Below are 83,747 nucleotides of genomic sequence, written 5' to 3'. Positions count from 1 at the left end.
TCACCGGAACCCCGCTGACCCGGCGGCTTGCTTGCCGTTGTTCCGTGTCAGTGGAGGCGCATTATAGGGAGTAATTCCGAGGTGACAAGGGGAAATGCAAAAAAACTTTTCGTTCGCTCGCTTTTCCATCAAGACGCTGTTTAAACGCCCGGTTTGCTGATCATTTGCGCGATTTCTCGGGCAAATCGGGAGACCTGTTGCCAGTCGGTATAGACCACTTCTTTACGGGTATCCGTTTCGCCCCCGGTCATTTTCATAATCAGGCGGATCATAAACCGATCGTACCAGCGGTAACGCGGGTAACGTAGCGCCCCGGCAAACACCGCGCAGCTCTGCGGCTGCCAAGGCGAGTTGAGCAGAAACTTGCGCGTATAGCTATTGGTCTGCGGCGTGCGCTTCTCGGGTTTGCGCGCAACCAGGTTCACCGAAAAGAATGCCCCCGGCAGCGCCTGCAATGCTGCCAGGTGCTTTTTCACAAAGCGGTCCACCGCCGGATGAAAGTGTCCGTAGCGAATCGATGCGCCAATCACCACGCGATCATAATGATGCCATTCCACGTTATCGGTACGGTTCAGATTCAGGGTATCCGCATCGATACCCAGCTCTTTCAGCTCAGAGGCGAGAAACGAAGCGATTTCACGGGTCTGCCCGTCGCGGGTGGAAAAGAGAATTAAAGTTTTCACGAGCACTCCTGTTATTCGCGCCAGAAAGTGGGAGTAAAGAGCACCAGTAAGGTGAACACTTCCAGACGACCAAACAGCATATTAGCAATCAGGATCCATTTCGCGACCGGGTTCATGGTGGCAAAGTTGTCCGCGACGACGCCGAGCCCAGGCCCGAGGTTGTTCAATGTCGCCACCACGGAGGCGAAAGCAGAGAAGTCATCCACCCCGGTGGCGATAATAGCCAGCATACTAATGATAAAGACCAGCGCATAGGCGGAGAAGAATCCCCACACCGCTTCCAGAATACGTTCCGGCAGCGCGCGGTTACCTAATTTAATGCTATACACCGCATTCGGGTGAACCAGACGCTTAAGCTCACGGTTGCCCTGCTTGAACAGCAACAGGATACGGATCACCTTTAAGCCACCGCCCGTGGAGCCAGCGCAGCCGCCGATAAATGCGGAGCACAGCAGCAGCACCGGCAGGAACAGCGGCCAGCGCGCAATGCTATCGGTGGTGAATCCTGCGGTGGTCGCCATCGACACCACCTGGAAAAACGCCTGATTCAGCGTCGTCAGCACCGAGCCGTACACGTTATGAAGCCATAGCACCAGCGTACAGACGATGACCAGCGTCAACTGGACGCCAATGAACATTCGAAACTCAGGGTCGCGCCAGTACACCTTCAGGCTGCGTCCGCTCAACAACGAAAAATGCAGACCGTAGTTACAGCCGGAGATCAGCAGGAAGATGGCAATGATGGAGTTGATCATCGGGCTGTTGAAATAGCCGACGCTGGCATCGTGAGTCGAGAAACCGCCGATAGCGATGGTGGCGAAGCTGTGCCCTATCGCATCGAAGGCCGGCATACCGGCAAACCAGAGCGCCAATGCGCAGGCGACCGTTAGTAACACATAGATAAGCCACAATGTCTTTGCCGTCTCGGCGATGCGCGGGCGCATCTTGTTATCTTTCAGCGGGCCGGGCATTTCCGCGCGGTAGAGCTGCATTCCCCCGACGCCGAGGATAGGCAGAATGGCCACCGCCAGCACAATGATCCCCATGCCGCCGAACCACTGCAGCATCTGCCGGTAAAAAAGGATAGCGTGCGGAAGCGAGTCCAGCCCCACCAGGGTGGTCGCCCCGGTCGTCGTCAGGCCGGAAAATGATTCGAAGAAGGCATCCGTCACCGTCAGGTTCGGCTGTTCGGCGAATATAAAGGGCAAGGCCCCTACGCTACCCAGCACGGTCCAGAACAGCACCACGATCAGAAACCCTTCACGAGATTTCAGTTCGCCCTTTTGCTTACGGTTCGGCCACCACAGCATGGAGCCGATCGCCAGAGCGACAAAAAAAGTTTGAGTGAAGGCCCGTCCCGCGCCATCGCGATATATCAGGGCCACTAATCCCGGGACGATCATTGTCCCCGAGAATAAGATGACCAGCAGTCCAACGATTCGGGTTATGGCGCGAAAATGCATCTCTGGCGCTTCCTTTGATAGGCAAAAAAAACAGAGGGGATTATTCGTTAATCTTCAGCAATTGCAATGAACCGCGACTAAAATCAGCCAGTTTTGCTGAAAAAGCCGCCACTTCGGCCTGGGGAAGCGCCACGCGCAGCCGAACCGACGCCAGATATTCGCTTTCAACGACATTCCCGGAAAATTGGGCGAGCAACGCTTCAACGCCGGCCAGTTGCCCATATTCACATTGCAAAGTATATGCCGTTAACGGCGTCTTGCGCAGCGTCGTCAACTGCGCCAGCGCCTGATGGACACCGCCGCCATAGGCTTTCACCAGGCCGCCGGTGCCCAGCAGGATACCACCGTAATAACGTACGACGACAGCGGTTATCTCACCGACGCCGCTACCCATCAACTGCGCCAGCATCGGTTTACCCGCCGTTCCCGCCGGTTCGCCATCGTCTGAGAACCCAAGCTGTTGCGAATCATCAGGCGGTCCGGCGACCCACGCCACGCAGTGGTGGCGGGCATCGGGGTGATCCGCTCTGACCGACTCGACAAAGGCTTTCGCCGCCGCCACGCCGTCGGTATGCGCCAACAGCGTGATAAAACGGCTCTTTTTGATCTCCTCAACGACGGAAACTGGCGCCGCCGGGATTAACCAGCTCTCCATTAGGCCAGCTTCAGGTCGCGCGTCATGTTTTCGATACTGTTTTCGTGAACCACCACGTTATCTTCGATACGGATCCCGCCGAATGGCTTCATGGCGTCAATTTTTTGCCAGTTGAAGTGCTTGCTGAACGGGCCTTCACGCCACGGCGCCAGTAACGACTCGATAAAGTAGATGCCGGGTTCAATGGTCAACACCATCCGCGGCTCGATAATACGGGTGCAGCGCAGATACGGGTATTTCGCTGGCGCCGCCAGATGCGTACCGGAGTCGTCTTGCATAAAGCCAGCAACATCATGCACCTGCAGACCCAGCGGATGACCAATCCCGTGCGGCATAAATGGCCCGGTCAGATCGTTCTCCACCATCGCCTCTTCGCTCATGTCAGTGACTAACTGGTGTTTACGCAGCAGCTTCGCAATACGCTGATGGAACTGGATATGGTAATCAACGTAGCGCGTCCCGGCTTTCATGGTGCTAATCAGCGCCAGCTGCTCGTCGTTAACGTCTTTAATCAGATGGGCGAAATCGTTATCGCCGTGTGCCGCCCAGGTCCGCGTCAGATCCGCGGCATAGCCGTTATATTCCGCGCCGGCGTCGAGCAGAAAGCTGCGCATCTCCGCCGGAGCGCGATGGTCCAGTTTGGTGTAGTGCAGGACGGAAGCATGCTCGTTCAGCGCCACGATGTTGCTGTAAGGCACGTCGGTATCGCGGTGACCGGTGGCGGTAAGATAGGCCTGGTTGATATCGAATTCGCTCATCCCGGACTGAAAAGCCTCATAGGCCGCACGATGACCATTCACCGCCGACTTCTGCGCTTCACGCATACAGGCCAGCTCGTAATCGGTTTTGTAAGCCCGGTAGTAATGCAGATAATCGATAACCCCTTTCGGGTTGATCTTATCCGCGGCGATTCCCAGGCCCAGCGCGCGCTCCGGCACCGGCCCGATATAGCCAATATTACCGCGAGCGGCAGGCAGTTGGCTGCCGATGCCATCGGCCTTCGGCAGCGCGACCACATCGACCTCTTCGGTCCAGAACGAGGTCGGCAGCGGCTCAACGTTATGCCAGTAATCAACCGGCAGATAGAACCACAGCTTCGGTTTATTCACACCGTCCACCAGCAACCAGCAGTTAGGCACCTGAGTCACCGGCACCCAGGCTTTGAACTGCGGATTGACCTTGAACGGGTATGGATGGTCATCAAGGAAGACGTTAACCAGCTCGCCGGAGTGAATCAGCAGAGCATCCATCTGAAAACGGGCCAGGACGTCGCGGGTACGTTCTTGTAGGGTAACAATATGATTTTTATAGAGCGCGGCCAGGGATTCCATCTTTTGTCCTTTGCTTTTATGGGATCGTGATACTCCGCATCTTAGCACATCGACCTGCGTGCGGGTGATTTCCGCCGGATGTGATCCGACCAGCAATTATTTAAAGAGTAATTTGCAATTCTTTAACATAAATTCCACACTCCGTTTCATCTGGTATGACCAGATCATATTGCTGGATTCAGGAGACTGACATGCTCTACAAAGGCGACACCCTGTACCTCGACTGGCTGGAAGATGGCATCGCCGAACTGGTGTTCGATGCCCCAGGTTCGGTCAACAAGCTTGATACCGCAACCGTAGCCAGTCTCGGTCACGCGCTGGATGTACTGGAAAAACAAAACGATCTCAAAGGCCTGCTGCTGCGCTCTGAAAAAGCGGCGTTTATCGTCGGCGCGGATATCACTGAATTCCTCTCTCTGTTCCTGGTCCCTGAGGAGCAGTTAAGCCAATGGCTGCATTTTGCTAACAGCGTCTTCAACCGTCTGGAAGATCTTCCCGTCCCCACTATCTCTGCCGTCAATGGTTACGCGCTGGGCGGCGGTTGTGAATGTGTCCTGGCGACCGATTACCGCCTGGCGACGCCGGATCTGCGCATTGGTCTGCCGGAAACCAAACTCGGCATTATGCCAGGCTTCGGCGGCTCAGTTCGTTTGCCGCGTCTGCTCGGCGCCGACAGCGCGCTGGAGATCATTGCTGCCGGGAAAGATGTCGGCGCCGAGCAAGCGCTGAAAATCGGCCTGGTGGATGGCGTGGTCGCTGCGGAAAAACTGCGCGACGGCGCGCTGGCGATCCTGCGCCAGGCGATTCAGGGCGACCTGGACTGGAAAGCGAAACGTCAACCGAAGCTGGAGCCGCTGAAACTCAGCAAAATTGAAGCGACGATGAGTTTCACCATCGCCAAAGGCATGGTCGCGCAAACCGCCGGGAAGCATTATCCGGCGCCTATCACCGCGGTGAAAACCATCGAAGCCGCTGCGCGTCTTGGTCGTGAAGAAGCTCTGGTGCTGGAAAATAAAAGCTTTGTCCCGCTGGCTCATACCAACGAGGCCCGCGCACTGGTCGGTATCTTCCTGAACGACCAGTACGTCAAAGCGAAAGCGAAAAAACTGACCAAAGATGTCGAAACACCGAAGCATGCTGCCGTACTGGGCGCTGGCATTATGGGCGGCGGTATCGCATACCAGTCGGCCTGGAAGGGCGTGCCGGTGGTGATGAAAGACATTAGCGACAAATCGCTGACCCTTGGGATGACCGAAGCGGCGAAGCTGCTGAATAAACAGCTGGAACGCGGCAAAATTGACGGTCTGAAGCTGGCCGGAGTCATAAGCACCATTCAGCCGACGCTGGAGTATAGCGGTTTTGATCGCGTGGACGTGGTCGTTGAAGCGGTGGTGGAAAACCCGAAAGTGAAGAAAGCGGTACTGGCGGAAACCGAGGCAAAAGTGCGCCCGGATACCGTACTGGCATCCAACACCTCAACGATCCCCATCAGCGAGCTGGCCAGCGTTCTGCAGCGCCCGGAGAACTTCTGCGGCATGCACTTCTTTAACCCGGTGCATCGCATGCCGCTGGTTGAAGTGATTCGCGGCGAAAAAACCTCGGATAAGACCATTGCCAAAGTGGTGGCCTGGGCCAGCAAAATGGGCAAGACGCCAATCGTGGTCAATGATTGTCCCGGTTTCTTCGTCAACCGCGTGCTGTTCCCCTACTTCGCCGGATTTAGCCAGCTGCTGCGCGACGGGGCGGATTTCCGCAAAGTCGACAAAGTGATGGAGAAACAGTTTGGCTGGCCGATGGGCCCAGCTTATCTGCTGGACGTGGTCGGCATCGATACCGCGCACCATGCTCAGGCGGTCATGGCGGCGGGCTTCCCGCAGCGGATGCAGAAAGATTATCGCGACGCTATCGACGCCCTGTTTGACGCCAACCGTTTCGGGCAGAAGAACGGCCTCGGCTTCTGGCGCTATAAAGAAGACAGCAAAGGTAAGCCGAAGAAAGAAGAAGATGCTGCCGTCGACAGCCTGCTGGCCGACGTCAGCCAGCCGAAGCGCGATTTCAGCGATGAAGAGATTATCGCCCGCATGATGATCCCGATGGTTAACGAAGTCGTCCGCTGCCTGGAAGAAGGCATTATCGCCAGCCCGGCGGAAGCGGATATGGCGCTGGTATACGGCCTCGGCTTCCCTCCGTTCCACGGCGGCGCCTTCCGCTGGTTGGATACCATCGGCAGCGCGAAGTATCTCGATATGGCGCAGCAGTACCAGCACCTTGGGCCGCTGTATGAAGTCCCTGCCGGTCTGCGAGACAAAGCGCGCCATAACGAAGCGTATTATCCCCAGGTAGAGCCAGCCCGTCCGGTTGGCGCTCTGAAAACGGCTTAAGGAGTCACAATGGAACAGGTTGTCATTGTCGATGCTATTCGCACCCCGATGGGCCGTTCAAAGGGCGGCGCATTTCGCCACGTGCGCGCGGAGGACCTCTCCGCGCACCTGATGCGCAGCCTGCTGTCGCGCAACCCGTCGCTTGAGGCAAGCGCGATAGACGATATCTACTGGGGCTGCGTACAGCAAACCCTCGAGCAGGGTTTTAACATCGCCCGTAACGCGGCGCTGCTGGCGGAGATCCCGCATTCGGTACCGGCAAACACGGTTAACCGTCTGTGCGGTTCTTCCATGCAGGCGCTGCACGATGCCGCACGCATGATCATGACCGGCGATGCCAGCGTCTGCCTGATTGGCGGCGTGGAGCACATGGGCCATGTGCCAATGAGCCACGGCGTCGATTTCCACCCGGGCCTGAGCCGTAACGTGGCAAAGGCGGCAGGGATGATGGGGCTGACCGCTGAAATGCTGGCGCGTTTGCACGGCATTAGCCGGGAAATGCAGGATCAGTTTGCCGCGCGCTCCCACGCCCGCGCCTGGGCTGCGACCCAGTCCGGCGCATTCAAAGCCGAGATTATCCCCACCGGCGGCCACGATGCCGATGGCGTACTGAAGTCCTTTAACTATGACGAAGTGATCCGCCCGGAAACCACCGTCGAGACGCTGTCTACCCTAAGGCCGGCGTTTGACCCGGTGACCGGTACGGTAACGGCGGGCACCTCTTCCGCCCTTTCCGATGGCGCGGCGGCGATGCTGCTGATGAGCGAAAGCCGCGCCCGCGAACTGGGTCTGAAGCCACGCGCCCGCGTCCGTTCGATGGCGGTGGTCGGCTGCGACCCGTCTATTATGGGCTATGGCCCGGTTCCCGCTTCGAAGCTGGCGCTGAAAAAAGCGGGCTTATCCACCAGCGATATCGACGTCTTTGAAATGAATGAGGCCTTTGCCGCGCAGATCCTGCCGTGCATTAAAGATCTGGGCCTGATGGAGCAGATCGATGAGAAGATCAACCTCAACGGCGGGGCGATCGCGCTCGGTCATCCGCTGGGTTGTTCCGGGGCGCGTATTAGCACCACGCTGATCAATCAGATGGAGCGTAAAGATGCCCAGTTCGGCCTCGCCACCATGTGCATCGGCCTGGGACAAGGGATCGCCACCGTGTTTGAGCGGGTGTAAATTTACAAAAGGATATCTCACAGCCAATGGCGTCAGAACAAGGCGGCAAGCGAGCGAATCCCGATGAGCTTACTGAAGTAAGTGATTCGGGTGAGCAAGCGCAGCCAACGCAGTGATGACGTCATTGGCGAAGAGAGACAGTTTAGTTGCCGTTCTTCCCGCCTGTCAGGGGCGGGTTTTTTATTTGCAGATATCAGATAAAGGCAAACGCGTCGCCAAACAGGCGATCTTCGCGCGCGCCGCGTTCGTTGCAGAACAGGTCGCGAGCAATCTTAGCCATCTCGAAACGCCCGGCAATATAGATATCGTGATCGGCCAGGGTACCGTAATCCTGCAGCACCGCGGTCAGCACGGTGCCGGAACGCCCACGCCAGCCCTCTTCCGGCTGCTCAACCACCGGCTCGATGCGCAGATTTGGATGCTTGACGCTCAAGGCTTCCAGCTCGGCCAGATCGTACAGATGTTTGGTCTCGCGACCGCCCCAGTAAATCGCGATATCGCGCTGAGGATTGCGTGACAGCGCGGTGAGCAGAATAGAACGCACATAAGAGAAGCCGGTACCGCCGGCAATCAAAATCAGCGGGCGGTCTTCATCTTCACGCAGCCAGGCTTCGCCATGCGGAATATCAACCTCAATTTCACGCTCTTTCAGGATGCGATCCATGACCGCCATCGCGTACAGATTGAGCTCCGAGGCGCCGATATGCAGTTCGATAAACTCCTGTTCCGCCGGCGTGGAGGCCATGGAGAATGGGCGTTTGTCGCGCTCATCCATTACCACCATCAGATACTGGCCAGCGCGGAAAGAGAATGCCGCTTCCGGTACTAATCGAACACGATACACGGTATCGGTAATCGCCTCCACCGAGGTCACTTTACAGCTTAAGGTTGTCATGCGTCCCCTCTGTCGGGTCTAAAGAGCAAAACAGCGGCGTTAGCCCCGCTTACTGTTGTTTAAAGATGGCCAGATCATCCCAGATGGCGTCAATGCGCGCCGTGACGGCAGGATCTTTTTTGATTGGTCGCCCCCATTCACGCTGGGTTTCGCCAGGCCATTTATTGGTGGCATCCAGCCCCATTTTTGAACCCAGGCCGGAAACCGGCGAGGCAAAATCCAGATAATCAATTGGCGTATTCTCTACCAGTACCGTATCACGAGCCGGGTCCATACGGGTAGTGATCGCCCAAATCACATCGTTCCAGTCGCGGGCGTTAACATCGTCATCACAGACAATCACGAATTTGGTGTACATAAACTGGCGCAGGAACGACCAGACGCCCATCATCACGCGCTTGGCATGGCCTGCGTACTGTTTTTTCATCGTCACCACCGCCAGGCGGTAGGAGCACCCTTCCGGCGGCAGATAGAAATCGACAATTTCCGGAAACTGTTTCTGCAGGATCGGGACGAAGACTTCATTCAGCGCCACGCCCAGCACCGCAGGCTCATCCGGCGGACGGCCGGTATAGGTCGAATGATAAATCGCGTCTTCACGCTGGGTAATATGGGTAACCGTAAACACCGGGAACTGGTCTACTTCATTGTAGTAGCCGGTATGGTCGCCATACGGACCTTCCGGCGCCATCTCCCCGGCCTCGATATAACCTTCCAGCACAATCTCTGCGCTGGCAGGCACTTCAAGATCGTTCGAGACGCATTTCACCACTTCGGTTTTGGTGCCGCGCAGCAGCCCGGCAAAGGCATATTCCGACAGCGTATCCGGCACCGGGGTCACTGCACCAAGAATGGTCGCCGGGTCGGCGCCGAGCGCCACAGAAACGGGGAAGCGTTCCCCCGGACGCGCCGCGCACCACTCCTGGAAATCCAGCGCGCCGCCGCGATGAGACAGCCAGCGCATAATCAGTTTGTTTTTGCCAATCAGCTGCTGGCGATAAATCCCCAGGTTTTGCCGCTCTTTGTGCGGCCCACGGGTCACCGTCAGCCCCCAGGTGATCAGCGGCGCGGCATCTTCCGGCCAGCAGGTCATAATCGGGATTTTCCTCAGGTCGACGTCATCGCCCTGGATGATTTTTTGCTGACAGGGGGCGCCGCGCAGACGTTTGGTGGGCATATTCAGCACTTGCTTAAACTGCGGCAGCTTATCAAACAGATCGCGGAAACCTTTGGGCGGCTCAGGCTCTTTCAGAAAGGCTAACAGCTTACCCACCTCGCGCAGCGAACTGACGTCCTCCTGACCCATCCCCAGCGCCACGCGCCGCGGCGTGCCGAACAGGTTGCACAGCACCGGCATGGTATAGCCTTTAGGATTCTCAAACAGCAGCGCAGGACCGCCAGCGCGCAGGGTGCGGTCGGCAATTTCGGTGATTTCCAGGTGAGGATCGACCGGCAGAGTGATACGTTTTAGTTCGCCCTGTTGTTCCAGGAGTGTCAGAAAGTCGCGAAGATCGTGATATTTCATGAAAGTGTTATTGACCTCTCTACAGGCGGCTAATTATACGGTGTTCAACGGCGAGATGCTGTAATTTTGTTAAATTAGCGTGAAAGAACGCTGAAATTTGGATTTCAATTATAATGGCTTTCGCGATTACATCAGCCATTTGTTATGCTTGCCGTTATTAGAAGTGGAATGAGTCATTATGCAAGCCTGGTACTTACTGTATTGCAAACGTGGGCAGCTACAACGAGCCCAGGAACATCTGGAACGTCAGTCAGTTAACTGCCTGATGCCGACGATTGCGCTGGAAAAAATCATTCGCGGTAAACGCACCATGGTCAGCGAACCGCTGTTCCCGAACTACCTGTTTATTGAGTTCGATCCAGAGGTGATTCATACCACCACCATCAGCGCCACCCGCGGGGTTAACAACTTCGTGCGCTTTGGCGCCCTACCCGCTATCGTCCCCTCGGCGGTCATCCACCAGCTCTCTATCTACAAACCGGAAGGCATTACCGACCCGGAAACGCCGCATGAGGGCGATAGCGTACTGATCACCGACGGCGCGTTCGAAGGCTTACAGGCTATCTTTACCGAGCCGGACGGTGAAGCACGCTCTATGTTGCTGTTAAACCTGCTGAATAAGCAAGTCCTGCAGAGCGTTAAAAACACCGATTTCCAGAAAATCTAAGTGCCGTTAACGTCGACGCCAAACAGCGCCCTGACGTTGGCGTCCGTTTGCATCTCAAGCCACTGCGCCTCCTCGCCGCGCCAGGCCGCGACGCTGGCCAGGATATGCGGCAAATACGCGGGCTCGTTACGACGCGAGGCGGGTTTCGGCTTGAGGTCGCGCGGCAGCAGATAGGGCGCGTCAGTTTCCAGCAGCAGACGTTCCGCCGGGATCGCCGGCAATAGCGCTCGCAGCTCGAGCCCTCGCCGCTCATCGCATACCCAACCGGTAATGCCGATAAACAGCCCCAGATCCAGACATTCCTGCACCTCGCTGCGGCTGCCGGTAAAGCAGTGCAGCACCGCGCCCGGGATCTTCCCGAGCCAGGGTTTAAGCAGCGCCAGAAACCGGTCGTGGGCGTCGCGGCAGTGTAAAAACACCGGCATCGACAGCTCGGCGGCCAGCGCCAGCTGGGCACTGAACGCCTCCTCCTGCTCCTGGGGCGTGGAGAAATTACGATTAAAATCCAGACCGCACTCCCCTATCGCCACCACCTGCGGCTCGCGGGCGAGGGCATAAATTGCCTCGGCGACCGCTGGCGTCCAGCTGCTGCCGTCATGGGGATGGATCCCCGCCGTGGACCAGCAGCCGGCGTAATGACTCGCCATTCTCTGCGCCTGCTGGCTCTCCGGTAAATTTGTGCCGGTCAGCAGCATGCCGTGAACCCCTGCCGCCCGGGCGCGCGCCACCACCTCATCATGGTCGCGGGCAAACTGTGAACTGGTCAGATTAACGCCGATATCAAACATGATCGCTCCATATGACAACCGCCCTGACGGGCGGTTGGCGGTATTACTCTTCTCTGTGCTCAGCGGCTTCAGCTTCGGCCGCGGCATCGTCATCACGCGTCAGGCGCTTCCCGGTGTAGAAGCGGGCGAAGAACACCCCGACTTCAAACAGGCAGTACATCGGAATAGCCAGCAGCGTCTGCGAGAACACGTCCGGCGGCGTCAGCAGCATCCCCACCACGAAGGCGCCCACCAGCACATACGGCCGTTTTTTGCGCAGCTCTTCCGGCGTGGTGACGCCCATCCAGCAGAGCAGCACAATAGCGACCGGCACCTCAAAAGAGACCCCGAACGCCATAAACAGCGCCATCACGAAGTCGAGATAACTGCGGATATCGGTCGAGACCAGCACCCCCTCCGGGGCAGCATGGGTCAGGAAGCCGAACGCCAGCGGAAACACGACAAAATACGCGAAAGCCATGCCGATATAGAACAGCAGCGTGCTGGAGACCAGTAAGGGCACCACCAGCCGGCGCTCATGCTTATACAGCGCCGGCGCGACGAAGGCCCATACCTGATACAGAATAATCGGCACCGACAGGATCACCGACACCATGAAGGTCAGCTTTATCGGCGTAAAGAAAGGTGAAGCGACATCGGTGGCGATCATCGTCGCGCCTACCGGCATCTTGCTGATAAGCGGGGCCGAGACCAGCTGATAGATATCATTGGCGAAATAGACCAGCGCCAGGAAGATCACCAGGATAGCAATGATGCTGTTGAGCAGACGCTTGCGCAGCTCAATCAGATGCGAAATTAGCGGTTGTGTATCGTCTACGCCCATGTTTACGGTTTATCACTCGATGCGGGGGAAGAATGGGGGGCAGCCGCCGTAGCGGTTGTTTTCTCTGCCGGTGAAGCGGGTTGCTCGTCGGCCACGGGATCCGGCGCATGAACCGGAGCGCTGGCGTGATGTTCTGCCGTCGCCGGCGTGACGTCCTGCCGCTGCGCTTCGCTGCCTTTCACCACCGGATTATGGATGGTATTCGCTTCGTCACTGGCCTTTTCCGGGTCGTGGGCGCTATAGGAGCGCTTCATCGACTCCGCGGCCTCGCGCAGCTCATCCATGGAGGCTTTCAGCTCCGGCGTCAGGTTATTCAGGCTGGCCTTTTCCACCTTCTTGAGGCTCTCCTGGAACTCCTGCAGTTTTAGCTCCTGAGCCAGCTCATTCTGTACCGTGGTCGCCAGCGACCGTAGCGTACGGATCCAGCCAACCACCGTTTTAACCGCGACGGGAAGCCGCTGTGGCCCCAGAACGATGAGGCCAATCACAAACACCAGCAGTAGTTCACTAAAACCAATATCGAACACGAGTTACACCTGCTCTTTGTCGTGGCGTTTTGTCTCGTCTTTTTTTGCATCATCCTGTTTATCGGCGATAGTTTTCGCCGTGAAATCTGCGTCTGGCGCCGACTTTTCAGGTTTATCATCATCACTCATGGCTTTTTTAAAGCCTTTGATGGATGCCCCTAAGTCTGACCCCAGTGAGCTCAGCTTCTTCGTCCCGAAAAGCAGAACTACGATGACGACAACAATTAATAACTGCCAAATACTGATACCACCCATACACGTTCCCCTATGACAGATGATGAATTATGTGGACGCATTATACACGCCATCCTGCCAGCCGCCTCGCCGTCAGGCCACCGGCATGATTTTGCGCAAATAAGCCTGCGTCATGAAGAGGCGAACCGATCAGCGGGTTTTTCGCCAGCCAATCAGCCAGGTCACGATACCGCCGGCCATCAGCCAGCCGGGCATCATTCCCCACTCAGGGCGATGGATAAAGAGCAGCGTACCACTGAGCAATAAAACCGCGCCTATACCAAACAGATAACGGGATTGGCCCTGGCGCACATGGCGCACATGCATATCCCGCACGATAGTATCGACGCTGGTCTGCAGCTGTTTGCTCTGCTGCAGGCTCTGATACACCAGCTCAGGTATTTCAGGCATTCTTTCGATCCAGAACGGCGCTTTGTCTTTAAACGCGCGCACCAGCGCCGGAATACCGACCTGATCTTTGATCCACGACTCAAGGAAAGGCTTCGCCGTTTTCCACAAGTCTAACTGAGGATAGAGCTGCCGGCCTACCCCTTCTACGTAAAGTAATGTCTTCTGTAGCAAAACAAGCTGCGGCTGGACTTCCATATTGAAGCGCCGCGCGGTGTTGAACAGATTTAGCAGCACGTGGCCGAAGGAGATCTCCGCCAGCGGCTTCTCAAAGATGGGCTCGCAGACCGTGCGGATCGCGAACTCAAACTCTTCAACATTGGTGTCCGGCGGAACCCAACCGGAGTCGACGTGCAGCTCGGCAACCTTACGATAATCGCGGTTGAAAAAGGCGATAAAGTTTTCCGCCAGATAGCGCTTATCTTCTTTGTTCAGCGAGCCGACAATGCCGCAGTCGATGCCAATATACTGCGGATCTTCCGGGTGCTCGTAGCTGACGAAGATGTTGCCAGGGTGCATATCGGCATGGAAAAAGCTGTCGCGGAACACCTGGGTGAAGAAGACCTGCACACCCCGCTCCGCCAGCAGTTGCATATTGGTTCCCTGAGCCTCGAGCGCCTCCACGTCGGACACCGGAATGCCGTAGATGCGCTCCATCACCATCATGCTTTCGCTGCAGTAATCGGGGTACACTTCCGGCACATACAGCATCGGGCTGTCTTCGAAATTACGCCGCAACTGAATGGCGTTGGCGGATTCCCGCAGCAGGTTCAGCTCGTCCAGCAGCGTTTTTTCATACTCACGAACCACCTCCTGCGGGCGCAGACGTCGGCCGTCAGGCAGCAGTCGCGGCACCCAGCGCGCCAGGCGGTAGATGAGCTTCATGTCCGCTTTAATGATCGGCAAGATATCCGGACGGATAACCTTGATCACCACCTCTTTGCCGTTCTCTTTCAGACGCGCGGTATGCACCTGGGCGATAGACGCCGAGGCTAACGGCTCAACGGAGAAATCATCAAACCAGGCCTCCACCGGCAGGCCACCCATCGCTTTTTCTATCTGCTGCTGCGCAAGCTTCCCTTCAAAGGGCGCCACGCGGTCCTGCAACAGCGCCAGTTGATCGGCAATATGCGGAGGAAAGAGATCCCGCCGCGTGGAAAGCATCTGGCCGAATTTAATCCACACCGGCCCCAGCTCCTGGAGCGCCAGCCGCAGACGGGCGCCAAGAGGTTGATCCTGATGGCGGTTTGGCATCCAGAAGAGCATCCGCCGCCAGATACGCAGCGGCAGCGTGATCCGCATTTTGGGGATAAGCTCATCGAGCCCGTAGCTCAAAAAGGTGTGGATGATGAAATACAGGCGCCGTAATTCTCCTGGCGTCATTTGCCCTCCAGCGTTTCCAGCCGTTTTTCCAGTGCGGCCAGCGCGCGTTCAATAGCCGTCGTCTCTTCAGCAAACCAGGCCAGCTCCAGCGGCCCCGGTGCCAGGCGCCACTCTTCAGTGATCGCTTCAGCGACATAACGCTGCTGGCGCTGCGCGCCCTTCAGTAAAAACTGAGCGCCGCCGCGGAGGACTTTACCGACGCCTTCGGCCACGATGTCACCGGTATAAGGCGCCAGCAACTCAGCGGGATCGAACTCTGCCAGATCGCACAGGGTGACCATGTTCTGCACCACCTGCAGATCGCCCTGCACTTCCAGCTCGCCGCTACGGATAAGCGCCGTCAGTTGTTGACGGTTGCGTAGTTTTGGCAGCACGCTGAGCCGGGTAATCACGGTGCAGTCAGCCTCTCCGTCCCAGGCGCTCAGAACATCAACCTGGCGTTCACTGAACACCAGCACCACGGGCGTAGCGAAATCCTGCAGCTTTACCCGCAATACCTTGCCCAGCAGGCGCTGGCGGGCGGGTTTTAGCGCTTTGTCGCGCCAGAGGAAAGTATTTAGCGCCGTTTCAATGCCAGCGGTCACCAGGGGTGTGAAAGGCATAGCGTCCCTCCTGTCAGAACTTGTAACCGCGATGCAAAGCAACAATACCCGCCGTCAGGTTGTAGTAGTCCACGCTTTCGAAGCCTGCATCCTGCATCATCCCTTTCAGGGTTTCCTGGTCCGGATGCATACGAATAGATTCCGCCAGGTAGCGATAGCTGTCGCCATCTTTTGCCACCAGCTCGCCCACTTTCGGCAGGATATGGAAGGAGTAAGCGTCGTAGGCTTTGCTCAGCGGTTCGATAATGGGTTTAGAAAACTCCAGCACCAGCAGACGTCCACCCGGCTTCAGCACGCGGTACATCGAGCGCAGCGCTTTCTCTTTGTCGGTCACGTTACGCAGACCGAAAGAGATGGTGATGCAGTCAAAGGTATTATCAGCAAACGGTAGGGCTTCCGCGTTGGCCTGAACATACTCAACGTTACCCACGATGCCGATATTGCGCAGCTTTTCGCGGCCCATTTTGAGCATTGAATCATTGATATCAGCAAGCATAACGCGGCCGGTTTCCCCTACCAGACGGGAAAACTTAGCCGTCAAATCACCGGTCCCCCCCGCCAGATCCAGCACGGTCTGCCCGCGACGTACGCCGCTGCAGTCGATGGTGAAACGCTTCCACAAACGATGGATACCAAACGACATCAAGTCATTCATCACATCATACTTTGCGGCGACAGAATGGAATACATGCGCCACCATGTCTGCTTTCTGCTCTTTAGCGACCGTCTGAAAGCCAAAGTGCGTCGTTTCTTGTGAATCCTCAACCATCTTTATGCCTGCTTGCTTTTCAAGAAAATGTTCACTGAGTGTATCAGACTCAGCGCATTTCCCATACGTTTCAGCGTGGCGGAGCCGCCTCCCGGCTACGCACCGGCTCGGCAGAGTCGGGTGAAAATGCCTCATTTTCCGGCAGGTTATCCTCCTCTTCGAGACGATATTGATCGTCCTGAGCAATGGCTTGTTCAACTAAATCAGGATTAATCCCGCGCTTGACCTCCACGCCCAACCCGCGAAAAGCCTCCGCCTGGGCCAGAAGATTACCGCGCCCGGAAGCGAGCTTTTTCATCGCCTGGCGATAGTTCTCTTGCGCTTTATCCAGACTCTGGCCGATAGCGGACATATCGTCCACAAACAGGCGCATTTTGTCGTAAAGGCGCCCCGCCCGCTCGGCGATCTTCTGCGCGTTGCGGCTTTGGTGCTCATAACGCCACAGATTGGCGATGGTGCGCAGGGCCACCAGCAGCGTCGTCGGGCTAACCAGCATAATATTATTTTGCAGCGCCTCGCTGATAAGCTCGGGCTGACGGTCGATGGCCAGCAGGAATGCCGGCTCGACGGGAATAAACATCAGCACATAGTCGAGGGAGCGCAGGCCTGGCAGTTGCTGATAATCCTTGCGCCCCAGCAGGCGAATATGATTTCGCACCGAAGCAAGGTGCTCCTGCAGCGCGACTTCGCGGGTGTAGTCGTCCTCGGCGTTGAAATAACGCTCATAGGCGACAAGGGTCATTTTGGCGTCGATAACCACGTCTTTACCCTGCGGCAGGCGCACGATGACGTCCGGCTGCATCCGCGAGCGGTTGTCGGTCTCGATGCTGACCTGGGTTTGGTACTCATAGCCTTCCCGCAGGCCGGATGCCTCCAGCACGCGGGTGAGAACCACTTCCCCCCAATTGCCCTGGGTTTTGTTATCGCCCTTCAGCGCTTTGGTCAGGTTCAGCGCCTCCTGCGCCATCTGCGCGTTCAGCTGCTGCAGGTTACGGATCTCATGCGCCAGGGTGTGCCTTTCTCGCGCCTCCTGACCGAAGCTCTCCTGCACCTGCCGGCGGAACCCGTCCAGTTGTTCGCGCAGCGGTGTCAGCAGGCCATGCAGGCTCTGGCGATTTTGCTCATCGACGCGTCGGTTGCTGTGTTCGAAAATGCGGTTGGCGAGGTTTTCAAACTGCTCGCTCAGGCGCTGCTCGCTGTTCACCATCTGGCGGATCTTATCTTCCGCATGCAGCTGGGTGGATTCGAGCCGGGTGGTAACCTCACGCAGATCGGCCTCCAGCGAGGTATTGATATCCCGCAGGCTGCGCAGCTCGTTGTTCAGCAGCTCGCACTCTTCACGCCAGTGGGCTTCCTGGACCAGTTGCTGACGGGCAGCGCTCAGCTCAATATCCAGCTCTCGCCGCTCCTCGATAAGATCGGCCCGAATTTGATCGGCGCGCGCTTTGGTCGCCAGCCAGCCGACGATTAACCCGGCAGCCAGTGCGATAACCGCGCTGATAATAATGGAGAGATCCACGACGCCCCCTGCGATAACCTGATGACACAAAATAGAATTGTGCTGTACAAACGTCCAGTTTAAAAGGAATTTCCTGCGAGAGGCGACGCAAAAAAAAGGCCGGAGGATCCGGCCTGAAGGGAAAGCGGTTTAATTACAGCAGACGGCGCGCCGCTTCGACGACGATTTTCACCGCGTGGCTTTCGGTTTGCTTCATGGTTTCGGCGTTAGGGATCTCTTGCTGGGTACGGTTAACGATAACCCCAGCCACCATCCCGGCGCGCAGGCCCTGGCTGGCGCACATGGTCAGCAGCGTAGCGGATTCCATTTCATAGTTCATCACGCCCATCGCCTGCCACTCTTCCATAGAGCCTTTGAAGCGGCTCACCACGCGACCGGAGAAAGTGTCGTAACGCTCCTGGCCCGGGTAGAAAGTATCCGAGGAGGCGGTCACGCCGATATGGGTGGTGGCGCCAATGGATTTCGCCGCTTCCACCAGCGCGGTGGTGCAGGCGAAATCTGCGACGGCAGGGAATTCCATCGGCGCGAAGTGCAGGCTGGCGCCGTCAAGACGCACGGAGGCGGTGGTGACCAGCACATCGCCAACGTTGATGTGCGGCTGAATGGCGCCGGTGGTGCCAATGCGCAGGAAGGTACGTACGCCAAGCTGCGCCAGCTCTTCCACAGCGATAGACGTAGACGGGCCGCCGATGCCAGTGGAGCAGACGATCACCGGTTTGCCGTCCAGCTCCGCGCGCCAGGAGGTAAATTCGCGGTGGGATGCCAGCTTAACCGGCTTATCCATCAGCGCGGCGATCTTTTCCACACGCTCCGGATCGCCAGGGACGATAGCCAGCGTAGCCCCTTGTAAATCGTTCTTGGTGAGGCCGAGATGAAAAACATCAGACTTGGACATAAAAAACTCCTCTGTGGGTCGAATTATCAGCAGAAGCAAAACGGTACTGTACAGAAGCCCCAGGCAACATTTTGTGATGATAGTCACCAAGAACAATAATGATTGCAGTTGTTTTTCAGTAAATAGTGATACAAATCACATTAACAAGTTATATTCATCGTCACAGAACAAAAGATAGCCGCTTTCAGGCACTGTGCTTTATTACCGCCCGAACTAAAGGTAAAGGGTCTATAGTTACTGATGCGCTAATAAATAAGGGTACGGAGAATACCATGACCACCACCAAGCAACCTGGATTCGCACCTGCAGCCTCGCCGCACGCCGCAACCGCCGTTCATACGCCGGAAGAGCATATTGTCGCCGGAGAGACCTCTATTCCCTCTCAGGGGGAAAACATGCCGGCTTACCATGCCCGTCCGAAAAACGTCGATGGCCCATTGCCGATCGTCATCGTGGTACAGGAAATTTTCGGCGTGCATGAGCATATTCGCGATCTTTGTCGCCGCCTGGCGCAGGAGGGCTATCTGGCTATCGCGCCTGAGTTGTACTTCCGTCAGGGCGATCCGAATGAGTATCACGATATCCCAACCCTGTTTAAAGAGCTGGTTACCAAGGTGCCGGACGCGCAGGTGTTGGCGGATCTCGACCACGTCGCCAGCTGGGCGGCGCGTCATGGCGGCGATGCCCATCGTCTGCTGATCACCGGCTTCTGCTGGGGCGGACGCATCACCTGGCTGTATGCCGCACATAACCCGCAGCTTAAAGCGGCAGTGGCCTGGTACGGCAAGCTGGTGGGAGAAAAATCGCTGAATTCGCCAAAACATCCGGTGGATATCGCCGTCGATCTCAACGCCCCGGTGCTCGGCCTGTACGGTGCGAAAGACGCCAGCATTCCGCAGGACACCGTCGAGACGATGCGTCAGGCGCTGCGGGCGGCTAACGCCACAGCGGAAATCGTGGTCTATCCCGAAGCCGATCACGCCTTTAACGCCGACTATCGCGCCAGCTATCACGAAGAGTCAGCCAAAGACGGCTGGCAGCGAATGCTGGCCTGGTTTGCGCAGTATGGCGGAAAAAAAGGGTAATCGCCCAAAGCATGAAAAAAGGAGGCAAATGCCTCCTTTTTGATTTTTCCGGTGACGATCAAGCGGACTGGCGCAGATTCCGCGCCGCTTGCACCATATTCGCCAGCGCGGCGCGCGTCTCCGGCCAGCCGCGGGTTTTCAGGCCGCAGTCCGGGTTGACCCACAGCCGCTCCGCCGGGATACGCTGCGCGGCTTTTTCCAGCAGCGCTTCGATCCACTCCACGCTCGGTACGTTTGGCGAGTGAATATCATATACTCCCGGCCCGATCTCATTGGGATACTCGAACACTTCGAACGACTCCAGCAGTTCCATGTCGGAACGCGAGGTTTCAATGGTGATCACGTCAGCATCCAGCGCGGCGATGGAGTCCATGATGTCGTTGAACTCGCAATAGCACATGTGGGTATGGATCTGAGTATCGTCTTTGGCCACCGCAGCGTTAAGACGGAAGGCTTCCACACCCCACTGCAGATAGGCATCCCAGTCGCTGCGCTTCAGCGGTAAACCTTCGCGCAAGGCCGGCTCATCAATCTGGATGATGCCGATACCGGCCGCCTCCAGATCCGCCACTTCATCACGCAGGGCCAGCGCAATCTGTTTCGCGATGGTTTCACGGCTGACGTCTTCCCGCGGGAAGGACCAGCACAGAATCGTCACCGGTCCAGTGAGCATCCCTTTCACCGGCTTGTCGGTCAGCGACTGCGCGTACTTCGCCCATTCAACGGTGATCGCCTGCGGACGGCTAACGTCGCCGATCACCACCGGCGGCTTCACGCAGCGGGAGCCATAGCTCTGCACCCAGCCGTTTTGCGTGAAGATGAAACCGTCCAGATGTTCACCGAAGTATTCCACCATATCGTTCCGCTCGGCTTCCCCGTGCACCAGTACGTCTAATCCTAACCGCTCCTGCTCGACGATCGCCTGCTTAATATGTTCCGCAATGCCGGTACGATAATGACTGGCGTCAAGATTTCCCTTTTTGAAGTCCAGGCGCAGGCCGCGGATCTCGGTCGTCTGCGGGAATGACCCGATGGTGGTGGTCGGCCAGGCCGGCAGGTTAAAGCGTTGACGCTGTGCCTGAGCGCGAACCTCATAGGGGCTGGCTCGCTGGCTGTCCTGAGGAGTGATCGCCGCCAGCCGTTTTTCCACCGCCGGGTTGTGTACGCGAGACGAATGGCGACGAGCATGGACTGGCGCGCTCCACTCGGTAATCGCCGCCGTATCGCCGCTGTTCAGCGCATCGCGCAGCAGCGCCAGCTCACCGCATTTTTGCAGAGCGAAGGCAAACCAGCTCTTCACTTCCGCATCAAGGCGCGTCTCCACGCTCAGGTCGATCGGGCTGTGCAGCAGAGAGCAGGATGAAGCGACCCACAGCTCGCGCTTACCGACGAGGTCTTTAATTTGCGCATACTTTTCGGCGAGATCGGCGCGCCAGACGTTACGCCCGTTGATCAGGCCGGCGGACAGCAGCCAGTCGGCCGGCAGACGTTTATGCAGTTCGGCGACATCATCTTTACCGTGGACCAGATCGACGTGCAGCCCCTGGACCGGTAGCGCAGCAATGGTCTCGAGATTGTCGCTAACGCCTTCAAAATAGGTGGTCAGCAGCAGTTTGACCTGGCCCTGCAGGGCGTCATAAGCCGGTTTAAAGGCCTCCAGCCACGCTGGCGGCAGCTCCAGCACCAGCGCCGGTTCATCAATCTGCACCCACGCAATGCCGCGCTTCGCCAGTTCGGCCAGCACCTGCTGATAAACCGGCAGGATGGCATTCAGCAGGCTCAGACGGTCAAACGGTTCGCCTTTCACTTTGCCCAGCCACAGATAAGTCACCGGCCCCAGCAGCACGGGCTTGATCTTGTGGCCCAGCGCCAGCGCTTCGTCCACTTCATCCAGCAGTTGGGTCCAGTTCAGTTTGAACTGCTGGCCCTGCACGAACTCCGGCACCATGTAGTGATAGTTGGTGTTGAACCACTTGGTCATTTCCGCGGCGGCCGCTGGCTCGCCGGTGGGCGCGCGGCCGCGGCCAATGCGGAACAGGGTATCGATATCGACAGAGCCGTCTTTGTTCTGATGACGAGCCGGCACGTTGCCAAGCAGCAGGCTGGTGGTCAGAACATGGTCGTACCAGGCGAAATCGCCCACCGGCAGCAGGTCAATACCGGCCTGCTTCTGCTGCTCCCAGTGACGGGCGCGCAGTTCCCGGCCTACCGCCAGCAGCTCCTCGCGAGTGGCATTGCCCGCCCAGTAGCTCTCTTGCGCTTTTTTCAGCTCGCGACGCAGGCCAACGCGAGGGAAACCGAGGGTGTGGTTAATAATTGTCATTTTTGTTCCTCTCTTATTTCATTGAATCTGAAGAAAAACTCTAAATAGTTCGGCTTGCAGGAAGGCGGCAACGATGCGCATCCCCAGGAGCTTACTGAAGTAAGTGACTGGGGTAAGCGAGGCAGCCAACGCATCTGCAAGTCGAAATATGACGAGTTTTAGACGTCCAGATGTTTACACATCCATAATTGGCAGTTACTGTATATTCCTCAAGCGCAAATTGCTCATGGCGAAGTGAAGGACTTTCATGATCGAAATTAAACATCTGAAAACGCTGCAAGCGTTGCGGAATAGCGGTTCACTGGCGGGCGCAGCGGCTGCCCTGCACCAGACCCAGTCCGCCTTGTCTCACCAGTTCAGCGATCTGGAACAGCGTCTTGGCTTTCGTCTCTTTGTGCGTAAGAGCCAGCCGCTGCGTTTTACCCCTCAGGGGGAGATCCTCTTACAGCTGGCCAACCAGGTGCTGCCGCAGATCGCCCGCGCCCTGCAGGACTGTAACGAACCGCAGCAGACCCGGCTGCGGCTGGCTATCGAATGCCACAGCTGTATTCAGTGGCTGACGCCGGCGCTGGAGAATTTCCGCGCCCGCTGGCCACACGTGGAAGTCGACTTCCATTCCGGCGTCACCTTCGACCCGCAGCCTGCGCTGCAGCAGGGCGAACTGGATCTGGTGATGACCTCCGATATCCTGCCGCGCAGCGGTCTGCATTACTCGCCAATGTTTGATTATGAGGTGCGCCTGGTGCTGGCGCCTGAGCACCCGTTAGCCATGAAGACGCTGATTACGCCGGAGGATCTGGCCGCGGAAACGCTGCTGATTTATCCCGTACAGCGCGGACGCCTCGACATCTGGCGCCATTTCCTGCAGCCGGCCGGTATCAGCCCCCAGCTAAAAAGCGTCGATAACACGCTGTTGCTGATCCAGATGGTGGCAGCCCGGATGGGCATCGCCGCGCTGCCGCACTGGGTGGTGGAAAGTTTTGAACGCCAGGGTCTGGTGGTGACCAAAACCCTGGGAGAGGGATTATGGAGCCGGCTGTACGCGGCCGTTCGCGATGGCGAGCAGCGTCAACCGGTCACCGAAGCGTTTATTCGCTCTGCGCGGAACCACGCCTGCGATCATCTGCCGTTTGTCCGGAGTGCGGAGCGACCCAGCGTCGATGGACCCACAGCGAGGCCAGGATCACCAACGCTCCGCTAATAAAGCTCGGCCAGTGCGGCTGCTCCTGCCAGATGGCAAGGTTAACCAGCAGCCCGGCGGGGACATGGACGTTATTCATGATCCCCAGCGTGCCGGCATCCACCTGGGTGGCGCCATAGTTCCACATAAAGTAGCCCAGCCCGGAAGCCACCACGCCCAGCCACACCAGCACGCTCCACTGCAGCGTGGTGGTCGGCAGCTTCTGTGGGTTGCCCAGCATAAACCATGCTGCCACCGCCACGATAAAGGCCCCGACATAGAACCAGGCAAAGGCATTGTGCTGCGGCATCGGTCGCACCTCCATCAGGCGCTTATACCCCACCATACCGATGGCGAAGCAGAGGTTTGACAGCTGCACCAGTAACAGCCCGGTCCAGAAATGATCGCTGACTTTGTCATAGCGGATAATCGCCGCCCCCAGCACCGCCAGCGCGGCGCTCAGCAGATAGCCCCAGCGCAGTTTCCGTCCGCTGAGCAGATCGTAGATCAGCGTGATATACAGGGGAGTAAACACGGTAAACAGCAGGAATTCCGAGACCGTCAGATAGAGATAGGCGCGGAAAGCCAGCAGGTACATGATGCCAAGCTGCATCGCGCCCACCAGCATATAGAGCACGATCGTGCGCGGAGACTGGCCTCGCGTGCGCAGGAAAGGCAGGAACACCAGCGCCGCCAGGCCCACGCGCATTAGTACCGAAAAATAGCTGTCGACGCTACCGGCCAGGTACTCGCCAATCAGGCTAAAAGAAAAGGCCCACAGGATAGTGGTGATAATTAACAGCGCCACAATGGTCGTCTCGTTGGATAAAGAACAGGCATTGTAGCGAAGAGTCAGGTTGACGACTGGGTAATTATTCGCCAGTCGTCAATCTTTGTCAGTCGAGGTACAGCTTACGCAGGTAGTGCGGGACCGCATCGTCGGCGTTGCTACCGATCACTTCCAGTTCCGGATGCAGATCCTTCAGCCGCTGGTGGGCGTTGGCCATAATGCAGCCTTTGCCGGCCATCGACAGCATCTCGGCGTCGTTCATGCCGTCGCCGAAAGCGATGCAATCTGACAGACTGTAGCCGAGCATTTTCGCCACTGCCTCCAGCGCATGCCCCTTCGATACCCCGCCCGCCATCACCTCCAGGCAGGTTAAGGTGGAGAAGCTGACGTTCACGCGATCGCCCCAGCGGGCGTTCATCGCCTGCTCAAGCGGCAGCAAATGTTCGTGATCCTCACAGGTAAAGAACACCTTGCTGATCCCCTGCGGATCCAGTTCGCCCGGCTCATACAGCTTGTAGTTAAACACCGCCTCTTTGAAAAAGCGCATCTCTTCCGGGCGATGGCGGTTCATATACCACTCATCTTCCCGATAGACGTTAGTGACGATTTTCGGGTCGTTACGCACGATCTCAAACAGGTCGGCGGCAATATCACGGTCGAGGTTATGGGCGAAGATTTGCTGACCATCGCTATCGTGAACGCGGGCGCCGTTAGAGGTGATCATGTACGACCGGATGCCGAGGTTATCGCGGATCTGCCCGACGTCGATGTAGTGTCGGCCGGTGGCGAAGACGAAATTGATCCCACGGGCGGTAAGCAGCTTCAGCGTCTCTTTGGCATAGGGGGTCAGGAAATGATCGGGGGAAAGCAGCGTGCCGTCTAAATCAGACGCAACAACCTGGTACATAAAAAAGTTAACCTCTAAGCAGGGCGACGAGCGTTATCGTCGGATTAAGTATGTCGATTGAAAAACTCGACGATGGCATTGAGCGCGACTGAGCGCATAGCGTCCTTTTCAAAAAGGATCTCATGGTATGCCCCTTCAATGACGAGCGGCTTTCCGCCCTCACAGGGATGGCCGGCGGCGGCCCGTAATTCACAATAGCGGTCGTGCATCAGATTATCGACCACCCGCTCCTCCTCCGCCTGCAGCAGCAGCGTCGGGGCGGTATCTTTTTCCACATTCGCCAGCACTTCGTCACCGGCCAGCATGCCTTCGCGCACCCAGTGCCAGGTCGGGCCGCCGACCTGCAGTCGCGGCTCGTCGGCATAGAAGCGCAGGTTACGACGATAGCGTTGTCGACTGTGCGTCAGCACGTTAACGGCAAAAGGCAGCGCCCGCCAGCGTCCGGTGCCGATGGCATACTCTTCGCGAATGCGCTGATGGCCCTCAGCCCAGTCGAGAATATGGCGCACCATCCAGTCCGGCAGCCGAATGATAATCCCGAACATCGGCGCGCAGAGCGCAATCGCATCGCAATGCGCCTGGTAGCGTTGCAGAAAGAGCGTGGCAATCGCCCCGCCCATAGAGTGAGCGAGGATAAACCGTTTTCGCCAGTGGCCGGGGACCACCTGCTGCTGCCAGAGCGCAGCCAGGTCATCAACATAATCGCTGAAGTTCACCACGTGCCCGCGGTGAGTATCAGAGAGCAGACGACCCGAGCGACCCTGACCGCGATGGTCGATGATCATCACGTCAAAGCCGCTGTGAAAGAGATCGTAGGCCACTTCAGCATACTTCACGTAGCTTTCAATGCGCCCAGGGCAAATCAGCACCAGTCGATCGTGATTTTGCGCGCAAAAGCGAACAAAGCGTACCGGTACATCATCGACGCCTTTAAATTCAGCCTCTTCGCGCTGTCGCCAGAAATCCGTCAGCGGCCCCATGCTAAAGGCCGCAAACGCGTTTTCTCGTGTTTCCCAGTCCTTTTTCTGCCCAAACATCGGGTTTACACCCCTGTTAACCGCTGAAAATCGTTTTTTTGCCGTGTATCACACAATGCTGACACAATAGCGTATTGTGGCATAAAAACAGACAATCAGGGAGTTTCTCATGACCATTGAGTGGTGGTTCGCCTACCTGCTGACATCAATCATTCTCAGCCTGTCCCCGGGTTCCGGAGCGATTAATACCATGACCACCTCCATTAACCACGGATACCGCGGCGCGGCGGCGTCAATTGCCGGTTTGCAGACCGGGCTGGCCATTCATATCGTGCTGGTCGGCGTCGGTCTCGGCACCCTGTTCTCCCGCTCGGTTCTGGCCTTTGAGGTGCTGAAATGGGCCGGCGCAGCCTATCTTATCTGGCTGGGTATCCAGCAATGGCGCGCGGCAGGGGCCATCGACCTGAATACGCTGGCGAAGGCGCAGACGCGCGGCAAACTGTTCCAGCGTGCGGTGTTCGTGAATCTCACCAATCCCAAAAGCATTGTTTTTCTGGCCGCCCTGTTTCCGCAGTTTATCCTGCCCTACCAGCCCCAGGTGATGCAGTATCTCGTTCTGGGCGTCACCACCATCGTCGTCGATATCATTGTGATGATTGGCTATGCGACCCTGGCGCAGCGCATTTCAGCCTGGATTAAAGGGCCAAAGCAGATGAAGGCGCTGAATAAAGTCTTTGGTTCACTGTTTATGCTGGTTGGGGCGCTGCTCGCCTCCGCCCGTCACGCCTGAATGATGAAATCTCGCTCGCAAAGAGAGGTTCGCCTGGCGGGCGAAGCAATCTCTCTGCGCGAGCCGGCGCGCAAAGCGGGAAATTAATTTTTTTGCCCGCTGTCGACGCTGAGCCCACCGTGCCAGGATGCCGCCAGATAGGTGATTCACGGATGAACGGCGATGGCAGAAACGGCGACCCCTCATGATGCGGTATTTAAAACTTTTCTCTCACGGATAGAGACGGCGCGCGATTTCATCGAGATCCACCTGCCTCCGGCGTTAACAGCGATCTGCAAACTGGATACCCTACGTCTGGAATCCGGCAGCTTTCTTGAAGACGACCTCAGGCCCTACTACAGCGATATTCTCTACTCGCTGGAAACCACCCGCGGTAAGGGGTATGTCCATGTTCTGATCGAGCACCAGAGCGCCCCGATAAACTGATGGCCTTTCGCTTAATGCGCTATGCCGTCGCCGCCATGCAGCGCCATCTGGAGAACGGCCATAAAACGCTGCCTCTGGTTATCCCGGTCCTCTTCTATCAGGGACGACGCAGCCCCTATCCCTGGTCTATGAGCTGGCTGGATAATTTCGCCGATCCCGAGACCGCCCGCCAGCTCTATAGCGGAGCGTTTCCGCTGGTCGATATCACGGTGATCCCCGACGACGACATTATGCAGCACCGCAGCATGGCGGCCCTGACGCTGGTGCAAAAACACATCCGTCAGCGCGATATGGCGCAATTGCTGGATAAGTTGACCCAACTCTTAATGCTGGAGCAGATGAGCGGACAACAAATCACCGTATTGGTAAACTATATGGCTCAGGCAGGGGATGCCGAGGATACTCGGACACTCTTATACGGGCTGGCACAGCGCGTGCCGCAGAATGGAGGATTACTGATGACGCTGGCGGAAACATGGCTCGCAGAAGGTATGGAAAAAGGCATCAGGAAAGGCGTACAGCAAGGTATAAAGGAAGGCAAACATCAGGCCCTGCTGCAGGTTGCCGAAGCGATGCGCAAACGCGGTATTGATGACGAAGCGATTATGGAAATGACCGGTCTGTCTGAAGACGAGCTGCAGCGGCTTCGCCACTGACACTTTCTCCACCCGGATATAGCCGGGTGGAGCATCACGCCAGGTTAACGCGAGATAATCAGGTGGATGCCGAAGCCCGCAAACAGCGTGCCGGCGATACCGTCGATCCACTTCGCCATCCGCTGATAGCCGCGGCGCATCCCCGGCAGGGCGAACAGGCTGGCAACCACCATAAACCAGGCCAGCGTCTCCATGATAATCAGCAGAAAAATACCCCAGCGCGCGCCGGCGCCAACGCTGTCACCGACGAACAGCGAGAACACCGAGCCGAAGTAGATAATCGCTTTCGGGTTCGCCAGATTGGTCAGCAATCCCTTCAGAAAGCTGCGTCCGCTGCGAGCCAGCTCAACCTGCGGCTCTGGCGGGGATACCGCCTCTTTTTTCAACGCGCCGCGCAGCATCTGGTAGCCCATCCAGCACAGGTACAAGCCCCCGCCGACCATAATGATGTTGTGCAGCCACGCCATTCTGGCGAGGATCAGATTCAGGCCGAGCAGCGCTACCCCCGCCCAGATCATTACGCCGCAGGTGATCCCCAGCACTCCCATCATCGCCTCTCTGCGCGAGCGGCTGATGGCCGTTTGTGAGACAAAGAAAAAATCCGGCCCCGGACTCATCAGCGCAATGATATGCACCAGCGCCACGGTAAGGAAAAGCATCAGCATAGTTAACTCGCAGGAAAATAATGAAGAGGATAACTATTCTGGCACTTTTATAGCCAGCTGACTACTCGTCGTCGCCATCGACATGCGACCGGATCAGCGCCATAAACGGCTTGCCGAAACGCTCGAGTTTACGTGTCCCCACGCCGTTGACGCTGAGCATTTCGCCGGCGGTTAGCGGCGACTGCTCCGCCATCTCAATAAGCGTCGCGTCGTTAAAGACCACGTACGGGGGAATGTTTTCTTCATCGGCAATCGCTTTACGTAATTTGCGCAGCTTGGCAAACAGCTTACGATCGTAATTACCGCCGAAGGATTTCTGCATCGCCTTCGGCTTCAGCGCCACGATACGCGGTACGGCAAGCTGCAGCGGGACGTCGCCGCGCAGCACCGGGCGTGCGGCTTCGGTCAGCTGCAGCGCGGAGTGCTGGGCGATATTCTGCGTCACCAGCCCAAGGTGAATCAGTTGGCGGATCACGCTCACCCAGTGCTCGTGACTCTGTTCCCGGCCGATGCCGTATACCGGGAGCTTATCGTGGCCCATCTCACGGATGCGCTGATTGTTAGCGCCTCGCAGGACTTCCACCACATAACCCATCCCGAAGCGCTGGTTGACCCGATAAATAGTGGAGAGCGCCTTACGGGCGTCCATTAAGCCATCGTACTGCTTCGGCGGATCAAGACAGATATCGCAATTGCCGCACGGCTCCTGGCGTCCTTCGCCAAAGTAGTTCAGCAGCACCAGACGACGACAGGTCTGGGCTTCAGCAAACGCCCCCATCGCGTTCAGCTTATGCCGTTCGATATCCTGCAGCGGCCCGGCGGGCTTCTCTTCCAGACAGCGGCGCAGCCACGCCATGTCCGCCGGATCGTAAAACAGCATCGCTTCCGCCGGCAGGCCGTCACGCCCGGCGCGGCCGGTCTCCTGATAGTAGGATTCAATATTGCGCGGGATATCAAAATGCACCACAAAGCGGACGTTCGGCTTGTTGATGCCCATCCCAAAGGCCACTGTCGCCACCACAATCTGCAGATCGTCGCGCTGGAATTTCTCCTGCACGTCGGCGCGCACGTCGTTTTCCAGGCCGGCATGGTAAGCCGCCGCGCTGATGCCGCGGCTCTGCAGACGCGCGGCGGTATCTTCCACTTTCGAACGGCTGTTGCAGTAGATAATACCCGATTTGCCGCGCTGATCCTGGACGTAGCGCATCAGCTGGTCGAGCGGCTTGAATTTCTCCATCAGCATATAGCGGATGTTCGGCCGGTCGAAGCTGCTGACCTGTATGAGCGGATCGTTAAGTCCCAGCAGACGGACGATATCGCGGCGGGTGGTGTCATCGGCGGTGGCGGTCAACGCCATAAACGGGATCTGCGGCATCCGCTGACGCAGCTGGCCCAGCGCGGCATATTCCGGGCGGAAGTCATGGCCCCACTGGGAGATGCAGTGCGCTTCGTCCACCGCCAGCATCGCCAGATTCCAGTTCGCCAGATGCTCAAGGAAGTTGTCGAGCATCAACCGTTCCGGGGCGATATACAGCAGACGAACCTGCCCGCTGCGGCAGCCGGCCATCACGTCCTGCTGCTGTTCGCGGCTCTGGGTCGAGTTCAGACAGGCCGCCGCCACGCCGTTGGCCAGCAGCTGATCGACCTGATCTTTCATCAGCGAGATCAGCGGCGAGACCACGACCGTCAGGCCGCCCATAACCAGCGCCGGTACCTGATAACACAGTGACTTGCCGCCACCGGTCGGCATGACCACCAGGCAGTCACGGCCCTCGAGCACCGTCTCGATAATCGTCTCCTGGCCAGGGCGGAACTGCTGGTAGCCGAAGGTCTCTTGTAAAACCTGCTTAGCCAGCGATTCCTGATTTAATACTTCCGCCTGTGCCACGTTGACCCCATTTGCCTGAAAAGAAAACAGGCGCTATTTTCAGCGCCTGCGAGCCAGAGTGCAACGATTAAAACAGATCGTTGAGCATTAGCCCGACGCCGACGCGCGTTTGATTAAAGTTGTAGTCGATAAGCGATTCGCCGTAGCCGCTGTAGATCTGGGTGTAAGCGCGAACATGTTTGGTGATGGGATAGCTCACCCCCAACTCCGCCCCGCCGTAGCCAGTGTTCCAGTTATATTGCCCCTGCGCGCTGAGGATCGCCTCGCCCAGCTGGTAACCCACCTTCAGGCGGTAATAGCCCATATATTTGGTGATGTCCGGGTTATCATCGGTGCTGCCCACCACATACCAGGGTTTCACTTCCACCAACCAGTTGCCATTTTGCGCCATCAGGCGGGCATAGAGCCGGTTCCAGCTGCGCGAGGTGGGATCGGAGCGGCCATTCGAGTCGTGGTTATATCCCATTTCGATATCGCGCAACGTCCAGCCGGCAAACTGATAGTCGGTGGCAAAGCCAAGGAACAGCTGGGGTTCGTAGTTGGTTTCGCGAAACGGCGCCGACTCTTTGCTGTTGGAGAGCTGCCACCAGGACTTCTGGGTATAGGACGCGCCGAGCAGCGAATTATCCCCCAGGATGCCGCGCCACAGCGGGAAGGCGAGGCTCAGTTGAAACTTCACTTCATCTTTACGGGCATTTTCGGCCCAGTCATAGCTGCGAATCGCCTCTTTATTGAGATCGCTGGTCCACGTGTAGAGCAGATAGTTGCTTTCATAAGGGTAGAGCAGAAAAGGATTATCATGATCCTGTAGCAGGTTGGCGATAATACTGCCGCGCACTGCTGGTTTGTCGTGTACCGACGCATCCTGCGCCATAACACCAGCCGGTAGCGCGCACAGCGCCGCCAGGCAGGCCAAAGAGATACGCATGCTGGTCTCCTGATAAATAGTTTTTATTTTTGTTTCACCTGAAGACATTCTACCTGTTTATTAATCCCCTGCCCCCAAATCCACTCCGAAAGTGGAAATCAATATTTTAGAAGCATAAAATCAACATTTTATTAACGAATGGAACCGGTGTTATGTCTGAACTTACTGCCGAAGCAGCTCTGAAACTGGTGGGGGAGATTTTCGTCTATCACATGCCGTTTAACCGCGCCCTCGGCCTCGAACTGGAGCGCTATGAAAAAGCGTTTGCCCAGCTCAGCTTTAATAATCAGCCGATGATGGTCGGCAACTGGGCGCAAAGCATTCTGCATGGCGGTGTAATCGCCTCCGCGCTGGACGTCGCCGCAGGTCTGGTCTGCGTTGGCAGCACCCTTACCCGCCATGACACCATCAATGAAGAAGAGCTGCGCCAGCGGCTTTCCCGCATGGGAACCATCGACCTGCGCGTGGACTACCTGCGTCCGGGCCGCGGCGAACGTTTTACCGCGACCAGCACCCTGCTGCGCGCCGGCAATAAAGTGGCGGTAGCCCGTGTGGAACTGCATAACGAAGCTCAGGTATATATTGCCAGCGCAACAGCGACCTATATGGTGGGTTGATTGCCCAAAATCGAGTAACATCACTCTCTTTGGCAATGGATTTTACCGATGGATGCGAAACAGACGCGGTTGGGGATTATTCTGGCCCTCGCCGCCTACTTTATCTGGGGTATCGCGCCGGCGTACTTCAAACTTATCTACTATGTTCCCGCCGATGAAATTCTGACCCATCGCGTGATCTGGTCTTTCTTCTTCATGGTGGCGCTCATCAGCGTTAGCCGTCAGTGGCCGCAGGTGAAAAAGCTGCTGAAGACGCCGCGCAAGATCTTCCTGCTGGCGCTCTCTGCGGTGCTGGTCGGCGGCAACTGGCTGCTGTTCATCTGGGCGGTGAATAACCACCATATGCTGGAAGCCAGCCTCGGCTACTTTATCAACCCGCTGGTGAATATTCTGTTAGGGATGATTTTCCTTGGCGAACGTTTCCGTCGCCTGCAGTGGCTGGCGATGATCCTCGCCTTTTGCGGCGTGCTGGTGCAGCTCTGGACCTTTGGTTCGCTACCGATAATCGGCCTTGGTTTGGCCTTCAGCTTTGCCTTTTATGGTCTGGTGCGGAAGAAAATCGCTGTCGATGCGCAGACCGGCATGCTGGTGGAAACGCTGTGGCTGTTGCCGGTGGCGGCGATTTGGCTGTTCGGCATCACCGACAGCCCCACCAGCCATATGGGGCAGAACCCCTGGTCGCTCAATCTGCTGCTGATGGCGGCGGGCGTGGTGACCACCATCCCTCTGCTGTGCTTCACCGGGGCGGCAACGCGTCTGCGGCTCTCCACGCTGGGCTTTTTCCAGTACATCGGCCCGACGCTAATGTTCCTGCTGGCGGTGACGTTCTACGGCGAAGTGCCGGGCAAGGATAAAATGGTCACCTTTGGCTTTATCTGGGTGGCGCTGGCGATATTCGTGATGGATGCGGTGTATACGCAAAGGCGGGGGCGTCGGAGCTAGGACATTGCCGGATGGCGGCTCCGCCCTATCCGGCTTACAAAAGTACAGCACTCAGGCCGGATAGGCGCAGCGCATCCGGCACAACAACTACAGCCAGTTTTTACGCTTGAAGTAGAGATACGGCGCCAGGCCAGCCAGCATCATAAAGACGATCGCCCCCGGGTAGCCGAAGCTCCAGTGCAGCTCAGGCATAAATTCAAAGTTCATCCCGTAGCTGGAGGCCACCAGAGTTGGCGGCAGGAACACCACCGACACCACCGAGAAGATCTTGATGATGCGGTTCTGCTCGATGTTGATAAAGCCCATCGCCGCCTGCATCAGGAAGTTCACCTTCTGGAACAGCGATTCGTTGTGCGGCAGCAGGGATTCGATATCGCGCAGGATCTCCCGCGCCTGCTCCAGCTGGCCCGCCGGCAGGCGCGCTTTGCGCACGAGAAAGTTCAGCGCGCGCTGGGTATCCATCAAACACAGGCGGACCTTCCAGCCGATATCTTCCAGCTCCGCCAACGTCGACAGCGCTTCGTCGTACTCATCGCCCTGGTGGCCTTCCATAATCACGCGGCTCAGCTTTTCCAGGTCGCTGTAGATGTTTTCTATCTCATCCGCCAGCTGTTCGATTTTGGTCTCGAACAGATCTAACAGCAGCTCGTAGGCGTTGCCGTCCACCAGGGTCTGGTTACGCACGCGCATGCGGTAGAGGCGAAAAGCGGGCAGTTCACGCTCACGCAGCGTAAACAGGCGCCCTTCGCGGATGGTAAACGCCACGGTAGAGTTACCCGCGTGATCGTCGGCATCTTCGAAAAAGAAGAAGGAGTGGATATGTAACCCGTCTTCATCTTCAAAGAAACGCGCGGAGGCTTCGATATCTTCCAGCTCCGGGCGCGTCGCCAGGTTCTGACCCAGTTCCGTCTGCACGCGGCTTCGCTCATCGTCGTCAGGCTCGACCAGATCGACCCACACCGAGCTGGCGAGGTGCTTGATCTCATCGGCTTCCAGGCGCGTTAAACGATTGTTTTCCAGTTGAAATGCGCTCAGCATGACCGGGACTCCCAATGCAAAAAAATTATCGGACAGTTCGGTGGGCACACAGAAACAAATTGGGTTTCAGACCATTAAGCCTGACTCAGCGCGACGGGAATGGGGCAGGTCGCTGACAACCGCTAAGGCTATCAGCATAAGAGGATAGCCTTAGGAGTTGTTCCTGAATGACAGGAAGTTGAGCCAGCATCTACTGGGTGTGTCCAAGGCGAATGTCCTCTTAGCGTAATCGTGCGCGCATGTTACGCCAGCGCAAAATCGGCGTCAACACGCAACGGAACGCGAAAGCGCAAATCAGGCGCCTTAACGTATAAAGGTAGCAGAATATTACAAAATAATGATATTTTTCTTAAAGTTACACTTCCTCGAGCCGGGCGTAAGCCGCGACCAGCCATTTGATCCCCTGACCCTGAAAAGCCACCTGCAGCCGGCTGTGCTCGCCGCTGCCTTCGAGGTTGACGATGGTGCCTTCGCCAAACTTCGGATGCCGTACGCGCTGGCCTAATTTGTAGCCGGTATCGCTCTCGGCAATCGGCGCGCCCAGTCGCTGATGGTTTACCGGGCGGCTCACCGTAGCCCGCAGACGCACTTCTTCTACGCACTCCTGCGGCAGTTCTCCAATAAAGCGCGACGGCCGATGGTAAACCTCTTTGCCGTACAGACGGCGGGTTTCCGCGTAGGTCAGCGTCAGCTTCTGCATGGCGCGCGTCACGCCAACGTAGGCCAGACGACGCTCTTCTTCCAGGCGGCCGCCTTCATCAAGGGCCATCTGGCTCGGGAACATCCCCTCCTCGACGCCGACGATGAACACCTGCGGGAACTCCAGCCCTTTCGCCGAGTGCAGGGTCATCAGCTGAACCGCGTCTTGCCAGGTATCCGCCTGTCCCTCGCCCGCTTCCAGCGCGGCGTGGGAGAGGAACGCCTGCAGCGGCATCAGATCTTCATCTTCTTCGTTGTAGCTAAACTGGCGCGTCGCCGTCACCAGCTCCTCTAAGTTTTCAATACGGGTCTGACCCTTCTCGCCTTTCTCCTGCTCGTACATCGCGCGCAGCCCGGAGTCTTTAATCACCCGATCGGTCTGGACGTGCAGCGGCATATCGGTGGTCTCCTGCGCCAGCGCGTCAATCAGCTCCATAAAGCGCTGCAGGGCGCTGGCGGCGCGACCGGCCAGCGCTTTATCTTTCAGCAGCTCGCGGCTGGCCTGCCACAGCGTCAGCTGACGATCGCGCGACGTCTGACGCACCACGTCCAGCGTGCGGTCGCCGATGCCGCGAGTCGGCGTATTGACTACGCGCTCAAACGCCGCATCGTCGTTACGGTTGGCGATCAGACGCAGGTACGAGAGCGCGTCTTTGATTTCCTGGCGTTCGAAGAAGCGCATGCCGCCATAGATGCGGTACGGCATACTGGCCTGCAGAAGCGCCTCTTCCAGCACGCGCGACTGGGCGTTGCTGCGATAGAGGATGGCGCACTGCTCCAGCGCCCCGCCGTTCTCCTGCCAGGTTTTTATCCGGTTCACTACGAAGCGTGCTTCGTCGAGATCGTTGAAAGCGCAGTACAGCGAGATCGGCTCGCCGTCGGCGCCGTCGGTCCATAGCTTCTTGCCCAGGCGACCGTTGTTGTTTTCGATCAGGGCGTTGGCGGCGCTGAGGATGTTGCTCGTCGAACGATAGTTCTGCTCAAGGCGGATGGTTTCCGCACCGGGAAAATCGTTAAGGAAGCGCTGAATGTTCTCGACCTGCGCACCCCGCCAGCCGTAAATCGACTGATCGTCATCGCCGACGATCATTACCTTGCCGGTATCGCCCGCCAGCAGGCGGATCCAGGCGTACTGAATGTTGTTGGTATCCTGGAATTCGTCGACGAGGATATTGGTGAACCGCTCGCGGTAGTGCTGGAGGATATGCGGCTTATTCAGCCACAGCTCGTGGGCGCGCAGCAGCAGTTCGGCGAAGTCAACCAGCCCGGCGCGATCGCAGGCTTCCTGATAGGCCTGATAGACCTTCTGCCAGGTCTGCTCGACCGGGTTGCCGTAGCTCTGAATATGATGCGGGCGCAGCCCTTCATCTTTCTGGCTGTTGATGTACCACATCGCCTGACGCGGCGGCCACTGCTTCTCATCGAGGTTCATCGCCTTAATCAGACGCTTCAGCAGGCGCAGCTGGTCTTCGCTATCAAGGATTTGGAAATCCTGCGGCAGGTTGGCGTCCAGATGGTGCGCGCGCAGCAGGCGGTGGGCCAGGCCGTGGAAGGTGCCCACCCACATGCCGCCCTGGGTGGTGCCCATCAGCTGGCCGATACGGTGGCGCATCTCTGCCGCCGCTTTGTTGGTAAAGGTCACCGCCATAATAGAATACGGCGAGCAGTTCTCCACGCTCAGCAGCCAGGCGATACGGTGCACCAGAACGCGCGTCTTACCACTGCCCGCCCCTGCCAGAACCAGCATGTTGGTGCGCGAGGCCGCTACGGCTTCACGCTGTTTGTCATTAAGGCTGTCGAGCAGGTAAGAAACGTCCATTGGCACCGCCGGAAGAGAAGGGGTTCCACGAACCCCTGTTAATATATACAGAGTAACTGGTGATTATATCAGCGAGGTCAGAGATGCCAACCGTGAAATTTCAATATGCGGCAGCAGGCGACTGTCCGCGGTGTGCATCAGGTCCGCGCCTTGCGGTTTGATCCAGCAGGCCTGCATGCCACAGCGCAGCGATCCGGCGACGTCAGTGGTCAGGTCATCGCCGACGTGCAGAATATGCCCGAGCGGTAAGTTCAGGCGCTCCGCCGCCAGATGGTACATGTCGGCAAACGGCTTGGAGCGGCCATCCGGCCCGGCGCGCAGCACAAAGCGGAAATAGTCGCTCAGGCCGAACAACTCTGGTCGGGCGTTGCCGTTGGTAATCGCCACCAGCGGCCACTTCTCCGCCAGCTTCGCCAGCGTATCGTGGGTCTCCTGCGGGACATCGACGCGGCTGCGCCACTGGGCGAAGTGTTCCATCGCCGCATCGGCCCCCGCTTTCGCCGCGTCGGCGGAGAGTCCGGCGTTACGCATGCCTAACTCCAGCGCACGGTGGCGCCAGACGGTCACGTCGTGATAGATCTCAGGCTCGGATGCCAACAGCGTCTGGCGCAGCTGATTAAGCTCATGGGCGTCGAACTGGCTGAGCGACGGATGGTAGCTGCGTACAAAGGCCAGCGACTCGTGCATCGTCCGGTCAATGACCGGGCGGTTATCATAAAGGGTATCGTCCAGGTCAAACGTCAGCGCGGAAATCTGGCCCAGAGGTCGGTAAAAACGCATTATTTCCCCCGTTTTGCGCGCGGATGCGCGGCATCGTACACCGAGGCAAGGTGTTGAAAGTCGAGATGGGTATAGATTTGGGTGGTGGAGAGGTTAGCATGACCCAACAACTCCTGCACACCGCGCAGATCGCCGCTAGACTCCAGCATATGGGTGGCAAAGGAGTGGCGAAGCTTGTGCGGATGCACATGGCTGTTCAGCCCCTGCTTAATGCCCCACTCGGCGAACCGCTTCTGTACGTTGCGCGCCGAAATGCGCTTGCCCAGTTTCGACAAAAACAGCGCGTCGTCGTCAGTACCGAACAGGCCGCGTAAATCCAGCCAGTGCTCAATCCACATCACGGCGTTGCGACCGATCGGCAAGCGGCGCTCTTTGCTACCTTTGCCCATCACCCAGACCTCGCCGCTTTCGAGATCGAGATGTTTGATATCAAGGTTGACCAGCTCGGACAAACGCAGCCCCGCGCCGTACATCACCTCCAGCATCGCCCGGTCGCGCACCGCCAGCGGATCGTTGAGATCAATATCCAGCAGCCGATTGACGTCATCGACATCGATATTTTTTGGCAGGTGACGGGGAATTTTCGGCGCGGCAATCCCTTTCGCCGGATTGGCGCTGAGCTCGCCCTGGCCGACCAGCCAGTCAAAGAAACTGCGCAGCGCCGACAGGCGAAGCGCCAGGCTTGCCGGGCCTAATCCCGCGCGGCGACTGCGCACCGCAAAACTTCGCACCTGAGCGGCATCGCACTGCGACCAGCTTTTCAGACCCGCCTCATCCGCCAGGGCAATCAGCGCGTCCAGCTGTCGCTGGTAATTCAGTAACGTGATCGGGCTGAGCTGGCGTTCAACGCCAAGGTGGCGCAGAAAGCGGGCGACGGCGGAGAAGAGAGGAGAATCGGTCATGCGCGTTCAATCCAGCGCTCCAGCAGGCCGGGCAGCATCTGGGCGATCTCCTGCAGCAGTTGCGTCCCCTGTCCTGGCTGATAATGCTGCGCATCGCGGCTGCTAAAGAGCATCACGCCAGGGGCATTATCGCCGCCCAGCAGCGACATCGCCACTGACCCAATAGCTTTCGCCTCCGGCAATACCACCAGCAGCTCCGGACCGTTCAGCGGCCCAAGGTAGTGGCGCGCCTGGCCCAGACGCTGAATACGGATCGGCTCAAACGCCTGCCGGCTTAACGCCAGGTGGGTAAACTTCGAAGGCGCGCCCAGGCGCCAGCTGTCAGGGAACAGGCGCACCGTGGCGCCCGCCAGCCCCAGCTCGCGCGCCCAGCGGTGAAGGCGGTTAAGCATATCGTCGAGGCTCTCCGCCGCCGCCAGCCGCGTTTGCAGCTGCAGCAGGCGCTGGAACAGGCTTTCATTGGCTACCGCCTGCTCCATCAGCAGCGACATATTCTCTTCCAGCACATGGATATGGTTACGCGCCCGCATCATGTGCCACTCCACCAGCGAAATCGTACCGCGCACCGGATGCGGGACGCGGAGATGTTCGACCTGGGCGGCATTACGAATAAAAAATTCAGGATTTTGCAACAGATAGTCCACCACTGCACGATCGTTCAATGCGCTGGCGACCTCCTGCTGTTCTTCCCCGATTGGTTTCATAAATGAATAAATCCATCATAGACATGGGCCGCCGGGCCGGTCATAAACAGCGGCTGGCCCGGGCCTTTCCAGGCGATATCAAGACGACCGCCGGGTAATTCCACACGTACCGTTTCAGCGAGCAACCCCTGCTGGATCCCCACCGCCACCGCGGCGCAAGCGCCGCTGCCACAGGCCTGGGTTTCCCCCGCGCCGCGTTCGTAGACGCGCAGACGAATATGGGACCGGCCGACCACCTGCATAAAACCGATATTCGCGCGCTCCGGAAAACGCTCATGGCTTTCCATCACCGGGCCGAGGGTTTCCACCGCCGCCGTATCCACATCATCCACCTGGATAACGCAGTGCGGGTTCCCCATGGACACCACGCCGCACAATACTGTCTGCTCGGCGGCACGCATGATATAGGTCTTTTCCGCTTTGTTGGCGCGGAACGGCACCTGGGAGGGCTCGAAGTTGGGCTCGCCCATATTCACCCGCACCAGATCGTCTTCCGTTACGCTTAATACCATACGGCCGTTGGCCGTACTCACGCGGATATCACGTTTATTGGTCAGGCCTTTCAGCCGGACGAAACGCGCGAAACAGCGCGCGCCGTTGCCGCACTGCGACACTTCGCTACCGTCGGCATTAAAGATCCGGTAATGGAAATCCAGATCCGGATCGTAGGGCGGCTCCACCACCAACAGCTGATCGAACCCGACGCCAAGGTGGCGATCCGCCAGGCGGCGAATCAGCTCCGGCGAGAAAAAAACATTCTGCGTTACCGCGTCAACGACCATAAAATCGTTGCCAAGGCCATGCATTTTAGAGAACTGCATCATCTACTCCAGTTGCGCGGAACAGAACGTTATCGTTAGTAATTGACCTGGCTCGGACCACCAGTATCGCCACGATCGTTACGATCCGGCGTTGAGCTCTGAATGCCCGGGTTAACCGGTTTGGTCGGCGGCGGCGCAGTTTTATCAGCCGGCGGGAAATAGAGAGGCCCTTTCAGACCGCAGCCGGTCAGGCTGAAGATCGCAAACAAAACGGCAAGCGTAGGAAAAACGTTTTTCATTGATAGTTGCCCGTGATTCATTCTTTCTGCTTTCTATCATCGCAGGAGAAGACGTAAAAGCAAGCCTTTAGCATCCGACTGCGCGCGCTTTTGTTTCGCGCTATACTGCGACCCATCTTCAAAAATCAAAAAAGCAGAATAAAATTATGAACGACAGTGAATTCCATCGCCTGGCCGATAGCCTGTGGATGACCATCGAAGAACGCCTGGATGACTGGGACGGCGATAGCGACATCGACTGCGAAATCAACGGCGGCGTGCTGACCATTAGCTTTGAAAACGGCAGCAAAATCATTATTAACCGTCAGGAGCCGCTGCACCAGGTGTGGCTGGCCACCAAACAGGGCGGCTACCATTTCGATCTCAAAGGCGACGAGTGGATCTGCGATCGCAGCGGTGAAACCTTCTGGGATCTGCTGGAGCAGGCGGCGAGCCAGCAGGCCGGTGAGACGGTGAGATTCCGTTAATGACATGTTTCCCGGATGACGGCGCATTGCGCCTTTTCCGGGCCAAATCTACGAGTAGCGCTGCTGCAGCACCGGCGAGGCGGTAACGTCCTGGCTGGTGGGGATCGCGGCGGCAATCGCCTGGGTGCGGAAAGGGATCACCTGGGTGCGCCCGTCCACCTCGACAATCTGATAGAACTGCGGCAGGTTGAAGTTGATAAAACTGGAGCCGTAGGTAAAACGATCGTGCGATGACGAATAGAAGCGGCTGACATCGCGCACCAGCTCCTCTTTGCTGCCCTCGCAGTGGTGATAGACCTCAGCGCGGTTGCTCTCATCGAGAATATAGATGTTAAAGCCGCTGTCGTTGTTATCCGCGTCTTCAAAGAAGAACTGGATAATCCCTTCGCTGGCGAATCCGTCCACTACCGCCGGCAGCTTAACGTGATTGGTTTCAACCTGCACCGACAGGCCATGGAGCTTGTTGTGCGAGATAGCGCCGTAGAACTCAATGGCGTTTTCCAGCTTCTGCACCGAAACGTTAAGACGCTCGAAGAACAGTCCCCAGGTCTGGCCGGAGACGCGCAGCGCTTTAAAGCGCCCGGTATCCTGACGGGTACTGGAGAGACGCAGTTCGATGCACTCGGAGATCATCTGCTGTACGCGGGTGCGGATCAGGCCGCGCAGATGCTGGCTATAGCAGAAGACCTCCACGCTGTCCGGCGGCGCGGCATCCTGATGCATTTTACCAAGGATCGTTTTCAGCGCTTCAATCATCGCCTGCTCGCCGTTGAAATGCAGCGTACGCACTTCATTCCACGAGTTGCGATACAGCAGATCAACGCTGCCGATCAGGCATTTTTGCTCTTCGCCGAAGCTGAAAACATCGAGCTTGCGGAAATCGAAGTGCACCACCTGATTGCGGAAGGCCGCCGTCGGGTCATATTCGAGGTTGACGATAATCGCCAGGTGGCGAATTTCGCACGGGCTGTATAGCGCTTTTGGCGTGGGCGCCGGCAGGCGCAGTGGGAAGTGGTGCGACACATCGGCCACCATCTCCTGCAGCTTCGCCAGATCGACGATGCCGTTGCCCTTAATAAACAGGCGGGTGCGTGAGGTCAGCAGGCCGTTAAACCAGGCCCAGGCCACCAGCTTATTAAGATAACGGTTATATTCCAGCGGCTGATGGCTGATGATCGATTCCATATCCGGCGCGCGGTTATACAGATACCAACCGGTACGGTTGGCGCGACCCGGCGGCACGTGAATAAAGGTCAGATTCGGTTCCGACAGATCCGGCGAAATTTGCGGGTTCACCAGCGTCACTTTGCCCGGCAGCGCTTCAAAGGCCGCATACAGCTTACGCGTCAGCACGCCGATATCCTGCGGACTAGCGGAGACGCTGAGGTTATTGCGCCGTGCGAAGCGGATCAGATTACGATAGCTCTGCATCATCGCATCGAGCAGTTCGTTGTGCGCCTTGCGCACTTCATCAATTTTCCAGTTCGCCCGGTTGTCGAGCATCATCAGACGCTTTTCATCCCAGCCCCACGCGTTGACCAGCTGGCTGACGACTTCGCGACGCCAGCCGACGCAGGCGCGCTCGCGGCTGAGTTTTTCGCACACTTTCAGGTAGAAGCAGCGGCGCACCAGGTCGAGACGAGTTTCATCTTCAATGGCCTGGAGGTAGGTGGTCACGCGCTCCAGCATCATGCAGTAGGGGTCGAGTCCGAAGGAGACGATCTCGCCGTCGTGCAGGCGCTGTTTGATATCTTTCGCCAGCAGGCGGTTGTTGGGGTATTCCCAGGAGTAGGCTTCCAGCAGCAGCGTTTTCAGCACCGCTTTATAGGGCGAGTCGATACTCTTATACAGCTGCCACAGGCTGGCGCCGAAGTACTCTTCCGCCGACAGTGAACTAAGGCCGCCGAGATCGAGCCACTCGTTTGGCGTCAGCACGCCCTGGGCATACAGCCCCATGACGTAATCGTCGTAATGCTCTTCTTCATCGCACGGCACCATATTCCACAGAATACGCTTGCCGGCGAGACGCACCGCGGTGCGGTAGAACTCATCGAGCAGTAAAATATGCTGGGTCGAACCGCAGTCTTCGCCGCCGAGGCTGCCGCTTTCGTTATGGCGGAAGCGGTTTTCGTCGATCAGGAAGAAGCTGACTTCCACGCCGAGCGAGGCCGCCCAGCTCTCAAGCAGGCTGCATTTTCGCTGCAGCAGCTGGCGCTCTTCGCTATCCAGCCAGGCCTGGTGACATACCCAGATATCAAGATCGGAAGAACAGCTCTGGCCGACGGAGGAGGTACTACCCATCGAGTAGACGCCGGTGATCGGCAGCTCGCCTTTTGGCGGCTCCTGGGTCTGCATGCCGCGATGCAGTTCCAGTTCTTCAAGATAGTGGCGTTGGGTTTCATCAGGCGTGTAGAGGCAAATGCCACGGGGAACGTTACCGTCAAGGTAACCCGGCATCAGCGGGTGATGATAATGTAATAACGTTGGCAGTAGACTGTAAACCTGCTGGAAAGCGGGTCCCATGGCAGCAAGCGCGCGATCCACGCGCAATTGGTTGATGGCATCCAGTCTCTGTTTCAGTGTCTCAATATAGAGGTACAAGACATATCGCCTGATGTTCAAAAACCCGAGGTACAATAGTACGGAGGATTTCAGTATTTCAACAAAAACCGTCACCATTCGTCGTCGGTGTGGTTGTGATGAGCAGCGGACGGACAAATGGTTTAAAACGTGATCAATTTAACACCTTGCTCATTGACCGTAAAGAAAGATGCGCTACATACAAGTGTAGCACCGTTTATTACCTGTAAATTCCTCACTACGCCTCCGGCAACCGCCACGCGCATGAAAGGTTAAAAAAGAGTGGGCCGGAGCTATCTCCCACATAAACCGTGAAAACTAACATCCGTAAGACAACAATGTTAGGATGGTTAGTGGTCGACAATGACGGTAACAAGCATGTTAGACAAAGTTTTGAAAATTGCCACACGGCAAAGCCCGCTTGCGCTATGGCAGGCGCAATATGTTAAGGCGCGCCTGGAACACGCGCATCCCGGACTGAAGGTCGAGTTGGTGCCGATGGTCACTCGCGGGGATGTCATCCTTGATACTCCGCTGGCAAAGGTGGGAGGCAAGGGCTTATTTGTGAAAGAGTTAGAGCTTGCCATGCTCGAAGGGCGCGCCGATATCGCCGTTCATTCGATGAAAGATGTGCCGGTGGAATTCCCAGAGGGTCTGGGGCTGGTGACTATCTGCGAGCGCGACGATCCGCGCGACGCGTTTGTCTCCAATCACTATGCCTCGATTGATGAACTCCCGGCCGGCAGCGTCGTTGGCACATCAAGTTTACGCCGTCAGTGCCAGCTGGCCGCCACTCGTCCGGACCTGGTGATCCGCTCTCTGCGCGGTAACGTCGGTACCCGACTGAGTAAGCTGGATAACGGCGAGTATGACGCCATCATCCTCGCCGCCGCCGGCCTGAAACGCCTGCAGCTCGAGGCGAGAATTCGCCAGCCGCTGTCGCCGGAGCAATCCCTGCCGGCGGTCGGCCAGGGAGCGGTCGGCATCGAATGCCGTCTCGACGATGCATGGACCCAGGGGCTGCTAGCGCCTCTCAACCATACGGAAACGGCAGTGCGCGTGCGCGCCGAGCGGGCGATGAACACTCGTCTCGAAGGCGGCTGCCAGGTGCCGATTGGCAGCTATGCGGAACTCGTCAACGGCGAACTGTGGCTGCGGGCGCTGGTTGGCGCCCCGGATGGTTCGCAGATGGTACGCGGCGAACGGCGCGGGCCAGCAGAGCAGGCTGAAGCGCTCGGCATCTCGCTGGCGGAAGAGCTCCTGGATAACGGCGCGCGCGACATTCTCGCGGCAGTTTATGATGGAGAAGCCCCACGATGAGCATCCTGGTCACTCGTCCATTACCGCAAGGAGAAGCGCTGGTCAGCCGTCTGCGGGCCATGGGACGCGTGGCCTGGGGCTTTCCGCTGATAGAATTTACGCCTGGCCGGGAGCTTCCCGCGCTGGGCGACGCGCTTGCCCGCCTCGGGCCTGACGATCTGCTGTTTGCGCTGTCCCAGCATGCGGTGGAGTTCGCCCATGCCCGCCTGCAGCAACAGGGGCTGCCCTGGCCCACTTCCCCACGCTATTTTGCCATTGGCCGCACGACGGCGCTGGCCCTGCATACGGTCAGCGGGCAGCATATCCATTACCCGTTAGATCGGGAAATTAGCGAAGTCTTGCTACAATTACCTGAATTACAAAACATTGCCGGGAAAAATGCGCTGATCTTACGCGGCAATGGCGGGCGGGAACTCTTAGGCGCGACGCTGACCGAGCGCGGCGCCAGGGTCACATTTTGTGAATGTTATCAACGTAGTGCAAAGCATTACGATGGCGCAGAAGAAGCGATGCGCTGGCAATCTCGCGGGGTCACCACGCTGGTGGTCACCAGCGGCGAGATGCTGCAGCAGCTATGGTCGTTAATACCGCAATGGTATCGCGAACGGTGGCTCCTGCACTGCCGCGTTGTCGTTGTCAGCGAACGTCTGGCCCTTCAGGCCCGGGAGCTGGGCTGGCAGGAGATTCAGGTTGCCGATAGCGCCGACAACGATGCGCTGCTACGCGCATTACAATAACTCTCAACATTGGAAGCCATAATGACGGAACAACAAAATCAATCCGCCGTGGTTGAAGAGACCAGGGAGGCCGTGGAGACCACACCACAGCCAGAGAACACTGATAAGAAGAAGGCTGGCAACAAAACCAGCCTGGCGCTCAGCGCGATCGCTATCGCCATTGCGATAGCCGCCGGTATCGGTCTGTATGGCCTGAACAAACAGCAGGCCTCGCGTCAAAACGAAACCACCTCTGAATTATCAAGCCAGGTTGCGGCGCTGCAAAAAGCGCAGGAGAGCCAAAAAAGCGAACTGGAAGGCATTATCAAACAGCAGGCCGACCAGCTAAACGAAGCCAAACGCCAGCAGGAGACGCTGGCCAAACAGCTGGACGAAGTCCAGCAAAAAGTGGCGGTCATTTCCGGTAGCGACGCCAAAACCTGGCTGCTGGCCCAGGCCGACTTCCTCGTCAAGCTGGCGGGACGTAAGCTGTGGAGCGATCAGGATGTCACCACCGCCGCCGCGCTGCTGAAAAGCGCCGACGCCAGTCTCGCCGACATGAATGACCCGAGCCTGATCGGCGCCCGCCGGGCGATTACCGACGACATCGCCACTCTCTCCGCGGTGAACCAGGTGGACTACGACGGCATGATCCTCAAGGTTAATCAGCTGGCGAACCAAATCGATAACCTGCGGCTGGCGGATAATAACGATGACGATTCGCCGATGGATTCTGATAGCGATGAGCTCTCCAGCTCCATCAGCGAATGGCGCATCAATCTGCAGAAAAGCTGGCAGAATTTTATGGACAGCTTTATCACCGTGCGCCGCCGCGATGAAACGGCGGTCCCGCTGCTGGCGCCGAATCAGGATATCTATCTGCGGGAAAATATTCGCTCTCGCCTGCTGGTCGCCGCGCAGGCGGTGCCGCGTCATCAGGAAGAGACCTGGAAACAGTCGCTGGATAACGTCTCGACCTGGGTACGCGCCTATTACGATACCGATGACGCCACCACTAAAGCCTTCCTTGAAGAGGTGGATAAACTCAGTCAGCAAAGCATTACCATGACGGTGCCGGAGACGCTGCAGAGCCAGGCGTTGCTGGAAAAACTGATGCAGACCCGGGTGCGTAATCTGATGGCGCAGCCTGCCGTTTCCGCGGGCGGCGCGCCCGCACCTGCACCGTCTGCACCTGCTGCACCGGCCGCCCCCGCTGCGCCGCAAGGAGAGTAACGCATGCTGAAAATTCTTTTACTCTTCGCACTGTTGATCGCCGGGATCGTGCTTGGCCCGATGATCGCCGGCCATCAGGGCTACGTCCTGATCCAGACTGATAACTACAATATCGAGACCAGCGTGACCGGGCTGGTGATTATCCTGATCCTCGCCATGGTGGTGCTGTTCGCCATTGAATGGCTGCTGCGCCGCATTTTCCGCACCGGGGCGCATACGCGCGGCTGGTTTGTCGGCCGTAAACGCCGTCGCGCGCGTAAGCAAACCGAGCAGGCGCTGCTTAAGCTGGCGGAAGGTGATTACCAGCAGGTTGAGAAGCTGATGGCGAAAAACGCCGATCACGCCGAACAGCCGGTGGTGAACTATCTGCTGGCGGCGGAAGCGGCCCAGCAGCGCGGCGATGAAGCGCGGGCTAACCAGCATCTGGAGCGCGCCACCGAACTGGCGGGCGATGATCTGATCCCGGTGGAAATCACCCGCGTTCGCCTGCAGCTGGCGCGCAATGAAAATCACGCCGCGCGCCATGGCATCGATAAGCTGCTGGAGATCACCCCGCGTCATCCGGAAGTGCTGCGCCTCGCCGAACAGGCTTATACCCGCACCGGCGCCTGGCAGTCGCTGCTGGATATCATTCCGTCGATGGCGAAAGCTAACGTCGGCGATGAAGAGCACCGCGCCGCGCTGGAACAGCTGGCGTGGGTTGGCCTGATGGACAAAGCGCTGGCCGATGGCGGCAGCGAGGGGCTGCGTGAATGGTGGCGCAACCAGAGCCGTAAAACGCGGGCGCTGGTGCCGCTGCAGGTGGCGATGGCCGAGCGCCTCATCGAGAGCGACGATCACGATACCGCGCAGCAAATTGTCATTGATGGTCTGAAGAAACAGTATGACGACCGTCTGGTGATGCCGATCCCGCGCCTGAAGACCAATAACCCGGAACAGCTGGAGAAAGTACTGCGCCAGCAGATCAAAGCCGTTGGCGACCGTCCGCTGCTGTGGAGCACCCTGGGCCAGTCGCTGATGCGGCACGGTGAATGGCAGGAGGCCAGCATCGCCTTCCGCGCCGCGCTTAAGCAGCGTCCGGATGCCTTTGATTACGCCTGGCTTGCCGATGCCCTGGATCGCCTGCATCAGCCGGAGGAAGCGGCCACCATGCGCCGCGATGGCCTGCTGCTGACGCTGCAGAATAACCCTCAGCAATAACCTGGTCTGGCTATCGCCTCCTGCGGGGCGATAGCGTTTCTCCCCCGCCTTCGCGTTGACGATCCCCTGAAAGAAAAAAACGCCTGCGCTGAAATCAGGGCAGGCGTTAAAACAGGTCTGTTTGACAACAAATTGGGTGCTTCACTCAACGTAATGTCCATGGTGTTTGATGAGGCATAAATGCGACATCTGTCAGTGGACGATAAGCACCGTAAGAACGGCTCTGCATCATTCCGGAGTTTATGAGGCACGAAGGCGAACATAAGAGATGGAATGAGCATCTACCCGGTTATTATCGCACAGGATCCGGGGAAATTGCATCTACCACAGTGATGAATTGAGAGTTTTCCTGACGCGTATTCTTAAGCAAAGAGAAGATTTTTTATCAGCAAGATCAGGGGAATAAGTCATGGCAGGAAATAACAGAAAACAAAAAACCCCGCCGAAGCGGGGTTCAAAATTGGTCGGCGAGAGAGGATTCGAACCTCCGACCCACTGGTCCCAAACCAGTTGCGCTACCAAGCTGCGCTACTCGCCGAAATACTGCTTTTTGAATTTTTAGTTCAATTCGTTAAAGTCGTGGTGCGAGGGGGGGGACTTGAACCCCCACGTCCGTAAGAACACTAACACCTGAAGCTAGCGCGTCTACCAATTCCGCCACCTTCGCAAATTCACAACTCTATCAAATAATGGGGTGGCTAATGGGATTCGAACCCACGACAACTGGAATCACAATCCAGGGCTCTACCAACTGAGCTATAGCCACCACTGCAAACCTTTTACGCGGTATTAAAACCACCGCAGCTCCAGCACCGGGTTAATGGTGCGCCCGACAGGATTCGAACCTGAGACCTCTGCCTCCGGAGGGCAGCGCTCTATCCAGCTGAGCTACGGGCGCTTAGCGCCGTTGCGGGGTCGGATAATACGGACTTCCTCCCCCGCTGTCTAGTGCCTTTTTAAAGAAAATTATCGTTTGCTCATGCTTTGTTCGTTTTGACGCTTATTCAGCCGGATTATTGATTTGTCCCTGTCTTCCGAGGCCAAACACCTTATAAATCAGGGTAACGGCAGCAAGGAAAATAATACCGACAAAGAGCGACATCCGGGTTTCATCATTCAGCCCCATCCCGACCAGCACGCAGATCAGGAAAGCCATGGTGAAATAGTTGGCCCACGGAAACAGCAGCGAACGGAACGGATGGCTGGCTATCGCTGCCTGATGTACGCGACGGAAACGCAGCTGACTAATCAGGATCACAAACCACGGCACCATCCCCGGCAGGACGCTGGCGCTATAGACATAGACAAATACCCGCTGGGGATTAGGAATGATGTAATTCAGGCAGGAGCCTACCAGCAGGATCAGAATCGACAGCGCTACGCCGACGGCAGGAACGCCGTTGCGCGATACCTTACCGATCGCCGCCGGCAGCTGACGGTTCTTCGCCAGGGCGTACAGCATACGTCCGCAGCTGTACATCCCGCTGTTGCAGCCGGAAAGCGCCGCCGTCAGCACCACGAAGTTGATAATCCCCGCCGCGGCGGTAATACCGATTTTGGCAAACGTCAGTACGAACGGGCTGCCGTTGGAGCCGATTTGATCCCATGGGAAAATGGTGACGATAACGAAAATCGCGCCGACGTAGAAAATCAGGATCCGCCACAGCACTTTGCCCACCGCGCTGCGTAACGTAACCTGCGGATTTTTCGCTTCACCTGCGGTAATGCCGATGAGCTCCACGCCCTGATATGACGCGACCACGATACACAGCGCCGTCAGGAAGCCCTTCCAGCCGCCGGCAAAGAAACCGCCATGTTCGGTCAGGTTGCCAAAACCGATGGAGTGGCCGCCGTTGCCAAAGCCGAAGAAAATGACGCCCAGGCCCACGACGATCATCACAATAATGGTGGTCACTTTAATCATGGCGAACCAGAACTCGATTTCACCGTACAGCCGGACCGCCGCGAGGTTTGCCAGCGCCACCAGCCCCACGGCAATTAATGCCGGGATCCACTGCGCCATCTCCGGGAACCAGAACTGCACATAGACGCCGATGGCGGTAATCTCCGAGATGCCCACCGCCATCCACATAAACCAGTACGACCACGCGGTCAGGTAGCCGAAGAAGGGGCTCATATAGCGATGCGCATACACCGCGAAAGAGCCGGTGACGGGCTCAAGAAACAGCATTTCGCCCATTGAGCGCATAATGAAAAAGACGAACAGGCCAGCAATAATGTACGCCAGCAGCACGGAAGGTCCAGCCCACTTCAGCGTACTGGCCGCCCCCATAAACAACCCCACGCCAATCGTCCCACCAAGGGCGATCAGTTCAATATGCCGGGCCTCCAGTCCACGCTGGAGCTCCGCTTTTTTCTCAGTCATATATCCTCTTGTGTTTGCCGTATTCCGGGTACTCCCGGTTATTGTTATTAACTGAACTCATAGCCTTGCCGACGCGCAGGTCTCCCCCGCGCGTATAAAGCCTGCGAATGGTTAATTAATTTTGCGGAAATGGCAAATAAAGTATCAGGCGAGTGAAGAGATTACACAGAATATGTATGCAAACTCGCCTGGTTGCAGTGGAATATCAGAGCTTACCGGAATAATGCCAACGTAAATAGCGCAGTAGGCGGAACTGTCTCTTGATGCGGCTCGGCTGTAAAAGCAGACGATAGAACCATTCCAGCCCCAGATCCTGCCAGAACTTCGGCGCCCGATGCACGTGCCCGGTGAAAACATCGTAAGTGCCGCCGACGCCCATATACAGCGCGTGCGGGTACAGACGCCGACAGTCGCGCATAAAGATCTCCTGACGCGGGGACCCCATGGCGACGGTGACGATTTTCGCCCCGCTGTCGCGAATGCGTTCGAATAATGCCTGGCGCTGCTCAGGAGCAAAATAGCCGTCCTGGGTGCCGACGATATTCACCTGCCAGCGCTGGCGCAGGCTGGACGCCGTCTGCGCCAGGACTTCAGGTTTACCGCCGACCAAAAACACCGGTGTGCCTTCAGCGCCGGCGCGCTGCATTAACGCTTCCCAGAGATCGGCCCCTGCCACGCGGGACACCTGGGCTTGCGGATATTTTTTACGCAGCGAACGCACCACGCTGATGCCATCCGCATATTTAAACTCCGCCGCCTCAATCAGCGCCCGCACCTCCGGGTTATCCTCTACGGCCAGCATTTTCTCGGCATTAATCGCCACCAGCGTCCCCTCGCGGAGAACGCCGTCGGCATACAAATAATCCAGAGCGTGCTGCATATCGCGCCAGCCTATGAGCTGCAGCCCTCTTAACAGGTACAACGGCGCGGAAATGGTCCCAGTCATGTCCATCCTTCTCAGACTTGCGGTTGCGAAAGCGGTTTTACGCGCTTATGAATCAGTCCCACGCTATCCAGGAACCAGTACAGCAGTTTCGCCGCCAGCAAGCAGATACCAAAGATCACGAGGAAAAACACCACGCGGGAGCCGAACGAATCCAGGCCCTCGCGCGCCAGCACTATCATGTTGAAGATAGCGCCGAAACAGAAACTGTGCAGGATAGCCGCTTTATAGCGATTGCTCTCCCGGTTGCCCAGCTCATACAGCCAGTCGAACCATTTAATAATCAACCCGACCGCCACGGCGCCCAGCGGCACAAACCAGACGCCGCCCATCACCACCAGCGAGCCAATCAGCGTCGGCGAAATCGCCAGCCCCGAATGGTTGTTTAATACTTCCCAGGTAAAGTAGTTGGCGGTATTGAGCACCATCGTCGGGCGACCGTGCCACATCCAGCTGGGGATAAAGACGTAGAAATCGCGGATCATCGGCGCCAGACCCTGAAAATCGATCTTGTCGTAGTTTTGCAGCAGCAGCGCCAGGTTCTCCCACGGCGAGAAGGTATCGCGTGTGAGATAGAGGAAGGTATAAAACGCTTCGTCGCCGCTGACGTTCATCCCGTAGCGCTTCAGCGCCAGCCAGAACATGCCGACGATGCCCAGCACGCCCGCCGCCGCCAGCATCCACAGGCTGATCCAACCGCGAATAATGCCGATAAACAGGAAGATGGCGAAGGCGATGATGATATTGGCGCGCGTCCCGCCGACGATAGCGTAGGTCAGCAAACCAAAGGCCACCGTGCTGACGAGGAAGAAGATCCACGCCTTATAATCCTGGCGCAGGAAATAGACCACCAGCATCGCCGGAATAAAGAAGTAGAAGAAGCGCTTCAACGCCACGCCGGAGACTTCAGCAGAGAAAATCTGGCTGTAGGAGTTGAGCTTAAACAGCAGGAAACCGTTGTGGGCGAAGAAGATGCCAACGCACAGCAGCGCCAGCCCCATCAAAATGCCCCACGCCAGATGGGTTTCTACCCGGTTCATGGTGAACAGCGGCCGATGCGCAACCTCACGCGATGCCGGACGCAGCCGCGTTTTATAGGTCACGTAGTAAATCGCGTAGAAGCACACCGCGATCAGCAGCGTCTGCAGCAAAATCTCCGGCGGCGCCACGCTGACGTCAAAGCGGAACACCAGAATACTGGTCAGCGGGAAACCGAAGAAGAAAGTCAGCAGAAACAGCAACGAGAAAAAGACGTTGAAGTTGAAGCGTACCCGGCGGAACTCAAACCAGGTGGCGGTAGCGATAAACAGCGTCGACAGCAGCCAGACTACCAGCAGCCCGCTAAATTGCATTAACGTCATGCCTGCCCCTCCGCCGCTAACCGTAGCGCCCGCTGCCAGCCCGTCAGATAGTTCGGCCGGAAGAAAGCGATACCCGACTTATCCACGCTCGCCAGTTGGCGCTGCGCTTCGCGCACCACGCTGACGTCCAGCGCATCGCTGGTGAACAGCACCGGCACATGCTGCTCGGTCATATCCTGCCAGAACGGGTTTTCGCGGTTGAGCACGCAGGGAATGCCCGCCTGAATCAGCAGGCACAGGGTGCCGATCCCCTGCTGACGCGCGAACAGGAAATAGCCCAGATCGCAGCGGCGCAGCAGCGCCAGATAATCATGAAACTCCAGTTTCTCGCTGAGGATCTGCAGATGCTCACCGCTAAACAGCGCCGCCCCCGCCTCACGAACCTCATTGATATAGGCCTCGTTATTCGCCGGATAGCCCATCGGCACGATGACGTTTACCGTATCGCCAAACTGCTGATAAATAGCCTTCAGCGCGGCAATATGTTCATTGCTGCGATCCCCTGAGTTACCCACCAGAATGGTCAGCGTGTCGCCGCGCGGCGCGTTTTCGGCCAGGGTATTCAGCGCCGGATCCATACGGGTCGGGAAATAGAGCAGTTCGCCCGGGACGCGCGGATGACGGTTTGCGAACCAGCTCAGATCGCCGCGGGTGGCGAAAACGCGCCCTACCCGCCCCTGCGCCAGGCGGCGCAGCGGATAGAACAGGCGGAACTTCAGGCTGGTGGCGTTTTCGTACAGATCCGCCCCCCAGATATGCCAGTTAAACTGCGACGGGCGGATACCACCGCCCAACAGCGCCAGCCACAGGCCGGTATTGAACTGGCCGTGGAAGAAAAAGCGCTGCTGGCGGTTGGCTTTGGCTTGCGCAATCACCGCCTGCGCCAGCGACTTCTTCCCCGGATAGCAGGTGATGTCCAGCGCCGGATACCCATCACGCACGCTGGCCTCATCACCGACGATCATAAATCTCCTGGCCTGCGGATCGGCGGCCAGTTCGTCGTTAAAGAACCGCAGTACGGTCTGGTTATGATGCGGGATATCTGATCCCAGTACATGTATCAGTGCTGTCATGCCCGTTTACGCCAGAGTAAAAACACGCCACTACAAAGGGCGAAATAAACAATATAAGTGGCCATATACGCCTGCGCCGCGCCAACCGCGCCGTGCGCCGGTATAAGCCAGTGTGAGAATGCGGTCAGCAGTGTGAACTGGCTGATTTCCGTCAGAATATAAAAACGCAGCGACGCTTTGGCGATCACCAGATAGCCATAGACGTAGGCGCCTACTTTTAAAACGTCGCCCACCAGCTGCCAGGCGAACAGGTCACGCATCGCGGTAAAGCGATCGGAAAACAGCAGCCAGATGGCAAAATCGCGCAGCAGCCAGACCGTCAGGCTCGCCGCCGCCACTGCCGGCAGGACGAATTTCAGCGACTTGACTATCTCGCGGGTGATATCCGTTTTGGCGCTCAGCCGCGACAGCGTCGGCAGGAGATAGACGCTGAACGAGGCGGTAATAAACTGCAGATAGGCATCAGAGATGCTGCTCACCCCCTGCCAGATACCGACCGCCTCCCAGCCATAATGCGCCGCCAGCAGATTACGCATCATCACATAAGCCACCGGCAGGGTCACTGAGGTTATCAGCGCCATCAGGGTAAATTTCGATAGCTGTCCCGCCAGACCGTTATCCCAGCGCGGACACAGGGCGCTCAGCGGGATATTACCCCGCCGCCAGAGCATAATACCCGCCGGAACCACCACCAGCGCCGGAACTAACGCCAGCCCCAGCAGCGCGCCCTGATAGCCGCCCAACACGTAGCAAGCATAGTAAGCCGCCACGCCGATCAGGCTCCCGGCAATCAGCGAGAAGGCGTTACCCGCCGCATCGCGAAAGCCTTTCATCAGCGCCAGCAGGAAGTTCGCCCAGGCGATCCCCATCTGTACCAGCGCCACCAGCCGTACCAGATTCTGATAATGAGTATGGCCGAACAGCCCCTGGCTTATCGGCGCCGCGGCCAGTAAAAACACCAGCGCCAGCAGTGTGGAAAAGCCAAGCACCATCGCCGACGAGGTGCCCACCACCTGCTTCAGGCGCGGGGGATCGTCGTGATGCTGCGCCACCAGCTTCGTGACGCCATTAAATATCCCGGCCCCGGCCAGCACGCCGAGTACGGTGACCAGTTGCCGGAAGTTACCGGCCTGGCCAACGCCCGCGGGCCCAAACGAGACGGCCAGCAGCTTGACGACCAACAGCCCGGCGCCGATTTTGACCAGCGTCGATGCCGCCGTCCACAATGAAGCTTTTGCTAACGACATATCAGGAGAAGTAGCTCAGCAGCGAGTTAATCACCGTCCGCTGGTTCACCACAGACAGATTGTAAAACAGCGGCAGGCGTACCAGGCGCTCGCTCTCCTGGGTGGTGTAGCGGTCTTCACCGTGGAATTCGCCGAAGTGTTCGCCTGCCGGACAGCTGTGCAGAGGAATGTAATGGAATACCGCGAGGATCTCCGCCTCTTTCAGCCAGGCGATCAGCCTGCTGCGATCCTCGATATCGCGCAGCTTAATGTAGAACATGTGCGCGTTTTGCCCGCAGTCGGCCGGGATCGTCGGCAGTTCGATACGTCCCGCGCGGGCCAGCGGCAGCAGGGCGTCATAGTAGTTCTGCCACAGCGCCAGGCGCTGTTGGTTGATGCGCTCCGCCGCTTCCAGCTGCGCCCACAGGTAGGCGGCCTGCAGGTCGGACATCAGATAGCTGGAGCCAATGTCCCGCCAGGTATATTTATCCACCAGGCCACGAAAGAACTGGCTGCGGTTGGTGCCTTTTTCGCGAATGATCTCCGCGCGCTCCACCAGCGTGCGATCGTTGATGAGCGTCGCCCCGCCCTCACCGCCAGCGGTGTAGTTTTTGGTTTCATGGAAGCTGAAGCAGCCGATATGGCCGATGGTGCCCAGCGCACGCCCCTTGTAGGTGGACATCACCCCCTGCGCGGCATCTTCCACCACGAACAGGTTGTACTTGTCGGCGATGGCCATGATGATATCCATCTCGCAAGCTACGCCGGCATAATGCACCGGGACGATCGCCCGGGTTTTATCGGTGATAGCGGCTTCGATTAACGTTTCATCGATATTCATCGTATCGCGACGGATATCGACGAAGACGATTTTCGCCCCGCGCAGCACAAAAGCATTGGCGGTGGAGACAAAGGTATAGCTGGGCATAATCACTTCGTCGCCCGGCTGGATATCCAGCAGCAGCGCGGCCATCTCCAGCGAAGCCGTGCAGGAAGGGGTTAGCAGGGCCTTTGCCGTGCCAAAACGCTGCTCCATCCACTGCTGGCAGCGGCGCGTAAAGCCGCCGTCGCCGCACAGCTTGCCGCTGTTCATCGCAGACTGCATGTAATCAAGCTCGGTTCCAACCACCGGCGGCGCGTTAAATGGGATCATGAGGTCACCTGTATAGCCAGTAGGCGGTGCTTTCCACATTAGCACCGCTGAGAATATAACGTTTAAGCGCGGCGGTGTTGCCCATCTGGGTCGCCACCCGCAGTGTAGAAAGTCCGCGCGAAGCGGCCCAGTACCGCGCCGCCTGCATCAGCTGCGCCCCGGCGCCGCGTCCGGCCAGCAGGCCGATACGCGCCTCGGTGGCATTGAGCTGGCGCAGGGAGACAAAGGCGCGAATATCGCCCTCAGGATGGCGGTAAATCAGGCACTGATGATCGAAGGTGCCGCGCACCGCATTTTCAATCCACTGGGCATAGAAGCGGCCGCTGGCATCGGCAGCGTACCAGGGCGCACGAAAGCGGCTCAGGGCAAAGGCCTGCGCCGCCAGCTCGCGCAGTGGCGCAATATCCGCCTCCACGGCGACGTCGGCGCCCGCATCCGCAGGGTTGCCCACCGGTAGCGCCAGATCGACCTCGCCTTCCACCAGCTGAAAACCCAGTTGCTGCAGCGCGTCGAGCCGGACGGTGTCGCTGGCGGCTACCTTCGCCTGCACCCGCGACCACCCCGCCAGCGCCTCAGGCGTCAGCAGCGGCGCACGCTCGTCAAAGTGAACGACGGCGCTGTTAACGGCAAAGAAGCGGTTCTCCCACTCCAGGGGATCAATACTGGCGCGGACGGGCACGGAGCAGATCCAGCAGATATTGGCCGTAGCCGGTTTTTTCCAGCCGCTTCGCCGCGCGTTTGACGCCGTCGTCGTCCAGCCAGCCGTTGCGCCAGCCGATCTCTTCCAGACAGGCGATTTTAAAGCCCTGACGCTTCTCGACGGTCTGCACAAACATGCTGGCCTCGATCAAGCTATCGTGGGTGCCGGTATCCAGCCACGCAAAGCCGCGTCCAAGCAGTTCGACGGTTAATGCGCCATCTTCAAGGTACATCTGGTTGATGGAGGTGATTTCCAGTTCGCCGCGCTCGGATGGCTTGACCCGTTTGGCGTACTCCGCCACCTTGCCATCGTAGAAATAGAGACCGGTGACCGCCCAGTTCGACTTCGGCTGCTTCGGCTTCTCTTCCAGCGACAGCGCGCGGAAGTTGTCATCAAACTCCACCACGCCAAAGCGTTCAGGATCCATCACCTGATAGCCAAAAATCGTCGCCCCTTCCGTGCGGGCAGCCACGCTGCGCAGCTTGGGGCTGAAGCTCTGGCCGAAGAAGATGTTGTCACCTAACACCAGGCACGCCGGTTCACCGTTAAGAAAGGCTTCGCCGATGATAAACGCTTGGGCTAAACCATCCGGCGACGGCTGTACGGCATAGTGCAGCGCAATGCCAAACTCTGAACCATCGCCGAGCAGGCGCTGGAAATCGCGCAGATCGTCCGGTGTGGTGATGATCAGGATCTCACGGATCCCGGCCAGCATTAATACCGACAGCGGGTAGTAGATCATCGGCTTATCGTAGATCGGCAACAGCTGCTTCGACACGCCGCGGGTGATAGGATGCAGTCGCGTTCCGGACCCCCCCGCCAGAATAATACCTTTCATCATTCCCCCCAGAGATGATTAGCCTTGCAGCCCAAGACGCTCGCCCTGATAGCTACCGTCCTGAACCTGGCGCCACCATGGCTCGTTCGCCAGATACCACGCCACGGTCTTACGCATACCGGAAGTGAAGGTCTCAGCCGGCGTCCAGCCCAGCTCACGGGCAATCTTCGAGGCATCAATGGCATAGCGCAGATCGTGGCCCGGGCGGTCGGCAACAAAGGCGATCAGGTCGCGATAGTGCGCCACGCCCTGCGGCTTATTCGGCGCCAGCGCTTCGAGCAATTCGCAAATGGTTTCCACCACCTCGATGTTTTTACGTTCGTTATGACCGCCGATATTGTAAGTCTCGCCCGGTTCGCCGCGGGTCGCCACCAGATATAGCGCCCTGGCGTGATCTTCCACGTACAGCCAGTCGCGGATCTGCTGTCCATTGCCATACACCGGCAGCGGCTTGCCCGCCAGCGCGTTGAGGATCGTCAGCGGGATCAGCTTCTCGGGGAAGTGATACGGGCCGTAGTTGTTCGAACAGTTGGTAATAAGCGTCGGCAGGCCATAGGTTCGCAGCCAGGCGCGCACCAGGTGGTCGCTGCTGGCTTTCGAGGCCGAATAGGGACTGCTTGGCGCATAGGGCGTGGTCTCGGTAAAGAAATCATCGCTGCCGTGCAGATCGCCATACACTTCATCGGTGGAGATGTGATGGAAGCGAAACGCCGATTTTTGCGTCGTAGCCAGCGTATTCCACCAGCTACGGGCCGCCTCCAGCAGCGTATAGGTGCCCACGATATTGGTTTCAATAAACGCCGCCGGGCCGTCAATCGAACGATCGACATGGCTTTCCGCCGCCAGGTGCATCACTGTATCCGGTTGATACTGAACGAAAATACGATCAAGCTCGCCGCGGTCGCAAATATCCACCTGTTCAAAGGCGAAACGCGCATCCTGCGCCACCGGCGCCAGCGACATTAAATTGCCGGCATAGGTCAGTTTATCCACCACCACCACGCGATCGGCGGTATGCTGGATAATCTCCCGCACTACCGCCGAACCAATGAAGCCCGCGCCGCCGGTGACCAGAATGGTTCTCACCGCCACACTCCTTTGGTGTCGATGATATACGCCTGGGTGACGCTATCGCCGCTAACGGCTTTAAATTCATGGTGATCGACCAGCATCACCAGCACATCGGCGCTGGCCAGCGCCGCATCGAGGGTCGCCAGCGTACACAGACCGTCGAGCTTCTTCGGCAGCGCGTGAATGTTGGGCTCAACCACCTGCGTCGTGCCGCTGTGCCAGCGGGCAATCTGCGCGGCAATTTCCATTGCCGGGCTTTCGCGCAGGTCGTCAATATTCGGCTTAAAGGCGAGGCCAAAACAGGCAATGGTCAGTTCGCTGGCCCGTTTGTTGGTGGCATTCAGGCAGTCCGCTACCTGCGCTTTCACCTGTTCGATAACCCATTCCGGCTTGTGGTCGTTAACCTCACGGGCCGTGCGGATCAGACGCGCCTGCTGCGGGTTCTGCGCCACGATAAACCACGGGTCGACGGCGATACAGTGGCCGCCGACGCCCGGACCCGGCTGCAGGATATTCACCCGAGGATGACGGTTCGCCAGGCGGATCAGCTCCCAGACGTTAATGCCCTGGTCAGCGCAAATCAGCGACAGCTCGTTGGCAAAAGCGATGTTGACGTCGCGGAAGCTGTTTTCCGTCAGCTTGCACATCTCAGCGGTGCGCGAGTTGGTCACCACACATTCGCCTTCAAGGAAGATTTTATACAGCTCGCTGGCGCGAGCGGAGCAGACTGGCGACATGCCGCCGATAACGCGGTCGTTTTTAATCAGCTCGACCATCACCTGACCGGGCAATACCCGCTCCGGGCAGTAGGCGATATTCACGTCCGCCGCTTCACCCACCTGCTGGGGGAAGCTAAGATCCGGGCGCATCTCCGCCAGCCACTCAGCCATCTGTTCGGTCGACCCGACCGGCGAGGTGGACTCGAGGATCACCAGCGAGCCTTTTTTTAACGTTGGCGCAATGGATTTTGCCGCCGACTCGACAAACACCATATCCGGCTCGTGGCGATCTTTAAACGGCGTCGGCACGGCAATCAGGTAGGCATCCGCTGCCACCGGGGTGGTGGTGGCGCTTAAATACCCCTGCTCGACCGCGGTCTTCACCACGCTCGCCAGATCCGGCTCCACGATATGAATCTCTCCACGGTTAATGGTCTCCACGGCATGTCGATTGACATCAACGCCGACCACCCGCTTCTGCCGGGAGGCGAACGCGGCAGCGGTTGGCAGCCCGATATAGCCAAGGCCAATCACTGAAATGGTAGAAAAACTCATAGCGTTACCTGATTATTTTTAAGTGCAGACAAAATTCGACGACATGCTTCGCCATCGCCATAAGGATTATGCGCGCGGCTCATCGCCTGGTATGCGGCATCATCCTCCAGCAGTCGCGTCACTTCCGCGACGATGCGCTGGCTGTCAGTGCCCACCAGACACACGGTGCCGGCGGCCACCGCTTCCGGACGTTCGGTCATATCGCGCATGACCAGCACCGGTTTCCCCAGGGAAGGCGCCTCTTCCTGAATGCCACCGGAATCGGTCAGGATGAGCCAGGCCCGATCCATCAACCAGACGAACGGCAGGTAGTCCTGCGGTTCAATCAACATCACATTGTCGATATGGCCGAGAATACGGTTCACCGGTTCGCTGACATTAGGATTCAGGTGAACCGGATAGACAATCTGCACCTCAGGGTGGGTATGGGCTATCTCCGCCAGCGCCTGGCAGATCTGCTCAAAACCGCGGCCGAAGCTTTCCCGCCGATGGCCGGTAACCAGAATCATTTTTTTACCGTGGCTAATGAAAGGGTAGCGCTGCAGCAAGGTCTCCCGTAGCGCTTCATCGCCCAGAACCCGATCGCGCACCCAGAACAGAGCATCGATGACGGTATTACCGGTCACCGTGATGCGACTGTCGGCAATGTTCTCCCGCAGGAGATTCTGCCGCGAGGTTTCCGTAGGGGCGAAGTGGTACGTCGCCAGATGCCCGGTCAACGTACGGTTGCCCTCTTCCGGCCACGGCGAACTTAAATCGCCGGTCCGCAGACCCGCCTCTACATGGCCCACCGGTATGCGCTGGTAAAACGCCGCCAGGCTCGCCGCCATCGTAGTGGTGGTATCGCCATGCACCAGCACCACGTCGGGTTTAAACGACTCCAGGACCGGCTTCAGCCCCTCAAGAATACGGCAGGTGATCTCGGTGAGCCCCTGCCCCGGCTTCATGATGTTGAGATCGTAGTCCGGGGTGATGGAGAATAGTTTCAACACCTGATCGAGCATCTCCCGATGCTGCGCGGTCACGCATACTTTCGCCTCAAAATGAGGATCCTTTGCCAGCGCATGGACCAGAGGAGCCATCTTGATGGCTTCCGGCCTCGTGCCAAATACAGTTAGTACTTTCACATCGATTCTCTTCGATTAGGCGATGAAGGTCATCTGCCCTTCACCACAGGCCGCAATCACAGGACACGACGACGCGATAACGCCACGCCTGCGCCGATGAGCGCACCCACAATCCCCCACATCACCATCAGAAATACACGGCGCGGGCTATCGCGTTTTACAGGTTCTTCCGGCGTTCGCAAATACCGGTAAGTCTGAAAACGCGGGTCCAACGTTGGACCGACGTTCAACGTGCTCAGCATGGCGCGATTCTGGTCGTAATCGAGGTCATATTCCGGTCCGACGGCCTGCAGGTTTTCCAGTCTGGCCTGCAGCATCGGCCTGCCCAATAAAAATAGCTCTGAATCCGGCAACTGATCGGCAGGAACATCCGTTTCGCTGCGTGAGATGTTATGCTGCTGAGCGACCTTCAGCGCTTGCTCCACGCTGTGGGTCCGGCGGTTGAAAATAGCCTCGGCCACCTCCTCCTGGCGCTTCACCTGCGCCTTCATTTGCACCGTCCGCGCCGCCCAGGCGCCTTTGAGTTCGTCGTTAAGATGGCCGGCCGCCCGCTGGCTGGCGAAAGCCACATACTGGCGCAGCAAATTATTGGCATCCTGCCCAGTCTCGGCAGTCAGTTTGACGCTGTCATTGACGCTCTTGGCCGCATCGCCGGGCATAAACTGGATATTGTTAATCAAATCATCCAGCATCGCCGCATCGGCGCGAGCATTACCCGACTGGCGCTGCTTGTAGTAGTCCGTTTGCAGCCAGAAATCACGCCGGGTGTCCCAGGAGGCCAGCTGCATGATGAACTCTTTATACGCTTCATCCATGGCGGAAGGCTGATCCACCGAGGCCAGGTCGGCTTTGATATCCAGATTGCGTAAGAACTGCTGCTGGGAATAGTACCCCCCCAACATGTTGACAGTAGGCCGATCGGTGATCGCCGTGGCGCTCCACTCCTGGCGAGCAAAGAAGGTGTACACCAACACGATAGCGGCGAAGAGAACAGCGCCGCCGACTATCCAGCCTTTTCCTGCCCATAAAGCGCGAAACAGCCCGCGAATATCCAGCTCGTTCTCAACGTTCACTGCTTGTGCTCCCGGTAATGGTTGAGTCATCACATCCCCAGCTTTACTTGGTTAGTTTCGGATTATTGCCGCTGTGTCGCCGAATTCTGCGTCTGATGCGCTTAACCAGACGCGCCACTTTCCAGGCGCGCTTAATACAGTAGCCATAAAGGAAGAAGGCCACCAAAAAGAGAATTAACATCACCCATTCCGGCACAATGCGGGTATATTCCGCCGCGACGCCAACCAGCGCCAGCAGGGCAGCGGCCAGGGTAATCAGGACGAACGCCTGGCGGGAAGTAAACCCGGCGCGCATGATCAAATGATGAATATGCTGCCGGTCCGGTGAGAAAGGACTCATGCCTTTACGCAGGCGGCGATACATAATCGCCACCATATCCATCAACGGGATAGCGATAATCCACAGCGCAGTGACCGGGCTGATGGGATGCGTTTTACCTTGGGTGGTTTCCAGCAGGATCCAGATGATGGTGAAGCCAATCATGGTGCTGCCGGCGTCACCCATAAAAACTTTATAGCGGCGGCCGAGGGCGCCAAGATTAAGAAGAATATAGGGCAGAATGGCGGCGATCATCGCAAAACACCACATCGCCAGGCTGTACTGGCCATCAAACCAAAGGATGATCCCGGTCGCCGCAAAGGAGACCGATGACAGGCCGCCGAGCAGACCGTCAATCCCATCGACCATATTAAACGCATTGATGGCGGCCCAGACGGCAAACAGAGTAAGGAAGAAGCCGAAGGGCCCCAGCACCAGCTCCCACGAGCCAAAAATAAAGCCCAGACTACTCAGATGCAGATTCCCTGCCATCATCATAATCACGGCGATCGCGGCCTGAATGACCGCGCGAATTTTCACGCTGATGTCAAAGCGATCGTCCAGCGCACCAACCAGCACCAATACCCCCGCACAGGCCAGATACAGCGAGGCGTGAGGAATATAATAATCGGCGATAGCGAAGGTAAAACAGATGCCTGCATAAACTGAGATACCACCGACCAACGGAATCAACCCCTGATGCCGTTTGCGATAGTTTGGTTTATCCACTAACCCAATCTTTTTTGCCACTTTCCGCGCGACAAAAATAAAGAGGGTCGTGAATAAGAAAATACTGATTAATTCAGTAATAGCAGTGAGTAAATTCACAACGCATGTGCTCTCAGCATAGTTAATCCGGGAAGTATAGCGATGATGCCCCAACTCCAGAAGGGGAAAAGCAGAACATTACAAATTTATTGTATAGATTTTAGTCTGTTAAAGCTGTCTCCGCCTGCTGTCCGGCGCCATTATACGACAACTTTCGTCCCGCTTTCTCTGTCTCTGGATCATACAAATCCCAAAATGAAAACGCCACGCAAAGGCGTGGCGTTTCTGGCTTTTTTTACCTTACGAGCGCTTCATCATATCGAAGAAGTCATCATTCGTCTTAGTCATTGCCAGTTTATTAATGAGGAATTCCATCGCGTCGATCTCACCCATCGGATGGATAATTTTGCGCAGGATCCACATTTTCTGCAGCTCTTCCTGAGTGGTGAGCAGCTCTTCTTTACGCGTACCGGAACGGTTGTAATCGATAGCCGGGAAGACGCGTTTTTCAGCAATCTTACGAGAGAGGTGCAGCTCCATGTTACCGGTGCCTTTAAACTCTTCGTAGATAACTTCATCCATTTTGGAGCCAGTGTCGATCAGCGCCGTGGCGATGATGGTCAGGCTACCGCCCTCTTCAACGTTACGCGCTGCGCCGAAGAAACGCTTCGGACGGTGCAGGGCGTTAGCGTCCACACCACCGGTCAGCACTTTACCGGAAGCCGGGACCACGGTGTTGTAGGCGCGCGCCAGACGGGTAATGGAGTCGAGCAGGATGATAACGTCTTTCTTGTGTTCAACCAGACGTTTCGCTTTCTCGATAACCATCTCAGCAACCTGAACGTGACGGGATGCCGGTTCGTCGAAGGTGGAAGCAACGACTTCACCTTTGACCAGACGCTGCATCTCGGTCACTTCTTCCGGACGTTCGTCGATCAGCAGCACCATCAGCACGCAGTCCGGATGGTTGTAAGCGATGCTCTGCGCGATGTTCTGCAGCAGCATGGTTTTACCGGCTTTCGGCGGCGCGACGATCAGACCACGCTGGCCGCGGCCAATCGGGGAAGCCAGATCCAGTACGCGAGCGGTTAAGTCTTCGGTAGAACCGTTACCACGCTCCATACGCAGACGAGAATTCGCGTGCAGCGGCGTTAAGTTCTCGAACAGGATCTTGTTACGGGCGTTTTCCGGCTTGTCGTAGTTAACTTCGTTAACTTTCAGCAGCGCAAAGTAACGCTCACCCTCTTTCGGAGGACGAATCTTACCGGAAATGGTGTCACCAGTGCGGAGGTTGAAACGGCGGATTTGGCTGGGGGATACGTAGATGTCGTCAGGGCCGGCGAGGTAGGAGCTGTCTGCGGAGCGGAGGAATCCAAATCCATCCTGCAGTATCTCCAGTACGCCGTCGCCAAAGATATCTTCGCCACTCTTCGAATGCTGCTTGAGGATGGCAAAAATAATATCCTGCTTACGCATACGAGCCAGATTTTCCAGCCCCATATTTTCGCCGAGAGTAATCAGCTCAGAAACCGGCGTATTCTTTAATTCGGTAAGATTCATAGTGGTGTGGGTTCTTAAACTCGGGGTAAATCTCGAACTTAATGTTGTGAATGGTATGGCAGGAACTTCCATGCCTGTTAACGGCCTTCATCTCGTGTCTGTACGTTGCCTGGTCACAGGAAAGAACGCAGAACTGAAACGACTAGACGGAATGAGTGAAAAGCCCGGAATTAATAGCTTCACGCGCATTTTTTTGCGGGATGCTTCGGGTAAAACAAGATTCAAACAAGGTATGTTTAAAACGAAGTCTGTGGATTAACTTAGCACGACTCCAGCCGGGCGTCCAGAGTTCCGCAAAAAATAGGAATCTGGACGCCGGAACAGCAATTCGCTTACGCCAGGTTGGCGTCGAGGAACTCTTTCAGCTGACCCTTGGACAGGGCGCCAACTTTGGTGGCCGCCACTTCGCCGTTTTTGAACAGCAGCAGGGTTGGGATGCCGCGAATGCCGTACTTCGGCGCGGTACCCGGGTTCTGGTCGATGTTCAGCTTAGCTACGGTCAGTTTGCCCTGATACTCTTCAGCGATCTCATCCAGAATCGGGGCGATCATTTTGCACGGACCACACCACTCTGCCCAGAAATCGACGAGGGTCAGCCCGTCAGCCTTGAGTACGTCCGTGTCAAAACTGTCGTCAGTCAGGTGAATAATTTTATCGCTCATATTTAACTCCACAGGAATAAGCCTGGTGTGTTGGTGTCGTAGCCATCAACGACGCGCTGCAGCTACGTTATGCACGCTATTCTTCAGGATACCTCAATTCTCTGGTCTGCCAACTGGCGCGATCCATCATGGACCCACCTTTTGACGCCAGGGTTGCCCGAACGCGAACTGCATGCTGCAGATTTATCGCTCCCGACTCGCTTAGTGGTCTAAGCTATCCTGGATTCGTTCAGTTACCGTAGACGTACCTTGAATAATTTCGCACACCGCCAACGAAAGGTTGACGTTATTTCACCGGATACGCTTTCTTAATGCAATAGTTAGCTGATATTCTACCACACTATGAGCAAAACACATTTAACAGAACAGAAGTTTTCCGACTTCGCCCTGCACCCGGCAGTCATTGAAGCCCTTGAAAAGAAAGGGTTTCATAATTGCACACCTATTCAGGCCCTCGCCCTTCCGCTGACGCTGGAAGGCCGCGATGTCGCCGGGCAGGCGCAAACCGGTACCGGTAAAACGATGGCGTTCCTGACGTCGACGTTTCATTATCTTCTCTCTCACCCGGCTATCGCCGATCGCCAGGTAAACCAGCCGCGCGCGCTGATTATGGCGCCGACGCGTGAACTGGCGGTACAGATCCACGCGGACGCTGAACCGCTGGCGCAGGCCACCGGTCTGAAGCTGGGTCTGGCTTACGGCGGCGACGGCTACGATAAGCAGCTGAAAGTGCTGGAAAGCGGCGTCGATATCCTGATCGGCACCACCGGTCGTCTGATCGATTACGCGAAGCAAAACCACATTAACCTCGGCGCCATTCAGGTCGTCGTGCTGGACGAAGCCGATCGCATGTACGATCTCGGCTTTATTAAAGATATCCGCTGGCTGTTCCGCCGCATGCCGCCGGCCACTCAGCGTCTGAACATGCTGTTCTCCGCGACCCTTTCCTATCGCGTACGCGAACTGGCGTTCGAACAAATGAACAACGCCGAGTACGTTGAAGTTGAGCCGGAACAGAAAACGGGCCACCGTATTAAAGAAGAGCTCTTCTACCCGTCCAACGAAGAAAAAATGCGCCTGCTGCAGACGCTGCTGGAAGAAGAGTGGCCCGATCGCGCCATCGTCTTCGCCAATACCAAGCATCGTTGTGAAGATATCTGGGGCCATCTCGCCGCCGACGGCCATCGCGTAGGTCTGCTGACCGGCGACGTGGCGCAGAAAAAACGTCTGCGTATTCTCGAAGAATTTACCCGCGGCGACCTCGATATCCTGGTCGCGACTGACGTTGCCGCTCGTGGCTTGCACATTCCGGCCGTGACCCACGTCTTTAACTACGATCTACCAGACGATTGCGAAGATTACGTTCACCGCATTGGCCGTACCGGTCGCGCTGGCGCAAGCGGTCACTCCATCAGCCTCGCCTGCGAAGAGTATGCGCTGAACCTGCCGGCTATCGAAACCTATATTGGTCACTCAATTCCGGTCAGCAAGTACAACCCGGACGCGCTGATGACCGATCTGCCGAAGCCGCTGCGCCTGACCCGTGCTCGCCCAGGCAACGGCCCGCGCCGCAACGGTCCACCGCGCAATCGTCGTCGTTCAGGTTAAGAAATCTATGCTATACGCTCAATCATTCAGAATGTGCCAGGGCGCGCTTCCCCGGCAACCCGCTCAGTTACACGGATTGGGCACAAGCGCCCCGTCGACCAGGGAGCCTTCTGAACGATGAAGAGCATGAGCTCCACCTCGCTGTATGCCGCCATTGATTTGGGCTCCAACAGTTTCCATATGTTGGTGGTGCGCGAGGTGGCTGGCAGTATCCAGACACTGAGCCGCATTAAGCGCAAAGTCCGTCTTGCCGCCGGCCTGAATAGCGACAACACGCTCTCCGCAGAAGCGATGGAGCGCGGCTGGCAGTGCTTACGCCTGTTTGCCGAACGCCTGCAGGATATTCCGCCGGCGCAAATCCGCGTCGTGGCCACCGCCACGCTGCGTCTTGCCGTCAATGCCGGCGAATTCCTGGCGAAAGCGCAGGAGATCCTCGGCAGTCCGGTACAGGTCATTAGCGGCGAAGAAGAAGCGCGTCTGATTTATCAGGGGGTCGCCCACACCACCGGCGGCGCCGATCAGCGTCTGGTGGTCGATATCGGCGGCGCCAGCACCGAACTGGTGACCGGAACCGGCGCGCAAACGACCTCGCTATTTAGCCTGTCGATGGGCTGTGTGACCTGGCTTGAACGCTATTTCGCCGATCGCAGCCTGACGAAAGAAAATTTCGATCTTGCCGAGGCGGCCGCGCGTGAGGTGCTGCTGCCCGTCGCCGATGTGCTGCGCTATCACGGATGGAAAGTGTGCGTTGGCGCCTCCGGCACCGTTCAGGCTCTGCAGGAAATTATGATGGCGCAGGGGATGGATGAGCGGATCACCCTGACCAAACTCCAGCAGCTTAAACAGCGCGCCATTCAGTGCGGACGCCTGGAAGAGCTGGAGATCGAAGGCTTAACCCTTGAGCGAGCGCTGGTGTTTCCAAGCGGGCTGGCGATCCTTATCGCTATCTTCAGCGAACTGAATATTCAGTGTATGACCCTCGCGGGCGGCGCGTTACGTGAAGGTCTGGTGTACGGCATGCTGCATCTCTCCGTTGAACAGGACATCCGCAGCCGCACTCTGCGTAATATTCAGCGTCGTTTTATGATCGACACCGAACAGGCCCAGCGCGTCGCTGGTCTCGCCAGCCACCTGCTCAGCCAGCTGGACGGCAGCTGGGAGCTGGATCCGCTAAGCCGCGACTTGCTCCTCAGCGCCTGTGCATTGCATGAAATTGGCCTGAGCGTGGATTTTAAGCGCGCGCCGCAGCACGCGGCCTATCTGGTCAATAATCTCGACCTGCCCGGCTTTACCCCGGCGCAGAAGAAGCTGATTGCGACGCTGCTGCTTAACCAGACTAACGCCATCGACCTCTCATCGCTTCATCAGCAGAATGCCGTCCCGCCGCGAGTTGCCGAACATCTTTGTCGCCTGCTGCGACTGGCGATCCTCTTTGCCAGCCGGCGGCGTGACGATTTGCTGCCCGCCATCAATCTTGTGGCCGATGATGAAAAACTGTCCCTGACGCTGCCGGAAAACTGGCTGGATAATCACCCGCTTGGGGCTGAGCTGATCGAACAGGAATGCCAGTGGCAGAGCTATGTGCACTGGGTGCTTGAGGTGAAGTAATACGCTGAACATTGCCGGGCGGCGGCTTCGCCTTACCCGGCCAGCTTATCGCTATCCTTTCTCTTTAGCTTTTGCCAGCATGGCGCGAATGTTCGCCACGTTAGCCTGTCCTTTATGCATTCGCTCTTCAGCGGTAATCACTTTGCGCGCCTGCTCCCAAATCAGATCGTCCTGGGGTAGCTCCAGCAGAAAACGGCTCGGTTCCGGGCGCACCACCTCACCATACTGCCGGCGCTCCTTACAGAGCGTAAAGGTCAGCTCTTTCTGCGCGCGGGTGATGCCCACGTAGGCTAACCGGCGCTCTTCATCGACATTATCTTCATCAATGCTGCTCTGGTGCGGGAGCAATCCCTCCTCCATGCCCACCAGGTAAACATACGGGAACTCCAGCCCTTTTGAGGCATGGAGGGTCATCAGCTGCACCTGATCCAGCTCTTCATCCGATTCGCCGCGCTCCATCATGTCGCGCAGCGTAAAGCGGGTGACCACCTGCGTCAGGGTCATCGGCTCATCGATTTCGCTGCCTTCCAGCATCTCGGTCATCCAGGTGAACAGCTGGTTGACGTTTTTCATGCGCATTTCCGCGGCTTTCGGGCTGGGCGAGGTTTCATACAACCAGGATTCGTAATCAATCCCGCGGATCAAGTCGCGCACGGCGTTGACCGGCTCGCGTTCGGCCAGTTGCTGGATCTCGCGCAGCCAGTGGGTGAAGCGGGTGAGTGATTCATAGCCGCGCCCGGTCAGCGTCTGGCTAAGACCCATATCAAAGCTGGCGGTGAACAATCCTTTGTTGCGGCCCATCGCCCACTCACCGAGCTTTTGCAGCGTCGCCGGGCCGATCTCGCGCTTCGGCGTGTTGACGATACGCAGGAAGGCGCTGTCGTCGTCCGGGTTGGTCAGCACGCGCAGATAGGCCAGCAGATCTTTAATTTCCGGGCGCGAGAAGAACGACGTGCCGCCGGAGATTTTGTACGGGATGCGGTTCTGCATCAGCATCTTTTCAAAGACCCGCGACTGGTGATTGCCGCGATAAAGGATCGCGTAGTCTTTGTAATTGGTTTTATTGATAAAGTGGTGGGCGATCAGTTCCCCGGCCACGCGCTCCGCTTCATGATCTTCATTGTTGGCGGAGAGCACTTTCAGCTCAGCGCCGTATCCCAGTTCGGAGAACAGACGCTTTTCAAAAACGTGCGGGTTGTTGGCGATCAGAATGTTAGCGGCTTTCAGAATACGCCCGGAGGAGCGATAGTTCTGCTCAAGCTTGATAACCTGCAGCGCCGGGAAGTCCTGGCTGAGCAGCACCAGGTTCTGTGGCCGCGCGCCGCGCCACGAGTAGATCGACTGGTCATCGTCGCCTACCACTGTAAAACGCGCCCGCTGGCCCACCAGCAGCTTCACCAGCTCATACTGGCTGGTGTTGGTATCCTGATACTCATCCACCAGCAGGTAGCGGATCTTATTCTGCCAGCGTTCGCGCACCTCCTCATTGCGCTGCAGCAGCCGCGTCGGCAGCAGGATCAGATCGTCAAAATCGAGGACATTGCAGGCCTTCATATGTGCATCGTACAGTCCATAGCAGTGGGCGAAGATGCGATCCCGTTCGCCTTTCGCACCCGCGGCGGCCTGCGCCGGGGTTTTCAGATCGTTTTTCCAGTTGGAGATCGTCGAGATCAACTGCTGGAGCACCACTTTGTCATCTTCGATCAACCCTTCGGTCAGCTCTTTGAGCAGCGCCACCTGGTCAGTATCGTCGAATAAGGAGAAGTTAGACTTCATGCCCAGCGCGGCGTATTCCCGCTTGATGATATCCAGCCCCAGAGTGTGGAAGGTGGAAATCATCAGCCCGCGCGCCTCTTTGCGCCCCAGCGTTTGCCCAACGCGCTCTTTCATCTCGCGCGCGGCTTTGTTGGTAAAGGTCACGGCCGCGATATGGCGCGCCTGATAGCCGCAGCCGCGGATCAGGTGGGCGATTTTATTGGTGATCACGCGGGTCTTACCGGAGCCGGCGCCCGCCAGCACCAGGCAAGGTCCGGTTACAAATTCGACGGCTTGTTGTTGGCCAGGGTTTAAACGCATGGGAGTCTTGCTCAATCTTCGAACGGGGTGGCGATTGTAGCAGAAAGCGGAGCCGAGATTTACCGACTGATGGTAAAGTGAAGAAATCGCGATTAACCCGTAGAGCAGAACCATGAAAAAGACCGCAGCAGCCCTGCATATCCTGGTCAAAGAAGAGAAACTGGCCCAGGAGATCCTTGCCAAACTGGAACGCGGCATCAGCTTCGATCATCTGGCAAAGCGCTATTCGAAATGCCCGTCCGGGCGTAACGGCGGCGATCTGGGGGAGTTTCAGCAAGGCGCGATGGTCGGCCCATTCGATCAGGCGGTCTTTAGCTGCCCACTTCTCAAGCCCTACGGTCCGGTAAAAACCAAATTTGGCTACCATATCATTAAGGTGCTTTATCGCCGCTGACGCGTGGTATATTGCGCCCCGATTTATCTCAACCTATTCAAGGCACGATCATGGCAAAAACAGCAGCAGCACTGCATATTCTTGTTAAAGAAGAGAAACTGGCTCTGGATCTTCTGGAGCAGATTAAAAACGGCGCCGACTTCGGTAAGCTGGCGAAGAAGCACTCCATTTGCCCATCAGGCAAACGCGGCGGTGATTTAGGTGAGTTCCGCCAGGGCCAGATGGTGCCGGCGTTCGATAAAGTGGTTTTCTCCTGCCCGGTGCTGGAGCCAACCGGCCCGCTGCATACCCAGTTCGGCTACCACATCATCAAAGTGCTGTACCGGAAATAATAAAAAACCCGGGGATCTTAATCTCCGGGTTTTTGCCTGATGGCGCTTCGCTTATCAGGCCTATTAAACAAATCCATTCCTCTATGGATTTCGGCTTGCCGGAAGGCGGCAAGGAGGTACATCCCCGTGAACATAGATTACTATGTGACTGGGGTGTACGTACCGTAGCCAACGCATCGGCAAGTCGAAAGACGACGAGGAATTAGCCGGCTACCGCGATACGTTTCATATCGGTCATATAACCGCGCAGTTTCTTACCAACCTGCTCAATAGCGTGGCTGCGAATGGCTTCGTTAACATCACGCAGCTGAGCGTTGTCTACCGCGCCTTCGGCAATCGCCGTACCCAGGTCGCCAGTCTGCAGGGTGGTCATGAACTCTTTCAGCAGCGGTACGCAAGCGTAAGAGAACAGGTAGTTACCATATTCAGCGGTATCAGAGATAACCACGTTCATCTCGTACAGACGCTTACGGGCGATGGTATTGGCGATCAGCGGCAGCTCGTGCAGTGATTCGTAGTAAGCGGACTCTTCGATGATGCCGGAGGCCACCATGGTTTCGAAGGCCAGCTCAACGCCCGCTTTCACCATCGCGATCATCAGAACGCCTTTATCGAAGTACTCCTGCTCGCCGATTTTACCTTCATACTGCGGCGCGGTTTCGAACGCGGTTTTACCAGTCTCTTCACGCCAGGTCAGCAGTTTCTTATCGTCGTTCGCCCAGTCCGCCATCATACCGGAGGAGAATTCGCCGGAAATGATGTCGTCCATGTGTTTCTGGAACAGCGGCGCCATAATCTCTTTCAGCTGCTCGGAGAGCGCATAAGCGCGCAGTTTCGCCGGGTTAGAGAGGCGATCCATCATCAGGGTAATGCCGCCCTGCTTCAGCGCTTCGGTGATGGTTTCCCAGCCGAACTGAATCAGTTTTTCTGCATACGCCGGATCGGTACCTTCCGCCACCAGCTTGTCGAAGCACAGCAGAGAACCCGCCTGCAGCATGCCGCAGAGGATGGTCTGCTCGCCCATCAGGTCAGATTTCACTTCGGCAACGAAGGAAGATTCCAGCACGCCCGCACGATGGCCGCCGGTCGCCGCCGCCCATGCTTTCGCAATGGCCATGCCTTCGCCTTTCGGGTCGTTTTCCGGATGTACCGCGATAAGCGTCGGTACGCCGAAACCGCGTTTGTACTCTTCACGCACTTCGGTACCCGGGCACTTCGGCGCCACCATCACCACGGTGATGTCTTTACGGATCTGCTCGCCCACTTCCACGATGTTGAAACCGTGGGAGTAGCCCAGCGCCGCGCCGTCTTTCATCAGCGGCTGTACGGAGCGCACAACGTCAGAGTGCTGTTTGTCCGGAGTCAGGTTAACCACCAGGTCCGCCTGCGGGATCAGCTCTTCATAAGTGCCGACTTTGAAGCCGTTTTCGGTCGCTTTACGCCAGGAGGCGCGCTTCTCGGCGATCGCTTCTTTGCGCAGCGCATAGGAGATATCCAGGCCGGAGTCACGCATGTTCAGACCCTGGTTCAGGCCCTGCGCGCCGCAGCCGACGATGACCACTTTTTTACCCTGAAGGTAGCTTGCGCCATCGGCGAATTCGTCGCGCGCCATAAAGCGGCATTTGCCCAGCTGTGCCAGCTGCTGGCGCAGGTTCAGTGTATTAAAGTAGTTAGCCATGTCTGTAACTCCGTGATGTTGTGTCGTGCTTATTGTTCGGTTCGCTTTTGCGAGAATGAACTTACTATATGACAGGAATTTTATTGCGGAAATTGATATATTCACAACGTCACGTTGCATTTTATGAAATACAAAACCGGGGAGTACGCGCCGTGGATTTACGCGATCTGAAAACCTTTCTGCATCTGGCGGAAAGCCGCCATTTTGGCCGCAGCGCGCGGGCCATGCATGTCAGCCCGTCGACGCTTTCGCGCCAGATCCAGCGTCTGGAAGAGGACCTCGGCCAGCCGCTGTTCGTGCGAGATAATCGCACGGTGACCCTTACCGAAGCCGGGGAAGAGTTACGTACCTTTGCCCAACAGACTTTACTGCAGTATCAGCAGCTTCGTCACGTCATCGATCAGCAGGGCCCTTCGCTCTCCGGCGAGTTGCACATCTTCTGCTCCGTCACCGCCGCCTATAGCCATCTGCCGCCGATCCTCGACCGCTTTCGCGCCGCGCACCCCTCGGTGGAGATCAAGCTGTCGACCGGCGACGCCGCCGACGCCATGGAGAAGGTGGTCACCGGCGAAGCCGACCTGGCGATTGCCGGTAAGCCGGAGACTCTGCCAGGGTCGGTGGCGTTTTCGATGCTGGAGAACCTCGCCGTGGTGTTAATTGCCCCGGCCCTTCCCTGCCCGGTGCGCAACCAGGTGACCGTCGAGCGCCCCGACTGGTCGACAGTGCCCTTTATCATGGCCGACCAGGGGCCGGTACGTCGGCGCATCGAGCTGTGGTTTCGGCGGCATAAAATCAGCAATCCGTCGATCTACGCCACCGTCGGCGGGCACGAAGCGATGGTGTCGATGGTCGCCCTGGGATGCGGCGTGGCGCTGCTGCCGGAAGTGGTGCTGGAGAACAGTCCGGAGCCGGTACGCAACAGGGTGATGATCCTGGAGCGCAGCGATGAGCAAACCCCGTTTGAGCTCGGCGTTTGCGCACAAAAAAAGCGGCTGCATGAGCCGCTTATTGATGCTTTCTGGAAAATTCTGCCGAACCACTAGCCCGCGAGGAAAAAGCGGAATGCCGGGTTATGGGTCTCATCATGACACTCATAGCCCAGTTCATTAAGACGGGTTTCAAAATCCGGCTCGTGCTCGCCCAGCTCGAAGGCCGCCAAAACCCGACCATAGTCGGTGCCGTGGCTACGGTAGTGGAACAGCGAAATATTCCAGTGGGTGCCGAGGGTGTGCAGGAACTTCAGCAGCGCCCCCGGCGATTCCGGAAACTCGAAGCTGAACAGCCGCTCCTGCAGCGCTTTGGACGGTCGGCCGCCGACCATATAGCGCACATGCAGCTTAGCCATCTCATCATCAGAGAGATCCACCACGCTGTAGCCGCCGTCGTTCAGTAACTGGAGGATCTCTTTGCGCTCTTCCAGGCCACGACTCAGGCGTACCCCGACAAAAATACAGGCGTCTTTGGCATCGGCAAAGCGGTAGTTGAACTCCGTCACCGAGCGGCCCCCCAGCAGCTGGCAAAACTTCAGAAAGCTGCCCTTCTCTTCCGGGATCGTCACCGCCAGCAGCGCTTCGCGCTGTTCCCCTAGCTCGCAGCGCTCAGACACGTAGCGCAGACCGTGGAAGTTGACGTTGGCCCCGGACAGGATGTGAGCCAGTCGCTCACCGCGAATATTGTGCTGAGCGATATATTTCTTCATCCCCGCCAGCGCCAGCGCGCCGGAAGGCTCTGCCACCGCCCGCACATCTTCGAACAGATCCTTCATCGCCGCGCAAATAGCGTCGCTGTCGACGGTGATGATGTCGTCCAGATACTCCTGGCACAGACGGAAGGTTTCATCGCCGATGCGTTTGACCGCCACGCCTTCGGCAAACAAGCCGACGCGCGGCAGGTCCACCGGATGACCGGCGTCCAGGGCCGCCTTCAGGCAGGCCGAATCTTCCGCTTCCACCGCGATCACTTTAATCTGCGGCATCAGCTGCTTGATCAGCACCGCCACGCCTGCCGCCAGGCCGCCGCCGCCCACCGGGACGAACACGCGGTCGATGTGGGCATCCTGCTGCAGCAGCTCCAGCGCCAGGGTTCCCTGACCGGCGATGACCATCGGGTGATCGAACGGCGGCACCCAGGTAAAGCCCTGCTGCTGCGCCAGCTCAATCGCCCTCGCCTTCGCTTCGTCAAAGTTGGCGCCATGCAGCAGCACTTCGCCGCCAAAGCCGCGAACGGCATCCACTTTGATGTCGGCGGTCGCTACCGGCATCACGATCAGCGCCTTAACGCCCAGCCTCGATGCGGAGAACGCCACGCCCTGGGCATGATTGCCCGCCGAGGCGGTGATCACCCCGTGGGATTTCTGTTCCGCGGTCAGGCTGGACATCATCGCGTAGGCGCCGCGCAGCTTAAAGCTGTGTACCGGTTGGCGATCTTCGCGCTTCACCAGAATAACGTTATCCAGGCGAGAAGAGAGTTTGTCCATTTTTTGCAGCGGCGTTTTCTGCACCGCTTCATAAACCGGCGCGCGCAGCACTGCTCTCAGGTATTCGGCGCCCTCAGGGGCGCCGGACAGGGGTTGTGAATCCGCCATGATTAGCCACCCAGTTTCGATTTATCGCGAACCGCGCCTTTGTCGGCGCTGGTCGCCAGGCTGGCGTAGGCGCGAAGGGCAAAGGAGACTTGACGCTGGCGATTCTTCGGCGTCCACGCCTGGTCGCCACGCGCTTCCTGGGCTTCACGACGCGCCGCAATTTCCGCATCGCTCAGCTGCAGCTGGATGCTGCGGTTCGGAATATCAATCGCGATCATGTCGCCATCTTCAATGAGCGCAATGTTGCCGCCGCTCGCCGCTTCCGGTGAGACGTGACCGATAGAGAGCCCTGAGGTGCCGCCGGAGAAACGGCCATCGGTGATCAGCGCGCAGGCTTTGCCCAGCCCCATCGACTTCAGGAAGCTGGTGGGGTAAAGCATCTCCTGCATCCCCGGCCCGCCTTTCGGCCCTTCGTAGCGGATCACCACGACGTCACCTTCAACGACTTTACCGCCGAGGATGGCCTCAACCGCATCGTCCTGGCTCTCATACACTTTCGCCGGACCGGTAAATTTCAGGATGCTGTCGTCCACGCCGGCGGTTTTCACGATACAACCGTTTTCCGCGAAATTGCCGTACAGCACCGCCAGGCCGCCGTCCTTGCTGTAAGCGTGTTCCAGAGAACGGATACAGCCTTCGGCGCGATCGTCATCCAGCGTATCCCAGCGGCAGTCTTGCGAGAACGCCTGGGTGGTACGGATGCCCGCCGGCCCGGCGCGGAACATTTTTTTCACCGCGTCGTCCTGGGTCACCATCACATCGTACTGTTCCAGGGTCTGCGGCAGCGTCAGGCCGAGAACGTTTTTGACCTCGCGATTCAACAGCCCGGCGCGGTCCAGCTCGCCCAGAATGCCCAGCACGCCGCCGGCGCGATGCACATCTTCCATATGGTATTTCTGCGTGCTCGGCGCCACCTTACACAGCTGCGGCACTTTGCGGGAAAGCTTATCGATATCGCTCATGGTGAAGTCGATTTCAGCTTCCTGCGCCGCCGCCAGCAGGTGCAGAACGGTGTTGGTGGAACCGCCCATGGCGATATCCAGCGTCATGGCGTTCTCAAAGGCCGCCTTGCTGGCGATATTGCGCGGCAGCGCGGAAGCGTCATCCTGCTCGTAATAGCGTTTGGTCAGCTCAACGATACGTTTCCCGGCGTTAAGGAACAGCTCCTTACGATCGGCGTGGGTCGCCAGCAGAGAGCCGTTACCCGGCTGCGACAGACCCAGCGCTTCGGTCAGGCAGTTCATGGAGTTGGCGGTGAACATCCCGGAACAGGAGCCGCAGGTCGGACAGGCGGACCGTTCCACCTGATTACTCTGCTCGTCGGACACTTTCGGATCCGCCCCCTGGATCATCGCATCCACCAGGTCGAGCTTGATGATTTTATCTGACAGCTTGGTTTTCCCGGCTTCCATTGGGCCGCCGGACACAAAGATCACCGGAATGTTCAGGCGCAGGGAAGCCATCAGCATCCCCGGGGTGATTTTGTCGCAGTTGGAGATACAGACCATCGCATCCGCACAATGGGCGTTAACCATGTACTCCACCGAGTCGGCGATCAGCTCGCGGGATGGCAGTGAATAGAGCATACCCCCGTGGCCCATGGCGATCCCATCATCCACTGCGATGGTGTTGAATTCTTTGGCCACGCCACCGGCGGCTTCAATCTGCTCGGCAACCAGTTTGCCGAGGTCGCGCAGGTGCACGTGCCCAGGAACAAACTGGGTAAAGGAGTTAACGACGGCGATAATCGGTTTGCCGAAATCGGCATCGGTCATCCCGGTTGCGCGCCACAACGCGCGGGCGCCCGCCATATTGCGGCCATGTGTGGTGGTGGCGGAACGGTACTTAGGCATGCTCTTTTTACTCCCATCTGTGTTTATTAAATGGGACGGTGCGTGCCGTCCCATTTTTAATTACTTACTTACCGGATCCAACCAGCCCCATTTATCTTCTGTTTCACCGGTGAAGAGGCCAAAGAAGGCTTCCTGAATGCGTTTGGTGACCGGACCGCGACGGCCTGCGCCGACCTGGATGCCATCCACGCTGCGTACCGGGGTGATTTCCGCCGCGGTGCCGGACATGAAGACTTCATCCGCCAGGTACAGGGATTCACGGGACAATACCTGCTCGCGGACTTCAATACCGAGATCTTTCGCCAGCTTGATGATGGCGTCGCGGGTAATGCCCGGCAGCGCGGAAGAGGTAAACGGCGGAGTGAACAGCACGCCGTCCTTCACTTCAAACAGGTTTTCGCCAGCGCCTTCAGAGATATAGCCGTTAACATCGAGGGCGATACCTTCCTGGTAGCCATGGCGACGCGCTTCGCTGCCAACCAGCAGCGAGGAGAGATAGTTGCCGCCGGCTTTCGCCGCCGTCGGGATGGTGTTCGGCGCCGCGCGGTTCCAGGAAGAGACCATGGCATCGATCCCCTGCTCCAGCGCTTCTGCGCCGAGGTAGGCTCCCCACGGGAACGCCGCGATGATCACGTCAGTGTTGTAACCCGGAGGCGGGTTTACCCCCATGCCGACATCGCCAACAAACACCAGCGGGCGGATATAAGCGCTGGTCAGATTATTAGTGCGAATGACTTCGCGGCAGGCTTCCATCAGTTCGTCGACGCTCTGGGAGACCGGGAAACGATAAATTTTGGCTGAGTCATGCAGACGCTGCATATGTTCGCGATGACGGAACACCACCGGGCCTTTGTGCGAGTCGTAGCAACGGATGCCTTCGAATACCGAGGTGCCATAGTGCAGCGCATGGGACATCACATGAACTTTCGCTTCGCCCCACGGAACCATCTCGCCATTGAACCAGATGTAATCAGCTTTTTTCGTCGTCATTTTTCTTCCTTTGCGCTCAGGCGCGGATTTGTTGTGATGTGGGTTGCTGGATCTCGACGCAGGCAACGTCGACCAGTTTACTTAATTGACTAAACAGTAATTCGACGGGCCGCGGGCTGGCAACGGTCAATTCGATATTTATGTTCTGTGCGTCCGCTGCGGTTTCCATGTTCATTGCGCAGATTTGAAAACCACGGTGACGGACAACGCGCAGCACGCGCTCTAAGGTTTCCGGGTTGAAACGTGCCTGTAAAGCGACCTGATGTTGCATCATGATAATTTCTCCAGCATTTCAGAGTTACTGGCGCCGGGCGGCACCAACGGCCAGACATTCTCAAGTTCGTCGATTGAGACATGAAGCAGGTATGGCCCCTGGCTCGAAAGCATGGTGTCGAGTGCCGCTTCAACCTGGTCTTTACGGGTGATGTGTTGGCCAGGAATACCGAAGGCGCTGGCCAGCGTGAGGAAATCAGGGTTATCAGTCAGAGTGGTTTCGCTATAACGTTCCTGGAAAAACAGCTGCTGCCATTGTCGAACCATCCCTAACCGCTGGTTGTCGAGTAATACGATCTTCAGCGGTAACTGCTTGCGTTTTACGGTGCCCAGCTCCTGCACATTCATCATGAAGGAGCCGTCACCAGAGATACAGATCACCGTATCGTTAGGGCGCGCCACCTGGGCACCAACGGCGGCCGGCAGGCCAAAGCCCATGGTGCCTAAGCCGCTGGAGGTGATGAAGTTTTCCGGGCGGCTATAGGTCATATGCTGAGCCGACCACATCTGATGCTGGCCTACGTCGGTTGTCACCACGCTGTCCGCCGGCTTGCGGTCGGAAAGCTGTTTCAGCAGCAGCGGCGCGTAGATAGCCTCACCGGGATGATCGTAACGCCAGGCGTGATCGGCACGCAGTGCGGCACTCCGCTCGCGCCAGCCATCGATCGCTAACGGCTGCTGCAGCGCCGGCAGCAAGCGGTTCAGATCGCCGGTCAGACCAATGTGCGCCTGGCGCAGCTTGTTCAGCTCCGCCGGATCGATGTCCATATGGATCACTTTGGCATGCGGCGCGAAGGTGTTGAGCTTGCCAGTCACGCGATCGTCAAAGCGCGCGCCGACAGCGATCAGCAGATCGCACTCCTGTACCGCCAGATTGGCCGCCTTGGTGCCGTGCATTCCCAGCATGCCGAGATAATACGGGTAATCGGCGTCCACCACGCCCAGCCCTTTCAGGGTGCAGGTCGCCGGCATCCGGGTCACTGCGAGGAATTCGCGCAGCGCCGGTACCGCCTGCGCCATGCCGACCCCGCCGCCAACATACAGCATCGGTTGCTGCGATTGAGCCAGCATCTGCAGAGCCTGAGCCACTTCCGCCTGCGGGAATGCCATCTCATCGGCGACCATAGAGAAATGGGGATCGAGATCGCCCTGCGCCATCTGAATATCCTTAGGGATATCAACCAGCACCGGGCCTGGACGGCCTGAGTTTGCCACCTGGAAAGCTTCAGCAATGACCCGCGGCAGCTCGTCCAGAGACTGCACGAGGAAACTGTGCTTAGTACAGGCCAGTGACAAACCGAGAACGTCTACCTCCTGGAACGCATCCGTGCCGATGAAGGGTGCGGCCACCTGGCCGGTGATAGCGACAATAGGGATGGAGTCAAGCAAAGCGTCCGCCAGGCCGGTGATCAAGTTGGTTGCGCCCGGGCCGGAAGTCGCGATACATACCCCGGTTTTACCGGTTGCTCGCGCATAACCAATGGCCGCCATGGCTGCCCCTTGCTCGTGCCGGCACAGCAGGTGCTCCACGCCGCCGTCATACAGTGCATCGTAAACCGGCATAATTGCGCCACCCGGATAGCCAAAAACGGTGTCGACCCCCTGTGTCCGCAAAGCATGTACCACCCACTGCGCGCCATTCATAGTTAGTTCCCCGTCATAAATCGGGAGAAACAGAATTTTATGCTAAAAGTCATCATCTGCTCCTCGCTTAGGTTATTTCAGTTATAAAAAAACCCCCGGACCTTTCGGTGCGGGGGTCTTAGTTCGTTAAGGCTTGATTATTAAGCCTTTCCTCGTCCAAGTGCAGCCCCGCACGGTGGGATAATAATCACCACCACGCTAATCACGACCAGGCTAATCACTCGTAGAAGGGCTGTCATTTTCTGTACTTTCTGGCTTCTTGTTCGAAGGAATACCTAAAGAGGTACCACAGACATCACATAAAACACAAGATTTTTTTATATCTCTGTTGCTGAGCAGCCTAACAGTTTCAGCAAAAATAATTGTTTTATATGAAAAAATTCGAAGATGAAAAAAACTCAGTTTTCTCTCGCCTGCCGCGCTCTTTTGCGCCCTCCTTCCCAACGCCGCTCTGTTTTGCGAGCGAACTTCCAGTTTCGGCTAAATGTAACAATATGGCGCGAAAAGTATGGATTTATGGTCCTAACTTCTGACTATTACCGATCCCGTTTTAACACAGGTCAGCCATAATCCTGCCTGGTCCAGGAGGTTTTATGTCGCTCGCCATCGTCTATACCCGCGCGGCGCTCGGTATCGAAGCGCCATTGATTACTGTCGAGGTTCATCTCAGCAACGGTCTGCCCGGCCTGACTATGGTCGGACTGCCGGAGACCACCGTGAAAGAGGCCCGTGACCGGGTTCGCAGCGCCCTGATCAACAGCGGCTACGCTTTCCCTGCGAAGAAAATAACCATTAACCTGGCGCCAGCGGATCTGCCTAAAGAGGGCGGGCGATACGATCTACCTATCGCTCTCGCGCTTCTCGTTGCCTCAGAGCAGCTCAACACGACGCGACTGAATCAATATGAGTTTGTGGGCGAACTCGCCCTCACAGGTGGGTTACGCGGCGTTCCAGGGGCGATCCCCAGCGCAATGGAGGCCATCAAAGCCGGCCGGCGCATCGTCGTCTCCTCTGATAATGCGGCTGAGGTCGGCCTGATCGGCGGCAGCGATTGCCTGGTCGCCGACCATCTGCAGGAGGTGTGTGCTTTTCTCGCGGGGCAGACATCGCTTTCGCCGCCTCTCGCCGAGGCACCCTCTGTTGATGAACGCGGCGAAGATCTGCGCGATGTTATCGGCCAGCAGCAGGGCAAACGAGCGCTGGAGATTGTGGCCGCAGGGGGTCACAACCTGCTCCTGATCGGCCCACCCGGCACCGGGAAAACCATGCTTGCCAGCCGGCTACCCGGTCTCCTGCCGCCATTAAGCAATCAGGAAGCCCTGGAGAGCACGGCCATTCAGAGCCTGGTCAATCTGCATACCGCGAAGACCCGGTGGCGTCAGAGGCCGTTTCGCGCACCTCATCATAGCGCTTCGCTGGCAGCGATGGTGGGCGGCGGCTCGATACCGGTCCCCGGTGAGATTTCCCTGGCCCATAATGGCGTGCTGTTTCTTGATGAACTGCCGGAGTTTGAGCGGCGTGTACTGGATGCGCTGCGCGAACCCATTGAGTCAGGCAAGATCCACATATCACGCTCGCGCGCCAAAATTGACTATCCGGCGCGCTTTCAGCTTATCGCGGCGATGAACCCAAGCCCGACAGGGCATTATCAGGGCAAACATAATCGTACATCGCCTGAGCAGACATTACGTTATCTGGGACGTCTGTCAGGCCCCTTCCTTGACCGCTTCGATCTCTCCTTAGAGATCCCGCTGCCGCCGCCAGGGATACTGAGCAAGGGCACGCAGGGCGAAGAGTCTAGCGCAACGGTCCGACAACGGGTGCTGGCGGCGCGCGAACGGCAAATGCTCAGACAAAATAAGCTCAATGCGCATCTTGAGAATCGTGAAATGAAGAGCTGCTGCCACTTACGGCGGGAGGACGCTGTCTGGCTGGAACAGACGCTAACGCAGCTGGGGCTCTCTATACGAGCCTGGCAGCGTCTGTTAAAGGTGGCGAGAACCATTGCCGATCTGGCAGAGGCTGAAGAGATTGAACGCCGTCATTTGCAGGAGGCGCTCAGCTATCGGGCGATAGACCGGATGCTAAACCATCTGCAGAAAATGATGGCGTAAAAAAAGGGCTTACGCCCTTTTTTCTTAGTCATCGCTTTCGGTGTAATCGTCAGCGCCTTCCATCTGCGGTTTGCCGCCGGAAAGAGTATGGAAACGCTTCGGCCGCTTGATGCGCGCCATATACTTAATCCATACGCGTTCTGCTTCCGTTACCGGCTCACGCTCACCACGGCACACCGAGACAAACTGTTTTTCATCATCGGTAACAGGTTCGCGTTTACCCAGTTCCAGTTCGTTAAAGGCATAACCATGACGTTCCAGCAGTTGCGCCTCTTTGATGGTGAAATCACCGTGACGGGAGAACCCGCGTGGATAATTTTTATTGTCGAAAAAACGATTAGTCGTCGTAAAGCTTTCCGCCATCCTACACGCTCCTGATTCTTTGGCCGAGCTATTTATGGCGCGGAGTATTAGTTACGCTTGACAGAGCGTCAAACAAAACATTTAAATCATCACGACAAATAATTTTGTGGAGAACGGTGTGGATACGGAATTGCTCAAGACTTTCCTGGAAGTGAGCAGAACTCGTCACTTTGGGCGAGCAGCAGAGGCGCTTTACCTGACGCAGTCAGCGGTCAGCTTTCGTATTCGTCAGCTGGAAAATCAACTTGGTGTGAACCTGTTCACCCGACATCGTAATAACATTCGCCTGACGACCGCCGGAGAAAAGCTCCTGCCCTACGCCGAAACGCTAATGAATACCTGGCAGGCTGCGCGCAAGGAGGTCGCACACTCTTCGCGACATAATGAATTCTCCATCGGGGCCAGCGCCTCGCTGTGGGAATGCATGCTTAACGGCTGGCTCGGCACCCTCTACAGCGCACCTTACAATCTCCAGTTTGAAGCGCGTATCGCGCAGCGGCAGTCGCTGGTTAAACAGCTTCACGAACGCCAGTTGGATCTGCTGATCACCACCGAATCGCCGAAGATGGATGAATTAAGCAGCCAGCTGTTGGGTAATTTTACTCTTGCCCTGTATTGCACATCGCCTGCAAAAAACAGAAATGAATTGAACTACTTGCGCCTTGAATGGGGGCCCGACTTTCAGCAAAACGAAGTGGGTCTGATAGGAAGCGATGATGTTCCGCTGCTCACTACCTCTTCAGCTGAACTGATCTATCAGCAATTATCGCGTCTGAGCGGCTGCTGTTGGCTACCTGTTCGCTGGGCGAAAGAGAAGCATGGGTTACATACGGTCATGGACAGCGCTACGCTGTCCCGCCCACTCTATGCGATCTGGTTACAAAATAGCGATAAGCAGGCGCAGATCCACGAGATCCTGAAAAGCCCTATCCTGGAATAAGCGGTACTCTCCATGGACGGAGAGGAGCAAGGTATTTTGAATAGGGATATTGCAGATGGATAGTAGAGATAAAAAAAAATCCTTTGCCTGAGCAAAGGATTCTTATAAATGGCAGGGGCGGAGAGACTCGAACTCCCAACACCCGGTTTTGGAGACCGGTGCTCTACCAATTGAACTACGCCCCTAAAGCTTTCTTACCACTAAGCCTGCTATCTGAGCAGGCTTAATGTTAAATAAGTGGCGGAACGGACGGGACTCGAACCCGCGACCCCCTGCGTGACAGGCAGGTATTCTAACCGACTGAACTACCGCTCCACCGAATTTTTTCGCTTTATGACCACCG

Annotated in this window: 76 protein-coding genes, 6 tRNA genes and 1 pseudogene; 21 read left to right on the top strand and 62 right to left on the bottom strand. The window is 57.5% G+C overall.

Features of this window, described 5'->3' with window-relative positions; genetic code table 11:
• Positions 1-140 precede the first annotated feature (140 nt).
• Genes hemG through pepQ form a run of 4 tightly spaced genes read right to left on the bottom strand, consistent with a single transcriptional unit; the run spans position 141 to position 4,132 of the window.
• Positions 141-683, bottom strand: coding sequence for a menaquinone-dependent protoporphyrinogen IX dehydrogenase (gene hemG, locus ACQUTI_RS24090; RefSeq protein WP_004886722.1), 543 nt, complete (start codon positions 681-683; stop codon positions 141-143).
• Between the two features lie 11 nt (positions 684-694).
• Positions 695-2,146, bottom strand: a complete 1,452-nt coding sequence (gene trkH / locus ACQUTI_RS24085) for a Trk system potassium transporter TrkH (RefSeq protein WP_004886724.1) — start codon at positions 2,144-2,146, stop codon at positions 695-697.
• Positions 2,147-2,186: 40 nt separating this feature from the next.
• On the bottom strand, positions 2,187-2,801 hold the full coding sequence (locus tag ACQUTI_RS24080; RefSeq protein ID WP_004886726.1) for an IMPACT family protein: 615 nt from the start codon (positions 2,799-2,801) through the stop codon (positions 2,187-2,189).
• The gene (gene pepQ / locus ACQUTI_RS24075; RefSeq protein WP_004886728.1) at positions 2,801-4,132 is read right to left on the bottom strand and encodes a Xaa-Pro dipeptidase; all 1,332 of its coding nucleotides are present in this window, start codon (positions 4,130-4,132) and stop codon (positions 2,801-2,803) included. Before pepQ ends, ACQUTI_RS24080 begins: the two co-directional genes overlap by 1 nt.
• Before the next feature lie 191 nt (positions 4,133-4,323).
• Between pepQ and fadB the strand changes: the two genes are divergently transcribed.
• Both fadB and fadA read left to right on the top strand, forming a co-directional pair.
• Positions 4,324-6,513, top strand: a complete 2,190-nt coding sequence (gene fadB / locus ACQUTI_RS24070) for a fatty acid oxidation complex subunit alpha FadB (RefSeq protein WP_043521010.1) — start codon at positions 4,324-4,326, stop codon at positions 6,511-6,513.
• 9 nt (positions 6,514-6,522) lie between these two features.
• Positions 6,523-7,686: an acetyl-CoA C-acyltransferase FadA gene (gene fadA / locus ACQUTI_RS24065; protein ID WP_004886733.1), complete on the top strand. Its 1,164-nt coding sequence runs from the start codon at positions 6,523-6,525 to the stop codon at positions 7,684-7,686.
• A 193-nt stretch (positions 7,687-7,879) separates the two neighbouring features.
• Here the strand turns inward: fadA and fre are convergent, their stop codons facing one another.
• On the bottom strand, positions 7,880-8,581 hold the full coding sequence (gene fre / locus ACQUTI_RS24060) for an NAD(P)H-flavin reductase (protein WP_004886735.1): 702 nt from the start codon (positions 8,579-8,581) through the stop codon (positions 7,880-7,882).
• A gap of 49 nt (positions 8,582-8,630) precedes the next feature.
• Positions 8,631-10,106 (bottom strand): 4-hydroxy-3-polyprenylbenzoate decarboxylase, encoded by a 1,476-nt coding sequence (ubiD, locus tag ACQUTI_RS24055; protein ID WP_004886738.1) that lies wholly within the window; start codon positions 10,104-10,106, stop codon positions 8,631-8,633.
• 178 nt (positions 10,107-10,284) lie between these two features.
• Here ubiD and rfaH point away from each other — a divergent pair, with 178 nt between their 5' ends.
• A complete protein-coding gene (rfaH, locus tag ACQUTI_RS24050; RefSeq protein ID WP_004886742.1) occupies positions 10,285-10,773 on the top strand; it encodes a transcription/translation regulatory transformer protein RfaH in 489 nt (162 codons plus the stop codon).
• Here rfaH and tatD read toward each other — a convergent pair.
• The 9 genes from tatD to udp all read right to left on the bottom strand — a co-directional run bounded on the left by tatD (position 10,770) and on the right by udp (position 18,721).
• Positions 10,770-11,561 carry a 3'-5' ssDNA/RNA exonuclease TatD gene (tatD, locus tag ACQUTI_RS24045; protein WP_205425825.1) on the bottom strand — a complete coding sequence of 264 codons (792 nt, stop codon included), beginning with the start codon at positions 11,559-11,561 and terminating at the stop codon, positions 10,770-10,772. The genes rfaH and tatD overlap by 4 nt on opposite strands.
• A 43-nt stretch (positions 11,562-11,604) precedes the next feature.
• Complete coding sequence (tatC, locus tag ACQUTI_RS24040) at positions 11,605-12,384, bottom strand: Sec-independent protein translocase subunit TatC (RefSeq protein WP_004886745.1); 780 nt, start codon at positions 12,382-12,384, stop codon at positions 11,605-11,607.
• Between the two features lie 2 nt (positions 12,385-12,386).
• Complete coding sequence (gene tatB, locus ACQUTI_RS24035; RefSeq protein WP_048293980.1) at positions 12,387-12,911, bottom strand: Sec-independent protein translocase protein TatB; 525 nt, start codon at positions 12,909-12,911, stop codon at positions 12,387-12,389.
• Positions 12,912-12,914: 3 nt separating this feature from the next.
• Positions 12,915-13,166, bottom strand: a complete 252-nt coding sequence (tatA, locus tag ACQUTI_RS24030) for a Sec-independent protein translocase subunit TatA (protein ID WP_002883425.1) — start codon at positions 13,164-13,166, stop codon at positions 12,915-12,917.
• 129 nt (positions 13,167-13,295) lie between these two features.
• Positions 13,296-14,936 (bottom strand): ubiquinone biosynthesis regulatory protein kinase UbiB, encoded by a 1,641-nt coding sequence (gene ubiB / locus ACQUTI_RS24025; protein ID WP_004886748.1) that lies wholly within the window; start codon positions 14,934-14,936, stop codon positions 13,296-13,298.
• Positions 14,933-15,538, bottom strand: coding sequence for a ubiquinone biosynthesis protein UbiJ (ubiJ, locus tag ACQUTI_RS24020; RefSeq protein ID WP_094333814.1), 606 nt, complete (start codon positions 15,536-15,538; stop codon positions 14,933-14,935). The genes ubiB and ubiJ overlap by 4 nt, the downstream gene beginning before the upstream one ends.
• A gap of 13 nt (positions 15,539-15,551) precedes the next feature.
• Positions 15,552-16,307 (bottom strand): bifunctional demethylmenaquinone methyltransferase/2-methoxy-6-polyprenyl-1,4-benzoquinol methylase UbiE, encoded by a 756-nt coding sequence (ubiE, locus tag ACQUTI_RS24015; RefSeq protein ID WP_004886751.1) that lies wholly within the window; start codon positions 16,305-16,307, stop codon positions 15,552-15,554.
• A gap of 70 nt (positions 16,308-16,377) precedes the next feature.
• Complete coding sequence (gene rmuC, locus ACQUTI_RS24010; protein ID WP_004886754.1) at positions 16,378-17,826, bottom strand: DNA recombination protein RmuC; 1,449 nt, start codon at positions 17,824-17,826, stop codon at positions 16,378-16,380.
• Between the two features lie 133 nt (positions 17,827-17,959).
• Positions 17,960-18,721, bottom strand: a complete 762-nt coding sequence (udp, locus tag ACQUTI_RS24005) for a uridine phosphorylase (RefSeq protein WP_002883419.1) — start codon at positions 18,719-18,721, stop codon at positions 17,960-17,962.
• A 272-nt stretch (positions 18,722-18,993) separates the two neighbouring features.
• Between udp and ACQUTI_RS24000 the strand changes: the two genes are divergently transcribed.
• Positions 18,994-19,806, top strand: coding sequence for a dienelactone hydrolase family protein (locus ACQUTI_RS24000; RefSeq protein ID WP_004886756.1), 813 nt, complete (start codon positions 18,994-18,996; stop codon positions 19,804-19,806).
• 58 nt (positions 19,807-19,864) lie between these two features.
• Here the strand turns inward: ACQUTI_RS24000 and metE are convergent, their stop codons facing one another.
• Positions 19,865-22,129, bottom strand: coding sequence for a 5-methyltetrahydropteroyltriglutamate--homocysteine S-methyltransferase (gene metE, locus ACQUTI_RS23995; RefSeq protein WP_094333813.1), 2,265 nt, complete (start codon positions 22,127-22,129; stop codon positions 19,865-19,867).
• A gap of 247 nt (positions 22,130-22,376) precedes the next feature.
• Here metE and metR point away from each other — a divergent pair, with 247 nt between their 5' ends.
• Positions 22,377-23,330, top strand: a complete 954-nt coding sequence (gene metR / locus ACQUTI_RS23990; protein ID WP_017899391.1) for an HTH-type transcriptional regulator MetR — start codon at positions 22,377-22,379, stop codon at positions 23,328-23,330.
• Here metR and ACQUTI_RS23985 read toward each other — a convergent pair.
• The 3 genes from ACQUTI_RS23985 to pldB form a co-directional block, all read right to left on the bottom strand.
• Positions 23,218-24,117 (bottom strand): carboxylate/amino acid/amine transporter, encoded by a 900-nt coding sequence (locus ACQUTI_RS23985; RefSeq protein ID WP_012969187.1) that lies wholly within the window; start codon positions 24,115-24,117, stop codon positions 23,218-23,220. The genes metR and ACQUTI_RS23985 overlap by 113 nt on opposite strands.
• An 88-nt stretch (positions 24,118-24,205) precedes the next feature.
• Positions 24,206-25,006, bottom strand: a complete 801-nt coding sequence (yigL, locus tag ACQUTI_RS23980; protein WP_017899394.1) for a sugar/pyridoxal phosphate phosphatase YigL — start codon at positions 25,004-25,006, stop codon at positions 24,206-24,208.
• A 44-nt stretch (positions 25,007-25,050) separates the two neighbouring features.
• A complete protein-coding gene (pldB, locus tag ACQUTI_RS23975) occupies positions 25,051-26,043 on the bottom strand; it encodes a lysophospholipase L2 (protein WP_004886768.1) in 993 nt (330 codons plus the stop codon).
• 109 nt (positions 26,044-26,152) lie between these two features.
• On the opposite strand from pldB, the gene rhtB reads away from it, so the two are divergent.
• Both rhtB and ACQUTI_RS23965 read left to right on the top strand, forming a co-directional pair.
• Positions 26,153-26,773, top strand: coding sequence for a homoserine/homoserine lactone efflux protein (gene rhtB, locus ACQUTI_RS23970; RefSeq protein ID WP_428923383.1), 621 nt, complete (start codon positions 26,153-26,155; stop codon positions 26,771-26,773).
• A gap of 162 nt (positions 26,774-26,935) precedes the next feature.
• A pseudogene (locus tag ACQUTI_RS23965) lies at positions 26,936-27,855 on the top strand (Rpn family recombination-promoting nuclease/putative transposase).
• A 44-nt stretch (positions 27,856-27,899) separates the two neighbouring features.
• Here ACQUTI_RS23965 and rhtC read toward each other — a convergent pair.
• The 3 genes from rhtC to pldA form a co-directional block, all read right to left on the bottom strand.
• Positions 27,900-28,520 (bottom strand): threonine export protein RhtC, encoded by a 621-nt coding sequence (gene rhtC / locus ACQUTI_RS23960; protein ID WP_004886772.1) that lies wholly within the window; start codon positions 28,518-28,520, stop codon positions 27,900-27,902.
• A gap of 61 nt (positions 28,521-28,581) precedes the next feature.
• Positions 28,582-30,408 carry an ATP-dependent DNA helicase RecQ gene (recQ, locus tag ACQUTI_RS23955; protein WP_004886773.1) on the bottom strand — a complete coding sequence of 609 codons (1,827 nt, stop codon included), beginning with the start codon at positions 30,406-30,408 and terminating at the stop codon, positions 28,582-28,584.
• 67 nt (positions 30,409-30,475) lie between these two features.
• Positions 30,476-31,336 (bottom strand): phospholipase A, encoded by an 861-nt coding sequence (gene pldA, locus ACQUTI_RS23950; RefSeq protein ID WP_004886777.1) that lies wholly within the window; start codon positions 31,334-31,336, stop codon positions 30,476-30,478.
• Between the two features lie 152 nt (positions 31,337-31,488).
• On the opposite strand from pldA, the gene yigI reads away from it, so the two are divergent.
• Both yigI and rarD read left to right on the top strand, forming a co-directional pair.
• Positions 31,489-31,953: an acyl-CoA thioesterase YigI gene (gene yigI, locus ACQUTI_RS23945; RefSeq protein WP_002883404.1), complete on the top strand. Its 465-nt coding sequence runs from the start codon at positions 31,489-31,491 to the stop codon at positions 31,951-31,953.
• Between the two features lie 48 nt (positions 31,954-32,001).
• The gene (gene rarD, locus ACQUTI_RS23940) at positions 32,002-32,895 is read left to right on the top strand and encodes an EamA family transporter RarD (RefSeq protein WP_017899396.1); all 894 of its coding nucleotides are present in this window, start codon (positions 32,002-32,004) and stop codon (positions 32,893-32,895) included.
• A gap of 87 nt (positions 32,896-32,982) precedes the next feature.
• Here rarD and corA read toward each other — a convergent pair whose 3' ends face one another.
• The 8 genes from corA to lptM form a co-directional block, all read right to left on the bottom strand.
• Positions 32,983-33,933, bottom strand: coding sequence for a magnesium/cobalt transporter CorA (corA, locus tag ACQUTI_RS23935; protein WP_002883400.1), 951 nt, complete (start codon positions 33,931-33,933; stop codon positions 32,983-32,985).
• A 150-nt stretch (positions 33,934-34,083) separates the two neighbouring features.
• Positions 34,084-34,140 carry a YsgD/CorL family protein gene (gene ysgD / locus ACQUTI_RS23930; protein WP_349815745.1) on the bottom strand — a complete coding sequence of 19 codons (57 nt, stop codon included), beginning with the start codon at positions 34,138-34,140 and terminating at the stop codon, positions 34,084-34,086.
• A 148-nt stretch (positions 34,141-34,288) separates the two neighbouring features.
• Positions 34,289-36,451 carry a DNA helicase II gene (gene uvrD, locus ACQUTI_RS23925; RefSeq protein WP_004886784.1) on the bottom strand — a complete coding sequence of 721 codons (2,163 nt, stop codon included), beginning with the start codon at positions 36,449-36,451 and terminating at the stop codon, positions 34,289-34,291.
• A 63-nt stretch (positions 36,452-36,514) separates the two neighbouring features.
• Positions 36,515-37,231, bottom strand: coding sequence for a 5-amino-6-(5-phospho-D-ribitylamino)uracil phosphatase YigB (yigB, locus tag ACQUTI_RS23920; protein WP_048293974.1), 717 nt, complete (start codon positions 37,229-37,231; stop codon positions 36,515-36,517).
• Positions 37,231-38,133 carry a tyrosine recombinase XerC gene (gene xerC / locus ACQUTI_RS23915; RefSeq protein WP_004886788.1) on the bottom strand — a complete coding sequence of 301 codons (903 nt, stop codon included), beginning with the start codon at positions 38,131-38,133 and terminating at the stop codon, positions 37,231-37,233. The genes yigB and xerC overlap by 1 nt, the downstream gene beginning before the upstream one ends.
• The gene (locus tag ACQUTI_RS23910) at positions 38,130-38,837 is read right to left on the bottom strand and encodes a DUF484 domain-containing protein (RefSeq protein ID WP_004886790.1); all 708 of its coding nucleotides are present in this window, start codon (positions 38,835-38,837) and stop codon (positions 38,130-38,132) included. The genes xerC and ACQUTI_RS23910 overlap by 4 nt, the downstream gene beginning before the upstream one ends.
• Positions 38,834-39,658, bottom strand: a complete 825-nt coding sequence (dapF, locus tag ACQUTI_RS23905; protein ID WP_002883394.1) for a diaminopimelate epimerase — start codon at positions 39,656-39,658, stop codon at positions 38,834-38,836. Before dapF ends, ACQUTI_RS23910 begins: the two co-directional genes overlap by 4 nt.
• Positions 39,659-39,693: 35 nt before the next feature.
• Entirely contained in the window at positions 39,694-39,897 is a 204-nt protein-coding gene (gene lptM, locus ACQUTI_RS23900) for an LPS translocon maturation chaperone LptM (protein ID WP_004886794.1), read from the bottom strand.
• Between the two features lie 146 nt (positions 39,898-40,043).
• Between lptM and cyaY the strand changes: the two genes are divergently transcribed.
• Positions 40,044-40,364 (top strand): iron donor protein CyaY, encoded by a 321-nt coding sequence (gene cyaY / locus ACQUTI_RS23895; protein ID WP_004886799.1) that lies wholly within the window; start codon positions 40,044-40,046, stop codon positions 40,362-40,364.
• A 48-nt stretch (positions 40,365-40,412) separates the two neighbouring features.
• Here cyaY and cyaA read toward each other — a convergent pair whose 3' ends face one another.
• A complete protein-coding gene (gene cyaA, locus ACQUTI_RS23890; RefSeq protein ID WP_002883383.1) occupies positions 40,413-42,965 on the bottom strand; it encodes a class I adenylate cyclase in 2,553 nt (850 codons plus the stop codon).
• A gap of 357 nt (positions 42,966-43,322) precedes the next feature.
• Between cyaA and hemC the strand changes: the two genes are divergently transcribed.
• Genes hemC through hemY form a run of 4 tightly spaced genes read left to right on the top strand, consistent with a single transcriptional unit; the run spans position 43,323 to position 47,413 of the window.
• Positions 43,323-44,264, top strand: coding sequence for a hydroxymethylbilane synthase (gene hemC / locus ACQUTI_RS23885; protein WP_004886804.1), 942 nt, complete (start codon positions 43,323-43,325; stop codon positions 44,262-44,264).
• Positions 44,261-45,001: a uroporphyrinogen-III synthase gene (gene hemD, locus ACQUTI_RS23880; RefSeq protein ID WP_017899402.1), complete on the top strand. Its 741-nt coding sequence runs from the start codon at positions 44,261-44,263 to the stop codon at positions 44,999-45,001. The genes hemC and hemD overlap by 4 nt, the downstream gene beginning before the upstream one ends.
• Before the next feature lie 21 nt (positions 45,002-45,022).
• Positions 45,023-46,213: a uroporphyrinogen-III C-methyltransferase gene (gene hemX / locus ACQUTI_RS23875; protein WP_004886808.1), complete on the top strand. Its 1,191-nt coding sequence runs from the start codon at positions 45,023-45,025 to the stop codon at positions 46,211-46,213.
• A gap of 3 nt (positions 46,214-46,216) precedes the next feature.
• Positions 46,217-47,413 carry a protoheme IX biogenesis protein HemY gene (gene hemY, locus ACQUTI_RS23870; protein ID WP_057212562.1) on the top strand — a complete coding sequence of 399 codons (1,197 nt, stop codon included), beginning with the start codon at positions 46,217-46,219 and terminating at the stop codon, positions 47,411-47,413.
• Between the two features lie 461 nt (positions 47,414-47,874).
• Here hemY and ACQUTI_RS23865 read toward each other — a convergent pair.
• From ACQUTI_RS23865 to trxA, 19 genes are all read right to left on the bottom strand, one after another.
• Positions 47,875-47,951: transfer RNA gene (locus ACQUTI_RS23865), tRNA-Pro, on the bottom strand.
• 42 nt (positions 47,952-47,993) lie between these two features.
• Positions 47,994-48,080 (bottom strand) — tRNA-Leu (locus tag ACQUTI_RS23860).
• Between the two features lie 23 nt (positions 48,081-48,103).
• Positions 48,104-48,179 (bottom strand) — tRNA-His (locus ACQUTI_RS23855).
• Between the two features lie 55 nt (positions 48,180-48,234).
• Positions 48,235-48,311, bottom strand: a tRNA-Arg gene (locus tag ACQUTI_RS23850).
• 102 nt (positions 48,312-48,413) lie between these two features.
• Positions 48,414-49,799, bottom strand: coding sequence for a bifunctional threonine/serine APC transporter ThrP (thrP, locus tag ACQUTI_RS23845; protein ID WP_004886813.1), 1,386 nt, complete (start codon positions 49,797-49,799; stop codon positions 48,414-48,416).
• Positions 49,800-50,004: 205 nt separating this feature from the next.
• Complete coding sequence (gene wecG / locus ACQUTI_RS23840) at positions 50,005-50,745, bottom strand: lipopolysaccharide N-acetylmannosaminouronosyltransferase (protein ID WP_004886818.1); 741 nt, start codon at positions 50,743-50,745, stop codon at positions 50,005-50,007.
• Between the two features lie 11 nt (positions 50,746-50,756).
• Positions 50,757-52,103, bottom strand: coding sequence for an ECA oligosaccharide polymerase (wzyE, locus tag ACQUTI_RS23835; RefSeq protein ID WP_004886822.1), 1,347 nt, complete (start codon positions 52,101-52,103; stop codon positions 50,757-50,759).
• On the bottom strand, positions 52,100-53,176 hold the full coding sequence (locus ACQUTI_RS23830) for a TDP-N-acetylfucosamine:lipid II N-acetylfucosaminyltransferase (RefSeq protein ID WP_004886826.1): 1,077 nt from the start codon (positions 53,174-53,176) through the stop codon (positions 52,100-52,102). The genes wzyE and ACQUTI_RS23830 overlap by 4 nt, the downstream gene beginning before the upstream one ends.
• On the bottom strand, positions 53,173-54,423 hold the full coding sequence (wzxE, locus tag ACQUTI_RS23825; protein WP_049092834.1) for a lipid III flippase WzxE: 1,251 nt from the start codon (positions 54,421-54,423) through the stop codon (positions 53,173-53,175). The genes ACQUTI_RS23830 and wzxE overlap by 4 nt, the downstream gene beginning before the upstream one ends.
• A 1-nt stretch (position 54,424) precedes the next feature.
• The gene (gene rffA, locus ACQUTI_RS23820; RefSeq protein ID WP_004886831.1) at positions 54,425-55,555 is read right to left on the bottom strand and encodes a dTDP-4-amino-4,6-dideoxygalactose transaminase; all 1,131 of its coding nucleotides are present in this window, start codon (positions 55,553-55,555) and stop codon (positions 54,425-54,427) included.
• Positions 55,556-55,559: 4 nt separating this feature from the next.
• A complete protein-coding gene (rffC, locus tag ACQUTI_RS23815) occupies positions 55,560-56,234 on the bottom strand; it encodes a dTDP-4-amino-4,6-dideoxy-D-galactose acyltransferase (RefSeq protein ID WP_004886833.1) in 675 nt (224 codons plus the stop codon).
• The gene (gene rfbA / locus ACQUTI_RS23810; RefSeq protein WP_004886836.1) at positions 56,212-57,093 is read right to left on the bottom strand and encodes a glucose-1-phosphate thymidylyltransferase RfbA; all 882 of its coding nucleotides are present in this window, start codon (positions 57,091-57,093) and stop codon (positions 56,212-56,214) included. The genes rffC and rfbA overlap by 23 nt, the downstream gene beginning before the upstream one ends.
• 18 nt (positions 57,094-57,111) lie before the next feature.
• Positions 57,112-58,179, bottom strand: coding sequence for a dTDP-glucose 4,6-dehydratase (rffG, locus tag ACQUTI_RS23805; protein WP_064183899.1), 1,068 nt, complete (start codon positions 58,177-58,179; stop codon positions 57,112-57,114).
• Positions 58,176-59,438: a UDP-N-acetyl-D-mannosamine dehydrogenase gene (gene wecC, locus ACQUTI_RS23800; protein WP_080848147.1), complete on the bottom strand. Its 1,263-nt coding sequence runs from the start codon at positions 59,436-59,438 to the stop codon at positions 58,176-58,178. Before wecC ends, rffG begins: the two co-directional genes overlap by 4 nt.
• A complete protein-coding gene (gene wecB, locus ACQUTI_RS23795) occupies positions 59,435-60,565 on the bottom strand; it encodes a non-hydrolyzing UDP-N-acetylglucosamine 2-epimerase (protein WP_072061006.1) in 1,131 nt (376 codons plus the stop codon). Before wecB ends, wecC begins: the two co-directional genes overlap by 4 nt.
• A gap of 56 nt (positions 60,566-60,621) precedes the next feature.
• Entirely contained in the window at positions 60,622-61,668 is a 1,047-nt protein-coding gene (gene wzzE, locus ACQUTI_RS23790; RefSeq protein WP_004886846.1) for an ECA polysaccharide chain length modulation protein, read from the bottom strand.
• Between the two features lie 13 nt (positions 61,669-61,681).
• The gene (gene wecA / locus ACQUTI_RS23785) at positions 61,682-62,785 is read right to left on the bottom strand and encodes a UDP-N-acetylglucosamine--undecaprenyl-phosphate N-acetylglucosaminephosphotransferase (RefSeq protein ID WP_004886849.1); all 1,104 of its coding nucleotides are present in this window, start codon (positions 62,783-62,785) and stop codon (positions 61,682-61,684) included.
• A 240-nt stretch (positions 62,786-63,025) separates the two neighbouring features.
• A complete protein-coding gene (gene rho / locus ACQUTI_RS23780) occupies positions 63,026-64,285 on the bottom strand; it encodes a transcription termination factor Rho (protein ID WP_002883293.1) in 1,260 nt (419 codons plus the stop codon).
• Between the two features lie 332 nt (positions 64,286-64,617).
• A complete protein-coding gene (gene trxA / locus ACQUTI_RS23775; protein WP_002883224.1) occupies positions 64,618-64,947 on the bottom strand; it encodes a thioredoxin TrxA in 330 nt (109 codons plus the stop codon).
• A 342-nt stretch (positions 64,948-65,289) separates the two neighbouring features.
• Between trxA and rhlB the strand changes: the two genes are divergently transcribed.
• Positions 65,290-66,555, top strand: coding sequence for an ATP-dependent RNA helicase RhlB (rhlB, locus tag ACQUTI_RS23770; RefSeq protein ID WP_002883222.1), 1,266 nt, complete (start codon positions 65,290-65,292; stop codon positions 66,553-66,555).
• 117 nt (positions 66,556-66,672) lie between these two features.
• Entirely contained in the window at positions 66,673-68,163 is a 1,491-nt protein-coding gene (gene gppA, locus ACQUTI_RS23765; protein ID WP_023319439.1) for a guanosine-5'-triphosphate,3'-diphosphate diphosphatase, read from the top strand.
• Positions 68,164-68,214: 51 nt separating this feature from the next.
• Here gppA and rep read toward each other — a convergent pair whose 3' ends face one another.
• On the bottom strand, positions 68,215-70,239 hold the full coding sequence (gene rep, locus ACQUTI_RS23760) for a DNA helicase Rep (protein ID WP_122542211.1): 2,025 nt from the start codon (positions 70,237-70,239) through the stop codon (positions 68,215-68,217).
• A gap of 112 nt (positions 70,240-70,351) precedes the next feature.
• Here rep and ppiC (ACQUTI_RS23755) point away from each other — a divergent pair, with 112 nt between their 5' ends.
• Together ppiC (ACQUTI_RS23755) and ppiC (ACQUTI_RS23750) are read left to right on the top strand one after the other, a co-directional pair.
• A complete protein-coding gene (ppiC, locus tag ACQUTI_RS23755; protein ID WP_004886860.1) occupies positions 70,352-70,633 on the top strand; it encodes a peptidylprolyl isomerase PpiC in 282 nt (93 codons plus the stop codon).
• Positions 70,634-70,683: 50 nt separating this feature from the next.
• Entirely contained in the window at positions 70,684-70,965 is a 282-nt protein-coding gene (ppiC, locus tag ACQUTI_RS23750; protein ID WP_004886861.1) for a peptidylprolyl isomerase PpiC, read from the top strand.
• A 202-nt stretch (positions 70,966-71,167) separates the two neighbouring features.
• Here ppiC (ACQUTI_RS23750) and ilvC read toward each other — a convergent pair whose 3' ends face one another.
• Positions 71,168-72,643, bottom strand: a complete 1,476-nt coding sequence (gene ilvC, locus ACQUTI_RS23745; RefSeq protein WP_002883178.1) for a ketol-acid reductoisomerase — start codon at positions 72,641-72,643, stop codon at positions 71,168-71,170.
• A 152-nt stretch (positions 72,644-72,795) separates the two neighbouring features.
• On the opposite strand from ilvC, the gene ilvY reads away from it, so the two are divergent.
• Positions 72,796-73,686, top strand: coding sequence for an HTH-type transcriptional activator IlvY (gene ilvY / locus ACQUTI_RS23740; protein WP_002883176.1), 891 nt, complete (start codon positions 72,796-72,798; stop codon positions 73,684-73,686).
• On the opposite strand, the gene ilvA is transcribed toward ilvY, so the two are convergent.
• The 7 genes from ilvA to ilvL all read right to left on the bottom strand — a co-directional run bounded on the left by ilvA (position 73,683) and on the right by ilvL (position 80,226).
• On the bottom strand, positions 73,683-75,227 hold the full coding sequence (ilvA, locus tag ACQUTI_RS23735) for a threonine ammonia-lyase, biosynthetic (RefSeq protein ID WP_002883174.1): 1,545 nt from the start codon (positions 75,225-75,227) through the stop codon (positions 73,683-73,685). The two genes, ilvY and ilvA, sit on opposite strands and share 4 nt — an antisense overlap.
• Before the next feature lie 2 nt (positions 75,228-75,229).
• Positions 75,230-77,080, bottom strand: a complete 1,851-nt coding sequence (gene ilvD, locus ACQUTI_RS23730; protein ID WP_002883173.1) for a dihydroxy-acid dehydratase — start codon at positions 77,078-77,080, stop codon at positions 75,230-75,232.
• Between the two features lie 60 nt (positions 77,081-77,140).
• The gene (gene ilvE, locus ACQUTI_RS23725; RefSeq protein WP_002883171.1) at positions 77,141-78,070 is read right to left on the bottom strand and encodes a branched-chain-amino-acid transaminase; all 930 of its coding nucleotides are present in this window, start codon (positions 78,068-78,070) and stop codon (positions 77,141-77,143) included.
• Positions 78,071-78,086: 16 nt separating this feature from the next.
• Complete coding sequence (ilvM, locus tag ACQUTI_RS23720; protein ID WP_004886870.1) at positions 78,087-78,344, bottom strand: acetolactate synthase 2 small subunit; 258 nt, start codon at positions 78,342-78,344, stop codon at positions 78,087-78,089.
• The gene (ilvG, locus tag ACQUTI_RS23715) at positions 78,341-79,987 is read right to left on the bottom strand and encodes an acetolactate synthase 2 catalytic subunit (RefSeq protein WP_023319437.1); all 1,647 of its coding nucleotides are present in this window, start codon (positions 79,985-79,987) and stop codon (positions 78,341-78,343) included. Before ilvG ends, ilvM begins: the two co-directional genes overlap by 4 nt.
• A 2-nt stretch (positions 79,988-79,989) precedes the next feature.
• Positions 79,990-80,040 carry a peptide IlvX gene (gene ilvX / locus ACQUTI_RS23710; protein ID WP_175426296.1) on the bottom strand — a complete coding sequence of 17 codons (51 nt, stop codon included), beginning with the start codon at positions 80,038-80,040 and terminating at the stop codon, positions 79,990-79,992.
• A gap of 87 nt (positions 80,041-80,127) precedes the next feature.
• Complete coding sequence (gene ilvL, locus ACQUTI_RS23705) at positions 80,128-80,226, bottom strand: ilv operon leader peptide (RefSeq protein ID WP_001311244.1); 99 nt, start codon at positions 80,224-80,226, stop codon at positions 80,128-80,130.
• A 354-nt stretch (positions 80,227-80,580) separates the two neighbouring features.
• On the opposite strand from ilvL, the gene ACQUTI_RS23700 reads away from it, so the two are divergent.
• Entirely contained in the window at positions 80,581-82,101 is a 1,521-nt protein-coding gene (locus ACQUTI_RS23700; protein WP_114508636.1) for a YifB family Mg chelatase-like AAA ATPase, read from the top strand.
• Between the two features lie 24 nt (positions 82,102-82,125).
• Here ACQUTI_RS23700 and ACQUTI_RS23695 read toward each other — a convergent pair whose 3' ends face one another.
• Entirely contained in the window at positions 82,126-82,464 is a 339-nt protein-coding gene (locus ACQUTI_RS23695; RefSeq protein WP_004886877.1) for a DUF413 domain-containing protein, read from the bottom strand.
• A 118-nt stretch (positions 82,465-82,582) separates the two neighbouring features.
• On the opposite strand from ACQUTI_RS23695, the gene hdfR reads away from it, so the two are divergent.
• Positions 82,583-83,404, top strand: coding sequence for an HTH-type transcriptional regulator HdfR (hdfR, locus tag ACQUTI_RS23690; RefSeq protein WP_004886879.1), 822 nt, complete (start codon positions 82,583-82,585; stop codon positions 83,402-83,404).
• Positions 83,405-83,513: 109 nt separating this feature from the next.
• Here the strand turns inward: hdfR and ACQUTI_RS23685 are convergent.
• Both ACQUTI_RS23685 and ACQUTI_RS23680 read right to left on the bottom strand, forming a co-directional pair.
• Positions 83,514-83,589 (bottom strand) — tRNA-Trp (locus tag ACQUTI_RS23685).
• Between the two features lie 53 nt (positions 83,590-83,642).
• Positions 83,643-83,719 (bottom strand) — tRNA-Asp (locus ACQUTI_RS23680).
• Positions 83,720-83,747: the final 28 nt, after the last annotated feature.

Source organism: Klebsiella sp. 7-CIP_Kleb., from assembly GCF_050378655.1.
GTDB classification, from domain to species: domain Bacteria; phylum Pseudomonadota; class Gammaproteobacteria; order Enterobacterales; family Enterobacteriaceae; genus Klebsiella; species Klebsiella quasipneumoniae.
Note: the sequence above shows the minus strand (reverse complement) of the source record. Positions and strands in the feature narration are given on the sequence as shown.

Excerpts from the sequence above, each read along its gene's own strand:
- hemY (WP_057212562.1), top strand. The coding sequence starts at position 46,217 with ATGCTGAAAATTCTTTTACTCTTCGCACTGTTGATCGCCGGGATCGTG.
- ppiC (WP_004886861.1), top strand. The coding sequence starts at position 70,684 with ATGGCAAAAACAGCAGCAGCACTGCATATTCTTGTTAAAGAAGAGAAA.
- ilvC (WP_002883178.1), bottom strand. The coding sequence starts at position 72,643 with ATGGCTAACTACTTTAATACACTGAACCTGCGCCAGCAGCTGGCACAG.
- ACQUTI_RS23830 (WP_004886826.1), bottom strand. The coding sequence starts at position 53,176 with ATGACAGCACTGATACATGTACTGGGATCAGATATCCCGCATCATAAC.
- xerC (WP_004886788.1), bottom strand. The coding sequence starts at position 38,133 with ATGACCGATTCTCCTCTCTTCTCCGCCGTCGCCCGCTTTCTGCGCCAC.
- gppA (WP_023319439.1), top strand. The coding sequence starts at position 66,673 with ATGAAGAGCATGAGCTCCACCTCGCTGTATGCCGCCATTGATTTGGGC.
- cyaY (WP_004886799.1), top strand. The coding sequence starts at position 40,044 with ATGAACGACAGTGAATTCCATCGCCTGGCCGATAGCCTGTGGATGACC.
- wecC (WP_080848147.1), bottom strand. The coding sequence starts at position 59,438 with ATGAGTTTTTCTACCATTTCAGTGATTGGCCTTGGCTATATCGGGCTG.
- yigB (WP_048293974.1), bottom strand. The coding sequence starts at position 37,231 with ATGCGTTTTTACCGACCTCTGGGCCAGATTTCCGCGCTGACGTTTGAC.
- ppiC (WP_004886860.1), top strand. The coding sequence starts at position 70,352 with ATGAAAAAGACCGCAGCAGCCCTGCATATCCTGGTCAAAGAAGAGAAA.
- ubiE (WP_004886751.1), bottom strand. The coding sequence starts at position 16,307 with ATGGTTGAGGATTCACAAGAAACGACGCACTTTGGCTTTCAGACGGTC.
- dapF (WP_002883394.1), bottom strand. The coding sequence starts at position 39,658 with ATGCAGTTCTCTAAAATGCATGGCCTTGGCAACGATTTTATGGTCGTT.
- rfaH (WP_004886742.1), top strand. The coding sequence starts at position 10,285 with ATGCAAGCCTGGTACTTACTGTATTGCAAACGTGGGCAGCTACAACGA.
- ACQUTI_RS23700 (WP_114508636.1), top strand. The coding sequence starts at position 80,581 with ATGTCGCTCGCCATCGTCTATACCCGCGCGGCGCTCGGTATCGAAGCG.
- rffA (WP_004886831.1), bottom strand. The coding sequence starts at position 55,555 with ATGATCCCATTTAACGCGCCGCCGGTGGTTGGAACCGAGCTTGATTAC.
- ACQUTI_RS24080 (WP_004886726.1), bottom strand. The coding sequence starts at position 2,801 with ATGGAGAGCTGGTTAATCCCGGCGGCGCCAGTTTCCGTCGTTGAGGAG.
- hemX (WP_004886808.1), top strand. The coding sequence starts at position 45,023 with ATGACGGAACAACAAAATCAATCCGCCGTGGTTGAAGAGACCAGGGAG.
- yigL (WP_017899394.1), bottom strand. The coding sequence starts at position 25,006 with ATGTACCAGGTTGTTGCGTCTGATTTAGACGGCACGCTGCTTTCCCCC.
- tatD (WP_205425825.1), bottom strand. The coding sequence starts at position 11,561 with ATGTTTGATATCGGCGTTAATCTGACCAGTTCACAGTTTGCCCGCGAC.
- rhtC (WP_004886772.1), bottom strand. The coding sequence starts at position 28,520 with ATGCTGATGCTTTTCCTTACCGTGGCGCTGGTGCATATCATTGCGCTG.
- wzzE (WP_004886846.1), bottom strand. The coding sequence starts at position 61,668 with ATGACTCAACCATTACCGGGAGCACAAGCAGTGAACGTTGAGAACGAG.
- ilvD (WP_002883173.1), bottom strand. The coding sequence starts at position 77,080 with ATGCCTAAGTACCGTTCCGCCACCACCACACATGGCCGCAATATGGCG.
- pldA (WP_004886777.1), bottom strand. The coding sequence starts at position 31,336 with ATGCGTATCTCTTTGGCCTGCCTGGCGGCGCTGTGCGCGCTACCGGCT.
- fadA (WP_004886733.1), top strand. The coding sequence starts at position 6,523 with ATGGAACAGGTTGTCATTGTCGATGCTATTCGCACCCCGATGGGCCGT.
- rarD (WP_017899396.1), top strand. The coding sequence starts at position 32,002 with ATGGATGCGAAACAGACGCGGTTGGGGATTATTCTGGCCCTCGCCGCC.
- ilvE (WP_002883171.1), bottom strand. The coding sequence starts at position 78,070 with ATGACGACGAAAAAAGCTGATTACATCTGGTTCAATGGCGAGATGGTT.
- rho (WP_002883293.1), bottom strand. The coding sequence starts at position 64,285 with ATGAATCTTACCGAATTAAAGAATACGCCGGTTTCTGAGCTGATTACT.
- wzyE (WP_004886822.1), bottom strand. The coding sequence starts at position 52,103 with ATGACGTTAATGCAATTTAGCGGGCTGCTGGTAGTCTGGCTGCTGTCG.
- pldB (WP_004886768.1), bottom strand. The coding sequence starts at position 26,043 with ATGTTTGGGCAGAAAAAGGACTGGGAAACACGAGAAAACGCGTTTGCG.
- rhlB (WP_002883222.1), top strand. The coding sequence starts at position 65,290 with ATGAGCAAAACACATTTAACAGAACAGAAGTTTTCCGACTTCGCCCTG.
- hemD (WP_017899402.1), top strand. The coding sequence starts at position 44,261 with ATGAGCATCCTGGTCACTCGTCCATTACCGCAAGGAGAAGCGCTGGTC.
- lptM (WP_004886794.1), bottom strand. The coding sequence starts at position 39,897 with ATGAAAAACGTTTTTCCTACGCTTGCCGTTTTGTTTGCGATCTTCAGC.
- trxA (WP_002883224.1), bottom strand. The coding sequence starts at position 64,947 with ATGAGCGATAAAATTATTCACCTGACTGACGACAGTTTTGACACGGAC.
- thrP (WP_004886813.1), bottom strand. The coding sequence starts at position 49,799 with ATGACTGAGAAAAAAGCGGAGCTCCAGCGTGGACTGGAGGCCCGGCAT.
- hemC (WP_004886804.1), top strand. The coding sequence starts at position 43,323 with ATGTTAGACAAAGTTTTGAAAATTGCCACACGGCAAAGCCCGCTTGCG.
- ilvG (WP_023319437.1), bottom strand. The coding sequence starts at position 79,987 with ATGAATGGCGCGCAGTGGGTGGTACATGCTTTGCGGACACAGGGGGTC.
- trkH (WP_004886724.1), bottom strand. The coding sequence starts at position 2,146 with ATGCATTTTCGCGCCATAACCCGAATCGTTGGACTGCTGGTCATCTTA.
- rep (WP_122542211.1), bottom strand. The coding sequence starts at position 70,239 with ATGCGTTTAAACCCTGGCCAACAACAAGCCGTCGAATTTGTAACCGGA.
- pepQ (WP_004886728.1), bottom strand. The coding sequence starts at position 4,132 with ATGGAATCCCTGGCCGCGCTCTATAAAAATCATATTGTTACCCTACAA.
- ilvM (WP_004886870.1), bottom strand. The coding sequence starts at position 78,344 with ATGATGCAACATCAGGTCGCTTTACAGGCACGTTTCAACCCGGAAACC.
- ilvL (WP_001311244.1), bottom strand. The coding sequence starts at position 80,226 with ATGACAGCCCTTCTACGAGTGATTAGCCTGGTCGTGATTAGCGTGGTG.
- uvrD (WP_004886784.1), bottom strand. The coding sequence starts at position 36,451 with ATGGACGTTTCTTACCTGCTCGACAGCCTTAATGACAAACAGCGTGAA.
- tatA (WP_002883425.1), bottom strand. The coding sequence starts at position 13,166 with ATGGGTGGTATCAGTATTTGGCAGTTATTAATTGTTGTCGTCATCGTA.
- fadB (WP_043521010.1), top strand. The coding sequence starts at position 4,324 with ATGCTCTACAAAGGCGACACCCTGTACCTCGACTGGCTGGAAGATGGC.
- fre (WP_004886735.1), bottom strand. The coding sequence starts at position 8,581 with ATGACAACCTTAAGCTGTAAAGTGACCTCGGTGGAGGCGATTACCGAT.
- ilvA (WP_002883174.1), bottom strand. The coding sequence starts at position 75,227 with ATGGCGGATTCACAACCCCTGTCCGGCGCCCCTGAGGGCGCCGAATAC.
- ACQUTI_RS24000 (WP_004886756.1), top strand. The coding sequence starts at position 18,994 with ATGACCACCACCAAGCAACCTGGATTCGCACCTGCAGCCTCGCCGCAC.
- corA (WP_002883400.1), bottom strand. The coding sequence starts at position 33,933 with ATGCTGAGCGCATTTCAACTGGAAAACAATCGTTTAACGCGCCTGGAA.
- ACQUTI_RS23695 (WP_004886877.1), bottom strand. The coding sequence starts at position 82,464 with ATGGCGGAAAGCTTTACGACGACTAATCGTTTTTTCGACAATAAAAAT.
- wzxE (WP_049092834.1), bottom strand. The coding sequence starts at position 54,423 with ATGTCGTTAGCAAAAGCTTCATTGTGGACGGCGGCATCGACGCTGGTC.
- ubiD (WP_004886738.1), bottom strand. The coding sequence starts at position 10,106 with ATGAAATATCACGATCTTCGCGACTTTCTGACACTCCTGGAACAACAG.
- metE (WP_094333813.1), bottom strand. The coding sequence starts at position 22,129 with ATGACAATTATTAACCACACCCTCGGTTTCCCTCGCGTTGGCCTGCGT.
- udp (WP_002883419.1), bottom strand. The coding sequence starts at position 18,721 with ATGTCCAAGTCTGATGTTTTTCATCTCGGCCTCACCAAGAACGATTTA.
- ubiJ (WP_094333814.1), bottom strand. The coding sequence starts at position 15,538 with ATGCCTTTCACACCCCTGGTGACCGCTGGCATTGAAACGGCGCTAAAT.
- yigI (WP_002883404.1), top strand. The coding sequence starts at position 31,489 with ATGTCTGAACTTACTGCCGAAGCAGCTCTGAAACTGGTGGGGGAGATT.
- tatC (WP_004886745.1), bottom strand. The coding sequence starts at position 12,384 with ATGGGCGTAGACGATACACAACCGCTAATTTCGCATCTGATTGAGCTG.
- ubiB (WP_004886748.1), bottom strand. The coding sequence starts at position 14,936 with ATGACGCCAGGAGAATTACGGCGCCTGTATTTCATCATCCACACCTTT.
- wecG (WP_004886818.1), bottom strand. The coding sequence starts at position 50,745 with ATGACTGGGACCATTTCCGCGCCGTTGTACCTGTTAAGAGGGCTGCAG.
- metR (WP_017899391.1), top strand. The coding sequence starts at position 22,377 with ATGATCGAAATTAAACATCTGAAAACGCTGCAAGCGTTGCGGAATAGC.
- rfbA (WP_004886836.1), bottom strand. The coding sequence starts at position 57,093 with ATGAAAGGTATTATTCTGGCGGGGGGGTCCGGAACGCGACTGCATCCT.
- ACQUTI_RS23910 (WP_004886790.1), bottom strand. The coding sequence starts at position 38,837 with ATGAAACCAATCGGGGAAGAACAGCAGGAGGTCGCCAGCGCATTGAAC.
- rhtB (WP_428923383.1), top strand. The coding sequence starts at position 26,153 with ATGACCATTGAGTGGTGGTTCGCCTACCTGCTGACATCAATCATTCTC.